This window comes from Methylobacterium sp. J-118 (assembly GCF_057836565.1).
In genome coordinates this window covers 4,116,829-4,223,094 of record NZ_JBYQFA010000001.1, presented here as the reverse complement: position 1 = coordinate 4,223,094, position 106,266 = coordinate 4,116,829, and the positions used below count along the sequence as shown (strand labels likewise).

The following is a 106,266-nucleotide window of genomic DNA, read 5'->3' as shown; positions in this document are numbered from 1 at the left end:
TTGTCGAGGTGCTCGGTCGGCCGGTTCATGAACCAGGCCCGGAAGGCGTCGAGGGTCAGAAGCTTAACCCGGTCCTCGATTGGCCCCTCGGCCTGCTGCTGCATGATGACGGCTTTCGAGCCCATCAGCACAAGCGCGAACTCGGCGTTCATGCGCTCGACGTCGAAGCCCATCGGGCGCGGAACGAGCGGCGCGTCGCCGTCCGCGTCCGGCACCGGCGCGTCGGAATCACCCTCGGCGACGTCGTCAAAGGGCGCGCCAACGTCGTCAGCCGCCTCCGGGTCGGCCTCGGCGGCGTCCGCGATGATGCGGGCGATGCGGTCGGTGGGATCATCGGCGCTCACGGCGGGCTCACTGGATGGTCACGTGCGGGGATGGTCACGTGCGGGGCCGGTTGACCGGCGGGGTGGGCAGCGCGATGCAGGGCCGCGAACCGCGAGGGGCCTGATGCCGCTGGAGAGCGACTGGCTGCTGGAGGCGGCGGTCGACCTGCGCACCGAGGCGCACGTCCGGTTCGCCATGCGGGACGGCGACACGCTCGTGCCGTGCCGGGTGTCGTTCGCTGCGTTGCGCGGGCTGGTCGACGGCGTGGGCGTACCGTTCGATCCGCTGGCCGTGTTTCACGGCCACAGCGCCGCAGTCGAGGATGCTGCGAGCGAGCAATACGACCGCGAAGGTCCGCGGGGCGGGTGGGTCGACCTCGACGAGGCGAATCTCGACTGACGCGGCTGTCACCCACCGGCTCGCATTGCCGGGCACGGTGTGGCCGTGCTCGGCCGGCCGCCCTAGGTCCAAAAGCCGTCCTACAAGAGAGCCTTCATGCCCATCCCCACCACGACCGACCTTAACGACGAGCCGAGCGACGACCTTGCGATGGTCAACGGTCTCATCGCGCGCAAGGAGGCCGGCGAGCCGGTCGACGGGGATATCTTGGCGTTGCTCACCGACATGGAGCGAGTTGGTCTGACCGCCACGGAGGCTTACTTGGCGCTCGACGCCTATAGGCCCGGTGGAGCGGTTGGTGCGACTGGTGGGGATACCGATATCGAGTTGCAGCCGTAGCGTCTGGGCCATAGCTTTACTCCGTTGTCGTCAAGAGGTCGGCGAGCGCGCCCTCTTGGCCGAGTAACCCCCGCAAAAAATCAGCGGTGGCGCCGGCCATCTCGGCCCGGCGCTTGGCCTCGAACGCCGCGATCCGATAGCTCTCGGGCGTGTTGAAGCCCGGCAGCAGCGAGCGGTCGCCGTAGGTGCGCCCGGCGGCCAAGCCCTCCAGGTGTTCGTGCTGGAGCGCGGCGTCGGTCGCGGCGCGCCGCGCCTCAACGTAGAGATCGAGCAGCGTGAACCCGCGCAGCGTGCGGGCGAGGTCGAGCGCGGGGGCGGCGCTAGCTACCACCGTCACGATCGCGGCGGCGGGGATGGGCGCTGCGGCGGCTGGTTCCTCGGCGGGCGGCAGCTCAGGTGGCTCGACGGGGGCGGCCGGCTCGGGCACGGCCCGCTTGGCGAGCGCGGCCTTGGCGCGCCGGATCGCGTCTTCGGCGAGCAGGCGGATCGGTAGGCCACTGGCCCGGATATCGGGGTTCATCGGCGGTAGGGTCATCGGTGAAGCCAGGACAAGCGCGTCCATCACGCGGCGCTCCGGAGCATGTCGTTGAAGTCCCGGCCGGGTTCGGCCCAGGCGATGCCGACGTGGCGACCGGGGCGGGTCAGCCGGGCCTTGGCGCGGGCGAGCGCCATCTCGGTGTCGAAGCGGTCGGAATCGCCGTCGCCCAGCAGGATCACCACGCGCACCGCGTCGGGGATCGTGAGCGCGAGGCTGTCGGGATCCGGGATCACGCCCGGCACGCGCGCCGCCTTCCCGTCGCGTCGCGCGCGGTGGGGGTGGCGGACGCGGTCGAGCGCCGCGCCGGCGAGGTTGCCGAGGCTCACACTCGACCAGACGGCGGCCTCGGCGGCCAGCGGCAGGTCGCGACGCGCCAGCGCGCAGAACACCGATAGGCAGGTCTCGATGCCCTCGCCGAGGATCAAAACGGTCGGGTCGGTCCGGCGCACCAGCTCGATGCGGCCACCGAGCACGGAGCCGCGGACCTTCTTGGCGGGCAGGATCTCGCCGGTGTCGGGATCGGCGATCGCCGCCTTGCCGTCGGCGCTGTTCGGGTCGAGCCAGGTCTGATGGACCCCGCAGAATCGACCATCCGCGCCGGTCAGGCCCGCGAGCAGCGCCGGTCCGACGTGTAGCGTCCGGTGCGGGCGGCCGCCGTGGCCCGGCTGGACATAGGGGTGGGCGGCCGAGAAGCGCAGGTGCGCCCCGGGTGGGGCCGCCAGCTCGCCGCGCCGATGCAGGTAGGCGGCCGCGGCCGAACCGGGGACGAGCGGGGCGGCGGCGGTCCAGAACCGACGGGCCCGCTTGATCTCCGCCATCCGGAAGCTGTCCTCGGCGACCTTGCGGGCGTGCGCCTCGGCGGCGACCGCGGCCTGGCGCGCCTCCTGGGCGGCCTGGCGCCGGGCCCGATCCTCCGGCGTCTCCGCGCTGTCGCGGCCGGGCGCGGGCCGGCCGGTGAGGCTCTCGACGGCACCGAGGAAGTCCAGGCCCTCGACGTACTGGGCGAGCGCGATCACGTCGCCGCCGCGGCCGGCGGCGCGGCAATGAAAGACGCCCTTGCGCGGGGCGATGGAGAATCGATCTCGGCCGCCGCAGGCCGGGCACGGGCCGACCCATTCCGAGCCCTGGCGGCGCAAGGAGGGCGAGTGGGTCCGGGCATAGGCGAGGAGATCGTGGCTCCGCGCCTCGTCGATCCAGGCGTCGAAGGCGACCGACTGGGCGAGGTCAGCCATCGGCGACCTCGCGGCCGAGCCGGGCGCGCAGGAGCGCGTTCTGCGCCTCCAGGCCGGCGATGCGGGCGTCGGCCGCCCGCAGCCGGTCGAGGGCGGCGGCGTAGCGCTCGTGGAGGCGGGCCAGGGCAACGACGGCCTCGGACCGGGCGCGATCGGAGCGGTGCTGATCGGTCCGCGCCGCGCGAAGCTCGACGTCGAGGCGCTGGGCAGCAGCGCGGGCGATCAGCGTATCTTGGCGCAGCGCCTGCTGGTCGGCACGGGAGAGCTGCGGTGCGGGCAGAGTGTCCGGAGTATTCCCCGGTTTGACCACCGCCGAGCGTGCGGCACGAACGTCGGCCGCGCGCTCGCGACGGCGGCGACGCCGTTCGGCATCGGCTTCGGGGGGGCGGGGAGCCAGGGGTGAACGTCGCTTGGCCATGGCGCGTGACCGGTCCGGGTTGCGGGGTCTCGGGGGCGGCCCGGACACGGCGAAGCCGACCGCCGGCCATGGTGGGCCGCGGGTCGTGCGATGCGTGTCTCGGATAGCCCCCGAGGATCATCGATCCCGCGCTGACGCGGCGGGAGACGTCGGCCCGTCCGCGTGACGCGGATCTATGGCCAGTCGCTTTGGGTGGGCGCGGGACGGCGCACCACCGGGGACGCCTCCGGGGGCGGACCCGTCCCCGGGGGGCAGAGGATGCGGTCGGCGGCCGCCTCGTGGGCGTCGGCGCGATCGCAGTGATGGGTGAAGCGGTCGCCGGCGCGCTCGGCGAGCACGCGGTGGCGCCACTCGCGGAAGCGGTGCCAGTAGAAGCGGAAGGCGCGCGTCACAGGGGCGCCTCCACCCCGGCGTCGAGCGCGAGCCGCGCGTCGATGTCGGCTTTCTGCTGGAGCAGGCGTTGCTTGCGCTCGCGGCGGGCGGCGAAGTCGAGCCAGGCCGGGGGCGTGCGCATGCCGGCCGCGAAGAACTCCGGTCCGTAGGAGTGCATGATCGGCCCCCACCAGTCGAAGGACGGTCGGGCCGTGCCGGTGAACCATTTCTCGACCGTGCGCACGGGCGCGTCGAGCATGTCGGCGACGCACTGCTGCGGCTTGACCGGGTGGATCTTGCGCCACTCCTCCACCCAAAGCTGGGATTCAATCGCCGCGAAGTGGGCGAACTTTGCACCAGACCTTCGCATCAACTTCTCCGATGCTGAATGCATCGGAGAAGTTGGCTTGGCGAAAGGAGGGGCGATGACGGAGCTGGCGGCCATGTCAGGACGCGGCTCCGGGTGCGATCGCGGCGGTCAGACCTTGGCGGGCTTCCACCGGCGCGATCGAGAGACGGGACGGGGCGGCCGACCTCAGAGCGAGGGCGGCCGCCGTCTCCACGGTGAGATCATCGAACAGCGAGGCGCAGTCGAATTCGAGCGCGTCGCAGAGCTGGCGCAACAGGGCGCCCTGATAGGCGCGCCACGCGTCGCCCCCGGCCGTCACGCGGGACAGGGTCGGGCTGGGGACGAGGCGAGGCGGGAGGGTCGGCTCGAAAGGGACCGGAGCGAAAGGGCTCGAAGCCCCTCGGCCCCGGTCAGTTTCGGGTCTCGGATGCCGAACCGGCATCTCCGCGGCCGAGGGCGGCACGACGGCCCGCGGAGCTGGGGCGACCGGGCGCGTCATGGCGCGTCTCCGGTCAGGAAGGCGATGAGTGCGGCGCGCGCGGCGTCGTCGACGATGGCGTCGACGGCCAGCCCGCGCACGCTGACGCGCAGGGTGCGCTCACCGTGCGGGTGGAACACGGATACGCGCACGGACCCGTCGGCGGTCGTCAGACCGAACGGGTCGGGGATCAGACGGGCGGCCGGGGATCGTGAGGGGATCGCCCCGGCCGCCGCCCCGCCGCGGACCGGACAGGTCATGGACTGGTCGGCGGGCGAAAGGAAACGGATGTCGTCGTGGGCCACGTCACAGCCCTCCCGTGAGGGAGAGCGCGGCGTAGGTCAGCGCGTACCAAAGCGTCAGGGTCAGCGGCACGCCGATCCAGAAGCCTCGCACGACGCCCCGCTGACGCCACGCGCACAGAGGTTTGTCAGACGCGGACGGGCCGGGCGCGCTGGCGCGACCCGTCCGCGCTGCTACCATCGGAGCTGCAACACCACCGATGGAAGCTGTGGGACTGGCATGCTCGAAACCAAAGATTACTGGACGATCGGCATGTCCGGCGCCGCATTGGCAGTGTCTCTCGGCGCGTTCACAGTTTCTGTCTTCAACTTCGCGCTCGCTCGTCGAAAGGATCAGCGAGACATCGATGCCAAGAAGCCGCTCGTGGAGATTGACGCACCTGCTTGTGATGGCCTCGGGCCATGGGAGATCACGGTTCGAATCACGAACAGAGATGAAGTGCCGATCTTCGTTGAAAAGCTCTTCTCCGACAGCAACCGCATCGTCAACCTGACAAACTGCCGAATTTGCGCGGTTCCACTGATTGAACTCACAGATCCCAGCGCGCTGAACTACGCCAACCTTCAAATGAAGCTTGGACCGCAAGAAGGCCGTGAATTTGGGTGCGAAATTTATGCATACAAAGGGAGGCGCCTGGGTTCGGACGCGCACATCAGCTTCGGCCTGGAGTACAGGCGCGGGTCGTCGGAAATCTCGCGTCAGCGTCTCCCGGTTCTCACGATCCTCAATCCCTGATGGACCACCACGATGCCGAGGACGATCACCGCCAGGTCCGTGATCGCCAGCGCCCAGTCGATCGGCGTGAGGGAAGCGAAAAAGGGCCGCATCGGAGCGCTCCGGAGTAGACCTGATTGGCGAAAGGATCTGAACGCGCATCACGCCCGCACTCCCTCGGGGTGAAGGTGTGGGGTTGGACGCAGCGTCAGGTTCCCCGCGAGCACGAGAACAAAGGCGTCGCGCTCGACGGCAGGCGTGTTCCAGTACGCCCGCATTACTGCGTCGAGGCGTGAACCTTGACTCGGCTTTGCGAGCGCTTCGCGGATAGAATGCTCAGCTCGAACCATCTCGTGGCTAGTTTCAAGGTGATCAGACATGGCAGCTATCCAAGCGACGTGTCCGCATTGCGATACGCAGAACAACTCTTTCCCGATCGCACACGCGAGGTCTTGGCCGCTCACTGCCGAAGAACGGATGATCCAATCGCCTACCCAGTCTACGACGCGACGGATCAGTGCGCAGTCTTACTGCATTCAGTGCAACAAGCCGGTCGGTTTTGTACTCTTTCGAACTGGAACTGCACATACATTGGCGGGTTTCGATGGTTCGGCAAACGCTCTGGTCAGCAACAACACCGGCATTGAGCCGCTCGGTCTGACCGTGGAAAACGTTTTCCCGACCAACATCCCGCATCGGACGCCGCAGCATTTGCCGCAGCACATCAAGCGTGCGTTCGAGCAGGGCGAGCAGAACTACAGGCTCGGCAATCCCGACGCCGCAGTCGCCATGTACGCCAAGGCTCTGGAGGCAGGCCTGCGTTGGCGCTTTCCAGGAATCAAGGGAATGCTCAACGAGATGATCGGCACGTTGCTGACCAAGAAGCTTCTGCCGCCGGAGATCGGCGACTGGGCGCATCAGGTCCGGCTCGTGCGAAAGGAGGCAGTCCACGATGGCGACGAACTGACTGCCGAGGACATGGAGGCCGGACGCAACTTCGCCGACGCGGTTCTGCGCTACACGATCACCTTCCCCACGGATGTCGCGGTACGCCGCGGGCGACCAGCGGAGTCGATCTTGCCCGGCTGGACGCCGCCCGACGAGCAGGCGTGAAGCCGAATGCCCAACGTGCCGGCCCTCGGAGCTGACGGGATCGCAGGAGCGCATCAGAGGGGCGCTCCCGCGGGATGGGGGTGGGGCGCCGGACGCCTCACTTCGGTCGATGGGTACAGGTCGGGACGCAGATCATGACGAGAGACCCCGGTCTCGCGCTCTACGTCGAGGACCCGCAATGGCGGCACTCGATCCCACTGCCCAATGGCTTGTGAAGTGATGCCGAGCCCGCGGCTGAGAGCGACGGGACCGCCAGCGCGCTCCAAAGCGAGCTGAAGCCCCTGTTGGCCTCTCGCAAGATCAATCGCGCGCTGTTCGTCTACGTCGCTCATGTCGGCGATGTAAGCACGATGCAAGCGTTAATGCAAGTGACACTTTCATTGAACCGCGGAAGGGCGGCCTTACAGTGGCGCTCATGGAGAATGAGTTCGGACAGGCTCTACGGGCCGCGCGGAAAGCCAAGCGTCTGACGCAGACGCAGGTCGGTGCCGAGTTAGGCGTAAGCTACTCGGCAGTAGGGCAATGGGAAACGGGAAAGACTAAGCCGAGTATAGAAAACTACGGTGACTTATGTAGGCTTATAGATCTGCCCGACAGCGCTAAAGCAATCTACGAATTTGATGCTATTGGTTATCGTCTGGAATTCCAAGAGCCTGCCGCACAGAGCCCAAAATCAGATAAGACCACGCCGGACTTTGTGCGTGTCGCTGATCGAGATGAAAGCTTTCCATTTAAAACAAGAATGTTGCGGGACGTGCCTGTCTATGGAGTAGTGGCAGCAGGCGATGGTAGAGCCTCCGGCGACTTCTACTTTAATGGATCGATTGATGAGCATACCGTGAGACCAAACGGAATCTCAACCGAAACACAGATCTATGCAGTATATGTAATAAGCGATAGTATGTCTCCGCGATTTGAGCCCGGAGATCTAATCTTTGTAAGCCCCGTTAGGGCCCCTGCTATCGGTGATTACGTTGTCGTTGAGCTGAAGTCGCCCGTCGATGACATGGCCGGTCCCGGCTACATTAAGAAGCTGCTGAAGCGAAGTCCGACAACAATACGTCTGGGTCAATTCAATCCGGCGGCTGAGATTGATCTGCCTGTCGCCGACGTGAAGGCCGTCCACCGCGTTTACCCCTGGCACGAGCTGGTCGGGGCCTAGCGGCCCAAGCCCCACTTACATTTTTGCTTGCAAGCAAATGCAAGCCGTGCTTTCATCGTGTCATAGCGATGGAGCCCGCCCGTGCCCGCCTTCCCGACGATCCGACCTCGCGCGGTCGGCAATGACCTCGTGCAAACAGTCCACGCTCGCGACCTTCATGCCTTTCTGGATGTTGGTCGCGACTTCTCAAACTGGATCAAGGCGCGCCTTGCCAAGTACGGCTTCCAAGCTGGCGCCGATTTCGTGACCGAACAGGTTTTCGCCAGATCTGGCGAAAACCTCGGCGGACGCCCGGCCACGGAATTCCACCTGACGCTTGATACGGCGAAGGAACTCGCCATGGTCGAGAACAACGACCAAGGCCGCGCCGTTCGTAGGCACTTCATTGAGGCCGAGCGTCGCTTGCACGCGGTTGCCTCCGGCCTCGCATCTCATCCGGCCGTTGCTGAGAGCATCGCGGTCCGTATCCGCTTGGTTGCCCTCTGTCAGCGCACTCACGGCGCCGCTGCCGCGCGGCACCTCTGGCTCGCTCTCGATCTCCCGGCAATGCCGGAGATGCAGCGACCTCCTGCCCAATCGGAACTTCCGCTCGATTGGCCCGAGCGGCCAGTCCGCGGCCACGCCTGATCCGCCCTCGTCCAGCCCAACGTCGATGGAGCCCGCCATGCTCGATCCCGCCGGCCTCGCGCCGACCGCTGCCCCGCTCCCGCACGTCCTCACCGCCCTACGCGAAGACCTGACTCAGCGTCGCGTCCGTTTGGTGCTGTGCGACGAAGTTGATCGCACCCATCCCTCCGACGGACCCGGCCTGCGCGCCGAACCCAACGGGACGGGCGGCTACTACGTCGGGAGGCGCACCCTCGTCTCCGTCGACGATGGGCCCGCGGTCACCTTCGAGCGCTTCTGCCTGGACCAGAACGGCCTGACCAAGTTCGAGAAGCGCAGCTTGCTTGCCGACCTCGCCGCATGCGGGACGTTCGGCGACCCGGCCACCGGTCTGACGGTCCGGGTTCTCCCCGCCGTCGAGAACGACGTCTCCGGCGCTCGGATGGCGGCAGACGCTCGACTCGCCCGGGTCGACGCGCTCGTGTGTCAGCTCGGCGAAGCCCGCCGCCGGTACGCGGCCGACACCGCCTGCAACGCCTGGACGCTCGAACAGGCGGCCAAGGATCTCGCCCGCGCGGCCGACGAGCTGGCCCAGGCATTCGCCGCCCGCGCGGAGCTGGCGTGATGGCCCAGGTCGCGCGCCTGCCCACGATCACCGAACGCACCGCCCGCGCCCAGGCCGAGCGTCACCTGACGCTCGCCTACGACTGCCTGGCCAACGCGGTGATCGCGGCGGGTTCGACGCTCTCCGCCGACACCGTGCGCAACGCGACCGAGCTGCGCACGATCCTCGACGCCGCGATCACCAACCTCGTGGTCGCCCGCGCCCGCCTCGACGATCGGGTCGGGGGCTGAGATGCGGATCGAGCGCCGTGACCGCCTGACCCCGATCCAGTGCGTCGCGCTCCTCGACGCGCAGGAAGGCCTGTGCCCGCTGTGCGAAGAGCCGATCATCCCCGGCGAGCCCACGCGCGACGAACACCTGCGAGCGCTCGGGCTCGCGGGCACGAACAATCTCGGCAATCGTGCCATCGTCCACGGGGCCTGCGCCGACGCCAAGACGGCCGGCCCGGACGGAGATATCGCCCGGATCGCGCGGGCCAAGCGCAAGCGTGCGGCCGTGTTCGGTTTCACGGCGGGACGCAGCCGGCGGCCGATGCCGGGCGGTCGTGGGAGCCCGTTTAAACGCCTGATCGGCGGCGGCGTCGCTTGCCGCGCCACCGGGGAGCGGCTGTGATGCTCATCAGCCAGATGGTGTCGGACAAGTCGCGCCCGAACTACGAGACGGCCTTCCGAAAGGCGCTCGACCTCCAGACGTCTTGGGCAGAGCCCGGATGGCCGCTCCCGAACCTTGAGGAGCTCACGCCGCAGTCGTTCTGGTCCTCCCAGACGGAGAACAGCCCCACGCTCTGGACGTGGCAGCAGTCACGCAAGATCGACGGCGGATGGTGTCACGTCACGATCCTGTTCCGCGGACATGGCCATCTGCCGGATGGCGGCTTCGCCGTCCTCAGCCCGTCGGGCTCCGACATCGAGGGCCGGCCCGTTCGATACTTCCGCTGGTCCGCCTGCGCCCACGACTATCGCAGCAAGACGATCGGCAACTGCCTGCGCCGCTACACCTGCACAAAGTGCGGGGCTGCGCACGACGTCGACAGCAGCGGTTGAGGCGACGCGATGTACGGCGCCCTCATCTTCGTCCTGTGCCTCGGCTGGCTCGTCGTCGCGCCGCGGCTTGATCGCTTCCGAACGCAATGCCGCTCGCATCGGAGCCCGCATCCATGAGCGAGATCGCGTTCCCCGCTGTCCTGCGCCCCGGCTACCTCAAGCGCATCGCCGACAACCTCGGCGGGGTCCGCGTCCCCGGCGGCTGCGTCGCGGCTTGGCTCGCGCCCCTGCCGACGGCCGCACTCGCCGAGGTGCTGCTCTACCCGCCCGCGCGTACGGCCGAGATCCTATTTGCGGCCATCGGCACGTGGCGGACGCAGGCGAACGTCGGCCTGGATCAGAACCTATTCGAGGGCGCGCCCGACAACATCCCGACCAACGCCATCGCGGAGGCGGCCTTGATGGCGTGGGCCACGTGCCGGCTGGCGTCGGCACATCTGAATTGCGGGTTGCCCGGCGAGGCGCAGCGCGCGCTCGCGAACGCGGGGCGCCTCGTTCACCTGTGGCCGACGCCGATCGCCCGACGCTTCGAGCCGCACATCGTCGCGCTCCACGCCGCCGCCGAGCGGATGCGCGCCCGTCAGCTCGCCGAGGAGGTGGCGTGATGATCTGCGCCGCTCGCCACGTCTGCCGCCTCGCTCATCCGCTCCACGTTCACCACGGTCTCATCCAGCAGCGTGCGCACGCGCAGCACGGCGGACCGAAAATCCTCCCGCGCTGTCACGTCATCGTCCAAGGTCGCTTCGATGCTGCGGAAGCTGTCGATGACGTAGCGGCGGATCTTCATCTGAGCGTTCAGGTACTCGCCGGGGTTGGCCATCTCGAACAGGATCGCCAAAGCCTGGAAAGCCCGGCCCGACATCTCACACGCCAAGGCGTTCGCATCCGGCGCAGTGGGCGTCACATCAGTCATAAGCGCACTCTCCTGAGTGGCGTCCCCCGACTTCTGGCCGCTAACACAATATTGGAGGCGGTCCAATGACATGGATGCCATCCTGCACAGGTCTTCCGATTGAACTGGCAGACCCCTCCCCGATCGAGGTGGATTTTTCCGAGATCGCCCACGCGCTCGCCCACCTCAACCGCTCGTCCGGCAACAGCCTGACGCCGGTATCGGTGGGCCTGCACACGCTGATCGGCCTCGACCTGTGCCCGACGGCCGCGGTGCGCGCCCACTGGCTCCTGCACGACTGCCACGAAGCACGGGTCGGCGACGTCACCTCGCCGATGAAGGAGGCGACGCGCGCGGTCGCGCTCGACCTGTTCGGGCCCGAGCGCGGCGGCGCGTTGGCCAACTTCATCGATGGGGTGCGAGCCGAGATGGAGCGTCGGCACGACGTCGCGATCTATGCCGCCGCCGGCCTCGACCGCCCCGACGCGCTCACCGCCCAAGCCGTCAAGCACATCGATCTGCGCGCGCTCGCCACCGAGCGCCGCGACTTCTACCGCCGCGGCCCCGCCCCCCGGCCCTGGGCGATCGACGCGATGACACCGCCGATCGAGCCCGGCCCGAGGGTCTGGCGCTGGCTCCCGCCGGCCGAGGTCACCGACCGCCTGATCGCGGCCTTCCGCACCCACCTGCCGGCGCTCCAGCGCGGGCGTCGTGCGTCCTGAATCTCACCCGGAGGAGCCGATGCACCGCTGTCCTGCCGAGGAGGCCGAGGCCCTGACCGCCTTTTACAACCGGATCGCCGCGCGGCCCTCCGCTGGGTTCGTGGTCGGCGTGGCCGAGGGCGACAGCGCCGATCACTCAATCACCGTGCAGCTTTCAGACGTCGGCTGCTCGCCGCTGTGCCTGATCTCTTTCGCCGCGCAGTGCTTGGAGATGGCCTCTGAGCGCGTGCGGGCGATGCCGGATGCCCGCGCCTTCATCGACTTCCTCTGCGCCGTTGAGCGGGCCCGAGCCGCCCTCGACTTCGACCCGTCGCCCGACGCGCACTGAGCGCCGCGGCCGCCCTCCCCGTCACCTGACGCACCCGGAGTTCGCATGCCCTCCCCGTCCCAGGTCCGCGCCGCCCAGTCGGCCGAGAACCGTATCGCCCGCGTCCTCCTGATGGCGGAGACCATGCAGCGTCACGCGGCCGCCGACGGCGCATGCACCTACGCGCACCTCACCGCCGCGGGCTTCGCCGAGGCCGAGATCGAGGCCTACCGCGACGACGCCCGACGTCTGATCGCCGGCCTCGACCATGTGCCGGAGATTCTCCCGTCCGGGCGGGTCGAAGGGCGGATCCTCGTGGCACAGGCGCAGGCGATCCGGGCGCGGCAGGGGAGCGGCTATCAGGTCCCGGCGATCGAGCCCGAGGTCGGGGCGCGGGTCGCATGAGTGCTTGGATCCTGATCCTCTATCTGTCCACCAGCTCGACCACGACGGGCATGACGCTGACGACTGCTGAGTACAGCTCGAACGCGGCGTGCGAGTCGGCCGGCCGGAAAGCGCGCGACACGTTCGGCGGCTGGGCTACGAGCGTGCGCTGGACGTGTTCGCCGAAGTCGGCAGAGCCGGCCGCCCCTCAGGTCGGGCGGTAGCGCCATGGCCTGCTACGTCGATCAGCCGATCTTCCCCTTCGGCCGCATGATGATGTGCCACCTCTGGGCCGACGGCCTGGACGAGCTGCTCGCCATGGTGGATCGCATCGGGGTCGCCCGTAAGTGGATTCAGGGCCATCCGACGCTGTCGTTCGGCAAGCACCGCGATGCCTCTTGGGTCCACTTCGACATCGCCAAGGCCAAACGCGCTCTGGCGATTCAGGTCGGCGCGATCGAGACCGACCGCTACGGGGCCAGCTACTTCGACGCGCAGCGGCGCGGGCTCGTAGGCCGTGCCGCGACGATCGAGGAGGTCCGGATCAAGGCCGGCAAGCCCGCAGACGGCATCATCCGGCGCGATGATGCGACCGCAGGAGCGCTCCTGTGATCGCGCCCCGCTGCGACCAGTGCGGACACCCGCTCCAGCCCCACGCCTGCTCTCCGAAGTGGTGCAGCCGCACCCAGCGCTGGTCCGACACCGACCGCCGCAAACGCCCGGTCGCCGGGGATCTGCTCGTACGCACAGTCCTGGCGTGCTTCCCCGGAGCCGAAGTCGTCGCCGTGCGCGAGGAGCGCGAGAGCCGTGGCCTTTAAGGCGCTACATCCCCCGCATCGAGTCGATCAAACCGGGCTCCTCCTCCTCGGGGACGCTGCCGGGCGGTTTGTTCTCAGGCGTGATTTTGTCGCCCGGGACGCTCTCTTCCGGACGGCCATCTTCGGCCAGACGCTTCCGCCTGACGCGCTCGACCAGCGCGGCTTCCTCCGGCGTCAACGTCGCGTCCCCGCTCATGTCGCGAGCCATAGGCGCCTCCCATCATGTTTTTGCCGAGGCGACCTAAACGGCGCTCGGTTTGTCTTTGGCGAAGTGGCCCACAGTGTCCGGCGTTCCATCGGCGACCGACTGACGGGGGTCGGCCATGGGTGAGCGCAAGCGCCGCGCGGTCGCCGGCTACGTCCCGCCCCCGCATCTCACCGAGCGCGACCGGATGATGTTCGCCATCCCAGCGATCCTCGTCGGCGCCCTCGTCTTCGCCGACGTGTTCGGGCCTGATCCGCACGCGGAGGACCAAGAGGCGGCGCGCGCCGAGATCGCGGAGAAGTCGAAGCGGTTACGCGATCTTATCATTGCCGGCTCCAGCGAGCCGTTCGCGGGCCTAAGCCTCGGCCCACGCTCGCGGTTGCTTCGTCAGACCGCCGACCTCTGCCAGAACTGCATCCGCGCCATGGGCTTCGAGGACCAGTCCTCGGTCAAGTTCGGTATGACGTACTACTACTGGCTGGAGGACCTGCTGTTCCGTGAGGTGCTCAACCTCGTCGAGGGCAGCGCCATGGCCGAGGCGGTGGGGCTGCTCCTGCCGATGATGGAGCACGGCTTCGCGGTCGAGGCGCGCGACGCCAGCGCCCGCAAGCAGGCGGGGCGGATGCTGCGCTGGTTTCAGGAGCGCGGGTTCTACGCCGATCCGGTGGTGATGGAGGCGCGCTGTGCGTGAGGCCATCGTGCGCGCGATCGCTCGCGCCGACCTCGTCTGCCTCCATCTCGATCCGGCCTATCTGGGCGCGGCCGAGCCGGTGCGCACGCTGGTCTCCAAGCGCGAGGCCGCCCGCATCGCGCGGCTCGCCGAGCCCGCCGGCGGCGTGCGGCTGACCTGGGAGGGCGCGCGACTGATCCTGTCTCCGCCGGACCGTTTAAACGGCGGGGTGCGGCGGTGATCGCGGCCCGTTTAAACGCCGCGCCAGAGCCGGCCCAGGACGGCCGTGGCGCTCCATCTCCACAGCCGCGCACCTGCCTGGAGTGCGGCACGCCCCACGCCTCAGCCGTCGCCGAGGCCGAATTCTGCGGCGACCGCTGCCGCATGGCGTTCAACAACCGCCGGGCCAAGCGCGGGGCGGAACTCTACGACCTGTTCATGGCGCTCCGGCACGACCGGGTGATCGCCACCCGGTTCAAGGTCTGGCGCCTGCTCAACCGCCTGGCGGCGATCTTCCGTGACGAGGATCGGCGGGAGCGGGACGGGCGTAAATCCTGGCGCTCGCCGGCCGCGATCCTGGCGCGCCGGCCGTACCTCTCGGCCGAGCGGATGACGCAAGGGCGGAGAATTTGATGCCGCGTCGTGGCGCCTCCGTCACCCAGGCCGACATCGCCCGCGCGATTCGCGCAATGCGCGACGCAGGCTTCACCCAGGTTCGCGTGGTGATGCGCGACGGGGGCGTCACCGTCGAGCCGGCCGATCCGGTCGAGCCGCCGGCCGGCCGCCGACTTGCCGACAGGGAGCGGGTGGTGGTCCTATGAAACCCGACATGCCACGCCCGCGCCCCAAGCACCTCCACCGCGAGATCACCCGCCACGGGGAGACGGTCTGGTATTTTCGGCGTGGGTCCGGTCCACGTGTCCGCATTCGGGCCGCCTACGGCACGAAGGCGTTTGTGGCTGAGTACGAAGCCGCTCTGACTGGCCAGCCCGCGCCGGCAAAAAAGGGCGTCACAGTCGGCACGATGGCTTGGCTGATCCAACGCTACATGGTCAGCGCGCACTGGACCGAGGCTCTCTCGGTCGCCACCCGAGCGCAACGTGGTGGGATTTTAAAGGAGACGGACCGCATCGCCGGGACCGAGCCTGTCGAGGCGATCACCGCCCGAGCCATTCGCGAGGGTCTCGACCGTCGCGCAGCCAAGCCGCACGGAGCGAACAACTGGCTCAAGACGATGCGCGGCTTGTTCGCCTTCGCGGTCGAGCGCGAGTACGTCCAAGCGGACCCGACCCGCGGGGTGAAGCTCCTGGGTGGTCCCAACGATCGCAACGGCTTCCACACCTGGACCGAGGAGGAGGTCGCCCGGTTCGAGGCGTGCTGGCCGCACGGCACGCGCGAGCGCCTCGCACTCGACCTGTTGCTCTACACAGGCTTGCGTCGGGGGGACGCGGCCCGCGTCGGCCGACCGCACGTGCGCAACGGCCGGATCCGCATCGAGACGGAGAAGACCGGCCAAGAAGTCACGATTCGTATCCTGCCGCCGCTCGCGGCCTCAATAGCCGCGAGCCCTGTGGGCGAGTTGACCTTCATCGCCGGCGAGCGCGGGCGGCCGATGACGAAAGAGAGCTTCGGCAATTGGTTTCGCGACGCATGCGCGGCGGCCGGCGTGCCGGGCCGGGCCCACGGCCTGCGCAAGGCCGGCGCGCGACGCGCGGCCGAGAGCGGCGCCACGGAGGCCGAGTTGAACGCGTGGTTCGGGTGGGCCGAGGGGAGCCGGGAGAGCGCGACCTACGTGCGCGGCGCCAATCGAACCAAGCTCGCGGAGCGCATCGCTGACAGATGGAACGACGGTGCTATTCCCGCACCTCACGACCCGGTGCGGGAGCGAGAGCTAAAAGCGCAACGATCTGAAGATGTTGTAAAGAGGATGGCTCCCCGAGCAGGACTCGAACCTGCGACAAGGCGATTAACAGTCGCCTGCTCTACCAACTGAGCTATCGGGGATCACGGCCGCGTCTCTACACACCGGCACCGCCGGACGCAAGGGCCTCGGAGGCGATCCGTGGCCGCCCGGGGGGATCCCCCCATGATGGGCCCGATGCGGAGGGTGCATGACGCGCCGGGCGAGGCCATTCGGCAACACGGCGCGGCGCCGCGCGGCCTGCCGGTTGCGCGGATGGTGCGGCGGAACGGGGCGGCCTCATCGAGTCATCGGCGCGTCATGACGCGGTCCTACGGGACCGGCCCCGCCGGTTCGACCGGCCCGTCGCCGCCGTGACCATGCTGACCCATCGTTGCCTCGATCCCCAGGATCCCTACGCCGAACGGGAAGTCCGCGTCGTCTTCGCGTGGGCGGCCGGCGGTCCGCGGCTGATCGCGGCCCTCGACGAGGAGGCGTCCGATATCCTCCCCGATCTGATCGAGGCGCAGTGCGATGACCTGCGGCGGGAGATCGTCGCCGCGCTGCCGCGCCCCGATCGGACCGGCGCGTTGCTCGGGCGTGCGCAGCGCTGAACGTCGGCGCCCATCGCGGCCCGTCGCGGCGTCCGGCACGGCCCCCGGCCTCCTCGACCCGCCCGCCGGACCGAACCGCGAAGCGTCGCCATGATCGCGCGCGCATTGCCGAGGCTACGACACAGCAAAGTCGTTCCGATTTGTCCGGGTATTTGTGAGCGCGGGCCCAAAACAGGAATAACCTTACGGCCAGATCTGCTATAAAAACCAAGTACCCTTTTTGCATATTTGCCGGCTATATTTGACTGTACGGCAATGCTTGCTGCGGTATAGCGGGTTCCTCTCAGCCCTCCTCGAAAGCGGCGCCGCCTCGATGCGCATTTCCCTCGGTTTCAAGCTCTTCACGGTCATCGGGCTGCTGGCCCTCGTCGCCATCGGCATCGCGATCTTCGCCGTGCGCCAATCCAACTGGGAACAGGAGCGTGCGGCGGCCACCGACAAGATCTGGAACGCCGGGTTGCAGGCCGGCGCGCTCGGCCAGGCGATCGAGCACGCCGTGGTGCAGGCGACGGCGCTGTTCACAGCGGAGGACGTGACGGAGGCCCGGTCGCGCCTGTCCGCGCTGCACGAGGCTCTGGCGACCGTGGAGGAGGTGCGCGTCCCGTTCCTGGCCGCGATGGAGGATCAGCTCCCCGAGGACCGGCGCCGCCGGTTCGATCTCTTCGTCAAGGAGTTCGTCGCCTATCAGAACGACACGGCCGAGCTGGGTCTCACGGTCTCGCCCAAGGCCGCCCTGATCCAGGCGACGGACGAGTCGACCGTGAAGAACCGGGAGCACATGGTCGCGGAGATCGCCGCGCTCGGACGCGAGGTGCTGAACCGCCTCAACACCCGCCGGGCCGCGGATGCCGCCGACCGGCGAACGGCGCGGATCACGCTGATCGTCGTGCCGGCCGTGTCCCTCGCCCTGGGACTGCTCACCGCGATCTGGATCATCTTCACCCAGGTCCGCCAACCGCTGAATCGGCTCAAGGGCTGCATGACCACGCTGGCGGCCAACGATCTGGGTCGCCCGATCCCGTTCACGCATCGTCGCGACGAGATCGGCGAGATGGCCGGGGCCATCGCGGCGTTCCAGAGGGCCCTGATCCAGAAGCGCGACCTCGATGGGGAGGCCCAGGTTCGGCGCGACCGCGACCGGGTCCGCGCCGAGAAGCTCGCGGTGGCGACGCACGAGTTCGAGGTCGAGACGCAGCGCGCGGTCGCCGACCTCGCCGGCTCGGCCGAGGCGATGATGTCGGCGGCCGACACGCTCTCGGGCAATGCCGGTGACATGGCGGTTCAGGCCACCGTCGTGGCGGGCGCCTCAAGCCAGACGGCGGGCATCGTCGACAGCATCGCCAGCGCCGCCGAGGAACTCTCGGCCACGGCCCGCGAGATCGAGGCGCGGGTCCGGGACACCAGCGAGATCGCGTCCTCGGCCCTGACCGACACGCGGGGCCTGGAGGAGACCGTCCGCACGCTGTCGCAAGCCGCGGAGGAGATCGGAGCGGTCGTGACCCTGATCCGCGACGTCGCCGAACAGACCAACCTCCTGGCGCTCAACGCCACGATCGAGGCGGCCCGCGCGGGCGTCGCGGGCCGCGGCTTCGCCGTGGTGGCCGCGGAGGTCAAGGCGCTCGCGGGCCAGACCGCCCTCGCCACCGACCGCATCACCGGCCAGGTCGGATCGATTCAGGGCGCCGCCGACCGGACGGTCGGTGCCATCGCGGCGATCGGCCAGACGATCGCCCGCATGAGCCTGATCGCCTCCGAGGTGGCGGAGGCGACCGATCAACAGGGCAGCGCCAGCCAGGAGATCGCGCGGGCCATCTTCAACGCCGCCGCGGATGCCCGCAAGGTGTCCGAGAGCATCTCCGGCGTCCGGGCCGCGGCCGCGTCCAACGAAGACCAGGCCGGTCAGGTCCGGGGCACCGCCGCGCGGGTCAATACCGGGACGCACAGCCTGCAGCAGGCGATCGAGACCTACATGGTGCAGGTCCACGGCGCGTAGGGCCGGCGGCCCGCGCGCGATATCGGTGAAAGGAATGTTGGAGGCCTCGCCCGGAATCGAACCGGGGTGCAAGGATTTGCAGTCCTCTGCGTAACCACTCCGCCACGAGGCCTTCTCGACGGCGCCTGTGCGCCGCGCGGAGCTTGGCGGACAGCTCCGGGTGCGCGTCTCTAGCAGAGGTCGGCGGCCGCAGGCAACGGCCGTGACGACACGGATCGCCGGAACGCTTCAGCTCTGCCAGACCCGCGGCATCGGCAGGCCGCGATAGCCGGCGAGGAACCGGGCGGCGAGACGGCGCAGGGGGCCGATTCCGTCCGCCAGGGCACGGACCACGAGGTGCCCGTTCCAGGCGCTCGCCGCCGCCTCGATCCCGGGGGCGGCGGCCTCCGCCAGGAGGACGCGCGCCTCCTCCAGGCGCGCTTCCGCCCCGTCCGAGACGTCGAGCAGCGTCGCGCAGGCGCGCCCGCCGCCGCCGATCGCCGGTCGAGCCAGGAGATCGCTGATCGGCCCGTCCAGCGCGATGCTGTCGGCATAGACCAGACGACCGGCCCGGCGCACGCGCCACGCATCCGCGAACAGCGCGGCGGTGATCCGCTCGCCCCGGGCGGCACGGCCGAAGGCGACGATCTCCACGGCCAGCAGGCCTGCGCCCGCGGCGAGATCGGCCTCGAAGCGCCGCCGCACCCGGGCGCGGTCGAACAGGATCGTCTCCTGGGGCAGCCAGGCGAGCCGCGCACCCGCGCCCAGGCTCAGGCGGTTCTCGATGCGGCTCACCGGCCCGTCGGAGCGGTAGATCTTCTCGGCCGCCGTCGTGGTGAGGACGAGATCGGCCGCCGGATCGAGTTCCAAGGCCACCGAGAAGGCGTCGCCGCACGCCACGCCGCCGGCGGTGTTGACGAGGACGGCTTCGAGCGCCCCCGGCCCCCGCGGGAAGCGGAGGCGCGACGGCCCCGATTCCGCCAGGTCGATGATCCGCGTCGCTCCGCCCGTGCGGGCCGGCCCGGCGCGCAGCCGGACGCGGCCGTCGGAGCGCTGCCGCGCCGGCGGCATGGCGGCGGCCGGGTCGAGTTCCTGCGGGTCCGGGATGCGGCCTTCCATCACCCGCGTTCGGCCGCGTCGCCCGGCGTCGCTTCGGCCGGCAGCGTCGGCCGGTCGAGGATGCGCCGGCCGAACAGGCTCGCCGCCAGCTCGACCAGCACCCGGGCGCTGCGCCCGCGCTCGTCGAGGAAGGGATTGAGCTCGACGATGTCCAGCGAGCGCACGAGGCCGGAATCGTGCAGCATCTCCATGATGAGATGCGCTTCCCGGAAGGTGGCGCCCCCCGGAACCGTCGTGCCGACCCCCGGGGCGAGGGACGGGTCGAGGAAGTCGATGTCGAAACTGACGTGCAGATGGGCGCGCCGGGCGGCGACGTGTTCGAGGATCCGCCGCAGGGGGGCGACGACCCCGAACTCGTCGATGGTGCGCATGTCCGTGACCCCGACCCGCCGGGCCGCCACCAGGGCGCGCTCCCCGGCATCGATGGAGCGCAGGCCGAACAGGTGGACATCGGTCGGGGCGAGCGGCGGCGGAGCCGGCTCGGCGAACAGGCGCGGGAAGCCGGGCTCCCCGCACAGGGCCGCCAGCGGCATGCCATGGACGTTGCCGGACGGGGAGGTCTCCAGGGTGTTGAAGTCGGCGTGGGCATCCAGCCAGAGCACGAAGAGCGGCCGGCGCTCACGGGCGGCGTGGCGCATGACGCCGTCGATCGATCCGAGCGAGAGACTGTGATCGCCGCCGACGGTGAGGGGCACCGCGCCCGCAGCGAGGGCATCTTCGACCGCGCGGGACAGGGCGCGCGTCCAGGCCGCCACGGCGGCGAGGCCGCGCCCTCCGGCCGGCCCATCGGGGACGACGTCGCCGTGGTCTGTGACCGCATGGCCGAGGTCGGACAGGGCGCGGACGAGGCCGGCGGTGCGCAGGGCTGCCGGGCCCATCAGGGCGCCGGGCTCGCTGGTTCCGACCTCGATCGGCGCGCCGATCAGCGCGATGCGGTGCCCCACGTGGGGGCTTGTCTCGCTGGTCATCCCGTCTCCACCGGTCGCTCGGACGTCCGCGCGTCCCCGCCGCTCTAGCAGGTGGCGGGCCGCCGCCACAGGCCGACGCGGCGCCTTCGCCGATCCGCAAGCCTCTGATCGACCGACGCTCGAAGAATGATTGTGCGAGACGGAATCCTGGGCTGGAAAGTGCCGGTTTCAGAAGGTCCGCGCCCTGCCCTTTCGAGGTGTTTGGGCTGGGTGCAGGGATCGCGATCCATGGCTGACACATCGTGAAAGCGCAGCGTGTTTCCCCTTCCCCTCGTGGGCCTGCGGCTTCTCAGGGCGAGCCGGCGGCTCCACGCGTGCAGGACGAAGGCGCGGGTCCCCTCTCCCGGGCGGGAGAGGGAGCCTGTCGCGGCTTCCCGAGCCGATGTCTGAACATCGTGGTCCTGATACATAATATCATGTTTAGCTGAGTAATTACAACCCTTGCTCCGAGTAAAAAAACGCCGGTTAATCGCATCTATAGGCATCTTGATTTGAAATTTAACAGGCTGCATTGTTTCATAGTGGCCGGCGCCCGACAATGGTGTCACAGAAAATTAGGATTATTGTGGGAAGGCAGCAGAGCTTCTCTATCTAAGACTATTCAAGGTTGCCATGACGCTTCTGTCCCGTTTGAGCGTGCGTCTCCCCGCGATGACCGTCGGCCTGGCGCTGCTCAGCGCCACCGCCATGGGCGGATTCAGCTGGTACACGGCCCGGTCCGGGCTGATGAGCGCGGCCCAGGACCGCCTGCAACTGGCCGCCGCGGCCCGCCGGGATGGCATCGAGCTGGTGGCGGATCGGATGCAGGCCGACTTCCTGGCCGTCGCGGCGCATCCGCAGATCGTGTCGAACTTTCCCGACCTGATCGAGACCCTGGATCCCGCCAAGCCCGAGGTGGCGGCCGTCATCGAGGCGTTCCGCGCGCCGCAGACGGTCGAGGCGCGGGTCGCCCTCGACGGCACCGGCATGGGCGCGATGTACGCGCGCCGGCACGTCAAGGTGCAGGACGTGGCACGCAAGCTCGTCGCCCAGGCCGGCTACGCGGACCTCATGTTCGTGGATCAGAACGGCCGGATCGTCTACACCACGACGAAGGGCGCGGATTTCGCCAAGTCGGTCGCCGATCCGGATCTGGCGCAGACCGGCCTCGCCCGCCTCCTCAAGCGTCTCGAATCGGCCGATCCGGGCACGGTCCTGTTCGAGGATTTCGCTGCCTATCCGGTCGATGGCGTTCCGGCCGCCTTCATCGGTCGCGCCATGACCAAGCGCGCCAATGTCGCCATGGGGACCGCGCAGGCGGCGGAGCGGATCGGCACCGTCATCATGCGGGTCACCCCGGCGGTGTTCGATCAGACGCTGGCCAAACGGACCGGCCTGGGCGAGACCGGACAGGTCTTCGCGGCGGGTGGGGACGGGCTCCTGCGCAGCGATCCGCCGCTGAACCCCACGGTGAAGGCCGGAGGCGCCGTCACGCTGCTCGGGATCGCCCCCGATCGGATCAAGGCGGAGGGCAGCCTCACCTTCCCGGCCGCGGACGGACCGCACATGGCAGCGGCCTCCGCGCTCAGCGTGCTGGGGGCGCCCTGGACGGTGGTGGCGGAGCAGACCGAGGCCGAAGCGATTGCGTCGGTCCGGGCGCTCTCGCGCGTCCTGATCCTGACCGGTCTGTGCATCCTGGCCGCGACGGCGGCGCTCGGCCTGCTGCTCGCGCGCTCGATCGTGGCGCCGCTGGGCGCCCTCACCCGCGCCCTGAAGGCGCTCGCCGACCGTCAGCCACTCACGGACGTGGCCGGGAGCCGGCGCCGGGACGAGATCGGCGACATCGCCCGCGCCGTGGTGACGATCCGCGACATGTCCCTGGAGGATGCCGCGCAGCAGTTGCAGACCACGGAGGCCGTGCGCCTGCGCGAGGAACAGAACCGGCGCACCATGCTGCGGGACCTCGCCGACGGGTTCGAGCGCTCGGTGGGCGGGATCGCCGAGGGTCTGACGGTGGCCGTGTCGTCGCTCCAGGACGCGTCCGGCGCCATGCGGGTCGCGGTCGCCGGGACCTCCGAGCGCTCGACCAGCGTCGCCAGCGCGGCGCGGCAGACATCCGACAACGTCAACGCCGTCGCCGCCGCCGCCGAGGAACTCGGTGCGACCGTGCGGGAGATCGGCCGGCAGGTCGAGCAGGCGACCGGCATGTCGGCCAATGCGGTTGGCGAGGCCCGGCGGGCCGAGCAGACGATGACCGACCTCGCCGCCGCCGCGACCCGGATCGGCGACGTGGTCGGGATGGTCTCGACGATCGCCGGACAGACGAACCTGCTGGCCCTCAACGCGACGATCGAGGCGGCCAGGGCCGGCGAGGCCGGAAGGGGCTTCGCGGTGGTGGCCGCAGAGGTGAAGGAACTGGCCGCCCAGACGAGCCGCGCCACGGAGGAGATCGGCCGGCAGGTGGCGTCGATCCAGACCGTCACCGGCGACGCCGTCGGGGCGATCCAGGGCGTCGCCTCGCAGATCGAGGCCATGAATCAGGTCTCGACCGGCATCGCCGCCGCCGTGGACCAGCAGGGCGCCACGACGCAGGACATCGTCCGCAGCATGGGGCAGGCCTCCACCGGCACCGGCCTGATGACCGCCGATATCGCGGAGGTCGCTCGGGTCGCGGACGATGCCGGGGAGGCCGCCGCATCGGTGGCGCAGGCCTCGGACGCCCTGGCGGCGCGCGCGGAGCAGCTCCGCGCCGAGGTCGCGCAGTTTTTGCGCAACATCCGGGCGGCTTAGGGCACGCGTCGCCGAAGCGGATCCCGGTTCGGCGGCGTCGGATCGGGGGGCTCGGACCGGTTCCCGACAGGCGGCCGCCGGGTTTCGGAGGCGGGTGGCGTCAGGCTGCCTCGGCGGGGACCGGGGCGGCCTTCTGCGCCGCCTGCCCCGCGAAGATCTGGGCGGCCAGGGGCAGCTCGATCACGGCGCTGAGGCCGCCCGCACGGCCGTTCTCCAGGATCAACCGGCCGTTATGCGCCTCGACGATGGCCTGAACGATCGACAGGCCGAGGCCGAAACCCCGCGCCTCGTTGAGGTTGCGGGCCCGGTCGCCGCGGACGAAGGGCTGCAGCATCGCCTCCCGCTCGGCCTCCGGGATCCCCGGGCCGGGGTCGAGCACGCAGATACGGACCCCGCGCTCGGAGGATTCCATGTGGACCTCCGCTCGGCCGCCGTACTTCACGGCGTTGTCCACGAGGTTCGTCACCGCCCGCTGCAATTCCTCGGGGCGCCCCTGGACGAGGACGTGGCGGCTTTTGCCGACGCGCACAGGCGCGCCGAAATCCGAGAAATCGTCGCAGACCGTCTGCACGACCGAGGCGAGATCGACCAGGGTGAAGCTGCTCGCGTCCCGGGCCTGACCGTCGCGCACGAAGGACAGGGCCGCCTCGACGAGGCCGTTCATCTGGTCCAGGTCGCGCAGGGTGGCGGCCCGGGCGTGGTCGTCCTCGATGAATTCGGCGCGCAGGCGCAGCCGGGTGATCGGCGTGCGCAGGTCGTGGCTGATCGCCGCGAGCATCTGCGTGCGGTCGTCGATCAGCCGGCGCACCCGCGACCGCATCCGGTCGAGTGCCCGGGAGACGGCGAGCACCTCGCGCGGGCCCGCCTCCGGCAGGGCCACGTGATCGTCCCGGGTTCCGAAGGCCTCCGCGGCGCCGGCGAGCCGCTTCAGCGGCGCCGTGAGCGCCCGGGTTGCCCAGACGCAGAGCAGCGCCAGGGTCAGCGCCAGGAACACGACGGTGAAGATCAGGGCACCCTGCTTCGGCGCCCGGAGCGGATCGTTCGGCAGCGTCGCCTGCAGCATCGCGCCGCCGGCCGTGACGATCCCGACATGCAGCCGTCCGTCCGCCTTCTCCGCGTCGGTGTCGCCGGCGGACAGGTCGATGATCTGCACCGGACGCCCAGCCCCGTTCCGGAGCCGGTGGATGACCGGAAGATCCGGGACCGGCTTGGCGCCGGGCGGCGCCTCCCCGTCCCAGGCCTCGACATGGATCAGCGGCAGGCTGCGGCCGCTGGCGAGCAGAGCCGGCCGGGCGGCCGGATCGACGACGTCGAGGAGCCGCGCCAGCGTGCCGAGGCGGCTCGCAGCGACCCCCGGCAGGGTGTCCGGGTTCTGGGATTCGTGCAGCAGCAGGAACGCGGCGGTCGCCACCATATGCGCCACCGCGATGCCGGCCACGACGAGCAGCGCGATCTGGCCCGCGATGGTCGCCGGTCGCATCCGGGCGCGCAGCCGCCGCAGCACGCTCATGAGCGCGTGACCTCCGGCGTGAACAGGTAGCCGCCCGAGCGGATCGTCCGGATGAATTCGGGGTTGCGGGTATCGCGCTCGATCTTCTGGCGGATGCGCGAGATCAGCACGTCGATGCTGCGCTCGAACGGGCCGGCGGCGCGGCCCTGGGTCAGGTCCAGGAGCTGGTCGCGCGACAGGACCCGTCCGGGCCGCAGGCAGAGGGCGTGGAGGAGGTCGAATTCCGCCCCGGTGATGGCGATGCGCGCGCCCTCGGGCGACAGCACCTGCCGCAGGGAGACGTCGAGGGTCCAGCCGGAGAAATGCAGGCGGCGGCGCTCGTCGGTGTCGGGCGCCTCGGCGGCGACCCGGCGCAGGATCGCCCGGATGCGGGCAAGCAGCTCCCGCGGGTTGAACGGCTTGGCCAGGTAATCGTCGGCACCGAGTTCCAACCCGAGGATCCGGTCGACATCCTCGGACTTCGCCGTCAGGATCAAAATCGGGATCTGCGACGAATCCCGCAGGCGCCGGCACAGCCTGAGCCCATCCTCCCCCGGGAGCATCAGGTCCAGGACGATCAGATCGATGCGCGATTCCGCCAGCGCATGATCCATGTCGGTCCCGTCGCCCGCGAGCGTCACGCGGCAATCGTTGCCGCGCAGATAGCGCGCGATCAGGGTCGAGATCTCCCGATCGTCCTCTACGACGAGGATGTGGGGTGTCGACGGTGTCGTCATCGCGACGGAGTCTGTATGCGATTCAGCCTGCATCATCGGGCCATCATGCCCCGAACCGACGATTATTCGAAGGTGTCCGGCGAAACCAATTTGTAAGCGCGTGTTTCCCGCGGATCTGCTCCGGGATCTGGCCGCCCTGCGGCGAATCGTCGAGCCGGACTCCCCGCCCGGCGCGGCCTAGCTACCTCACGGATCAGCGTTCGCCCGGCGTGACGGGTGAGGCCGCCATCCGGAACCCCCCGTGTCAAAGCCCATCAGCGACTACGCCCTCATCGGCGACACCCATTCCTGCGCGCTGATCGCCCGCGACGGTTCGATCGACTGGCTGTGCTGGCCGCGCCACGATTCGCCGGCCCTGTTCGTGAAGCTCCTCGACGACGAGACAGGCGGCGCCTGCAGCGTCGCGTTCGACGGGCTCACCGGGACGGCGCGCCGCTACCTGCCCGAGACCAACATCCTCGAGACGAGCTTCACCACCCGGACCGGGCAGGCGCGCCTCGTCGACGTGATGCCGGTGAACCCCCCGAGCCCCGAACCGGACGAGGGCCCGGACGGCGAGGGCGAGAGCCGGCTGATCCGGCTGCTCACCTGCGTGACCGGGACGGTGACCGGGGCGTTCCGGGTGCGCCCGACCTTCGACTACGCGCGCCGCCCGTGCACGCCCATCGTCGAGGGCCCCTCCGTGCTGTTCGAGGCCGGCGATTGCCGGCTGCGGGTCAACGCGCATCCGCGGCCGACGCTGATCGGGGACGAGGCCGAGATCCGGTTCCAGCTGTCCGAGGGCGAGACCGCCTACCTGGTCCTCACCCACGGGGAGGACCGGGAGAATGCCGCCATCGACGATTACGCCGGCGCCCAGCGCCGCCTCGATCTGACCGAGGATTACTGGCGCCGCTGGAGCGCCCGCAGCACCTATCGCGGCGCCTATCGCGACGCGGTGATGCGCTCGGCGCTGTGCCTGAAGCTGCTGACCTACTCGCCCTCCGGCGGCATCGTGGCGGCGGCGACCGCGGGGCTGCCGGAGGCCGTGCCGGGGGACCGCAACTACGATTACCGGTTCACCTGGATGCGCGACGCCGCGTTCACCGTCACCGCCTTCGTGATGCTCGGCTACGTGCGCGAGGCCTCCGAGTTCCTGCGCTTCCTGCGGGAGCGCGACGGCACCTATGGCCGCGAGACGCGGCTGATGTACGGTGTCGCCGACGACATCCCGCCGGAGGAGGAACTCGACCACCTCGCCGGCTGGAACGGCGTGCGGCCGGTGGTGATCGGCAACCTCGCCGAGGACCAGGATCAGCACGACATCTACGGCGAGCTGCTGCGGGCGCTCTGCGTCTTCCTGGAGGCCGTGGATTACGATCCGCCCGAGAAGGTCAACGACCGCCTGCCGGAGGTGCTCGACAACCTCACCGCCCGCGCGATCCGCCATCGGCACGACGCGGACAACGGCATCTGGGAGTTGCGCACGGGGCCGCGCCAGCAGCTCCATTCCAAGGCGATGATCTGGGTGGCGCTCACGGACGCGGCCCGGATCGCCCGCAACATTTCGGGAGTCCCCGAGGCGAAGATCCGGGAATGGGAGCGCGTCGCCGCCGAGGTCCGGGCGGAGTATCTCGACCGGGGCTGGAACGCCGAGAAGCGGGCCTATGTCGGCGCCTACGAGTCGCACCATCTCGACGCCGCGGTCCTGCGGGTCGCCCTGTTCGGGGCGCTGGATCCGACAGATCCGCGGATGCGCGCGACCCTGGCCGCCGTGGAGCGGGAACTCGGCGTCGGCGACCTGATCTACCGCTACCGCATGGATGACGGGCTGACGGGCGAGGAGGGCACGTTCACGGCCTGCGCGTTCTGGCGGGTCGGCTGCCTCGCCCTCGACGGCCGGACCGCCGAGGCCAAGGCGGTCTTCGAGCGGCTGATCGCCCGGGGCAACGATGTCGGGCTGTTTGCCGAGGAGATCGACCCGGTCACCGGGGAGCAGCGCGGAAACACCCCGCAGGGCTTCTCTCACATGGCGCTGATCAACGCCGCCCTGCGCCTGGAGGACAGCATCGACCGCTACGGCTTCGCGGACGCGGCGGACGGCGTGGCACACAGGGCGGCCGAGTAGCGGCTCGACAGCGGGTCGCGGGCACCGGCGGCGGGGCCGCCGGCGGCAGTTCGATCAGGCGGCGACCCGGACAACCTTGTCCGGCTCGCGTCCATCCGCCTGGGAGGCATCGAGGCCGCGGCTGATGCGGAACTGATCCAGCAGGCTGTCGCCCAGGCTGTCCAGAACCACCTCCGTCGCGGCCTGAGTCGCCGGGTCCACCGCCGGCTCCTCGGTCCGGTACCAGGCCAGGATCTGCTCCGGCAGCGCGTCCAGGATCGCCCCGACGGGGTTGTGCGGTTCGGCCTTCGCGACGGCGCCGGTCTCGGCGGCATCGGCCGGCGGTGCGAAGGCGGTCCGGCTCTGGCTCGCCAAGGCGGCGCGCCAGGCGGCGTCCGCCACCTGGGCGTTGCGGCGCGCGGTCTCGCGCGCCGCCGCCTCGGCCGCGATCGCCCGGGCGGCCTCCCGGGCCTCGTCGCGGGCGGCCTCGGCCTCGTAGCGGTTGAGGAGAACGAGGACCGGCTGCATGTCCGCGCCCGGCAGGCTGTCGCAGGCGCCGATGGCGCATTCGATGATCCGCCGGGACAGGCCAGCCCCGCGGACCGGCGTCCCGCGGCGGGCCACGTCCTGCCAGGCCGCGAGGGCGGCCTGCATCGCCGGCAGCAGCGCGTCCGGGAGGCCGGCCCGCTGGTGCAGGTCGGCGAAGCTCCGGGGATCGCGCAGGGCCCGGGCGACGCCGGCGTGGTCCTGGCCGGACAGGTCGGCCAGGGCCGCGAGGGTGAAGTCGGTCCGCCCGGACAGCACGGCGCGGAGGATCAGGCCGGCGGTGAGCTGGTGGGTCGTGCGCAGATGCGCCACGAGCCGGGCGACGCCGGCCGCCCCGGAACCCGCGCAGGCGTCGAGGGCCACGCGCTCGCCGGCCTCCCGGCGCAGCCGGTCGCAGCGCTCGCCGCCGAGCCAGCCCCGGTGGGTGACGAAGCCGGACAGGGCCTGCGCCACCGCGAGGCCGATCGCGTGGCGTACCTCCGGAGGCAGGTCGGCCCGGGCCAGCAGCGCTTCGCGGAGCGGCGCCTCCGCACCGCTGCGCTCGATCATGCGCAGCATGCGGCCCGCGGTGATCTTCGCCGTCGGGTTGCGGGCGAGCGCCACCAGCGTGTCGAGCGCGCCGATCTCGGCCAGCGCCCCCGAGACCGCGTGCGACAGGTGATGGCGGGCGGCGATGACCGCACGCGTCGTCTCGTCGCCGAGCGCGGCCGCGTCCACGAGGTCGGCGTCGGTCAGCACCGGCGAGCGCGCCAGCACCAGCCGGGCGACCTCGGGCACGTCGCAGGACAGCGCGACCACCAGGGGGCGGGGCGTGCGCGCGGAGGACGCGCAGGCCTCGGCCAGGGCCCGGCGGACCAGCGGCGACGGGTCGTCCAGGAGGGTGAGCAGCGCGGTCTTGGCCTCCCAGGCCTGGTCCGCGGCGAGATTGCCGTAGAGATAGGCCCGCGTCAGGACCGCGGTGGCCTCGGCGCGCTGGCTGGCGGAGGCGTTCTGCGTCCAGGCCAGGAACTCGCGGATGATCATGGACCGCTCCGGGGTGCGAACAGGCTGTTCCTGGCGCCGGTCGCGGGACGCGCCGCGGCGAGTTCCGCCGGGCGCTGCGGCGGCAGCGGCGGGTTGACGAGGGCGCTGCCGGGCGGCGTCGCCGCGGGTGCGGCGAGCGCGCCCGTCGTGACCGGCTCCGGAACGGAGGCGGCCGGCGGGGGCTCCGACGCGGAGCGCGGGAAGTAGGTCGGCGCGGCATGGCCGGCCGGCTGCGCCGCATTGCGCTCCTGCCAGAGCCGCGCCGCGGCATCCGTGACGGCCCCGCGCTGATCGGTCTGGAACAGGCTGCGCAGGTCGCTGGTGCCGCCGAAGCCCGTCGCGACGCTCGCATAGGCCGAGACCGCCTGCGGCGCCGCGGCGCCGTCCTGGCGCAGGGCGGTGAGATCGGTAGCCGCGGCCCCCTGCGCGGCCGCCGCGAGGCTGGCGTAGAGTTCGGCGGCGCTCCGCGGCCGGCCCGTGCGGTCGTAGAACAGCGCGCGGTTGGCGGCGGCCGCCTCGGGCAGGTCGAGGGCGGCGGCGCGGGCGGGAAAGGCGCGCGCGGTCGAGATCAGGGCGGCGGCGCCCTTGGCGCCGAGGACATGCGCCGCGTAGAGGTCGCCCGGGGTCGGCTCCCGTCCGAGCGCTCCGGACAGCGCCTCGGCGTTCTGCTGGGTCAGGGCACCGGCGAGCGTCGCCGAGACTTTTGGATCGCGGCGCAGGTCGAGGATCGCCTGCTTTTGTCCCGCATCGGCCACCGCGTAGGTGCCGTCCGCCTGCCGGGTGATGGCATCGGCCTGCGCCTGGAGGCCGAGCTTCGGCCCGGCATTCTTCATGACGCCGAGCCAGGTCTGCTCGATGAACTGGAACAGCCCGGTCGCCGAGGAGGTACCGGCCTTGGCGGCGGGGTCGAGGGCGGATTCCCGCCGGGCCGTGGCGAGCAGGTAGTCGAAGCCGACCCCGCTCGCCATCGCCCCGTCGCGGATCGCCTGGACCACCGGCGCGGCGGCGGCCGTCCCCGGCATCGCCCGCGCCTGGGGCGGCGGGCTCTCCGGAGGGCTGGACGGCGTGGTGAACAGGAACATCCGGGCGCGCGCAGGGGCTGAAGACAGCTGGAACCTGCGCCTGCTATGGTAAACAAGTTCTCAATCGCCCGTGACGGAACAAGTCCGGTTTCAGGATCCCGAGAACTCGCCCGCCCCCTTCGGCCGGCGCATCTGGAACCGCGTGTCCGCCGTCGCCTGAAAGTAGTCGAAGTATCCGCCGCGCATGATCGGGTGCATCGCGCCGGTATCGACCATCCCGTCCTTCACGTAGGCCGCGTCGACATAGATCGAGACCACCTGGCCGATGACCAGGAAGTTCTCGGCCTCGCCGCCGTCGAGCGGCACCAGCGGGACGGTCTGCAGCCACCGGCATTCGAGGGCGGCCGGCGAGGCCGCGACCCGGGGCGGGCGCACCTTGCGCGACGGGGCGGTGGCGAGGTTGGCGAAGGCAAATTCGCTCTCCCCGCGCGGCAGCGGCGCCGAGGAATCGTTCATCCCGTCGCGCAGGTCCCAGGTGGCGAGGTTGCAGACGAATTCCTTGCCCTCCTCGGCGAAGGTCATGGCGTCCTTGCGGCCCGAGGACGAGAACGCGACCATGTTGTCCGCCACGGCATTGAAGAACGAGTAGGGCGCGAGGTTGAGCTTGCCGTCGCGGCTCATGGCGCTGATCCAGCCGATCGGGCGGGGCGCGACGATCGCCTTGAGCGGGTTGTGCGGAAGCGCGCGCGCCTCCCGCGGGACGTCGAGATCGTAATGCACGGGCGGCCTCTCCAAAGCGCTGCCGGCCCGGCGTGGACCGGCCGGCAGCGACGCAGACCGTCCTTAACGCATGATCGCGATCGAACGCTGCGCAATGGAGTCCGATCGCCGGATCGATCCCGCAAGGCGACGATGGTTGCGCCTCTCCGGCGGCAGCGCCGTCACGTCCGCCGCTGGCGAGGACCTGCCGCGGAAATCCGCCAAGCGCCCGCTGCGGCTACCGGATTCCCGTCCATACGTAACGCCAACGCGTTGAGACGAAAACGCTTTCCCCTCCCCCGTGCGGGGAGGGGTCAGGGGTGGGGGTGGTGCAGAAGGCATCAGGACGCTCGATCCGGCACGACCCCCACCTCCAACGCCTCCCCGCAGGGCGGAGGAGAGCAGGCCCCGGCCGAGATTCGGGAGTCCGGTAGCCCACAGCGAAGGGCGGGAGAGGCGCAGCGTTGGTGGCCCCGCTTCTCCGGCGGGAATACCTCGATCAGCCAACCCCACGCCGCGCTGGAGCGCGAAGGATCCCGGCACGCGCGGGCTCAGAGGTAGGTGACGACCTCATCCAGCGCCGGCCGCGGGCGATCGGCGGGCACCTCGCGGGCTTGGCCGATATGGACGAAGCCCGCGAGCTTCTCCCAGGGGGCCAGGCCCAGCGCGTCGAGGACGCGGCGGTCGTAGGCGAACCACTCCGTCAGCCAGGAGGTGGCGAAGCCGGCCGCGTTGGCTGCGATCACGAGGTTCATGGTGGCGGCCCCCGCGGAGAGCACCTGCTCCCATTCGGGGATCTTCACGTGCGGCGCGGCGCGCGACACCACCGCGACGACGAGGGGGGCATGGGTCAGCCGGGCCCGCTCCTGCGCCAGGCGCTCGGGGGCGGCATCCGGATTGTCCGCCGCGAAGGCGTCGGCGATGAGTGCGCCGACCCGGTTCCGCGCCGCGCCGGCGATCACGAGGAAGCGCCAGGGCGCCAGCTTGCCGTGATCGGGCACGCGGGAGGCCGCCGCAAGGATCGTCTCGAGCTGCACCCGGTCCGGGCCGGGCTCGTCCAGCAAAGGCGGCGGCACCGAGCGGCGGGTCTTCAGGAGATCGAGGGTGGCGGTCATGGGCTCCGTCCCGGTATCGCGTCCCGGCCGGGATGTGGCATGCGCGGGTGCCCGTTGGAAGGGCGGCCTTGCCGCCGCCATGGTCCGGAGGCACAGGCGGCGGGCGATCCGCCGACGGAACCCCGTCCGGTGCGCCGCGGGGCAGATGGGAGAGGGGCCGATCGATGGGCGCGAGGCTTGCCGCGACAATGTTGGCGATTCTCGTGACGGGAGCCGGTCTCACGCCCGCGCGCGCGCAGGATCCCCTTCAGAATCGCCTCGGCGGTCCCCTGCCCTCCCCGTCGATCACGACGCCGGACCTGCCGCCCGCCCTCCCGGCCGTCGAGCCGGAGGCGCCGCTGTCCCTGTCGGCGCTCCTGTCGGGACCCGGGGTCGCGCTGCGCCAGGGCCTCGCCTGGCGGATCTACGAGGATCGCGGCGACGGCACCCGGCCGTCGATCGTGGCACGCTCGACCGAGGCGGAGCCGCGCTTCACCCTCGCGTCCGGTTCCTACGTCGCCACCGTGACCTACGGCTTCGCCAGCGCGTCGAAGCGGATCGTCATGGCGGGCCAGCCGATCACCGACACCCTGCGCGTCGCGGCCGGCGCCCTGAAGCTGTCGGGTGCCGTCGGCGACCAGAAGATCGCCCCCGCCGAGCTGTCGTTCTCGGTCTTCGTGCCGGTGGGGACCAATTCCGAGGGCCGGCTCGTGCGCGCGGGCATCAAGGCCGGCGAATTGCTGCGGCTGCCCGAAGGCACCTACCACGTGGTGTCGACCTACGGGGAGTCGAACGCCATCCAGCGCGCCGACCTCCGGGTCGAGAACGGCAAGGTCACGGAGGCGACCCTCAACCACCGTGCCGCCACCGTGACCCTCAAGCTCGTGGCGGCGCCCGGGGCGGAGGCCTTCGCCGGCACGGCATTCTCCGTCCTGACGCCCGGCGGCGACACGATCCGCGAGGCGATCGGGGCGTTCCCGCAGGTGACCCTGGCCGAGGGCGACTACGTGCTGATCGCCCGCCATGACGGGCAGGTCTACACCCGCGAGTTCAAGGTCGAGAGCGGGCTGGACCGGGACATCGAGGTCGTGGCCAAGTCGGGCTGAGGCTCGCCTGGCGTCCCGTCAGGCGAACCGCCGCGCCAGCGCCACGCAGAGCGCGACCGCCGCGGCGGCGCCGATCATCGCGGGTTCGATCCGCTCGCCCAGCACGAGGGCGGCGACGCCGAGGCCGAGGAACGGCTGCAGCAGCTGGAGCTGGCCGATCGCGGCGATCCCGCCCCGGGCCAGCGCCCGGTACCAGAACACGAACCCGATCAGCATGCTGAACAGCGCCACGTAGGCGAGGCCCGCCCAGGCCGGCATCGGGATCGCCGCGGGCTCGGCCGGGCTCAGGATCAGGGCCAGCGGCAGGCTCACAGGCAGCGACAGGACCGTGGCCCAGGCGATCACCTGCCAGCCGCCGAGCCGCCGGGCCAGGACGCCACCCTCGGCATAGCCGAGGCCGCAGACCAGGATCGCGGCGAGCATCAGGGCGTCGCCGGGCCCCGGCGGTCCGTCGAGCCCCCGCGCGGCGAAGCCGACGGTGACCAGCGCGCCGCAGAGCGACAGCAGCCAGAAGGCCCGGGACGGCCGCTCCCCCGAGCGGAGGGCCCCGAACAATGCGGTGGCGAGCGGCAGCAGCCCGACGAAGACCGTGCCGTGGGCGGCCCCGACCGTCCGCAGGGCGAGCGCCGTGAGCAGCGGGAAGCCGACCACCACCCCCGCGGCCACGATGGCGAGCGCCGGCATGTCGCCGCCGCGGGGCCGTTTCTCGCGGAAGGCTGCGAGCGCGGCCGCCCCGGCGAGGCCTGCCAGGGCGGCCCGGGCCGCGCTGAGGAACAGCGCGTCCATCCCGGTCAGCGCGAGGCGCGTGGCCACCAGCGAGGCGCTGAAGATGGCGACGCCGATGAGCCCGTCAATCCAGGGCCCCGCGGTGCCGCGCTTCGCCGATGCCGTCTGACTCGAACGTCCCGCCACGCAACCCTCCCGGTCAGGCCCGGCGGCGTGACACGGGTGGCGCGCGCCAGCCAGGGACGACGGCCGGCGCGACCACCGAACTGTCCTGGCCCCCGGTCGGTACGGTGCCGCGCCGTTGCGCACAGGTTCCATGTGTTGGGCGTTAACATTTCTGTGCCGCGCCGGAACGATGCGGCGGCTGCGGGCTTACAAGCCATCCATTTCGGGTTTCTGGAGATGTCTCGATGCGCCGCCTCGTCCTCGCTGCCCTCGCCGCCGCTGCCCTGACCGGACCTGCCCTCGCCGCCAAGGACGCGCCCGCGACCGTCGCGCCGAAGTTCGAGTCGGTCCCCCAGGACGCGGTCCTCAGCTACAACCTGATCGGCCTCAACGTGACGGATGCGCAGAACAACACCGTCGGCGAGATCAAGGATCTCGCGATCGAGCACGAGAAGCTCGTCGGCTACATCGTCTCGGTCGGCGGCTTCCTCGGGATGGGCGAGCACTACGTCGCGGTCTCGCCCGCCTCGATCGCGCTCGGCTACGACGCCGACGCCAAGAAGTGGAAGGCGATCATCGGCGCCAGCAAGGATCAGCTGAAGGCCGCCCCCGAGTTCAAGTACGACGGCAAGTTCAAGCGCTGAGCGATGCGCGCCGTTCCTGCCCGCGCGGCGGGTGGGAACGGCGCGTTGCCGGCGACGCCGAACCGCCTCTGCTCCATGGGGCAGAGGTCGGCTCAGACGTGGCCTTCGAGCGCCGCGCGTGCCAGGCTGGCGACCACCGCCTCCCGCTTGGCCTGCTTGAGGATGATACGCGCCGCGGCCCGTGCATTGGCGGCCCGGAGTTCGGCCTGCGGGCCACCGTCCCGCAGGGTCCGCCAGGCGAGGGCGCGGAACCACTTCGCATTGGCCAGCGCGGCAGCGCGGCGGCTGATCGGACCCCCGACATCGAGCGGCTTTACAAGTGTTCCGGACGCCATTGGCTCAATCCTGGACTGCGATCCACCGCTTGTCCGGTTTAGAGACAAGAAATGGCGATGCCTGGGCATTTGGGCAATAGTGATGCCGGCAATAACGTTCTGATGGTTCGCAAGGATTCGGCATCCTCGAAACGTGGTAGGCCGGGGGTTCGGAGCGCAGCGGCGTTCGGGGCATTCGAGCGGCGCCGGGCTGGCGATCGACCCGATCCCGGTGACACGGGCAACTCTGATTCTCGGTGTGCTCAAGCATGCGCCGCGAATGCCGGCGCGCCGGGCCCTGAAACGGCTGCAGCCGCGTTCGACACGCGTCCGTGATCCGGGCTTGCCCCGGACCGGGTGTCGGTTCCGGAACAATTGCGGAGACCGACGGTAGATCAAACACCGCGCGGCCGGTTCGTGCGACGAGGATCCCAGCTTGGTTCAGACCCCTCCGCACGCGACCGCCCAGGTCGCCGGACACCCGATCCACGCGATGCTGGTCCCGATCCCGATCGTGTGTTTCCTCGGGACCTGGGTGACCGACATCGCCTACTGGCTCACCGCCAACATGCAGTGGGCGAATTTTTCCGCCTGGCTCCTGAGCGTCGGGCTGATCGGTTCGGCCCTGGCGGTGCTCGCCGGTCTGGTCGATTTCTTCGGCGACCGCCGCATCCGGCAATTCCGGACCGCCTGGCTCCACGCCGCCGGCAATGCCGTGGCGCTGGGGCTCAGCATCGTCAACGTCTTCGTGCACAGCCGGGACGCCTACACGTCCGTCGTGCCGACCGGGCTGCTCCTGTCGACCGCGGTGGTGCTGATCCTGCTGGTAACCGGTTGGAGCGGGGCGTCGTTGGTTCACCGCCACGGGGTCAGCGTACGAATGGGAGACCGGGCATGACCCGCCGTCGACAGATCCTCGCCGCCGCGTTCCTGCTGCCGCTCTCCGCCTGCGGGCCGGATCCCATCGATCCGCAGACCCAGGTCGGGCCGAACCCGCCCCTGCCCGAACCGCACCAGTATCTGCTTCCGCCGATGCACGTCTCCAGCGCCGTCGGCTGGAAGGACGGGGAGACGCCGCAGGTCGCCGCGGGACTCCAGGTGAAGGCGCTCGCCACCGGCCTGAAGAATCCGCGCTCGATCCTGGTCCTGCCGAACGGCGACATCCTCGTGGCGGAGAGCGGCGGCCCGACACCGCCGATCAACCGGCCCAAGGAGATCATCATGGGCTGGCTGGAGGCGAAGTCGCATTCCGCCGAGACGCCCGGTCAGCGCATCACGCTGTTGCGGGACGCGGACGGCGACGGCGTGCCGGAACAGCGCTCCGTCCTCCTCGACAAGCAGAACTCACCCTTCGGGATGGCGCTGGTCGGCAACGACCTCTACGTCGCCGATACCGACGCGGTGATGCGCTATCCCTACACGACCGGCGCGACGACGATCACGCAACCCGGCGTGAAGCTCACGGAGCTGCCGGCGGGCCACATCAACCATCATTGGACCAAGAGTCTGACCGCGAGTCCCGACGGGACCAAGCTCTATGCCGGTGTCGGATCGAACAGCAACGTCACCGAGAACGGCATCGACGAGGAGAAGGACCGGGCGGCGATCTGGGAGATCGACCGGGCGACCGGCGCGCACCGGCTCTACGCCACCGGCCTGCGCAACCCGAACGGCCTGACCTTCGAGCCGCAGACCGGGACGCTCTGGTGCGTGGTGAACGAGCGCGACGAACTCGGGCCCGATCTCGTGCCCGACTACATGACCTCGGTGAAGGATGGCGGCTTCTACGGCTGGCCGTACAGCTACTGGGGTCAGCACGTCGATCCCCGGGTGATGCCCCAGCGCCCCGACTTGGTCGCCGCGGCGATCATGCCCGACTATTCCCTGAGCTCGCACGTGGCTCCGCTCGGGATGACCTTCTACACGGGGTCCGCCCTGCCCCAGACCTATCACGGCGGCGCCTTCGTGGGCGAGCACGGGAGCTGGGACCGGAACCCGCTGAACGGCTACAAAGTGGTCTACATCCCCTTCGAGAACGGCAAGCCCTCCGGCAAGGCCCGGGACGTGGTCACCGGGTTCGTGACCGACGGGCGCGAGGCGAAGGGGCGGCCGGTCGGCCTCGCCGTCGACAGCCACGGCGCCCTCCTCATCGCCGACGATGCCGGCGGCACGGTCTGGCGGGTGACGGGTGCGGCTTCGCAGTCGGATGCCGGGCCAGGCACGGGGCAGAACCCCATCCTGCGATAAGCTCACCGTAAGGGGTGCGCGGCGTCGATCGGGTCCCGTCCACCCGCCACGATCGACGCTGCCGGGACAGGCCTCGATGGTCTGCCCCGGCCGGCATGCGCCCTCGCCCACATCGTGTCGCGGATGCGGGCGGCTTCAGCCCGCAGGGCGATCTTGACCGTCTATCCGGTCCGGCGGGGCTGCCGCGCGGGCCCCGGGGCCAGGAACAGCAACCCCGGACCCGGTGTTTCCCTCGGGACCGGCGGCGGCGTTCCGCGCACGATCGTCGGCAACGGAGGAGCATACGCCATGAAGCTCATTACCCTCACGCTCGCCGGCCTCCTCGCCGCCGCGAGTCCCGCCCTGGCGGCCGAGACCGGCAGCGGCATGAGCCGGTCCGGGACCGCCAACAGCACAGGTCCGAACGATGCCGGTTCCGGCTCGACGCCGGGGGCGAAGGGCAGCGGACCGTCGACCGGGTCGCTGAGCCGCTCCGGGACCACCAACAGCACGGGCGCGAACGATGCCGGATCCGGCGCGAAGCCCGGCTCGACCGGCCGCTGACCCAGCTTCGGCGCCGACGATAGGTGTTGAGAAGCCCCGCCCGGCCGATGCCGGGCGGGGCAGGACGGAGGCGCAGTCGCGGACCGGTCAATATCCGCAGTAACCCTATCCGTCGGGGCACCGATCATAGCCGGAAGGCCCGTAAGAACCGGCGGAGGGCATCGTGCGGGTCGTGCCCGTAGGGATAGCCGGCCAGACCGTAGCCGACCCGCGCGCCTCGGCGCCGGTCGGGGCGAAGGCCAGTGTCGCGCGTCGGGCCGCCGATGCGCCTGTGCGGCGTTTCAGGGCGTCATCTCCGCGTTGTGGAATCATCGGTCGACAGCGTCACGGTCGCAACCTGATTCCGCACGGCGCCACGGCCTCGTTCGGACCGGGCTGGCTGAGGGTCGCGTCGTCGCCTCGATTGTCGATCATCGGTGCCGCAGCCCCGAAGCCGAGGATTGCTTCCGCGATCAGGCCGTCGAGCCTGTCGGCGACCTGAAACGCCCCGTCGACCACCCTGTGCAGGATCCAGTTCATGGTCCGATCCCCCTGAGGTCCGGCCGCGCCGCCATCCGGTGGCGGCGCGTCGGATGATGAGGCTCATCCGATCCGCATCGGCGGGATCAGACGAAATGCATCGGCAGGGCGCGGTCGAGCATCTCGGCATAGGTGCCGGCCAGGACGGCGAAGGTCGCCACGGCGACGGCGGCGGCGAGGGTGAGGCGGGTGGTGAAGGTCATCGGTCGGCTCCATCGGGTCCGCGTCGGTGTTCGCGGCATGGCACCGATGTAAGCGCGTCCGTTCGGGATTGGCGTGCTCCGGCACACGAGCGCGGCGCCGTCTTGGGCCCGCAGCCGACCGGGTCGCGCGCCGGGCCCGTCGCCCGGAGACGTCGCGTCGGCGCCGAACGGTGTCGGGGTCAGCAGCCGCCGCAGATCGGCTTGGCGGTCTGCTGCCCCTCGCGCTCCAGGCGATCCATGGTGGCGCTCGCGTTCCGGGCCTGGGAGCCGGGCCGGGCTTCGGCAGCGGGCGGCGTGCTGACCATGCCTTTCGGACCGGCCACGTCCCCGGAACCTGACCGGCTCCCCTTGCGGGCCGCGACCAGGGCCGGCCGGTCGACTGCGCCCGCGCGCAGCGGTGCCCAGGCGGCCCGTTCGCGCATCGAGGCATCGAGCTGGGCCGCGGGGTCCACGCCGGTCCCGGCGGCCGCCCCGAGGCCGGGCCTCAGCAGCTGCCCGGGCTCGGTGCTGCGCGGCAGGGCCACGGCCGAGGCCGCCCGCGGCGGAGCACCCAGGGCGGGCGGCGCCGTCGCTGCCGGACCCAGGCATCCGCCGAGCGTCAGGGCGCAGCAGAGGAGAGCGGCGATCCGCAGGGCAACGATGGCGGGCTCCTCGAGGCTCGGGGTTCAGGTCTTGCCGACCGGCCGAAAAAAGCGAGGTGCGATGCCGACGCTCACGTCCGCGGCATCGACGGTGCACGTATCCGCAGCAATCTGCGGGATCCGCGACGGTCATCGTGTCTGTAAGTCATGGTGGGCGCACTAGGGTTCGAACCTAGGACCCGCTGATTAAGAGTCAGCTGCTCTACCAACTGAGCTATGCGCCCGATCGCGTCCGCGATCCGCCCCGGCGGCCACCAAGTCCGTCGGGGTGGCGGGCTGATACCAACGCGGCCGGGGACTGTCCACCCCCGGCCGCGGATTTTCTCATTCCGCCGCGGCATGCTGCGCATGCACGCGCACGGCGTGGGCCGCGAGCTTGTTCAGCGCCGAGAGATACGCCTTGGCCGAGGCCACCAGGGTGTCCGGGTCGGCGCCGCGGGCGGTGACGCTGCGCTCGCCGTCGCGCAGGCGCACCGAGACCTCGGCCTGGGCATCGGTGCCGCCGGTCACGGCGTGGACCTGATACAGCTCCAGCTCGGCCGTGTGCGGCACCAGTGCGGTGATCGCATTGAACACCGCGTCGACCGGCCCGTTGCCGTCGGCCTCCTCGATTCGCGTGCCGGTCTCGTCGGCGATGCGCAACGTCGCCCGCTGCGGGCCGCGGGTGCCGGCGATGACCGAGAGGGAGACCAGCCGGAACCGGTCGTGCGCCGTGGCGAGGTTCTCGTCGACCAGCGCCTCGATGTCCTCGTCGTAGACGTGCTTCTTGCGGTCGGCGAGCGCCTTGAACCGCTCGAACGCGTCCTGGAACTGGTTGTCGGAGAGGTGCAGGCCGAGATCGTCGAGCTTGGAGCGGAAGGCTGCCCGGCCCGAATGCTTGCCCATCACCAGGGAGGTCTTAGACAGGCCGACCGAGGCCGGGGTCATGATCTCGTAGGTCTCGGAATTCTTGAGCATCCCGTCCTGATGGATGCCGCTCTCGTGCGCGAAGGCATTGCGGCCGACGATCGCCTTGTTGAACTGCACCGGGAAGTTGGTGGCGTGGCTGACGAGCTTCGAGGCGCGGGTCAGCATCGTCGATTCGACGCCGGTCTCGTAGGGCAGCACGTCGGCGCGGGTGCGCAACGCCATGACGATCTCTTCCAGCGCGGCGTTGCCGGCCCGCTCGCCGATGCCGTTGATCGTGCACTCGACCTGGCGGGCGCCGCCCTCGATCCCGGCGAGCGAGTTGGCGATGGCGAGTCCCAGGTCGTTGTGGCAATGGACCGAGAACACCGCTTTATCGGCGTTCGGCACCCGCTCACGCACGCTGGCGAACATGTCGCGATACTCGTTGGGTGTGGCGTAGCCCACCGTGTCGGGCAGGTTGATCGTCGTGGCGCCGGCCTTGATCGCCGCCTCGACGCAGCGGCACAGGTAGTCGAGGGGGGTGCGGGTCGCGTCCATGGCCGACCATTCCACGTCCTCCACGAGGTCGCGGGCCTGGGCCACGGTCTTCAGGATGATCTCGACCACCTCGTCCTGGCTCTTGCGCATCTGGTGCGCGAGGTGGATCGGCGAGGTCGACACGAAGGTGTGGATCCGCGCGTGTTTGGCGTGGCGCACGGCCTCGCCGGCCCGGGCGATGTCGGCGGGGATCGCCCGGGCGAGGCCCGCGATGGTGGCGCGCTTGGTACGCCGGGCGATCTCCGACACCGCCTCGAAATCACCCACGGAGGCGATCGGGAAGCCGGCCTCGATGATGTCGACGCCCATCGCGTCGAGGAGTTCGGCCACCGCGAGCTTCTCGTCGAAGGTCATGGTGGCGCCGGGGCATTGCTCGCCGTCGCGCAGCGTGGTGTCGAAGATCACGATGCGATCGCGGGCCGGAGCGGTGCTGGTGGACGATGTCATGGCGTTACCCTGTCGCGGGCCGCCCGGCACTGGGCTCGGGGCGGCATGGTGCCCCCGGGGGGCTGAGAGTCGCGAGTGCAGACGATCCCCTGAAGGCCCAGGCGCGCGCGCCCGGACGGCCCTCAGGGGCGGGTAAGCAGAAGCGGAAGACGAAGCCCGGCACGACGCGCACGCGACCACGGCGCCGTGAGGACGGCGCGGGCGGTCTCGGTCGCTGAGCCGGCTCTGGCCAAGGCTCGTCTCTCCCGGGTGAAGCGCGGACGGCGTGATGCAGCACCCGCGCGGTGGGCGGCAGAGGTAGCGCCCGCGTGGCCCAAACACAAGGGTGGCCGCGACGCGGGCGCCTTGCCAATCGCGGTGCGCCCTCGATAAAGCCGCCCGGCCCACCGAGAGAACCCGCGAGACCGTCCATGGCCAGCTACAAGCTCCTGCTCCTGCCCGGCGACGGGATCGGCCCCGAGGTCGCGGGCGGCCTGCAGGTCGTGCTGGACGCCCTCAAGGAGACCGGGCTCGCCACGTTCGAGACCGAGACCGACCTCGTCGGCGGCTGCGCCCTCGACGCCCATGGCAGCCCGCTCTCGGACGCGACCCTGGGGCGGGCCAGGGATGCGGACGCGATCCTGCTCGGCGCGGTCGGCGGCCCGAAATGGGCCGGCGTCGCCTACGAGAACCGCCCGGAGGCCGGCCTGCTGCGCCTGCGCAAGGATCTGGAGCTGTTCGCCAACCTGCGCCCGGCGATCTGCTACCCGGCGCTCGCCGAGGCCTCCGCGCTCAAGCGCGAGCTGGTCGAGGGCCTCGACATCATGATCGTGCGCGAGCTCACCGGCGGCGTCTATTTCGGCGAACCGAAAGAGATCACCACGCTGCCGGACGGCTCCAAGCGGGCCGTGGACACGCAGGTCTACACCACGGCCGAGATCGAGCGGATCGCCCGCGTGGCCTTCGACCTCGCGGGCAAGCGCTCCGGCCGGGTCGCGTCGGCCGAGAAGCACAACGTGATGAAGTCCGGCGTGCTGTGGAAGGAGGTCGTCACCAAGCTCCATGCCGAGCACTACGCCGACATCGAACTCGAGCACGTGCTGGCCGACAACTGCGCCATGCAGCTCGTGCGACGGCCCAAGCAATTCGACGTGCTGGTGACCGACAACCTGTTCGGCGACGTCCTGTCCGACCTCGCCGCGATGCTCACGGGCTCGCTCGGCATGCTGCCCTCGGCCTCGCTGGGCGCGGTCGATGCGAGCGGCGTCCGCCGGGCGCTCTACGAGCCCTGCCACGGCTCGGCCCCGGACATCGCCGGCCAGGACAAGGCCAACCCCATCGCCATGATCGGCTCGCTGACCATGTGCCTGCGTTACTCCTTCGGCCTCGGCGAGGCCGCGGACGCCCTGGACGGCGCCATCACCGACGCCCTGGCCGGCGGTGCGCGCACGGCCGACATTGCCGGCCCGGACACGAACCCCATCGGCACCCGCGCCATGGCCTCGGTGGTGGCCGACGCCCTCCGGAGCCGCGTCCGCTGAGGGGGACGCGGGCGCGTCGTGGCACCGGGCTCGCTGCCCGACCGTCCGTGACGCATAGCGAACGGGCGCGACCTTCGCTATGACGCGCCGATCGAGGTACGGGAGCGTCATGAAGGCCGGCGACGGGACATCCGAGCGCGCGAGCGCGGATTTCGGCTTCGAGCGCGTGGCGCTCGACGAGAAGCAGGGGCGCGTCGACAGCGTTTTCCACTCGGTCGCCCGCCGCTACGACATCATGAACGACCTGATGTCGGCGGGCCTGCACCGGGCCTGGAAGGCGCAGCTCGTCTCGATGCTGCGGCCGCCGCATGGCCGGCCCTTCGCGCATCTCGACGTCGCCGGCGGGACCGGCGACGTGGCGTTCCGGGTCCTGGCCGCGGGCGGCCCGCGCACCCGGGTGACGGTGCTCGACATCAACGAATCGATGCTGCGCGTCGGCGCGGAGCGGGCGCGGGAGAAGGTCGAGGGCGCGGGCGACCGGATCGCTTTCGTCGCCGGCAATGCCGAGAGCCTGCCCCTGCCGGACGCTGCCTTCGACGCCTACACGATCGCCTTCGGCATCCGGAACGTGCCGCGGATCGAGGTCGCCCTCGCCGAGGCGCGGCGGGTGCTGAAGCCCGGTGGACGCTTCCTGTGCCTCGAATTCTCCGCCGTCGACATCCCGCTGCTGGACCGGATCTACGACGCCTACTCGTTCAACGTGATCCCGCGGATCGGCGCCCGGGTGGCGGGCGACGCGGATTCGTACCGCTACCTCGTGGAATCGATCCGGAAATTCCCGACCCGGGGCGCCTTCGCCGGGATGATCGAACGCGCCGGCTTCCGCCACGTCACCGACCGGCCGCTCACGGGCGGGGTCGTGGCGATCCATTCGGGCTGGAAGGTCTCCTGATCTTGGCCATCACCGCGCGCCGCTACCCCTTGTGCGTACGGGTCAGGGGTGGAGGTGGTGCAGAGGCGACCGCCGGGATCCATCCTGCACCACCACCGACTCCTCTCCACGAGGGCGATGGCCTGCGCGGGTTTCGCGCCGGTACCCATCGCCGAGCGCGACATGCCCCCCCTCCCGTGCGGGAGAGGGTTGGGGTGAGGGGCGGGACGGCTCAGGGTCGCGACCACCATCGCGGCGCGTTCGGGCCGAGCCTCGTCCGGCGAGGGCGCGCCCCTCACCCTGTCCCTCTGTCGCACGGGAGAGGCGACCTGCGCGATCGCAGCCAACCCTGTGATTGCACGGCGCCGCAAACCTGCGGAGCCGGTCGCCACAGGGGGGACGCGCGGCCCGGCGCGGCGGTCACCGCTTGGGCGCCTCATCGATGATCGGCGCCGCGATCAACCTGTTCCGCGGTGCCCGGGTCGGCTTCGTGCTGGCCCGGGAGGGCGCGCTCGCCCTCGCCGACCCGTCGGACCTGCCGCCGCACCTGCGCCTCGCCCTGCGGCTCGGGCGCACCCTGGAGCGGCCGGGCCTCGATGACGGGGCCGCCCGGCTCTCGGCGGCCCTGACGCGGCTCGGCCCGTCCTACGTGAAGTTCGGCCAGTTCCTGGCGACCCGGCCCGACATCGTCGGCATGCGGGCGGCCTTCGACCTGGAGAAGCTGCAGGATCGGGTGCCGCCCTTCCCGCAGGCGACCGCCCTGAAGGTGGTCGAGACGGCCTTGGGCAAGCCGGTCCACGACCTGTTCCTGTCGTTCAGCGAGCCGATCGCGGCGGCCTCGATCGCGCAGGTCCACAAGGCCGTGGTGCAGGATGCCGACGGGACGCAGCGCATCCTCGCCGTCAAGGTGATGCGGCCGGGGGTGCGGGAGCGCTTCATGCGCGACCTCGAAGTCATGCGCTTCATGGCCCGGGTGGTGCACGCGCTCTCCCCGCAGGCCGAGCGGCTGCGCCCGCGCGAGGTCGTGGAGATCCTGGCCCGCTCCGTCCTGATGGAGATGGATTTCCGCCTCGAGGCGGCGGCCGCCTCCGAGATCGCCGAGAACACCCGGGGCGATACCGATTTCCGTGTGCCCAAGCCCGATTGGGAATTGACCGCCCGGGAGGTGCTGTCGGCCGAATGGATCGAGGGGACCCGCCTGCACAGCGCCGCCGAACTCGCCGCCGCCGGGCACGATCCGCAGGCGATCGGGCGCATCGTGATCCAGAGCTTCTTGCGGCAGGCGATCCGCGACGGGTTCTTCCACGCGGACATGCACCAGGGGAATCTGCTGGTCGATGCCGAGGGCCGGCTGGTGGCGGTGGATTTCGGCATCATGGGCCGGCTCGGCGCGAACGAGCGCCGGTTCCTCGCCGAGATCCTGCTCGGCTTCATCCTGCGCGACTACCGCCGGGTGGCGAAGGTCCATTTCGAGGCGGGCTACGTGCCGGCCCACCATTCCGTCGAGGATTTCGCCCAGGCGATCCGGGCGATCGGCGAGCCGATCCACCAGCGCCGGGCCGACGAGATCTCGATGGCCAAGGTGCTGACCCTGCTGTTCGACATCACCGCCCTGTTCGACATGAGCACCCGGACCGAGTTGGTGATGCTCCAGAAGACCATGGTGGTGGTGGAGGGTGTCGCCCGCTCCCTCGACCCGCGCCTCGACATGTGGACCACCGCCGAGCCGGTGGTGCGGGCCTGGATCGCCCGCAACATGGGCCCGGTGGGCCGCGCCCAGAGCGGCCTCGAGGCCCTGCGGGTGGTCTCCGACGTCGTCGGCGATATCCCCGACCTCGCGACCCGGCTCAAGCGCGTGCTGGTCCGCCTCGACGAGGCCGGCACGGGCGATGCGCGCCGGCTGGAGCGGTTCGCCCGGGATGAGCGTCTCCGGGCGATCTGGTCCACCGTGGCGCTGTGGGGCATCGCCATCGGCGCGCTGGTCCTCGCGTTCCGGGGCCTCTGAGCCCCCCCGTCTGCCGGTCAGGCGGCGTCGGCCTGCGCCGGCATCAGGGCGCGGAGTTCGCGGGCGAGTTCCGCGAGCCCGGTCTTGCCCTTGGCGAGCACCAGATCGGCCTGTCCAGCGAGGCGCCGCCGGTCCTCCGCGGTGATGTCCTTGGCGGTGAGCACCACCACCGGCACGTCGCGCCACTCCGCCCGCTCCCGGAGGGTGCGCAGGAAGGTGAAGCCGTCCATCTCCGGCATCATCAGGTCGAGGAGGATCAGGGCGGGCCGCTCCTGCGCCATCGCGTCCAGCGCGCGGACGCCGTTCTCGGCCTCGCGCACGGGGAAACCCTCGCGCCGGAGATAGGTGCAGAGATGCTCGCGCACATCCGGCTCGTCCTCGACCACCAGGATCGGTCCCGCGCCGCCCGCGGGCCGGAACCGTTCGACGATCTGGCGCAGGCTGCCCCAGTCGATCGGCTTCTGCAGGTAGTCCGTCGCGCCCAGCGAGAAGGCGAGGTTCTGCTCGTCCAGCACCGTCACCATCACGATCGGGGTCGCCCCGATCTCCGGCTCGGCCCGCAGGGTCCGCAGCACCGCCCAGCCATCCATCTGCGGCATGGTCACGTCGAGGAGAACCGCCCGGGGGCGCAGGCTCCGGGCGAGTTCGAGCCCCCGCCGCCCGTCCTCGGCGACCGCCACCGAGAAGCCCTCCCGCTCCAGGAAGCGGGCCAGCAGATCGCGGGTGGCGGCATCGTCGTCGACCACCAGGATGGTGTTGCGGTCGCCGACCACGGCGCCGGCTTCGTCCGGGTCCGGCGTCCCGGGTTCCTGGAACCGCAGCGGCAGCGTCAGCGTGAAGGTGGTGCCCTCCCCCTGGCGGCTCTCCACGGTGATCGCGCCCCCGAGCATCCCGGCGAAGGCCCGGGTGATCGCGAGGCCGAGGCCGGTTCCGCCGAAGCGGCGGGTCGTCGAGGCGTCGGCCTGGGCGAAGCGCTCGAACAGCTTGCCCACCTGCTCGGCATTCATGCCGATGCCGGTGTCAGAGACGGCGAAGCGCAGCATGTCCCCGGCGCGGGCGACCGCCAGGGTGATCCGGCCGTTCTCGGTGAACTTCGCGGCGTTGCTCAAGAGGTTGATCAGGCACTGGCGCAGCTTCGTGACGTCGGTATGGGCGCTGCCCAGATCCTCCGCCAGGTCGAGCACCAGGGCGTTGCCCTTCTTGCCAATCAGCCCCTCGACGCTGTCGGCGACCTCGCGCACCACCGCGGCCACGGCGAAATCCTCCGCGAAGATCTCGATCCGGTCGGCCTCGATCTTCGAGATGTCGAGCACGTCGTTGATCAGGCCGAGCAGGTGCCGGGCATTGGACTCGATCTTCTTCATGTCCCCGATGAGCCCGGCCTCGCCCAGATCCTCCAACTCCTCCTGGACCATCTCGGAATAGCCGATCACCGCCGAGAGCGGCGTGCGCAATTCGTGGCTCATGTTGGCCAGGAACTGGCTCTTGGCGGTATTGGCCGCCTCGGCGGCCGCGCGGGCGGCCTCGATCGCCGCCTCGGCCTGCTTGCGCTCCGTGATGTCGGTGTGGGTGCCGACCCATTCGCGCAGAGTCCCGTCCGGTTCGAGGATCGGGACGGCGCGCACGCTCATGTGCCGGTAGGCCCCGGACGCGTCGCGGATGCGGTGCTCGGTGCTGTAGGATTGCCGCGTCGCCACCGCCCGCGCCCAGGCGGCCTGGGTGCGCGCGCGATCCTCGGGATGGACGACGTCCAAGAAGCCCAGGCCGGCATAGGCGATCTCGCCCTGTCCGGTGAAGCGGCTCCAGGCGACCTGCCGGCGCTGCAGGCTCCCCTCCGGATTGGCCGTCCAGACGATCGCCGCGCTGGCCTCGATCAGCGAGCGGAACCGTTCCTCGCTCCGGCGCAGCCGGGCCTCCGCCAGGTGGCGGATGGTGTCGTCCACCACCACGAGGCCGACGCCCTCGACATCCTGTCCCGCCTCGCCCGTGACGGCGTCCGCGCCGCGGAGCGGGTAGAAGCTCATCGAGAACTGGCGCAGGCCCCCCGGCGCCGAGGGCGCCGGCACCGCGACCGGGACGTCGGGCGAGACGAGGCCCTCGCCGAGCGCCGCGGCGAGCTTGGGCGCCAACTCCTCGCGCAGGGTCGGCAGCATCGCCCAGATCGGGGCGCCGAGATCGGCCCCGAAGCCCCGCTCGCTCATGGTGGCAAGCGCCCGGTTCATGTGGCGGATCTGCAGGTTGCGGTCGAGGAAACCGAGGCCGACCGGCGCGTTCGCCAGGACCCCGTCGAGGAGGCGCGACATGCGCAGGGATTCCTGCCGCCGGACCAGGGCGAGCCGCGCGAGCAGCACGATGGCGCCCAGCGCCGCGGCGCCGGAGAGCAGGAACAGGACCAGCCCGCGCCGGTGCGCGCGGACCTGCAGGGCGGCGAGGTTTTCGGCGGCGACCTCCTGGCGCGCGGCGGCCTCGATGCGGATCGCGTCCATGAGGCGCTTGCCCTCGCCCGTCCGGACGAGGTCGGTCGCCGCGTCGAAGCCCTGGTCACGGCGCGCCGCGATCACCCGGGTGGCGAAGTCCCGCTTCTGCGCGACCAGACCCGCGAGCGCCCTTCCGCCGGGGCGGACCGGCTCCTGCGCCACCGAGCCGAGGCTCGCCAGTTCCGATTCGATCTTCGGCAGGGCGAGCGTGTAGGGCGTGAGATACGCCTCGCTGCCGACCAGCACGAAGCCCCGTTCCCCGGTCTCGAGATCCTTCACCTCGGAGATCAGGCGCTCGACCTCGCCGATGATGGCGCTGGCCCGCGCGGTCGCGGCCCTGTCGGCCTCGCCGGCGAGGTAATTCGCCGTGCCGGCCGCCAGGGCGACGACGAGCAGGATGAAGGCGGTGGGCGAGCTCAGGAGCGGACCCAGGGGCCCCGCGCCGCGCCAGTTCCGCCGGCGCAGGCGGAAGATCGAACCGACGCCGGTACGGGCGCTCATGTCTCGACCAGCCCGGTGCTGGCACCCGACGCCTCCGAATCCGATCGGCCGTGCGGCAGGGCGAGATAGTCCCGGGAGCGCATCTCGATCAGGCGGGAGACGGTCCGGTCGAATTCGAAGGCCTCCCGGCCGGTCCCGGCGGCGTAGAGATCCTGCGCGTCGGCGGCGGCTGACGCCACCAGCTTCACGTGCCGGTCGTAGAGCGTGTCGATCAGCGTGATGAAGCGCTTGGCCTCGTTGCGCTCGGCCTCCTGCATCACGGGGATGCCGTCGAGGATCACCGTATGATAGGCGCGGGCCAGCGCCATGTAGTCGGAGGCGCCGAGGGGTTTCCGGCAGAGATCGTCGAAGGCGAACCGCGCGACCCCCCCCGCCGCCTCGGGAATCGCGACCTGCCGCCCCTGGACCGTCAGGGCCGCCGGCCGGCCCTTCGCCTGTCCGGTCAGCCCCTTGAAGGCGGCGTCGAGGGCGGCGCGGGCGGCCGCGTCCGCCGGGACATGGTACACGGCCGCGCCGCCGAGCTTCTCCAGGCGGAAATCGGTGCGCGCGTCGAGGCGCATCACCTCCACCCGCTCCTTCAGCGTCTCGATGAACGGCAGGAACAGCGCCCGGTTGAGCCCGCCCTCGTAGAGCCGGTCCGGCTCGACGTTCGAGGTCGCCACCACGGTGACGCCGCGCCGGAACAGGTGGCCGAACAGGCGGCCGAGGATCATGGCGTCGGCGATGTCGGTCACGGTGAACTCGTCGAAGCACAGCAGCGTCGCCTCGTCGGCGAGCTGGTCGGCCACGGGTCCGATCGGGTCGTCGCCCTTCACGGTGCCGGCCTTCAGCGCCTGGCGATAGGCGTAGATGCGCGCGTGGGCGTCCGCCAGGAAGCCGTGGAAGTGGACCCGCCGCTTCGGCTCCGGCGCGGCCTCGTGGAACAGGTCCATCAGCATCGTCTTGCCGCGTCCGACCGAGCCCCAGATGTAGAGCCCCTTCGGCGTCTCGGGCTCGTCCCGGCGCCGGAACAGCCAGCCCAGCGCGCTGGTCTTGCTCGCGCGCCTGCGGCGCTGAAGATCCTGGCTCAGCCGGTCTAGGGCGCGGACCAGCCGCGCCTGGGCCGGGTCCCGCTCGATCGTGCCGGTGGCGACGAGGGCCTCGTAGCGGTCATGCACGGGTCCGGGCGAGACGGCGCCGGCCCGCGCCTCCGGCGACGGAGAATGTTGCATGCCGGGTCTGTCGTTCACGCCGCCGGTTCCTCGCCCCTCGCCGCGGCGCCCGACCGGCACCTCCCGCCCCGCCGCCGCGCCGGGCCTTCCCCTGTGCCGGGGAAGACCGGCCTGAATCAAGCCCGTGCGGAGGGCCGGCGGATCGGATGGCGCATCCGGCCGGCGCATGGCAGCCACGCGGACGCGGCGCCCGGGTATTCTGCTGCATTGCACAACGCCGGGCGAGGTGCGAGATCAGGGCCGTGTTCTAGGGAGGGACGTCCGGATCAACCTGCGCTGCAACGCGCGAAGACCGGAGACCCATCATGGCCGTTCGAGCGAGCGACGTGTCGGTCCACAGCATCCGGCGCCTGTGGCCCGCCGACCGCAACGCGGTCCTCGCCTATTTCCTGCGCCTGGATCCCGAGACCCGGGCGAGCCGCTTCATGGGCAGTGTCGGCGAGGCCGGCGTGCGGGCCTATGCCGCGCAGGCGATCCGCGCCGAGGGCGCGATGTACGGTGCCTTCGTGGACGGCGTCCTGCGCGGGCTCGGCGAGCTCCGGCCGATGGGGCCGACCCGATCGCGTCTCGTGCTGGGCCCCCAGGCGGAGGCGGCCTTCGCGGTCGAGCCGGCCTTCCGCCGCCGGGGCATCGGCGCCGACCTGTTCGCGCGAATCGCCCGCGCCGCGCGTCACCGCGGCGTGACCGACCTGCACGTGCGCTGCCTATCCGGGAACGGGCCGATGCTGCGGCTGGCCGTTAAGCACGGGGCGGCGCTCCAGCGCGCGGGCGGCGAGATCGACGGCGCCCTCCAGCTCGAACGGCCGACGCCGGTCTCGCTCTGGTACGAGGGCATCGCAGAGGCGTTCGACTTCAGCCTGGCGGTGAGTTTTCCGGACCGGGACCGCGCCTCGGCCTGAGGCAGCCGCTCACCCGGCCGCGCCGTCGACCAGGGCGAAGGTCAGCAGATCGACGGCGGCGGCCCCGCCGCGCAGGAGCGCCCGGGCGGCGGCGTTGCCCGTGGCCCCCGTAGTGGTGACGTCGTCGACGAGGAGGACCCGGCGCCCGCGGATCCGATGCGCCTCGGAGGCCGGCACCCGGAACGCGCCGCTCAGGTTCTCGGCCCGGGCGGCGCGGCTCAGCCCGACCTGCGGGCGCGTCGCGCGAACGCGGGCCAGAGCGGTCGGCGCGAAGGTGAGCGTCGTCCCCGCGGTGATCGCCCGACCCAGGAGCGCCGCCTGGTTGAAGCGGCGGCGCCGCAGGCGTCCTCGGTGCAGCGGGACCGGCACGAGGCACTCCGCCTCGGCGATCAGCGTCCGGCCGGTCGCGGCCATCATCCGCGCCATCACGCCCGCGAGGTCGAGGCGATCCTCGTATTTCAGGCGGTGGACGAGACGACGGGCGACGGCGTCATAGAGGGCGACGGCGCGACCCCGTTCGAAGACCGGCGGATCGGCGATGGCCCTGGGGGATAGCAGCGGCCCGACGCCGAGATCTACCGCGAACGGCGTTCCGTATCGCTGGCAGACCGGCTCCTCGATCAGGCGCAGGCCCGACCAGCAGGCGGGGCATAGGGCGCCCGGATCGGCCGTGGCGGCGCCGCAGGCCACGCAGGTCGGCGGGTAGATCAGCGCGAGTGCCCCGCGCGGCAGGCCGCGCAGGGCCGAAGCGACGGCCTGGAGTGCCGTCACGGCGGTACCGAATCGGCAGTCTCGGCCTTAGCGGGCCGAGACGGGGCGCGCGTCGGGGGCCATCGGCTGCTGGTCCAGTTGGCGGGCGCGGGCATTGGCCCGGTGGCGGCCGATGGCGCAGCCGGCCGCGGCACCGAGGAGGCCGTGATGGCCCGCATAGTGACCCGCGATACCGCCGACGATGGCGCCTTTGATGCAGCCCTTCGCTTCGGCGGTGCCGGCCGCGGTGAGGGCTGCGAGGGCCATGGCGGCCCCGACCAGCATGCGCGTCATGGTGGAAACTCCTCAATCGTCTCAGCCCTTGGGCCGTATCCAGCAGGAACAGCGACGCTGCCGAGTCGTTCCACCATCCTACATCCGCTCACGGGTCCGTGTGGACCCGTCGGAACGCGGGTGTGCCGGTGCTGGCGGCCGGGCCTCGCGCACGCCATCTGAGCATCGATGGACGCCCCTTCCGCCCTGCTCGACACCGCCCTCGCCCGGCACCGCCTGGCCCGCGCCGCGAGGATCGGCTACGCCGGATTCCTGCTCGACCGCCTCGTCGAGGATCTCGACGATCGCCTCGGCGCGGTGCTGCGCGGCTTCTCCACCGTGCTCGACCTCGCCACGCCCATGCCGGCGGCCGTACCGGTCCTGGCGGCGCGGTACCCGGAGGCGCTGCATGTCCGGCTCGCCCCGTGGCCCGAGCCCGGCGCCGGCCGGATCGTCGGCGATCCGGAGGTGCTGCCGCTGGCGGCCGGGAGCGTCGATCTCGCGGTCTCGCTGCTGACGCTGCACGCGGTCAACGACCTGCCGGGCACGCTGATCCAGCTCCGCCGGACCCTCCGGCCGGACGGCCTGTTCGTCGGCTGCCTGCTCGGGGGCGCCACCCTCACCGAGCTGCGCCAGAGCTTCGGCCAGGCCGAGAGCGAGGTCGAGGGCGGGGTCAGCCCGCGGGTCGCGCCCTTCGCGGCCGTGCGCGAGGCTGGCGCCCTGCTGCAACGGGCGGGCTTCGCCCTCCCGGTGGCCGACACCGACACGCTCACCGTGCGCTACGCCGACCCGTTCGGCCTGATGCGCGACCTGCGGGCCATGGGCATGACCAACGTGCTCACCGAACGTCGGCGGACGCCTCTGCGCCGGGCGACCCTGCTGCGCATGGCGGAGATCTATGCCGCGCGCTTCTCGGATCCCGACGGCCGGGTGCGGGCGACCTTCGAGGTGCTGTGGCTGTCCGGCTGGGCGCCGCACGAGAGCCAGCAGAAGCCGCTGCGGCCCGGCAGCGCCAAGGCGCGCCTCGCCGACGCCCTCGGGACGATCGAGTTGAAGCCGGAGGAAGGACGTTCGTCATGAAGCTGCCAGGACCCGACCACCCCATTACCATCACGCCGGAGACGCGCCGCGTGCGCGTCCTCGTGGCCGGCATCGCGGTCGCCGACACGCGCCGCGCCCTGCGCCTGGCGGAGGGCCGATACGAGCCGGTGTTCTACGTGCCCCGGGACGACATCCGGCAGGAGCATTTCGCGGCCTCGGCGCGCACGAGCCATTGCCCGTACAAGGGGGATGCGCGCTACTTCGACCTCGCGGTCGACGGCACGAACCGGCCCGACGCGGTGTGGAGCTACGAGGCGCCCTACTCCGCGGTCGCGGCGATCCGGGAGCACGTGGCGTTCTACCCGGACCGGGTCGATGCCATCCTGGTGACGGATTGACGGAGGCCATCGTCCGGTCGCCGGAAGGGCACTTCAGAGCGGCCACGCGCCCGCCCTCGCGGGGGGGCGGAAGACGCGGGCCTGGGTCCGCCATCACCCCTCCCAAAACGATGTCCGACCATCGTAGCTAAGACGGGAGCGCGGGTTCATCGCGGTCGAGACCCATGGCCCGCCGCGCGCGGAAGCGGTCCTAATCCCGCACCAATCCCCAGAAGGCGTGCCTGCGTCCATACACCCGCCGCAGCTCCGCACGGTATGCCTCCGGGTCGGGGTCGAGGGCGCCCGCCTCGATCCGTGGGGCCAGGCCGCCGAGTTCCGCGAGGTAGCGGGCTGCGTGCGGATAGGCGGCGTTGCGGTTGTCGGCGAGGATGGCGTCGATCAGCCGGCGGTAGAGGATCGCGGCGGCGAGCGGATGGTCCTGGGCCATGGCTTCGGCGGCCGGGGCCAGCACCGCGTAGTCCTGGCCCCGCCAGATAGCCGGCCGGTCCGTCACCAGCCGGGCGGCGCGCCGCAGGTCCGGCCAGCCCACCAGGAAGGCGAGCGCCCGATGGGGATCCGGGAAGGCCGCAGCGTGGTCGAGCCCGCGCAGGAGCGCGTCCTCGTCCTCGAAATCCGGAAGCTTGGCCAGATGGGCGCGCAGCAGCGGGGCGTCCAAGTCCCGCACGAACTGTGCCCAGCGCAGGGCCTGCGCATCGTCCCCGCGCCCAAGGGCGTCGAGGACTTCGATCTCCACCATCAGCCGCTCGCGCTCCACCGCCCGCAGGTCGAAGCCGGCGATCAGGTCGGCCCGGGTGGCGAGGCGGCGTTCCGGATCCTGCGGCCGCCGGATCCAGTCCAGAGCCTCCCCCGGGCGCCCGGCGCCGAGGAGGCGACGGGCGATCTCGGCACGGTTCTCACCGCCCGGCGCGATCGCTTCCTCCAGTGCGACGAAGGCGTCCGGGTCGCCCCGGCGATCGGCGATGGCCTGGCGCAGGCGCAGGATCTGGCCACGGACGGCTGCGCGGTAGGGAGCCGGCGCGTTGCGGGGATGGCTGGTCCCGGGTTGTGCCGCCGCGGCCTCGGACAATCGGCCATCGATCTCGGCGAGGGCGTCGGCGGCGAGCGTCGGGATCAACGCGGCGAGGACCGTGCCCAGGGGGCCGAACGGATCCGCGGTGACGGACGACAGCAACCGCGTGGCGACCTGCGCGGCCGCCTCAGGCGGCAACGCACGCGCGATGGCCACGAAGGCCTCGGAGGCCCGCTCGAACACGCCCTGGACGGTGCCGTTGCCGTCGTCCACGCGGTTCAGGACGCCATCGGCCGCGTCGAGGAAACGCCGGAGCCGGTCGAGGGCGGCGGCGGGATCCAGGGGGCGCAACTCGTCGAGGATCACCGTGACCGTGGCGTTCAGGTCCGCCACGAAGGCGCGCCGCCTCTGCCAGTCGATGAAGCCCTCCGCGGATTCGAGAGCGGCCAGCCGCCGGTCCACGATCCCCGCCACGGCCTCCGGCCCCTGAAGCACGGCCAGAGCCGCGCTCACCAGTTTCTTGAAGGCCGGATTGCGCCCGGTCTCGCCCAGGATCAGCCCGATCAGGCGTTCGGGAGCGAGCGCGGCCAGGGTTTCGGGTGTCGGCGTCGTGCGCCGCGCACCCTTTGGCAGGGCCGTTCCCGCCAACCGCGGCTTGGCGCCCGCCGCCTTTTTTCCGATGCCTGCCCGCGCCACGTCGGCCCCGTCGATGCGCCCGATCCCGCGGGCCGCGACCGTCTCGCTACTCCACGACCTTGGCGCGGGGCCGATCGTTCCCTTGGGCGGTCTCGTCGTGCCAGCCCCCGGCCTGGTCCTGGTAGCGGATGCCCTCCGTGGACCCCGGCACCTGCTGCTCGGCGGCCGCGGCCTGGGCGGCCTGCAGCGCTTCATCGCGGCTCGGGAACGTCTCGGAGAAGACGTCGCCGACCTTGTAGGCGAAGCCGCCGTCATGCTCGACGATGCGATAGGTAACCTCAGACATCTCGCCTCCTGCACGCGCCCGTCTTGGTTGAGCGCGAACCCCCCGGAGGCGAAGCGGTTCCAGAACGGCCGCGCCTTCGGCCTCCGATCCGCCGGAAAGTGCCCGTAGCGCGGACCGATCCCGGCGCCAGACGATTCATCCGATGCAGCTTCGACCGATCCTCGCCCTCGTTCTCCTCGTGGCCGCGCAGCCGGCCCGCGCCGAGGACGGATTCTTCGACAGGCTTTTCGGCGGGTCCGGGCGGGGCGCGCCGCCCAACCCCTTCGCGTCGAATTACCCCTCCGCGCCGCCCACGGCCGAGGACATCCGGTCCGAGCGCCAGCGGCGGGCGGGCCGCGGCGAGCGCGGCGGCCGGGAGGCCGGCCCCCTGCCCCCGGGGCGCGTCCCGGAGGAGTGACGCGGTTCAGGCGGCGCCGACGACGCCCGCCTCGTCCTGCGCCTGGAGCACGTCCGGGCGCGGCATCGAGATGATGTTGTAGCCGGCATCGACGAAATGGACCTCGCCGGTGACCCCGCCCGAGAGCGGCGACAGCAGATAGAGGGCCGAGCCGCCGACATCCTCCAGGGTCACCGTGCGCCGCAACGGGGCGTGGGCGCGCTGGTGGTTGAACATCAGCCGGGCATCGGCGATCCCGGCGCCGGCCAGCGTGCGCATCGGCCCGGCCGAGAGGGCGTTCACCCGGATCCCGTCCGGCCCGAGATCGCCGGCGAGATAACGCACCGACGCTTCCAGCGCCGCCTTGGCGACCCCCATCACGTTGTAGTTGGGCATGACCCGCGTCGAGCCGCCGTAGGTGAGCGTCAGGAGCGAGCCGCCGGCCTTCATCCGTTTGGCCGCGCGCTGGGCGATCTCGGTGAAGGAGAAGCACGAGATCGTCATGGTGCGCGCGAAGTTCTCGCGGGTGGTCACGTCGACGTAGCGGCCCTTGAGCTGCGCCTTGTCGGAGAAGCCGATCGCGTGGACGACGAAATCGAGGCCGCCGTCGAAGCGCGCGTCGAGCGCCGCGAAGGCGGTATCCACCGAGGCCAGATCCTCCACGTCGCAGGGCAGGACGATGTCCGAATCGAGCTGCGCGGCCAGCGGCGTGACGCGCCGGCCCAGCGCCTCGCCCTGATACGTGAAGGCGAGCCGCGCACCCTGACCGTGGAGAGCCTTGGCAATGCCCCAGGCAATCGAGTGATCGTTGGCGACGCCCATGATGAGGCCGCGCCTGCCCGCCATCAAACCCGTCATGCCGACCTGTTTCCCGAACGAGCGCACCGCACCCGGAAGGTGGGGACGGGCCGCGCAACGCTCGACCGAACCGCGGCAGGGTGCCTTAGCGCGCCTCGCTCCCCGTTCCAAACGGCCGTCGGTCGGTGGCGGATAAAAAAAGCCCCGCCTAGGGGCGGGGCGTTCACGATCTGGCGGCCCGGCTCAGAAGTAGCCGTTCGTATGGGAGCGGGCTTCCTCGATCAGGGCCTGCTTGGCGTAGATCGCCGCAAGTCCTGCGAGCACCAGCCCGCCCAACGTTCCGAGGATGAAAGTCCCCATCGCCACCACCAGATCTCAACATCCGGTAAACGCCGTCCTTCCGACAACGGTTCCGGCCATCGGGTTCAGGCGTCGACGTGTTCAGGCGTCGACGTGCTTCAGGACCAGGGTGGCGTTGGTCCCGCCGAAACCGAAGGAATTGGTCAGGACGTGGCCGAGTTTGGCATTGTCCCGGCGCTGCCGCAGGATCGGCATGTCGGCGAAGGCCGGATCGAGCGTGTCGATATGGGCGCTCTCGCAGATGAAGCCGTTCTGCATCATCAGCAGGCTGTAGATCGCCTCCTGCACGCCGGTGGCGCCGAGCGAATGGCCGGTCAGGGACTTCGTGGCGGCGATCGGCGGGCAGGCTTCGCCCCGGCCGAACACCGCGCGGATCGCCTCGATCTCCTTGTCGTCGCCCACCGGCGTCGAGGTGGCGTGCGGGTTGATGTAGTCGATCCGCGCGCCCTTCAGGCCTTCGAGCGCCTGGCGCATGCAGCGCACCGCGCCCTCGCCGGACGGCGCGACCATGTCGTGCCCGTCCGAGGTCGCGCCGTAGCCCGCGATCTCCCCGTAGATCCGGGCGCCGCGCGCCCTGGCGTGCTCCAGCTCCTCGAGGACCAGGACGCCGGCGCCGCCCGCGATGACGAAACCGTCGCGGTTGGCGTCGTAGGCCCGGGAGGCCCGGGACGGGGTGTCGTTGAACTTCGACGACATGGCGCCCATGGCGTCGAACAGCACCGACAGGGTCCAGTCGAGATCCTCGCAGCCGCCGGCGAAGATGATGTCCTGCCGGCCGCCCTGGATGATCTCGGCGGCGTTGCCGATGCAATGGTTCGACGTCGCGCAGGCCGACGAGATCGAGTAGTTCACGCCGCGGATCTTGAACCACGTGGCCAGCGTCGCCGAGGCGGTCGACGACATCGCCTTGGGCACCGCGAACGGGCCGATGCGCTTCGGGCCCTTCTCCCGGGCGATGGCCGCAGATTCCACGATCACCCGGGTCGAGGGACCGCCCGAGCCCATGATGATGCCGGTGCGCTCGTTGGAGACGTCCCCCGCCTCCAGGCCCGCATCGGCGATCGCCTGATCCATGGCGACATGGTTCCAGGCGGTACCGCCGCCGTGGAAGCGCATGGCCCGCCGGTCGACCACACCCTCGGGGTCGAGGGTCGGCGCGCCGGAGACTTGGCTGCGGAAGCCGTGCTCGGCGTAGCTGGCGTCGCGCGCGATGCCCGAGCGGGCTTCACGCAGGGAGGCCAGCACCTCCTGCGTGTTGTTGCCGATGGACGAGACGATGCCCATCCCGGTGATGACGACACGGCGCATGATGGTGACGATACCTCCGTCGCGGCGTCGCACGTCCGCACCGCGTCCCGGTCAGCTAAGATGACGCGGACACAATCTCAACCGCCGAAGGCATCCGACGTTGCGTCCGGCGCCCCCGAACCGACCCGCTCAGCTCTGGAACAGGCCGACGCGCATGTCCTGGACTTGGTAGACGCGCTCGCCGTCGGCCTCAAGCCAGCCGTCGCCGATGCCGAGCACCAGCTTGCCCTGGCGGACGCGCTTCACGTCGACATTGTAGACCACCCGCTTCATCGACGGGAGGACCTGACCGGCGAGCTTGACCTCGCCCACGCCCAGGGCCCGCCCGCGCCCGGGGGCGCCGAGCCAGCCGAGATGGAAGCCGAGCATCTGCCAGAGGGCGTCGAGCCCGAGGCAGCCGGGCATCACGGGATCGCCCTGGAAGTGACAGGGGAAGAACCAGAGGTCGGGCCGGATGTCGAGTTCCGCGGTCACGTGCCCCTTGCCGTGGGCGCCGCCCTCGGCGCCGATCGACGTGATGCGGTCGAACATCAGCATCGGCGGCAGCGGCAGTTGCGCGTTCCCGGCTCCGAAGAGTTCGCCGCGGCCGCAGGCCAGCAGGTCCTCGTAGGAGAAGTGCGTCCGGCGGCTCGCGTTCGGGGCAGAGGTTTCGGCGTCTGGCGGCATTGCGTGGGTTGTTTCCTCGGAATGTGCCGCGGGTGCGGCACGCTCGCGGGCGAAGGCCTCCGCCCCGCTGTGTGGCGCGCGGGGTAGCACGCGGCGATGCACCTTCAAAGCCGCGAGCGGCCCCGTCGGCGCGGTGACGCTCGGGTTGCGACCGCATGGCCAGTTCCATATACTGGTCAGAATCTTCCTCAGGCCCCTCGTCGAGCGTTCAGTCCAGCGATGTCCGAACCGGTGCCATTCCAGGCCATCTTCAACGGGCGGGTGCCTGCCCCGCAGCTGGAGGCCAACGGCACGCCGCGCCGCGGCTGCCCGCTCTCCGACCTGCGCGATCGTCTGCGCCGGGCGGGCCTGCGGCCGACCCGGCAGCGCCTGTCCCTGGGCTGGCTGCTGTTCGGCCGTGGCGACCGTCACCTGACGGCCGAGATGCTCTACGACGAAGCGATGCGCGCCAAGGTGCCGGTCTCGCTGGCCACCGTCTACAACACCCTGCACCAGTTCACCGAGGCCGGGCTGCTGCGCCAGCTCGCCCTCGACGGGTCGAAGGCCTATTTCGACACGAACCCCAGCGAGCACCACCACTTCTACCTCGAGGATGAGGGTCAGGTGATCGACATGCCCGATTGCGGCATCACCGTCGATTCGCTCCCCGAAGCCCCCGAGGGCATGGAGATTGCCGGGGTCGAGGTGATCGTCCGTCTGCGGCGCAGCCGGCCCGCCGGGCGCCGCCAGAGCTGAGCCGGCACGGCAGGATCGGGATCGCAGGATCGTCGCAGGGGCCCGGCATCGTCCGGGCCCCGCGCCGTTGCGGGACCTCCTACTCCACGACCTCGTTCGGGTAGACCCCCCAGAGGCGGTTCTGCCGGATGTAGCCGTCCACGTCCCGCTTGTTCGGCAGGGCGACGATCAGGCGGCACCACGCGCCGGTGCAGCTCTTCACGCTGCCGATCACCCCGGTCTGAAGCCGGGCCTCGTCCTCGGCGCCGTCCTCCGCCTTGGCCCGAAGCGAGATGGCGGCCTTCTCGACACCCTTGTCGGGGCCGGCATTGACGATGGCGGTGCGCCGCCCCGAGAGCAGCGAGTGCAGGACCCAGCCCTCGGTCCCCTCCGAGTCGCGGATCCGGCGCCAGGTCTCGAACTCGCCCACGATCTCCACCGGCAGGCCGGCGCGCTGGAACACCCACAGGGTGCGGTGATCCTTGGACGGACCCTCGCGCAGATTGACGCGATCGGTCTTCAGGCTGGCGTAGCGCGGCAGCGGCAGCTTGGTGACCGGCCCGATCCCGGCCTCCGGGGGCGCGGCGGGCGCCGCCAGGGCGCCTGTGGCGAAGCCCCCCGCCAGCAGCGCCGCGACGGCGAGGCTGAGGCGTGACACGCGCATGGTCGTCTCCCTGTCCGGACGGCGGATGGTGGCTGTCGGGCTTGTCGCAGGCGAGGCCTTTCGGCAAGCCGGCTTCGTCGGCATCAGATTGTGTTCCGGCCCACCTCTGATAGAGAGGCGAATGGGTCGGACCAGGCTCCGGGATCGGCGCCGCGTGACTGGTCCTGTCTGGCCGAATTCGGTTAACGGACGCTTGCGTGAAGCGGTCCGGCCGGGAGCCGCCGCTACGGCCGCAGAGCTGACGGGGAGAGAAACGTGTCGAAGCGCAAGCCGCTGGTGGTCGTGACGCGGCGCCTGCCGGATGCAGTCGAGACGCGGATGCGCGAGCTGTTCGACGTCCGCCTCAGTTCCGACGACGCGCCCATGGCGGCGGACGCGATGGCGGCGGCCCTGCGCGAGGCCGACGTCCTGGTCCCCACCGTCACCGACGAGGTCGATGCCGGGCTGATCGCCCAGGCCGGCCCGAACCTCCGGCTCATCGCCAATTTCGGCAACGGCGTCGATCACATCGACGTGGCGGCGGCGCTGGAGCGCGGTATCACGGTCACCAACACCCCGGGCGTGCTGACCGAGGACACCGCCGACATGACGATGGCGCTGATCCTCGCCGTCGCCCGCCGGGTCACCGAGGGCGCGCGGATCATCCCCGACGACGAGTGGACCACCGGCTGGTCGCCGACCTGGATGCTCGGCCGGCGCATCACCGGCAAGCGCCTCGGGATCGTCGGCATGGGCCGGATCGGGCAGGCGCTCGCCAAGCGCGCCCGGGCCTTCGGCCTCCAGGTCCATTACCACAACCGCCGCCGGGTGCCGGCCGCCATCGAGGGCGCGCTGGACGCCACCTACTGGGAATCCCTCGACCAGATGCTCGCCCGGGTCGACATCGTGTCGGTGAACTGCCCGCACACGCCGGCGACCTACCACCTGCTCTCGGCCCGGCGTCTCAAGCTGCTCAAGCCCGAGGCGGTGGTGGTAAACACCGCCCGCGGTGAGGTGATCGACGAGAACGCCCTGGCGCGGTTGATCGAGGGCGGCGAGATCTCGGCGGCCGGCCTCGACGTGTTCGAGCAGGAGCCGGCGGTCAGCCCGCGGCTCGTCAAGCTCGCCCGGCAGGGCAAGGTCGTGCTGCTGCCCCATATGGGCTCGGCGACCTACGAGAGCCGCATCGACATGGGCGAGAAGGTCATCATCAACATCAAGACCTTCATGGACGGCCACCGGCCGCCGGACCGGATCCTGCCCAGCATGCTCTGACAAGGCCGGGTCCCGGCAACGCGTTCGCTTCTCTCAGAGGGCGTCGGCGGTCGCCACTGGCCGCTTGGCGGCTTCGACGCTCTGGAACAGCCGCTCCGTCGTCAGCTTCAGGAATAAGAAGCCGAAGTCCGGGTTCTGGTAGTACAGCGCCTTGAGGTCGGAATAGGTCACGCACAGGGCCTTGCCGGGCTCCTCGCAGATCAGCGAGGCCGTGCGGGCGTTGCCCGGCGCGAGCAGGCCCAACTCGCCGACGATCCCGCCCGCCCGCACCGCGATCCCGACCTCCGGGACCCGGAAGACGCCGCTCTCGATGTAGTACATCTCGTAAGCGGGATCGCCCGCACGGAACACGGTCTCGTCCGCCCCGAAGGCCCGCTCCGTCCCGAACGGGCGCAGCCAGCCAAGGGACAGGTCCCCCGCGGCGGCTTTCTTCGCGTCGCCGACCAGACGGAACATCTGCCACAGCCGGTAGATGTTGAACGGGATCTCGAACAGTTCCGTGAGGACGACCGGCATGCTGCCGATGAGGATCCCGTAAGTCACCAGGGCGAAGCTTGCGGAGAGACCGATGATCCGCAGGGGGATCATCGTGGTCATCGCCGTCGACAGGATCACCAGGGCCGTGCCGAGATAACCGATCCCCTCGATCCAATCCATGCCCGCCCCGCCGAACCGATTGCGCGGCCCAGATAACGTAGGGTGCATTGACTTCGCAAGACGATCTGCCCGGCGACGCGGCCCGCGGACAGGATTGCGTCAGATGACGTCGCCCGTAACACTCGGGCGTTTCATGCCTTGAACGCCCTGGAAGAGGCGCTCGCTTGTCAGTTTGAGAAAATAGAATCCGAATTCGGGGTTCTGATAGTAGAGTTGCTTGACGTCGGAATAGGTCACGCACAACGCGTGGCCGGGCTCGGTGCAGATCAGGGAGGCGGTGCGCGTGTTGCCTGGCGACAGCAGGCCCAACTCGCCGACGATCCCGCCCGCGCGCACCTCGATGCCCACCTCGGGGATCCGGAACGCGCCGCTCTCGACGTAATACATCTCGTCCGCGGTATCGCCCTTCTTGAACACGACTTCGCCGGTGCCGAACGGGCGGCGCGAACCGAACGGGCGCAGCCATTCAAGGGACAGATCGCCGTCGGCGGCGGTCTCGACGTCGCGGACGAGGCGCAGCATCTGCCAGAGCCGATAGGCGTTGAAGGGCATCTGGATCAGCTCGGTGAGCACCACCGGCATGCTGCCGATCAGCGATCCGTAGATGATCACCGCGCAGCTCGCGCAGAGGGAGATGATCCGTAAGGGGATCATCGTGCTCATGGCGGTGGCCGAGATCGTCAGTGCCGTGCCGAGGTAGCCGATCGCCTCGATCCAATCCATGGTCGTCCCCCTTGCCGATGGCTCGGGGGATGCCCGTCCGCTGGATCGCCCGCAAGCCGCCCGGCTGTCCGGGCGGTGCGCGTGCCTTAGGCCGTGCCCGATCGGAGACGCTCGGCGACCGCCTCCGCGGCCCGCGACCCCTCGGCGTAGGCCCCCCCCACCGTGCCCCATTGCTCCCGGGAGAGCGCCTCCCCGGCGAACCAGACCGTGTCGCCCACGGGCGCGTGCAGGCTCTGCCGGGCCGGCGCGTGGCCTGGCGGGACCACGGCCCAGGAGCCCCGGGACCATGGGTCGTGGCGCCACGCGCTCACCGCCGGGATGGTCAGGTCGCGCAGGCGTGCCGCCCCGAACAGATCGCCCAGGACCGCCCGCACGTGCCGGCGGACCCCGTCCGCCCCGGCCCCGGCGGCGTCCAGGGCCGCGGCCTCGTGCAGGTCGAGTTCGTAGTAATGGAACGGCGTGCCGTCGATGCGGGTGAGCAGGCCCGGGGGCGTGTGGCGCCTCCCGTGGATCGCCGCCAGACGGTCGCGGCCGCGGAACGGGCTCGACGGCCAGTGCAGCACCGCGTGCTCGTAGATCCCGGTGGTGAAGCCGTCGATGGCGGCACGCACGGCATTCGGCAGCGGCGGGGTGAAGGCCGGCCCGTCGCGCAGCACCATCATCGGCACGGTGACGATCACCGCCCGCGCCCGGTATTCCCGGCCGCCGGCGGTGGTCAGGCGGACGCGGCGGTCCGACCAGTCGACCCGCGTCACCGCGGTCCCCAGCGCCACCGGCAGCCCGTCGGCGAGGCGGGCCAGATAGCTGCCGTAGCCGTCGGCGAGGAAGAAGTTGTCGCTGTACTCCATGCTGGGGAAGTCCTGGAGCGAGACCTCGCCCAGAGGCCGGCCCGAGACCAGGCCATGGACCTGCGCCACCCGGGCGCCCCAGGGGCCGAGGCCCGGCGGCAGGGCGCGCGCGGCCGGACGGTCGGCCCCGGGCTGCGCGGCGCCGCGGGTCATCGCGTGGTCCGCGCGGGCGAAGGCCCGGGCGTTGGCGCGGACCTCGTCGCTCCGTCCCGGCCGGCGCCCGACCCAGACATGGCTGTCCTGCGCCGCCCGGCGCAGGCGCTCGCCGCGGGCCCGGCCCAGAGCCACCAGGGGGTTGATCGGTCCGGCATGGAGCCAGTGGGCGCCGAGGTCGAGGGCGTGGCCGCGCAGCGTCACCGTCAGGGCGCGGCCGCCGACACGGTCCCGGGCCTCCAGCACCGCCACCGCCACCCCCCGGGCCGCGAGCGTCCGCGCCGCGCCGATCCCCGCCGCCCCGGCCCCGATCACCAGCACCTCCGGATCGTCCGGCAGCGGCGCGAGCCGGGGCCGGTAGGCGGGCGCGCGGGGCGGGTCGGCGCTGCGATCCCCGGCCGCCCGCGGATCCGGCGAGACCCCTCGCCCCGCATCCTGTCGCCTCTGGTCCTGCACGTGCGCTCCCCGTCCCTCACCCGCGCTGCTTCACCCGCAGCCTTGCGCCGCCGGCCGCACCGCTCCACATCCGCCGGCGCCGCGCCCGGCGGCGACCGGAATCCGCACCCGATGCTCGTCGAGTCCGCGACGGCGGCTTTGCGCCAGACCTTCTCGCCCCCGATGCGGGCGATCCTCTGGAAATCCCTCGGCCTGACGCTCGGGCTCCTGGTCCTGGTCTGGCTCGGCCTGACCCGGCTGGTCCAGGCGTTCCAGGCGAGCCATCACATCTCGTCCCAGTACCCGATCCTCGACAGCCTCGCCTACTACCTGGCGGGTTTCGGCCTGTTCGTGGTGCTCGCCTACCTGATGCCGGCGGTCTCGATCCTGGTGGCGGGCTTCTTCCTCGACGACGCGGCCGAGATCGTCGAGCGGACGGATTTCCCCGGGGAGCCGCCGGGCCGGGCCATGCCGTTCGGCACCGCGATGCTCTACACGGTCCGCTTCGCCGGGGTGGCGCTGCTCGTCAACCTCGCGGCTCTGGTGATCTTCTTCGTCCCGGTGATCGGGATCGCGGCCTTCTTCGCCGCCAACGCCTATCTGCTCGCCCGCGAGTATTTCGAGATGGCGGCGGCCCGGTTCCGGCCCCTGCCCGAGGCGGCCGCGATGCGCCGCGCCTTCTCGGTCCGGACGCTCGGTGCCGGCTGCCTGCTCTCGGCGCTGATGGTGGTGCCGATCCTCAACCTGCTGACGCCGCTCTTCGGGATCGCCCTGATGGTCCACCTGCACAAGCGCCTCAGCCGGGACCTGCGCCTGGCCGGCCCGCGCACCGCGTAGACGGCACTGCGGCAAAGCCCGCTCTGGCGGGCGCTGCCGTTGACCGCTACCGTCGCGGCGGCGTCGGCGGGCGCCGGGCGGAGAGCCGAGCGATGATGGCCCAGGACGCGGCGCGCGACGTACCCCCGCCCCCCGGCATAGTCCCGTTCCTCCTGGTCGGCCTCGTCGGCGTCGGGCTGCTGGCCTGGGGCGCCTACGGCCACTGGCAGCGGGACGTGGCGGCGACGGCGACGCTGGAGCGGATCACGACCCTCGTCCCGCAGGTGCGCACGGTCACGGCCGAGCGGGCGGAGGGGCCGATCGATCTCGTGCTCCCGGGGGAGATGCAGGCCTTCACCACGGCGGCGATCGCGGCCCGGGCGACCGGTTACATCGCCGAGCGCCGGGTCGATATCGGATCGCGGATCAAGGCCGGAGACCTGCTCCTGCGGATCGCCGCCCCGGATCTCGACCAGCAGCTCGCCCAGGCCGAGGCGCAGGTCGGCCAGCTGAAGGCGCAACTCCTGCAGGCGCAGGCGCAGGTCGAGCAGGCCCGCGCCAACGTGAACCTCGCCAACCTCACCAACAACCGGACCACGACGCTCGCGGTGCAGGGCTGGGCCTCCCGGCAGAACGCCGACACGTCGCAGGCCGGCGTCCTCTCGCAGGCGGCGACCCTTGCAGCCGCGGAGGCCGGCGTGAAGGTGGCGACCGCCAACATCAAGTCGCAGGACGCCGTCGTCGACCGGCTCAAGGCGCTCGCGGCGTTCGAGCGGGTGGTCGCGCCCTTCGACGGGGTCGTCACGACCCGCAACGTCGATGTCGGCGATCTCGTCCGGGCCGACAACGGCGGCACGCCGCTCCTGAGCATCGATCAGGACAGCACCCTGCGCATCACCGTGAACGTGCCGCAGAACGACGCGGTCGGGGTCAAGCCCGGCGTCAAGGCGGTGATCACGGTGCCGCAGCTCCCGGGCCGGTCCTTCGACGGCTTCGTGGAGCGCAGCTCCGTCGCCCTGGATGCCGCCTCGCGCACCCTGACCACGCAGGTGGACGTGCCCAATCCCGACCGGGTGCTGCGGGCCGGGCTCTACGCCTACGTGACCCTGAAGATCCCGCGCACCGAGCCTGCGGTCTCGGTGCCCGCGGAGGCGACGGTGTTCAACAGCAAGGGGCTCCAGGTCGCCCAGGTCGGCGACGACGACCGGGTGACGTGGCGGACCGTCAAGGTGCGGCGCGATCTCGGACGCACGATCGAGCTCGAATCCGGCCTCTCGGCCGACAGCCGCATCGTCTACAGCCCGCCCCCGGAACTCCGCGACGGCCAGGCGATCGAGCGGCTGAAACCGGCGCCGGAGCCCACGCCGATGCGTTCGGCCCAGCGCTGACCGGTCCGGGAACCGTCAATTTACCCGGACGACGAGCTTCATCTTGGGATGAATGCCGCACAGAACCTGGAAGGTGCCGCGCTCGGTGAAGGTGATCGGCGTGCGGCTGCCCGGTTCCTGATCCCCGGAATCGAAGTTGAACGTGTCGGACTCGACGAAGACGTGGTGCAGCAGGTCGCTGTCGTCGTTGACGAACGTGACGACTTCGCCGCGGGCGACCGCGAGGTTGTCGGGATGGAACATCCGGCCCTTCTGGGACACCGCGATGGCGGAGGCCTGGAGCCGATCGGTGATCAGCAATCCGCAGGTCGCGCCCAATGCCAGGGCCAGCACCGCCGGGAGCGCGGCGCGCCAATTCAAGCTTGAAACGATCCGGGATTCGGAGGCGGACATGTGATCCCTCGGTTTCCGGATGCCATGATCGCACAGATTTCCTTGAGAAATCATTTTCCGAAGCTGGATTTTGTATGCGATCGAGCGATATTCGCGCATCGACCGGTATTCGCACGCGCCACGGAATCGAATTGCCAGGGCTGCGAACTAAGTGCCTCTTAACATGTTGCAACTACAGATCGTTGCACGTGTGGCGCGGCGGCCGGTGCGATGCAAGACCCCGAGACGGCTCAGGAGGACAGGTCCCCGATGAGGCCGTCAGGTATCGCGCGTGGGATGCTGGGGTTCTTCACCACCGTCCGGGGCCGGATCTTCGTCGCCTTCCTGAGCATGAGCCTGCTGTCGGGCGCCCTCGGGCTCTACGCGGTGGTCGCGATCGCGCACATCGGCACTCTGGTCAATCGGACCTACGACGAGTCGCTGATGTCCATCAATTACGCCCGGGCGACCGCGGCGGATTTCGCCAAGATGCGCACGGCCTTCGCCCGGCGGATGCACCTGCGCGGCGAGGCCGAGACGGCGAAATTGAACGCCGAGATCGCCGATCTGTCGACGACGCTGGCCGAGGATCTGACGATCGCGGTGGAGCGGTCCCAGTCCGACCGGGCGGTGCGGACCGCGGGCGCGGTCCAGGCGGCGGTCTCGGCCTGGGAGGAGACGCGCCGCGCCCTGGATCCCGCCACGGCCCGCCCCGAGCGCTGGGACGCCCTGGATCAGCAGGCCAGCGTGGTCGACAGCCAGATCGACATGCTCGTCAACTACACGGCCGGCGACGGCTTCACGTTCCGGCAGGCGGCGCGCACGCTGGTGGTCCGGGAGATGCGCGTCAACGCCATCGCGGCGGCGCTGGCGACCGTCGTCTGCGCGCTGGTCGCCTGGCTGCTGAACCGGCGCATCACCGGACCGCTGGCCGCGGCCTCGCGGGCCGCGGAGCGCATCGCCAGCGGCCGCCTCGATGATCGCATCCCCGCGGGGGGCCGCGACGAGCTCGGCAGCCTGCTGCGGTCCATGGCGGTGATGCGCGACAACATCCACGCGATGATGGCCCGCGAGGTCAGCCAGCGCCGCCGCGCCGAGTCCCTGGTCACGGACGCGCTCCAGACCTCCCGCGAGGGCGTGGTCGTCGTCGACGCTGCCGGCCGGATCGCCCTCGCCAATGCCCAGGCCCAGCGCTTCTTCGAAGGGCTGGGTGAGGCTATCGAGGCCGGGGTCTCCGTCTGGGGCCATGCCGGCGGCCCGGAGACCGGCGCACCGGAAACGCTCGGGGATTGCTTCCGGGCCCTGGCCCGCGACGGCGATATCCGGCTGGCGGACGGGCGATGGCTGCGGGTGAGCCGCAGCGCCACCCAGCAGGGCGGCTTCATCGCGGTGTGCAGCGACATCAGCCTGCTGAAGGAGCAAGAGGATCGGCTGACCGAGACCAACCTTCGCCTCGACGCCGCCCTCGACAACATGTCCCAGGGGCTGTGCCTCTACGACGCGCAGGATCGCTTGATGGTGGTCAACCGGCGCTACAGCGAGATCTACGGGCTGCCCTGCCAGGCGGTCGCGCCCGGGATGAGCGCCGTCGAGGTCATGAACGCCAGCCTCCTGGCCGGCAACCATCCGGGTTGTGACATCGAGACGTTGCTGCGCCAGCAGCGCGAGGCCTTCCACGGGGGAGCCTGGCACACGCATTTCCAGGAATTGTGCAACGGGCGCATCGTGGCCATCGAGCGGCGCAAGACCGCCGATGGCGGCTTCGTGGCCACCTACGAGGACGTCACCGAGCGGCGGCACGCCGAGGCCCGCATCGCCTTCCTGGCCCATCACGACATGCTCACCGGCCTGCCGAACCGGATCGCCCTCGGCCAGCAGATCGAGATGGCGGTCGCCCAGGCGGGGCGCGACCACGGCTTCGCGGTCTTCGCCATCGATCTCGACGATTTCCGGCCGGTCAACGAGACCCTGGGGCACGGGGTCGGGGACGAGCTGCTCGCCGCGGTGGCGAACCGGCTCACCGCCTGCGTGCGCGAGATCGACTGCGTCGCCCGCCTCGGCGCCGACGAGTTCATCGTCATCCAGCGCGGCATCGACCGGCCGGAGGATGCCGCGGTGCTCGCCCGGCGCATCATCGAGGTGGTGGGCGCGCCCTACAGCCTGAGCAGCCACGAGATCAGCGTCGGGCTGACCATCGGGATCACCCTCGCGCCGAGCGACGGGACGAGCTGCGAGAAGCTCCTGAAGAACGCCGAGGTCGCCCTCGACCGCGGCAAGACCGAGGCGCGGGGCTCGTTCCGGTTCTTCGAGCCCGAGATGGATGCCCGCCTCCAGGCGCGGCGGATCCTGGAGCGGGACCTACGCGACGCCCTCGCCCGGGAAGCGTTCGAGGTCTACTACCAGCCGATCTACAGCCTCGATGCCGACCGGGTCTGCGGATTCGAGGCCCTGCTGCGCTGGAACCACCCGGTCCGCGGCTTCATCTCGCCGGCCGAGTTCATCCCGATCGCAGAGGAACTCGGCCTGATCGTGCCGCTCGGCGAGTGGGTGCTGCGCCGGGCCTGCGAAGAGGCCGCCCGCTGGCCGGACGGCCTGAAGGTCGCAGTGAACGTCTCGGCGGTTCAGTTCACCTCTGCGAGCCTCGTGAACGTGGTGCGAGAGGCCCTGCGGCGGACCGGCCTGCCCGGCCGGCGGCTGGAGCTGGAGATCACCGAATCGGTCCTGGTGGCCAATCCCGGCGCCGCCACGGCGGTCCTCCACAGCCTCAAGGCGCTGGGCGTGCGCGTCGCCATGGACGATTTCGGCACCGGCTACTCGTCGCTCAGCTACCTGCGCAGCTTCCCCTTCGACAAGATCAAGATCGACCAGTCGTTCGTGCGCGATCTCTGCATCAAGGACGGGACCGACTTCATCGTCCGGGCGGTGATCGGGTTGGGCGCGAGCCTCGGCATGACCACCACCGCCGAGGGCGTGGAGACCGAGGCGCAGCTCGCCCGGTTGCGCGCCGAGGGCTGCGACGAAGTCCAGGGCTACCTGTTCAGCCGCCCGGTCCCCGTCTCGGAGGTCGCCGCCGTGATCAGCCGCTGGAACGGCGCCAGCCGGGCGATCGCTTGAGGACGGAGCGGGGGGCGGATTCGCGCTCCGCGTTTGGGGTCATCGCGTGGCCGGCGGCTATGCCAGTCCAGAAGGGTCGCGCGCCTACCCTCCCCCGCATAGGGAGGAGGGAGACGTGGTTCCCGTGTCCTACTCCGCCGCGTCGAGGCGCGGGGCCTCCACGTGGCTGCGCTCGGCCTTCACCAACTCCGCCGTGCGGAACGCCACCTCCAGGGCCTGCTCGGCGTTGAGGCGCGGGTCGCAGTAGGTGTGGTAGCGGTCCTGCAGGTCGTCGGCCGTCAGGGCCCGGGCGCCGCCCGTGCACTCGGTCACGTCCTTGCCGGTCATCTCCAGGTGGATGCCACCGGCGATCGTGCCCTCGGCCCGGTGGACGCCGAAGAACATCTCGATCTCCTGCATCACCCGCTCGAACGGCCGGGTCTTGTAGCGGCCCGCCGCCACGGTGTTGCCGTGCATCGGATCGCAGATCCACACCACCGTGCGGCCCTCCCGCTCGACGGCGCGGATCAGGGCCGGCAGGTGCTCGCCGACCTTGTCGGCCCCGAAGCGGCAGATCAGGCTCAGGCGGCCCGGCTCGTTCTCCGGGTTGAGCAGGTCGATCAGCCGGATCAGCCCGTCCGCTTTCATGGACGGGCCGCATTTCAGGCCGATCGGGTTCCGGATGCCGCGGGCGTACTCGACATGGGCATGGTCGGGCTGCCGGGTCCGGTCGCCGATCCAGAGCATGTGCCCGGAGGTTGCGTACCAGTCGCCGGTGGTCGAATCGACGCGGGTCAGCGCCTCCTCGTAGCCGAGCAGCAGGGCCTCGTGGCTGGTGTAGAAATCGGTGGTCCGCACCTCCGGATGGGTCTCCGGGTTGATGCCGATGGCGCGCATGAAGTCGAGGGCGTCGGTCATCCGGCCGGCCACGTCCTGGTAGCGCGAGGATTGCGGCGAATCCTTCACGAAGCCCAGCATCCAGCGATGCGCGTTCTCCAGATTGGCGTATCCGCCGGTGGCGAAGGCGCGCAGCAGGTTCAGGGTCGCGGCCGATTGCCGGTAGGCTTCGAGCTGGCGCCGGGGATCCGGGATCCGGGCCTCCTCCGAGAAGCCGATGCCGTTGACGATGTCGCCCCGGTAGCTCGGCAGGCTCACGCCCTCGAGGGTCTCGGTGGGCGAGGAGCGCGGCTTGGCGAACTGCCCGGCGATGCGCCCGACCTTCACCACCGGCGAGCCGCCCGCGAAGGTCAGCACCATCGCCATCTGCAGGAACACCCGGAAGAAGTCGCGGATGTTGTCGGCGGAATGCTCGTCGAAGCTCTCGGCGCAGTCGCCGCCCTGGAGGAGGAACGCCTGGCCCGCGGAAACGCGCGCCAGGGCCGCCTTCAACTTGCGGGCCTCACCGGCAAAGACCAGCGGCGGAAAGCTCGCGATCTGCGACTCAACGGCACCCAGGGCGGCCGTGTCCGGATAGGCGGGGACCTGCTCGATCGGCAGGTGTCTCCAGCTCTTCGGTGTCCAACGCTCGCCCATGGCCTCTTCTCCGCGCACCTTTCGTGCGACCGCGCTTCGCGCGAAGCGCGGCTTATAGAGAGGTTCCCCTGGGCTGACGAGTGTCGGAATGCGAGGGGCTGGCGCGCCCCGGCCTCAGGCCTCGCCGTCCTCGACCTCGATCCCGTGCTCGGCGAGGATCCAGAAGATCGCTTCCAGATCCTCCGCGGAGACGTCCCGGGGCGGCAGGGCCTCCTCCAGATCGTCGTAGGTCAGGCAGCGGCTGCGCTGGGCCTCCGCCTTGGCGAGCAACTGATCGATGGCGCGGCGGATGTCGGGGGGCAGCCCCTCGTGGCTCGGGGGTCGGTGGAAGGCCGGGCGCAGGGCGTCCGCCAGCAGGCCATCGATGATGGCCTGCCGCCGTGCGTGCGCGTCGTCCTCGCCGCGTCCCTTGCCTGCGCCCTGCTTGCCCATCCCCCTGATATGGCTCGGTCGGGCACGGCGTCGAGGCCCCGGGGGGTGGAGAGCCCTCAGCCGACGCCGACCGGATGCTTGGTGACCTCCGGAACCCGCATCGTCACCAGTTCCTCGGCCGCCGTCGGGTGGACCGCGATGGTCCGGTCGAAATTGGCCTTGGTGGCGCCCAGGGTCACCGCGATGCCCACCGCCTGGATCACCTCGCCGGCATCGTGGCCGAAGATATGGACGCCCACTACCCGGTCGGTGGCGCAATCGACGATCACCTTCATCAGGATCCGCTCCTCGCGGCCCGACAGCGTCGCCTTCATCGGGCGAAAGCGCGCCTTGTAGACGTCGATCGTCCCGTAGACCTCGCGGGCGGCGGCCTCGCTGTGGCCGACGACGCCGATCTCGGGGGTCGAGAACACCGCCGTCGGGATCAGGCGGTGATCCACGCAGGTCGGCCTGCCGCCGTAGACCGTGTCGGCGAAGGCGTGGCCCTCGCGGATCGCCACCGGGGTCAGGTTGGCGCGGTTGGTGACGTCGCCGACCGCGTAGATCGACGGGACCTTGGTCTGCGAATAGGCGTCCACCGGGATCGCGCCGGCGCCGTCGAGGTCGATCCCGACCCGGTCGAGGCCGAGGCCGCCGACGTTGGGCCGCCGGCCGGTGGCGACCAGCACCTGATCGGCCAGGATCTCGCTGCCGTCGTCGAGGCGTGCGCACAGGCCGCCCTCCCGCCGCTCGATGCCCAGGAGGGTGCGGCCGAGCCGCAGGGCCATCCGGTGGCCGTAGGCCTCGGCGAGGGCGTCGCGGACCTCGTCGTCGAAGCCGCGCAGCAGCCTGTCGCCCCGGTGCAGCAGGGTCGTGGCGCTCCCGAGCGCCGCGAACACGCCGGCGAACTCCACCGCGATGTAGCCGCCGCCGATCACCAGGATGCGCTCCGGCAGGCTCTCCAGCTCGAACACCTCGTTCGAGGTGATCGCCAGTTCGATGCCGGGCACCGCGGGCTCCTTCACCGGATGGGCACCGACCGCGACCAGGATCCGCTCTGCCCGGACCGTCCGGTCCGACGCGACCAGACGCACCGTGTGCGGATCCACGATCACCGCCCGCTCCGGCACGATCTCGACGCCGGCCCGGATCAGGTTGGCGTCGTAGATCCCTTCGAGGCGGGTGACCTCGGCGTCCCGGCGGCGCTTGAGGGTGGCCCAATCGAAGTGCGGCGTCCCCACCGTCCAGCCGAAGCCGGCGGCGTCCGCGAACTCGTCGGCGAAGCGTCCGGCATAGACCATCAGCTTCTTCGGGACGCAGCCGCGGATCACGCAGGTGCCCCCGACCCGGTATTCCTCGGCCAGCATCACCCGGGCGCCGTAGCCCGCCGCGATCCGCGCCGCGCGCACGCCCCCGGAGCCGCCGCCGATGACGAAGAGGTCGGTGTCGAAATCGCTCATGCGGATCCGTCCCTCCCGGGGCTCGTCTCGGCGCGGGTCCGGGCCGCCTCGCGCAGCCACGAGATGGCAGCGCCGAGGCCCGCCGTCCACCACGCCGCCCAGCCGTTATGCTCCACGAAGGCGATGGCCGCCGCCCCGGCCACGAGGGCGAGCGCCGTTGCCCGGTCCGGCTGCGGCAGCCGGGCGATGCGGGCGAGCATCAGCATGAGGGTCAGCGCCGCGAGCACCGCGCCGGGCAGGCCCAGCTCGACCCACACCTGGAGGAAGCTGTTGTGCGGATGCCCGACCCCGAGGAGCACCCGCATCTCGGGGGGCACCGCCTGCGCCGCGGGCGTCTCGGCGAAACGCGCGCTCGTGCCGAAGCCCGCCCCGCGCCAGGGATCGGCCGCCACGGCGGCGCCGAAGCTGCGGGCGATGGCGACCCGCGCCCGGGAGGAGGATTGCACCAGGCGCTCATGGGCCGCCTCCGGCATGGTGCGGGCGAGGAGGTCGCCCTCCACCGGGGCCAGCGCCACGGCGAGGCCGAGGCCGAGGCCCGCGAGGCCGATGCCGGCGCGCCGGGGCAGCAGGCGGGTCACCGCGAACAATGCGGCGCCGGCGAGCAGGCCGAGTTGGGCGGCGCCGCTGATCGAGCGCAGCACGCCGAGGGCCGCGAAGGCCAGCGTCGCGACCGCGAGGCCGCGGGTGCGCCCGCGCCACAGGACCAGCGCGAGGGGGCCGGCCACGAGATCCAGGGTCAGGGCCGGACGGTTGTGCACGAAGGCGGCGGCCCGGTGCCCCAGGGCCCGCTCCAGGGCCAGACCGGCCGCGAGATCCCCCGCGATCACCAGGCCGGCCAGCGCGATCGCCGCAACCCCGAGCCGGGGCGCGAAGGGCGGGATCCGCCCCGGCGCCAGACAGGCCAGGAGGTAGGCCCCCGCCAGCGCCGGCAGGAACTCGCCCGCCACCCGCAGAGAGGCGGCCGGGACCGGGCTCCAGGCGAGCGAGACGAGGCCCCAGGCGAGGAATGCGAGCGCCGCCCCGGCCAGCGGATCGGCGAGCGGCGTGAGGATCCGGCGCGCCAGACCGTGGCGGTCCTCCACCGCGCGCCCGGCCAGGAAGGCGAGCGCCGCCAGACCGACCACCAGCGGGCTCGACCGGTTGGCCAGCACCATCGCGAGCGGCATGGCGGCGAGGAAGACCCCGCCCGCCGCGTAGAGGCGGCCGGCCGCGCTCATGGTGCGGTCGTCACGATGATCCGCGTGGGAGCGGATTCCGTCACTGCATCTGGTGCCCGCGCTTGCCCATCTCGGCGCGGACGCGGACCATTACGTATTCCGACACGTCCTGCGTCCAGTCCTGCATCTCCTGGACCATCTCGTCGAGGAGCTGCGGCTGCGCCTCCACGTAGTGCTTGCCGGCGGGCGAGCGGAAGAAGGTCGCGATCTCCTTCAACTCGGCCTCCGAGAATTTCGACGCGTAGGTGCGCGCCGCGATGTCGATCATGCGCTGCTTCTGCAGCTCCATCTCGGGTTGCAGCGACACCAGAACCTCGTCGAGGTCCTTGGCGAGCTCCGGCCGGGTCACCGTCTGCTTGCGGATCTGGTCGGCGAAGGCCGGCAGCACCGAATCGAACGAGCGGGCGATGCCGGAAGAGAGCATCACCTCCCGGGCGAGCGCGAGGTGGCTCGGGGTGAAGGCCGATGCCGGCGTGTTGGCGGCCGGGGTCGCGGGCTGTGCCGCCGGCTTGGCGGGCGCGGGCTTCTGGGCGAGGGCCGCGGAGGGGAGCGCCAGGAGCGCGAGGCCGAGCGCGGCGGTGAGGCGTCGGGACATGCTGGACTTTCTTGCGAGGATGGCCGGCGAGGAGAGCGGCGCCTCAGGCGAGGCTGCCGAGAACGGTGATGTCGGCCCGACCTTCCCGGGCGGCCGCCAGGATCGCCGCGTCGGCGATGCCGAGGAACAGGCCGTGCTCGAGGACGCCCGGCACCGCCCAGAGCGCGGCGCCGAGGGCCTCGGGATCGGGGATCGCGCCGAGATGCGCGTCGAAGATGTGGTGGCCGCCATCGGTGACGAGCGGCGCGCCGTCGAGCTGGCGGCGCAGCCGGACCGCGCCCGTGCAGCCTGCACCCGCGACGGCGGCCTCGACGGCCCGATGGGTGGCGGCGAGGCCGAAGGGGTTGACCTCGATTGGCAGCGGGAAGGCGCCGAGCCGCGCCACCCGCTTGGCCGCGTCGGCGATCACCACCATGCGGCGGCTCGCGCAGGCGACGATCTTCTCCCGCAGGAGCGCCGCGCCGCCGCCCTTGATCAGGCGCAGCTGGTCGTCGACCTCGTCGGCGCCGTCGATGGTCAGGTCGAGCTCCGGCTGCTCGTCGAGGGTCGCGAGGCGGATGCCGAGGCCCTGGGCCTGGGCGCGCGTCGCCTCCGAGGTCGGCACGCCGAGGATGTCGAGCCCGTCGCGGACCCGCTCGCCGAGCAGCGCCACGAAGGCCGCGGCGGTGGATCCGGTGCCGAGGCCGAGCCGCATCCCGGGCTCGACGAGATCGAGGGCGCGCACCGCCGCGGCCCGGCGCAGGTCCGGCCCGCTCACCGGGGGAGCGCCCGGGCGGCGCGGTGGAGGGAGAGGGCGCACGTCACGGCGCATGTCATAGGGGGCCGGCCTTTCCGCCAAGATCGCGCGGCCCCTAGCACGGGACCGGGCCGACCGGAACGCCCGGGCCGCGCATGCCGCGTCACGGGCGCACGCCCTGCGCGGGCGTGGCGCTGGCCCCGGCCCGGCCAGGCGCGGGGCCAGTCAGCGGCGCATCGGACGCGCCCTCGGCTCCGGGCTTGCCCTGCTGGGTGCAGACGACCTGCTCCTTCTTCACCAGCACGAAGCAGATGCTCATCTCGCCGGTCCGGTAATTGACCCGGAACACGCCGGCCTCGCGGGTGTGCCGGCTCGCCACCAGCCCGTATTCCGACGGGGTCTGGGGGCCGGCCCCCTCGCCGGCTCCGAAGCAGACCGTCTGGCCGATGCCGCCGGCCGATTCCTGAAGCCCGTACTGGCAGGACGTGACCTCGCCGGTCACCTTGTCGACCCGGTACATGCGGTTCAGGTCGGTCTGCGGCGCGGGCACGAACTCGTAGGACGTCGCGGCCGCCGGCAGGATCCGGAGCGTCGCACAGGCGGCGAGGAGGGGCAGGGACGGTTTCATCGCGGGTTCCGGGACGGGGACGCGCAGCCTTCGCTGGGCTTTCGGGCGAGTGTGGGGCGCCGCGTGCGCCGATCGCCGCGTGGGCTATAGACTCTCCCGGTTGGCAGACTCTTCCGGTTAGCACGTGCCGATGACGGGGTGCGGCAGGCCCCGCGCGCGCATGGGCTGCAAAATCCACACGGCGTCGCCGGACATGGGCAACGGTCGGGCCGACGCGCGTCCCCCCGCTTCGGGCCTTCGATCCCACCGTCAGGCCCGCCGTATGGCTCCGCTTCCAAACCGCACATCGACACGGACAAGGAGGTATGTCGCGCTATCCCGAGGCCGCTATGCGGACGTCGCAGCCCAGTCGGGAGCGGTGGTCCGGCCCGTCCCACGCCAGCCGGCGATGTCTGGTCTCGGCAGGCCCCGGCGGCGGAGCAGGCAGGCCCGATGCACGGCAAATGGCTGATGCAATCGGTGCGTGCGCAGCCGACATAATCCAGTACTTCCGCGTGCATTTCTGCCGCTTGTCATACAACGTGGCTCCGTGAGCACGCCGTATTATTTCTATCGCTCAGGTTAAACAGCTATTTATACAAGGAACGATTAATCATCACTTGGCCGGAGACGCCGTCTTTGTCGGATTCTTAAGCGGCTCCCGGCATCCTGGGGGCACCTTGGATGAGCAGGCTCGGGAACACGCGATGCTGAACGGTGACAGTCTGGGCCGGAGCGAGGGGCCGACGGCGCGGATGGGTTCGGTGACCTCGATCGACGGGTCGAAGGTCCACCTCGAACTCGCCGGACAGAACGGCCGTCCCCTCGTCCGGGCCACGGTGGGCAATTTCGTCCGGATCGAGGCCGGCTCTGCCCTGCTGATCGGCATCATCACGACCCTGTCGTCGGGCAACGACCATGGGCGCCAGCCCGGCGCCTACGCGAGCATCGACCTTCTCGGCGAGATCCTGTCGGACGAGGGGGGGAAGCGGTTCCGCCGCGGCGTGACCTGCTATCCCGCCATCGGCGACGCGGTCGAGCTGCTGCCGCCGGGCGACCTGCGCATCCTCTATCAGGTCGCCTCCGCCAACATGGCCGCCGTGGGTGCGCTGTACCAGGATCCGGACACGCCGGCCTGCATCAAGGTCGAGGATCTGCTGACGAAGCACTTCGCCGTGCTCGGCACGACCGGCGTCGGCAAATCCAGCGGCGTGGCGGTCATCCTCGACCAGGTGATGCGCGCGCAGCAGGCGGTGCGCATCTTCCTGCTGGACGTGCACAACGAGTACGCGGCCTGTTTCGGCGAGCATGCGAGCGTCATCAGCCCCCGCACCCTCAAGCTGCCGTTCTGGCTGTTCAACCTCGAAGAGATCGCCGACGTCGTCTACGGCGGCCGGTCGCCCGTCGACGAGGAGATCGAGATCCTCGCGGAGGTCATCCCCCTCGCGAAGAGCAAGTACGCGCAATACAAGGAGGCGAGCGACCGGCAGGTCGTGAAGCGCACCATCGGCAAGGGCTCGGGCTTCACCGTCGACACCCCCGTCCCGTACATGCTGCAGGACCTGATCGCGCTGATCGACGAGCGGATGGGCCGCCTGGAGAACCGCGTCGGCCGGATGCACTACCACCGGCTGATCACCCGGATCGAGGCGATCCGCAACGATCCGCGCTACGGCTTCATGTTCGAGAACGCCAATGTCGGCGGCGACATGATGGGCGAGATCCTGGGCCACCTGTTCCGGCTCGATCCGGACGGGCGCCCGATGACGATCATGCAGCTCGCCGGGCTTCCCATGGAGGTCGTGGACGCCGTCGTCTGCGTGCTGTGCCGGCTGGCCTTCGAGTTCGGCATCTGGAGCGAGGGCGCGATCCCGCTGCTGTTCGTCTGCGAGGAAGCGCACCGCTTCGCCTCGGCCGACCGGTCCGTGGGCTTCACCCCGACGCGCCGCGCCCTGTCGCGGATCGCCCGCGAGGGGCGCAAGCACGGCGTCTATCTCGGCCTCGTGACGCAGCGGCCGGCGGAACTCGACGCGACGATCATGTCCCAGTGCAGCACCCTGTTCGCCATGCGGATGACCAACGACCGCGATCAGGCCTTCCTCGCCGCGGCGGTGTCCGATGCCGTGAACCTGCTCACCTTCGTGCCGTCCCTGGGCACCGGCGAGGTCATCGCCTTCGGCGAGGGCGTGCCCATGCCCGTGCGGATGAAGTTCACCCCCCTGCCCCCGGACCGTCAGCCGCGCAACGACATGAGCGGACGCGTCTCGGAGCATGGTGGGGCGATCGCCGGCGCGGCGTTCGTCGGCGCCGTGGTCGAGCGCTGGCGCGGCGCCACCATGAGCAAGGTCAGCGGTCTCGAAGCGGATCCCTCCGCCACCGGCCGCCTCGCCCGTGAGCCCGGTGCGGAAGGCGGTCACGGCGCCGCCCTCGACCAGGTGCATCGCCGGCTGCTCCGGCGTCCCCTCGAAGCCGGTGAGACCCCCGGAGAGGTCGGCCTCCGCGCCGCCAAGACGCTCTGGCAGCAGGGCTGACGTGACCGCATCCACCGCCCGCTATCGCCAGAGCCTGCTCGAAGCCGCCATTCAGGCCCTTCCGGTCGGGGTCGTGGTCCATGACGAGCAGGGTCAGTGTATCCTGGCCAACGCCGCGGCCCGTGCCCTCGGGCCGCGTGCCGTCGACGAGCTCTCGGACAGCGCCCTGGCGAGCCCGGCTGCGGCGATCGTCGAGGCGATCGGCGAGCACGTCGTCGAGGCGCAGGCACATCCGGTCGTGACCGAGGGGGCGACCTACACGCTCACCACCCTCACCGAGGTCACGCACCACCACGCGATGCAGCGGGAGCTGATCGCCAGGGCGTTCATCGACGCCCTGACGGGACTGCCCAACCGGACGATGTTCGAGCAGAGCATCGAGGAACTGATCGTCGAGGCGGGGCCCGGCGACCGCTTCGCCCTGGCCTTCATCGACCTCGACAACTTCAAGCACATCAACGACTATTACAGTCACGCCGCGGGCGACGCCCTGCTGCGCAAGGTCGCCGACCGGATCCGCGGCGCCCTGCGTCCGAGCGACATGCTCGCGCGCATCGGCGGCGACGAATTCGTGCTGCTGCTCAACCCGGTCACCGGCCGGGACGCGATCCTGGCGGCGGTGCTCGACATCTCGGAGCGCCTGAAGCAGCCGTTCTTCATCGACGACCACGAGATCTTCGCCTCCGCGTCGATCGGCCTGAGCCTGTTTCCGGAGCACGGAACGACCTACGAAGTCCTGCGCCGCCAGGCCGACAACGCCATGTACCGGGTGAAGGGCGGCGTGAAGGGCGGCGTCAGCGTCTTCGAGGAGACGATGAGCCACGCCGCCACCGCCCGCATGGCGGTGGAGCAGCGCCTGCGCCTGGCGATCCGCGACCGGTGCTTCTGCTGCGCCTTCCAGCCGAAGGTCGACATGCGCACGCACGCGGTGGTGGGCGTCGAGGTGCTGCTGCGCTGGCGGGACGAACTCGGGATGATCCAGGCGCCGGGCGACTTCATCGAGCTGGCCATCGAGCTCGGACTGATCAACGAGATCACCCTGCAGGTCCTGAGCGAGACCGTGCGGACCATGCCCGACATCGACGAGGTGTTCGGGCCGGAGGTGACGGTGAGCCTGAACATCGCCGCCAAGCAGGCCTGTGACGTGCCGTTCATGTCGGCCTTCTGCGACGCCCTGGGCGCGACGGGTCTGGCGGGCCGTTTCGTGCTGGAACTCACCGAGGAGGCGTTCTTCACCAAGGGCCGGTTCCAGCGCGAGGTGCTGCCGCGCATCCGGGCCATCGGCGCGCGGGTCTCCATCGACGATTTCGGCGTCGGCTACTCGTCGCTCGCCGCGCTGGCGGAGATCACCGCCGACGAATTGAAGATCGACCGCTCGTTCATCACCGACATCGACAAGCGGCCGCGCAGCCAGATCGTCCTGAAGGCGATCGAGTCGCTCGGGCTGGCCCTGGGCATGTCGGTGGTGGCCGAGGGCGTCGAGACCTTCGAGGAGGTCGCCTACCTGCTGGGCGCGACCCAGATCCGCTGCGCGCAGGGATTCTACTACGCCAAGCCGCTGCTGATCGAGCAGATCCTCAAGGCGGACCAGCGGGTGTCGGCGCCGCGCGCGGCCGTCGCCCAGAGCCGCGGCTCGGATTTCCGCTCACCGAGCCTGCTGAGGCGGGCCTAGCACACCAGGGGACTCGCTGCGGTCGTTCCATCGGACGGCCGCGCCCGAGCGACCGCGACGCCGCGGTCGGGTCCGGCGAACGCAGCCGCCAGGGCAGCGCGACGATCCGCACGGCCCTGGAGGGGTCCGTCCATATCGGAAGAAGAATTGGAAAAACTGGAGCGGGCGAAGGGATTCGAACCCTCGACCCCAACCTTGGCAAGGTTGTGCTCTACCCCTGAGCTACACCCGCTCACTAGTGCCGCGCCGCCTGGACTTTCGTGCCGGCGGCCCCGGCGGCGCTCTCTAAACACCATTCCGCCGGGCGACGCAAGCGTCTCTTTTGCCCGCTCAGGACGATTCACCAGTTCGGGTCCGGCGGGAGGCTCTGGTGGATCTCGTTCAGGCGGGCGCGGGTGCCGCGGGTCGTCCCCTCGGGGAGCGCATCCGCCGGAAAGAACGCGCAGGCGGCGATCTCCCGGTCGGGTGCCTTCGGACGCAGCACCGTGAAGGCCGGCAGGACGAACAGCGCCACGTGATCGCGCGGCGCAGCCACGACGTTCCGAAAAAGGCCGAGCAGGCGCGGCGGCGCGTCCGGGACGATCTCCGCCTCCTCGCGGAACTCGCGGATGATCGCCTCGGCCGCGGTCTCGCCCCGCTCGACGCCGCCCCCCGGCAGGTGCCAGCCGCTGACATAGGTGTGGCGCACCAGGGCCACGCGGCCCTGCGGGTCGATGGCGACCCCGCGGACGCCCAGGGTCATCCCCCTTGTCGCGAGGGCCCCGAGGTGAAACAGGCGCCGCAGCAGCCGCCGGTCGAGGAGCATGTCGATCGCCGCCGCCCGGATCAGACGACGTCGAGGGTGATCGCGCCGAGGCCGGCGATCGAGGCCACCATGCGCTGGCCGCGCTCGACCGGACCGACGCCGGACGGGGTGCCGGTGAAGATGAGATCCCCCGGTTGGAGCGCGAAGTATCCCGAGAGATAGGCGATCTGCTCGGCCACCGACCAGATCATGTCGCCGAGGTCGCCCCTCTGCCGGGTCTCGCCGTCCACCGACAGGGTGATTGGGCCCCGCGCCGGGTGGCCGATCAGCGACACCGGGTGCAGGAGACCGATCGGTCCGGATCCGTCAGCCGCCTTGGCGGTATCCCAGGGGCGCGACAGCTTCTTGGCCTCGTCCTGGACGTCGCGCCGGGTCATGTCGAGGCCGATCGCGTAGCCGTAGACGTGGTCCAGGGCGCTCTCGGCCGGAATGTCGCTGCCGCCCTCGGCGAGCGCGGCGACCAGCTCGACCTCGAAATGGTAGTTGCTGGTCTTGGACGGATAGGGGTGGGCCGTCGGCTCGGAGCCCACGATCTGCAGGGCGTCGGCGGGCTTCATGAAGAAGAACGGCGGCTCGCGGTCCGGATCGGCGCCCATCTCGCGGGCATGGGCGGCGTAGTTGCGCCCCACGCAATAGACGCGTCGGACGGGGAAGAGATCGCCGCTGCCGGCGACCGGGAGCGCGATGCGGGGCGGGTTCTGGATGACGGAGAGCATCTCAGCCTCTGCGATGGAACGTCCGGGGGTCGGGCATTGGGAGACCCGGGATCGACGCGACCGTTGTAAGGTCCATGGTGCCGCGCGCCATACTGTCGGTTGCCGTTCGCGCCCTCTGGTCTACAAAATCTTCGCGATGATCCCGACCGCGACCGCCCACGACACCCTCCTCGCCGCGCTCCGCGACGGCCTCGGCCCGCGCCACGTGCTCACCGAGCCGGAGGATCTCGCGCCCTATCTGGTCGAGAGCCGGAAGCTGTTCACGGGTACGGCCCTGGCGGTGCTGCGGCCCGGCTGCACCGCGGAGGTGGCGTTCGCCCTGCGTGCCTGCACGCAGGCGGGCCTGCCGGTGGTGCCGCTCGGCGGCAATACCGGGCTCACCGGTGCCGGGATCCCGCAGGGTGGATTCATCCTGTCCCTGGAACGGATGACGCGCCTGCGCGCCGTCGACCCGGTGGACGCCACCATCACCGTGGAGGCCGGGATGATCCTCCAGGACGTCCAGGACGCCGCGGAGGCCGCCGGTCTGCTGTTCCCGCTCTCCTACGCGTCGCGCGGCTCGGCCCGGATCGGCGGCGGGATCGCCACCAATGCCGGCGGCATCGCCGTCCTGGCCTACGGCAATGCCCGGGATCTCGTCCTCGGACTGGAGGTCGTCCTGGCGGACGGCCGGGTATGGAACGGCCTGAGAGCCCTGCGCAAGGACAATGCCGGCTACGACCTGAAGCAGCTGTTCATCGGCTCGGAGGGGACCCTCGGCATCGTCACCGCGGCGGTGCTGAAGCTGTTCCCGCGGCCGCGCGCCACGAGCGTCGCCTTCGTGGGGCTGGATTCGGCGCGCGCCGCCCTCGACCTGTTCGTGGCCCTGCGGGGCCGGATGGACCGGGACCTGACGGCGTTCGAGTACCTGCCGCCCTTCGCGCTGGAGATCGTCCTGCGCCATGTCCCGGGTACGGTCCCGCCGCTCGCGGGCACGCACGGCGCCTACGCGCTGATCGAGGTCGCCTCGGCCCGCCCGGACGCGGACGTGCGGAGCGCGCTGGAATCGGCGCTCGGCGCGGCGCTGGAGGACGGGCTGATCGCCGATGCCACGATCGGCGCGAGCGGCGCGCAGAACGACGCCCTTTGGCGGCTGCGCGAGGGGGTGCCCGAGGCGCAGACCCGCGAGGGTGCCTCGATCAAGCACGACGTGTCGGTCCCCCTGTCGCGCCTGCCCGAATTCCTGGAGCGGGCCGGCGCGGCCTGCACGGCGGCGATGCCGGGCCTGCGCCCCTGCGGCTTCGGCCATTTCGGGGACGGCAACATCCACTTCAACCTGTCGCAGCCCGTCGGCATGGCGCCCGCGGACTTCCTGGCCGAATGGGGCCGGTTCAACCGCATCGTTCACGACATCGTGCACGGGCTCGGCGGCTCCATCGCGGCCGAGCACGGGGTCGGTCTGATCAAGCGCGACGAACTCGAACGCTACGGCGATCCGGTCGGCCTCGACCTGATGCGCAGGCTCAAGGAAGCCCTCGACCCGCAGCACCTCCTCAACCCCGGAAAGGTCATCGCCGGGCGCACCCGCGAACCGGACTCCCAGGGATGAGGATTTTGTGCAGCGCGCCATAATTCGGCACCGAGGCCGGTGCAGGACAGCCACGCCCCGCCGCCATCCGCGGCGCCGGCCCGTCGCGTTAAGCCCCTGCTAACGCGGCGGACACACCCTTCTCGACAACGGCGCGGACCGGTGCGTCGGAGCCCGGCATAGCAATTGCTCTGGACTCTTCCTATCTCGCAGATGCGAGATCGACTGACGAACCGTCAACGACAGGCTGTATCACACCCATCTGGAGATCGACGGAATGCCTACCTCACTGGCCCGCGTGCAGACCACGGAAGCGAGCCGCTACCTGCAGCAGCTCTGCCGGCACTGGAGCCACAAGTTCAAGGTCGAGGCGACCCCCGAGCACGGCACCGTGCCGTTCGGCGAGGATCGCGTCTGCACCTTCGACGCCGAGCCGGACGCCCTCGTGATGCGCATCGACAGTTCCGATCCGGTGAATCTCACCCGGCTGGAGAACGTCGTGGCCGATCACCTGGCCCGCTTCGCCTTCCGCGAGAGCCTCGGCGACATCCGCTGGTCGCGCGCGGCCTGATCGGCCCCCCGCCCCGTCGCCCCGCCTGATCGCGCCGCTGGCGTACCCCTTGCAGGGGGTCGCCGGCCTAGGCGACGGGGGTTGGCTGATGGAGCGACGCAGGCTGCTCGGAGGCGCCGGGGCCCTGATGGCCGCCTCCCTGGCGCGGCCGGCGCTGGTCCGGGCGGCCTCGGCCACGACGCTGCGCTTCGTGCCCTACGCCGATCTGGCGCTGCTCGATCCGATCATCACCACCAACTACGTCACGCGCACCCATGCGCTGATGGTCTTCGACACCCTCTACAGCCTCGATGCCGCCTATCGCGCCCAGCCGCAGATGGTCGCCGGGCACGCGGTTGCAGATGACGGGCTGACGTGGCGCCTGACGCTGCGGGACGGCCTGCGCTTCCACGACGGCACCCCGGTCCTCGGCCGCGACGTGGTGGCGAGCCTGGCGCGCTGGTCCAAGCGCGATGCCTATGGCGGCGCCCTGTTCGCCGCGGTGGACGAGCTGTCCGCCCCCTCCGACACGGTGGTGCAGTTCCGGCTCAACCGGCCCTTCCCGCTGCTGCCGGACGCCCTGGCGAAGCCGACCTCCTACATCCCGGTGATCATGCCCGAGCGGCTGAGCACCACCCCCGCCACGCAGGCGGTGCCGGAGATCGTCGGCAGCGGGCCGTACCGCTACGTCGCCGCCGAGCGGGTGCCCGGCGCGCTCAACGTCTACCAGCGCTTCGCGGATTACCGGCCCCGCCCGGAGGGCCGCCCGAGCTTCACGGCCGGCCCGCGGATCGCCCATTTCGATCGCGTCGAGTGGCGCACCATCCCGGACGGCGCCACCGCCGCGGGCGCCCTGCGCTCCGGCGAGGTCGATTGGTGGGAGCAGCCCCTGGTCGATCTCGTCCCCGACCTGATGCGGCAGCCGTCCCTGCGGGTGGAGCTGGTGGAGACCGCCGGCCTGATCGGCCAGATCCGCCTCAATCACACGCTGCCGCCCTTCGACAACCCGGCGATCAGCCATGCCCTGCTCGCGGCCATCGACCAGACCGAGATGATGGATGCGGTCGCCGGCAGCGATCCGTCGATCCGGCGCGGCCCGGTGGGCGTCTTCACCCCCGGCGGCCCGATGGCCTCGGAGGCCGGGATGGCGGTGCTCACCGGGCCGCGCGACCTCGACGCGGCGAAGCGGGCTTTGTCCGCGGCGGGCTATCGCGGCGAGCGGGTCATCCTGCTCTCCGGTACGGACGTGCCGCGGATCAACGCGCTCTGCGAGGTGATGGCCGAGCTCTGCCGCAAGCTCGGGATGAACCTCGAATTGGTGTCCACCGACTGGGGCACGGTGAACCAGCGGATCCTGAGCCCGAAGCCCCTCGATCAGGGCGGATGGTCGATGTTCGGTATCTTCTCCGGCGGCCTCGATCACCTCTCGCCGGCCTACCATCTGGCGATCCGCGGCAATGGCCGGGCCGGCATCCCGAGCTGGCTCACCGATGCGCCCCTGGAGGCCTTGCGCGCCGATTGGTTCGCGGCGCCGGACCTCGCGGCTCAGAAAGCGCTGGCCGACCGGATCCAGGCCCGGGTCCTCGAGGTCGGCGCCTACCTCCCCTGCGGCCAGTATTTTCAGCCGACCGCCTATCGGCGCGACCTGGAGGGCATGCTGACCGGCCTGCCGCTGTTCTGGAACCTGCGCCGCTCGGCCTGACGGGGACACCCGCGCTCAGCCGACGCTCATCAGGCTGGCATTGCCGCCGGCCGCGGCCGTGTTGACCGAGGTCGAGACCTCCCCGACGAGGCCGGCCACGCCGTAGAGATCCCCGGCCGCCAGCGCGTCCGGCCGGCGGGCCTGGACCGTCAGGATCGCCCCCGGCCGGGCCGCGACCGCCCGGACCAGGGCCTGCAGCCCCGCCGCCTCGCCCTCGTACAGGATCGCCCCGAGTTCGCCCGCCCCGTCGAGGTCTGGCGCGTGCCCGATCCGCGCCGCCAGCTCGGCCGGAAGGTCGCGCAGGACAGCGCGGCTGCCCTCGGCGCCGACGACGACCGCGCGGTTCCCGCAGGCGAGGATGGCGCCGAGCTGGAGCAGGAGCCCCGCCTCCGTCTCCGCAACGGCGGCGACGCGTCCGCGCGGCCGCAGGGCGTAGAGGTTGCGCTCACCGACCGGACCGGCCAGGGCGATCTCCGCGAGGGCGGGGGAGCGCGCCGCCGCGAGGCGCGCGGCCAGGGGGCCGTGCCGGTTTGCTCTCAGCCATTCCAGATAGGAGGGGACCGGGAACGCGGCCGCCGCGATCCCGTCCAGGGCGGCCTCCGGCGCCCTCCGGACCAGCCGCCCGAGATAGAGCGGCCCGCCGGCCTTCGGGCCCGTGCCCGACAGGCCGGAACCGCCGAAGGGCTGCACGCCCACGACGGCGCCGATGAGGGTGCGGTTCACGTAGCGGTTGCCGGCCGGAACGCCAGCGAGGGCCTGGGCAATCGTCTGGTCGATGCGGCTGTGGACGCCGAAGGTCAGGCCGTAGCCCGTGGCCGCGATCGCCTTGAGGAGGCGGCAGAGATCCGCGCGCCGGTAACGCAGCACGTGCAGCACCGGTCCGAAGACCTCGTGCTCGACATCGGCCACGCCGTCGATCTCGATCACGGTCGGCGGCACGAAGGTCCCGGTGCCGGTTTCCGCCGGGAGAGCGCACTGATGGACGGCAAAGCCCCGGGCGCGCATCGCGGCCACATGCGCGTCGATCCGCTCGGCGGCCGCGGCGGTGACGACCGGGCCGATATCGGTGGCGAGGCGGCGGGGATCGCCGACCGCCAGCTCGTCGAGGGCGCCCTTCAGCATGTGCAGGGTCCGCTCGGCGATCTCCTCCTGCAGGCACAGGATCCGCAGGGCCGAGCAGCGCTGGCCCGCCGAGTCGAAGGCCGAGGCGATCACGTCCGCCACCACCTGCTCGGACAGGGCGGAGGAATCCACCACCAGGGCGTTCTGGCCGCCGGTCTCGGCGATGAGCGGCACGGGCTCCCCGTGCCGGTCCAGGCGCTCGGCGAGGCAACGCTGGATCGCCTGGGCGACCGCCGTCGAGCCCGTGAACATCACCCCCTGCACCCGCGGATCCGCCACCAGGGCGGCGCCGACCGCGCCGTCACCCGGGAGGATCTGCAGCACGGCGTCCGGAATCCCCGCCGCGTGCAGCACCCGCACCGCCTCCGCGGCGGCGAGCGGCGTTTCCTCGGCGGGCTTGGCGAGGACCGGGTTGCCCGCTGCCAGGGCGGCCGCCACCTGCCCGACGAAGATTGCCAGCGGAAAATTCCAGGGCGCGATGCAGGCCACGGGGCCGAGCGGTGCGTGTCCCGGGCTGAGCGTCCGCTCGGCCTCGGCCGCGTAATAGCGCAGGAAATCCACGGCCTCGCGGATCTCCGCGACCGCGTTCGCATACGACTTGCCGGCCTCGCGCACGATCAGTCCGATGACCAGCGGCATCCCCGCCTCGAAGGCGTCGGCGGCGCGCCGCAGGGCGGCGGCCCGCCCGGCCGGCGCCGTGTTCGCCCAGGCCGGGGCCGCGGCATCGGCGCGCGCGAGGGCCCGCTCGATATCGGCGGGCGCCGCCGCGCGGACATATCCGACCACGTCCCGGTGATCGGCCGGGTTGCGCACGGGCGTCCCGGCCGGGTCCGTACCGCTCTCCGGGGGCATTGCCCGCCACGCGGTCCGGCCGCTCGCCGCCAAGCCATCCCCCAGACGGACGAGCGCCGCCTCGTCGGCGAGATCGAGGCCGGCGGCGTTGACGCGGGCGGATCCGTAGAGGGCGCCGGGCAGGGCGATCCGCTCGTGCGGCGCCCCCGGCACCGGCATCGCCTCCACCACCGCGACCGGATCTGCGATCAGCGCCTCGACCGGAACCGAGTCGTCGGCGATCCGGTGGACGAAGGAGGTGTTCGCTCCGTTCTCCAGGAGCCGGCGCACCAGGTAGGCGAGCAGGGTCTCGTGCGTCCCCACGGGCGCGTAGATCCGGCACGGGCGCCGGAGGGACGCGCCGGACACCACGGCCTCGTAGAGCGGCTCGCCCATCCCGTGCAGGCACTGGAACTCGTACTGGCCGAGCCGGAAATCCGGCCCCGCCATCTCCACGATGGTGGCCAGGGTCTGGGCGTTGTGGGTGGCGAATTGCGGGAAGACCGCGTCGGGGGCGTCGAGGAGCCGGCGGGCGCAGGCGAGGTACGACACGTCCGTGTGGACCTTGCGCGTGAAGACCGGGAAGTCGGAAAGCCCGTCGACCTGCGCGCGCTTGATCTCGCTGTCCCAGTAGGCGCCCTTGACGAGGCGCACCATCAGGCGCCGGCGGCTGCGCCGGGCGAGGTCGATCAGCACGTCGATCACGACGGGGCAGCGCTTCCCGTAGGCCTGGACCACGAAGCCGAGCCCGTCCCAGCCGGAAAGCTCCGGATCCAGAGCGAGCCGCTCCAGGATGTCCAGGGACAGGTCGAGCCGGTCGGCCTCCTCGGCGTCGATGTTGAGCCCGATCCCGTAGCCCCGGGCCAGCCGGCAGAGGTCCCGGACCCGGGGCAGCAGCTCCGCCAGGACGCGGCCGCGCTGCGACCGGACATAGCGCGGGTGGAGTGCGGACAGCTTGATCGAGATGCCCGGCCCGAGCAGCCATCCCCGCCCAGCCGAGGCCGCCCCGATCGCCCGGATCGCGTCCGCGTAGGCGCGGAGATAATGCGCCGCATCCTCGGCGGTGACGGCGGCCTCGCCCAGCATGTCGTAGGAATAGGTGTAGCCCTTCGCCTCCAGCCGCCCGGCGTTGCGCAGGGCCTCGGCGATGGTCCGGCCGATCACGAACTGCTCGCCCATCAGGCGAACGGCGAGATCCACGCCCTTGCGGATCAGCGGCTCGCCGCCGCGGGCGATCAGGCCGGTGAGCGCGTGGGAGAGGCCCGCCTCGTCCCGGGTGGCGGCGAGGCGGCCGGTGACCAGCAGGCCCCAGGTCGCCGCGTTGACGAAGGGCGACGGGCTGTGGCCGAGATGGGCCGCCCAGTCTCCGCCGGCGATCTTGTCGCGGATCAGCGCGTCGCGGGTCGCCGCGTCGGGGATGCGCAGCAGGGCCTCGGCGAGGCACATCAGCGCGACGCCCTCCTGGCTCGACAGGGCATATTCGTGGATGAGCCCCTCGACCCCGCCGCGGCGGCCCTTGCTCCGGAGCGCCTCCACGAGCTGCCGGGCCGTGGCCGCGACACACGCCGCAGCTTCGGCGGGGAGCCGCGCCCGATCGAGGAGCCCGGCGACGCAGTCCGCCTCGGGCTGCCGGCAGGCCGCCACCACGGCCCCACGCAGGGGCGACAGGCTCGGCCGGTCGGCCCAGGATCCGAACGGGTCGGCTGCGTTCGCGGCGCTGCGAGATGCGGGCAAGGATCATCCCCCGGGGATGCCGGGCCGGCTCTTACGCCAGCCATGGCGCACGCTACGCCCTCCGCCGCCGCGGTTGAAGTCACGACGACCACATGCCCGCCCTTCAGGCCCTCACGGCTTGGCATGCGCGGCGTCGAGCGCGTCCGTCAGAGCCGGCTTGGCGCCCTCGCGGCGCAGCACCGCGGTGGGAATCACCACCGTGTCGGCGCAGGCTTGAACGACGTGCGCCAGGTCGAAATGGACGGCGAGACCGCCTGCCCCGGCATCCAGCCATGCCATCATGGCCGGTGGCCCGTTCAGGGACGTATCCGACACGGTCTCCCGGCATTCGTCATCGTCGCCCTCTCGCTTCGCATCGCCCGTCTTCGGGCGATAGCCTTTGAGGTACAGGGCGTGCAGCCTCTCGGAGGCGAGCGTCACCATCTTGGTCCCATCTGCACCTGTCTCGAGGGCGGCCTTGCCGGTCAGGGACGGCGGAAGCAGTGCGGCCCAATCAACCGGCGCTCCGGCCGTGAGATCGTAGACGATCGCCATGAGCGCGGCATTCGGGTGGGGCCCGCCGCAATAGGTGCTGTCGGCGATCTCGACGCTCAGGAAGCGCGGGCCGCGCATCGGGGTCGTCACGGTCCGCCCCCAATCGCTGTGCGTCCCCCCCTCGGCCCGACAGGCCTGGGCGGCCTTGCGGACTTTCTCGTCGAGCCGCCGGAGCGCGGCGTTGATTCGCCGCTCCGCGTCGTCGGCGGGCGACTCGATCTGCGGCATCGCCTCGATACCCGGCATCAATTCGGGCTGCGCCTTCAGGCCGACCGCCCGGTCGGCCGCCGCGGCCGGGCCTGCCAGGGCGACGAGGAGCGCGCCGACGCAGGCGCCGCGCCGACGTGCCGCCCGGTCGGCTGTCGTGGGTCGAAGGACACGGTTCATCGTCTCATGGCTCCTGAGCCAAGTCCCGGCTGGGCAAGCGATGCCGCGAACCCGCCCGGCGCGCAGCGCGCTTTGACACCCGCGGACGCGGTGGCAGAAGCCCGGTCATGAGCACGATTCTTATCTACGGCGCGACCGGCTATACGGGCCGGCTGATCGCCGAGCACGCCGTCGCGCAGGGCCTGCGGCCGATCCTGGCCGGGCGCGATCCGGAGAAGCTCCGTCCGCTCGCCGCGCGGCTCGGACTCGAATCGCGGGCCGCGCGCCTCGACCAACCGGGTCCCCTGCGGGGCGTGCTGGCGGGCGTCGCGGCGGTGATCCACGCCGCCGGCCCGTTCTCCCGGACGGCCCGACCCATGGCCGAGGCCTGTCTCGCCGCGGGCGCGCATTACGTCGACATCACCGGCGAGATCGACGTGCTGGAATCGCTCGCCGCCCGGGACGCGGACGCGAAGGCGGCGGGCATCGTCCTGCTGCCGGCGGCCGGGTTCGACGTCGTGCCGAGCGACTGCCTGGCCGCCCACGTGGCCGGCCGGGTGCCCGGGGCCACGCATCTGCGGATCTCGATCGGTGGCTTCGGCGGCTTCAGCCGGGGCACGGCCCGCACCATGGTCGAGGGCATCGCCTGGGGGACGCGGGTGCGCCGGGCCGGCCGCATCGTCGAGTTGCCGAGCCCGCCCCGCGGCCGCGCCGATTTCGGCCGGGGCCCGCGGCGCACCGTCGGGCTCGGCTGGGGCGACGTGTCGAGCGCGTGGTACTCCACGCGCGTCCCGAACATCGCGGTGTATTTCGAGGCCTTCCCGGCCATGGCGGCGGCCGCGGGCCTGCCGGCGGGGATCCGGCGGCTCATCGCCGGCGGGACGGCGCAGCGCCTGATCAACCGCGGCATCGACAGGCTGCCGGAAGGCCCCTCGGACTCGGCCCGGGCGTCGGCGCGCAGCACCTTCCTGGCCGAGGCCTGGGACGGTGCCGGCGCGCGCGCGGCGAGCCGCATGGAGACCCCCGAGGGCTACAGCCTCACGGTCCTGACCGCCCTTGAAATCGCCCGGCGCGTGGCATCGGGCGCGGTCCCGGCCGGCTTCCAAACTCCGGTCACCGCCTTCGGGGCCGATTTCATCCTGGGGTTTCCGACCGTTATCAGGACGGACCTCTGAGCTTCCCGGCGACGGATCTCTATTCCGGGACGAACGGTTGCCGTCCGGCGCCCGGGATCCACTTGGCAGAACGCGCGGCGCGGATTGGACCGCCGCATCGAGGAAGCCCCGATGGCGATCGACCCGACCTTGCGCGACGCGCTCTCCGCCGTGACGCCGGCGAGCCTCGCCCGCGCTCTGACGCGGGCCGGCGTGAAGGCCTTCAGCCCCAGGGGGCTGTCCCCGGGCGCCAGCGGCAGCGCGATCGGCATCGCCTACACGCTGCGGATGATCCCGGCCCGCGACGATGCCGCGGGCGACCTCGCCGCCATCGACGCCGTTCCCGAGGGGTCGCTGGTGGTGATCGATGCCGCCGCGACCGGCCTGGTTCTGCCGTTCGGGGCGATCCTGGCGGCGCGGCTCGATCAGCGCGGCGCCGCCGGGCTGATCACCGACGCGGCTCTGCCGGAAGCGATCGGCCTGCCGAGCTGGAGCGCACCGCAGGGGGCGGGCGGCGCCCTCGCGCTGGTCGGCACGCAACAACCCGTCACCTGCGGCGGGGCGGCGATCCATCCGGGCGACATCGTGGTCTGCGCGGGCGACGGGATCGTCGCCCTGCCGGCCGGGATCGCCGAGCGGATCGCCCTCGAAGCCGTGGAGCAGCAGCGCCTCGACCTCTGGATCCAGCGCGAGGTGGAGCGGGGCGAGAGCCTCGCGCGCCTGCTGCCGCCGGATGCCGCCGCCCTGGCCCGGTTCCAGGCCGAGACGAAGCCGGCGTGAGCGCCGTGTTCTTCCCGCTGTCGAAGCTGATCTACTTCCTGATCACCCCGTCGAACTTCCTGATCTTCCTAGTCCTGGTGGGGCTGCTCCTGCTCTCGGCGACGCGGCTGCGCCGGACCGGGACCGGCCTCGCGCTCCTCGGCGCCGTGGGTCTCGGCGTCGGCGGCCTGTCGCCCCTTGCGGAGACGATGCTCCTCCCCCTTGAGCAGCGCTTCGCGCCCTTCCCGGCGGACGGTCCGGCGCCCGCGGGCATCATCGTGCTCGGCGGCGGGATCGAGGCCGGCCTGTCCGAGGCGCGGGACCAGATCATCGTCAACGATGCCGGCGAACGGCCGATCTATTTCGCGGATCTGGCCCGGCGCTTCCCGGCGGCGCGACTCGTCTTCTCGGGCGGGAGCGGCTTCATCGGCGGCGGCATCGCGGAGGCCGACATCGTCAGTCGCCAGGCGGACACGATCGGCGTTCCCCGCAGCCGGCTGATCCTGGAGAACCGGTCGCGCAACACCCACGAGAACGCGGCCTTCACGGCGGCCCTGGTCCACCCGAAGCCCGGGGAGCGCTGGCTCCTCGTCACCTCGGCCTGGCACATGCCCCGGGCCGTCGGCTGTTTCCGGCAGGCCGGCTTCACGGTCGATGCGGTCCCGGTGGATTACCGGACGCGCGGCTGGGGCGACGTGACCCGGTTCAACGGCTTCGCCTCCGACGGCCTGTTCCAGCTCGATCTCGCCTTGAAGGAGTGGATCGGCCTCGCGGTCTACCGGTGGGCCGGCTACACGCCGGACTGGCTGCCGGGCCCCGAATCCCCCGCGGGCAGCGCCAGCCGGTAGATGCCGCGGAAATCGTCCGGATCCACCGGCTTGCCCTTGCGCAGGATCGCGACACGGCCCGCATGGGCGAGGCGGACCGCGACCCGCCGCACCGGCTGCATCAGGGGCCCCCAGCCATCCGGATGCGGGCCGCCCAGTGCCCGGGCGACCTCCGACGGGCAGACCGTCTTGTCCGCACCGCGCGCGGCGACGAGGCCGAGCATCGCCGTCTCGATCGCCGCATCGTCGGGTCTCGTGTCGGTCATGTCCTCGCCTCTTCCAGGGGAGGCAGGAGCGGACCCTCGTGGGGACCCTCCCCCGCTTCGAGCAGCGCCGCGCGGATCTCGGAGGCGAACTGCCGACGCCACATGATGATCACCACCGCCGATGTCGAGGCGATGAGCACGTAGGGGCTCACGAACCAGCCGAGATAGGCGAGCGCGAAGAAGAACGCCCGCTGCCCTCGGGCGAAATGCCGGCCGGCGCTGACGTTCATCGCCGCGAGCCGGCGCACCGCCCGCATCATCTCGGTCTCGCTGGCCCCGGACCCCTTCGGCGGCACCGCGCCGAGGAGAATCGCCGCGTAGTTGAACAGGCGATAGGCCCAGGCGAACTTGAAGAAGGCATAGACGAACACCAGCGCGAGCCCGGCGACCTTCAGCTCCCAGGTCAGGCGGGTCGCCACGGTGCCGAAGGGCAGGGTTGCGAACAGGTTCAGCACATCGTCGCCCGAGCGCGACAGGGTGAGGACCGACCCGAGGGCGATCAGGGAGGTCGAGGCGAAGAAGGCGGTCCCGTTCTGCAGGGAGGCGTTGATCTGGGTGTCGACCACCCGGTTGTCGCGGCCGATCACCTGCCGGGCCCAGTTGGACCGATGGCCGTTCATGATCTGGCTGAGGGGGACCATCCGGCCCCGCAGCCGCCCGACCGACAGCCCGTACGCCACCCAGGCGACGATGAAGTAGAGGAGGGCTCCGAGATCCAGGGGCGAGAACGCGGCTTGGCCGGCGGATAGGTCGTTCATGATCGACGAGAGGCGGCTTCACGAGGGCCGCGATGCCATAACAGCCCGACGGCCGCCGCAGAAGCCGTCCGCCCGTCCGCCACCTCAGCCGCGCAGGATCTCGAAGCCGGATAACGCGGGACCGTCGTCAAGCGCGCGGATGGTGATGTCGGAGACGCGGGCGCCCGGTGGCCCGGACCGGCACAGGATTACCATCCGGTCCACGGCCTCCGGACTGCCGCTGAACACCGCCTCCACCGCGCCGTCGTCGCGGTTGCGCACGGAGCCGGCGAGGCCTTGGGCCCGCGCCTGATCCCGCGTCCAGGCGCGATAGGATACGCCCTGCACCCGCCCCTCGATGAGGAGGGAAACCGTCCGTCGCTCGCTCATGCCGTCCACACGCGTCGATCGGGCCCGCGCGTGCGACGCGGGCCCGGTTCGCCTCACTCGGCCGCGATCGGGCGACGCACGCCCGCGTCGACGGCCGCGATCCGGGTCGCCCCGGTCCGCACATGGGTCGAGTAGAGCATGAGACCGGTGAAGGCGAGGCCGCCGACGATGTTGCCGAGCAGGGTCGGGATCTCGTTCCAGAGCAGGTAATCCATCACGGTCAGGTGGCCGCCCATGAGGATTGCCGAGGGGAACAGGAACATGTTCACCACCGAATGCTCGAAGGTCATGAAGAAAAACACCGTGATCGGCATCCACATGGCGATCACCTTGCCGGGCACCGAGGTCGACAGCATCGCGCCGATCACGCCCGTCGAGACCATCCAGTTGCACATCATGGCGCGGACGAAGAGCGTCAGCATGCCGGAGGCGCCGTACTTTTCGTAGCCGAGGGTGCGCGCCTCGCCGATGCCGGCGATCAGCTTGCCGACGGCGTTCGGCTCGGTGGCGAAGCCGAAGGTAAACACGATCGCCATCATCACTGCGGTGGTGAGCGCGCCCGCGAAGTTGCCGAAGAAGACCAGCACCCAGTTGCGGGCGACGCCGGCCACGGTGACGCCCGGCCGCTTGTCGATCAGCGCCAGAGGCGTGAGCACGCAGACGCCCGTGAACAGGTCGTAGCCGAGCAGGTACAGCATCGAGAAGCCGACGGGGAACAGCAGCGCCCCGATCAGCGGCTGGCCGGTGGTCTGGTTGATGGTGACCGCGAAGGCGGCGGCGAGCGCCAGGATCGCGCCGGCCATGTAGGCGCGGATGAACGTGTCTTTGGTGGCCATGAAGACCTTCGATTCACCGGCATCGACGGCCTTCTTCACGAAATCGGCGGGCGCCAGATAGGACATGCAAACCTCTCCCTCGCAGGCCGCCGCCGATCGCCGTTGACCGTAGGGCGCGCCGCGCAATCACGACAGCTGGCCGGGGCGCCTGTCGATGTCGCTGCCCCGGTCGGTCGCGAGCAAGCAGGTTGCGTACCAGTTGCCGGCCGTTCAGACGGGCTGGCCACGCGTCCAGGTACTGATCTCGCGGATATAGGCCGGCGGCAGCTGGGCGGCCCGGGCGGCCGCCAGCACGGCGTCGAGGTAGCCCGGCCGTGGCCGGCCCGGCGCGGTCGACCGTCCGAGATAGATCAGGGCGCGCTTGACCCCGCCGGCAGTCGTGACGGGAAGCGTCGCCTTGGCGTAGAGGCCGCCAGCGACGCCCTCGTAGCGGTCCAGCGCCGGGATATCGTCGAGCGCCAGGTCCCACAGCACGCCGTGGACGATCCGGACGGGATCGCGCACCACCGAGGCATAGCCTTCGCGCATGATGATGAAGCGGTGCCGGGGCAAGTGCCCGCCGCCGATCAGCCGCGAGACCGGGCAGCGCAGCGCCATCGCGGCGGCATCCATGTTGGCGCCGTAGGCGAAATAGAGGGGCATGGTGCGGCGTGTCTGGGGCGGGTGCGCGACCTCATTCACTCGCCCGGTGGTTGGTCGAGGCGATGCGCAGCGCGCTCATTCAAACGTACGGCGAGGTAGCCGATCGCCAGCACGGTCGCCGGGATGACGAAAGTCACGAAAATCTGGCCCGAGCTCATGGCTTCAAACTCCGAAGCGCGCGCCTCGCCAAAGAATGTAAACCGAGGCCGGCGAAAAGCCAGATCACGGCGAAGAGTATCGTGCCTGGCTTGATGGGCGGCGCGTTCGGAACTTCGAAGCTGATCGCTGTCAGCGGCGTGACGACACCGACAACCACCAGCGCCACTGCCACGTTATTCAGCGCCGTCGCGAGGAGCTTCGTCTGTTCGTTGTGGACAAGAGTCATGCAACGGCCTGATGGCGATCAGGCGAATTCCAGGATCACCGCGTCGACCGCGAGGCTGTCGCCCTCCTTGGCGTGGATCTTACCCACCGTGGCGTCGCGCTCGGCCCGGAGCATGTTCTCCATCTTCATGGCCTCGACCACGGCGATCGGCTCGCCGGTCTTCACCTCCTGGCCCTCGGTGACCAGGATCTGCTTCACGAGGCCCGGCATCGGGCAGAGCACCTGCTTGCCCGAGCCGGCCTGCTCCTTCACTGGCATCAGCGCGGCGAGTTCGGCCTCGCGGCGGGTGTAGACCCGCGCCTCGGCCGCCGCGCCCGCATGCTGCAGGAACACGCCGTTCAGCAGGCCGCGCACCTGGATGGCGACCCGCTCGGACCCGATCGTGCCGATCCAGACCGGCTCGCCGGGACGCCACCCGCTCGCAACGGTCACAGACGTCCCGCCGTCCTGGGTGACCAGCAGATCCTCGCCCTCCGGCGTCACCGTGACGGGATAGGATTGACCGGCCAGGACGACCACGCGGTCGTGCTCGAACGCGAACAGGCCCGGCGCCCGCATCTGGCCGGAGATGCCCCGCTTGCGCTGGTTGAGCTTGTGGTCGATCGCCGCCGCGGCCGCCATCATGCGGAGGGCCACCGGTCCGGCCGGCTCCGGGGCGACGAAACCGTTCGGAAATTCCTCGGCGATGAAGCCGGTGGACAGGTGGCCCTCCTGCCAGCGCGGATGCGCCATCAGCGCCGACAGGAACGGGATGTTGTGGCGGATGCCGTCGATGGCGAAGGCGTCGAGCGCCTCGGCCTGCGCGGCGATCGCCTCGGACCGGCTGGGGGCCCAGGTCACCAGCTTGGCGATCATCGGGTCGTAGTGGATGGCGATCTCGCCGCCCTCCTCCACGCCGGTATCGTTGCGCACGATCGCCTTGCCCTGGCGCCCCTCCTCCGGCGGCCGGTAGGTGGTCAGCCGCCCGATCGAGGGCAGGAAGTTGCGGGTCGGATCCTCGGCGTAGACGCGGCTCTCCACCGCCCAGCCGTTGAGCTTCACGTCGTCCTGGGTGATCGGCAGCTTCTCGCCGGCCGCGACACGGATCATCAGCTCGACGAGGTCGAGCCCGGTGATCATCTCGGTCACCGGATGCTCGACCTGGAGCCGGGTGTTCATCTCCAGGAAGTAGAACGACTTGTCCTGCCCGGCCACGAACTCGACCGTGCCGGCCGAGTCGTAGTTCACCGCCTTGGCGAGCGCGACCGCCTGCTCGCCCATCTTGCGGCGCGTCTTCTTGTCGAGGAGCGGCGACGGCGCCTCCTCGATCACCTTCTGGTTACGACGTTGGATCGAGCATTCGCGCTCGCCGAGGTAGACGACGTTGCCGTGCTTGTCGCCGATCAGCTGGATCTCGATGTGGCGCGGATCGGTGATGAACTTCTCGATGAAGACGCGGTCGTCGCCGAAGGAGGAGGCCGCCTCCGAGCGGGCGCGGGCGAAGCCCTCGGCCACCTCGTCGCCCGAATGGGCGATGCGCATGCCCTTGCCGCCGCCGCCCGCGGAGGCCTTGATCATCACCGGATAGCCGATCTCGTCGGCGATCGTCTTCGCGTGCTCGGGCGATTCGATCACGCCGAGGAAGCCCGGGACCGTGGAAACGTCGGCGGCGGCCGCCGCCTTCTTGGACTCGATCTTGTCGCCCATCGCGGCGATGGCGGCCGGGTTGGGGCCGATGAACACGATGCCGGCGGCTTCGAGCGCCTTGGGGAAGGCCTCGCGCTCGGACAGGAAGCCGTAGCCGGGATGGACCGCCTGGGCTCCGGTCTGCCGGCAGGCCTCGACGATCTTGTCGATGACGAGATAGGACTCGGCCGCGGCGGCGGGCCCGATATGGACCGCCTCGTCGGCCATGGCGACATGCACGGCGTCGCGATCGGCGTCCGAGTAGACCGCAACGGTCCTGATGCCCATCTTCCGAGCGGTCTTGATGACCCGGCAGGCGATCTCGCCCCGGTTGGCAATCAGGATCTTGTCGAACATAGCTGGCGCACTGCTTTCGAGATCGCCGGATTGCACACCGGCTTGACGGTCCCGATAGATCAGATGCGTCGCGGACGGAAGCTGCGCCTGTGTCGAACGCTCAGGCTGCCAGCGCGAAGCTCGTGCGCGCGGGCTGGACCGCGTCGCGGATCCGGCGGTTGGCGTCGAGGGCGAACACCATCAGCGATTCGGCGCTGCCCTGGGCCTCGCGGACGATCGCCATGGCGATCCGGGTGCCGACCGGGCTCGGGCCGTCCCGGCCGCTGAGCGAGGCGGCGAGCCAGGCGGCGGTGTCCCGGTCGATATAGCCGGTCGGACGGCTGCCCCACACGGCGAAGTCGACGACGGAGGCCACCAGGAAGTCGGCATAGGCGTCGGAGCCGATCACCGCCCGCTCCAGGGCGATCAGCAGATCGGCATCCTCGCGGGTCATGAGGCCGTCCGGGACGACCTCGCGCTTGAGGACGAGCAGGTCCTCGTCGCTGATCGTGCCGGCCGAAACCGCATGGTTGCAGAATTGTTGAACGGTGATCACGGTCATGGTTGCCTGCCTCCCCGACCTTTCTGCGGTCGGCGCTAGTCCCTGTGTGTCTTCAACTTACGGGACGGCTTCCCTGCCGGAAGTTAATGGCCAGATCTGAACGAGAGTTCAGGTAAACACGCGGCGAGCAAGCAGGCTTATTGGGACGTTGACCGGTTGCGTTACCGGACGATGACCGTGGCGCCCACGGGGACACGGTTGAAGAGGTCGACCACGTCGATGTTGCGCATGCGGATGCAGCCCGACGAGACCGCCTGCCCGATCTTCTCGGGCTCGTTGGTGCCGTGGATCCGGTAGAGCGTGTCCTTGCCGTGGTCCGACAGGTACAGGGCCCGGGCGCCGAGCGGGTTCATCGGCCCGCCCTGCATGGCGTGGACATGCGGCCAGCGCTTGATCATCTCGGCCGGCGGGTTCCAGGCCGGCCATTCGGCCTTGCGGTCGACCGTGGCGTTGCCGGTCCAGCCATAGGCCTCGTCGCCCACGGAGACGCCGTAGCGGATCGCCTTCCCGTCCGGCAGCACGAGGTAGAGCTGGCGCTCCTTGGTCTCGACCACGATCGTCCCGGGCGGCTGCCGGGTCGGGTCGCTGATCTCGTAGCGGGCGAAGTGGGGATCGAACTCGGCATCCGGCACGAGCGCCATGAAGGCCGTGTCGCGGGCCGAGAGCGCAGGGTCGGGCACGCCCTTGAAGGTGCAGCCCACCAGGAGACCTACACTGGCGATGATCGGGATGATGCGCATGTCGCTAATCTCGATAGGCAATCCCGACCCGAAGACCGGACCGGCGACCGGGACATTCACCGGAAGATCGGGACAAGCCTAATCGCGGTGGGCACGCCGCCGTAGTCCACGCGTTGCGCCCGTGGCACATTGCCGGCTCCTGTTGCAGGCGCGCGACAGGATCGGACCCGGGAGCGACCGTCGTGACCACTCTGTACGTCAGCCATCCCGCCAGCTTCGATCACGCGGTGCCCGAGGGTCACCCGGAGCGACCGGCCCGGATGCGGGCCGTGGAGCGTGCGCTGGAGGACGAGCGCTTCGCCAACCTCGTGCGGGCCTCGGCGCCCCGGGCGGAGGTCGAGACCGCCACGCTCGTCCATCCGCGCAGCTACGTCGACGCCCTGGTGGCGGCGGTGCCGGAGCACGGCATGGTCGGGATCGATTCGGACACGATCCTGTCCCCCGGCAGCCTGGAGGCGACCCTGCGGGCCATCGGGGGGGCGACGCACGCCATGGACGCCGTCGTCGCGGGCGAGTGCCGCAACGCCTTCGTGGCCATGCGCCCCCCCGGCCACCACGCCGAGCGGACGCGGTCCATGGGATTCTGCCTGTTCAACCACGCCGCCATCGCGGCCCGCTATGCCCGGACGCGGCACGGTGCGGAGCGCGTGGCGCTGGTCGACTGGGACGTCCACCACGGCAACGGCAGCCAGGACATCTTCTGGGACGACGGCTCGGTCCTGTACTGCTCCACCCATCAGATGCCGCTCTATCCCGGCACCGGCGCCGCCTCTGAGCGGGGCGACAAGGACACGATCGTCAACGTGCCCCTGCGGCCGAACGACGACGGGGCGGTTTTTCGCGAAGCGTTCGAGGTCGGCATCCTGTCGCGCCTCGAGGCCTTCCGGCCGGACGTGATCGTGATCTCCGCGGGGTTCGACGCCCATCGCCTCGATCCGCTCGCGAACCTGCAGCTCGAGGCGGAGGATTTCGGTTGGGCGACGCGCCGGTTGATGGAGCTGGCGGACCGCTGCGCTGGCGGGCGCATCGTCTCGGTGCTGGAGGGTGGCTACAGCCTGGAGGGCTTGGCCAAGTCGACCGCCGCGCATGTGGACGCGCTGATGGGGCGGTAAGCTTCCTTCCGGTTCTCCCGATTGCCGCCGGTGCCAGAGCGGACATAATCGGCGCGTTCAGGGAGCATCGAGAATCATGCGAGCGGGCGGGCGGGCGAATCTGATCAACCGGGTTCGGGCCCGCGCGGCGGTCGCCCGGAATATGGCGCGATGACCCTCGCCGGCTTCCTGACCTACGCCCTGGCGCTCGGCGTCGCCGCCGCCGTACCCGGTCCCGGCGTCGTCGCCCTGATCGCGCGCGCCCTCGGTTCCGGCTTCAGGGCCGCCATGGCGTTCTCGGCCGGGTTGATCCTCGGCGATCTGACCTTCCTGTCGGCCGCGGTGTTCGGGTTGGCCCTGATCGCGGAGACACTGGGCGAGGTCTTCATCGTGGTTCGGCTCTGCGCCGGCCTGTATCTGGCCTATCTGGCGGTGCGTCTGTGGCGCTCGGCCGGGCAAACCGATCGGGTGGAGGGCGGCCCGGCCGACCGGCCGCTGGCGAGCTTCGTCGCCGGGCTCACCATCACCCTGGCCAACCCCAAGACGATCGTCTTCTATCTGGCCGTGCTGCCGACACTGGTCGACCTTCGCGCCGTCACGCCCGGCGATTACGCCACCCTCGTGGGCCTGACCGCGTCGGTCCTCGTCCTGGTGATGACGCCCTATGCCGCCCTGGCGGCGCGGGCGCGGGACTCGCTGCGCAGACCCCGCTTCCGGACGCGGCTGAATCGGAGTGCAGCCGCCATCATGGCGGGCGCCGCGATCTGGACCGTCGCGCGGCGCGCCTGACGCGCGTCGCTCACCCCTCCAGAGGTTCGTCGCCCAGGAGCTCGATGCCGAAGCCCGAGAGGCCGACATACGCCCGCGACGACGTCGCGAGGTTGCGGATCGAGACCACGCCGAGGTCGCGCAGGATCTGGGCGCCGAGGCCGACCTCGCGCCACTGGCGGGCGCGCTGCGCCTCTGTCCCCTCCTCGGTCACGCTCATCACCGGCACGCCCGCGGTCCCGTCGCGCAGGTAGACCAGCACCCCGCGCCCGGCGGCCGCGAACCGTTTCAGCACCGCGTCGATCTGCCGGCCCCCGCCGATCACGTCGGCGGCGACGTTGGACCGGTGGAGCCGCACCAGCACGTCGCGGCCGTCGCCGATCTCGCCCATCACGAAGGCGAATTGCTGGATCGATTCGAACGGCGTCGAGAACACGTAGGCGGTCATGTCCCCGTGATTCGACCGGACCGGGAAGTGCCCGACCCGCTCCACCAGCCGGTCGCGGGCCTGCCGGTAGGCGATGAGATCGGCCACCGAGACCTGCTTGAGCCCGTGCGTCGTCGCGAAAGCCTCGATCTGCGGCCCCTTCATCACGGTGCCGTCGTCGTTGGCGAGTTCGCAGATCACCCCGACCGGCGGCAGCTCGGCGAGCTTGCACAGGTCGACCGCGGCCTCGGTATGGCCCGAGCGCATGAGCACGCCGCCGTCCCGGGCGATCAGCGGGAAGACATGGCCGGGCCGGACGAAATCGCCCGCGCCCATATTGCCGTTGGCGAGCGCCCGCACCGTGTTGCAGCGCTGTTCCGCCGAGATGCCCGTGGTCAGCCCGTGCTTGACGTCCACCGTGACCGTGAAGGCGGTGCCCAGCGGCGCATCGTTCGAGGCCACCATCGGGGCGAGGTGGAGGCGGCGCGCCTCGCTCTGCGACAGCGGCGCGCAGACGATGCCGCAGGTGTTGCGGATGATGAACGCCATCTTCTCCGGCGTGCAGAGCGAGGCGGCGACGACGAGATCGCCCTCGTTCTCGCGGTCGTCGTCGTCGGTGACGACCACGATCTCGCCCTTGGCGAAGGCCGCGATGGCCTCGGTGACGGTGCAATGGGGCACGGGCATTCTCGAATCGTTGGGGCCGGTCGCGGGATCAGGGCTGCTGCCCGACCTGTCCGCGATGGCGCAGATAGTGATCGGCGAGCACGCAGGCCATCATGGCCTCCGCCACCGGGACGGCGCGGATGCCGACGCAGGGATCGTGGCGGCCCTTGGTGACGAGGTCCACCTCCGCGCCGTCGCGGGTGACGGAGCGCCGCGACGTCAGGATCGAGGAGGTCGGCTTGACGGCGAAGCGGACCACCACGGGCTCGCCGCTGGAGATGCCGCCGAGGATCCCGCCCGCGTGGTTGGCGAGGAAGCGCGGATGCCCGCTATTGCCGGCGCGCATCTCGTCGGCGTTGTCCTCGCCCCGCAGGGCGGCCGCCGCGAACCCGTCGCCGATCTCGACGCCCTTCACGGCGTTGATCGACATCATGGCGGCTGCGAGATCCGCGTCAAGCTTGCCGTAGACCGGTGCGCCGAGACCCGGCGGCACGCCCTCGGCCACGACCTCGATCACCGCACCCACCGACGAGCCGTCCTTCCGGATCCCGTCCAGATAGGTCTCGTAGAAGGCGGCCGTCTCGGCATCGGGGCAGAAGAACGGATTGTTGCCGGTTTCCGCCCAGTCCCAGCGCGACCGGTCGACGGCGTGCGGACCCATCTGGACGAGAGCGGCCCGGATCATGATGCCGGGGATGACCTTGCGCGCCACGGCCCCGGCGGCGACCCGCGCCGCGGTCTCCCGGGCGGAGGAGCGGCCGCCGCCGCGATAGTCGCGGATGCCGTACTTGGCCTCGTAGGTGTAGTCGGCGTGGCCGGGCCGATAGCTGTCGCGGATCTCGGAATAATCCTTCGAGCGCTGGTCGGTGTTCTCGATGGTCAGCGCGATCGGCGTGCCGGTGGTGAGTTGGCGTCCGCCGGTGCGGTCGTCGGCGAACACGCCGGACAGGATCTTCACCTGATCGGGCTCGCGGCGCTGCGTGGTGAAGCGCGACTGGCCGGGCTTGCGGCGGTCGAGCTCCGCCTGGATCTCCTCAACCTCCAGCGGCAGGCCGGGCGGGCAGCCATCGACCACGCAGCCCAGCGCGACCCCGTGGCTCTCGCCGAAGGTCGTGACGCGGAACAGGTGGCCGAAGGTGTTGTGCGACATGGCGCGGCTGCCTTAGCGCGGGAGCGGCGGGGGCACAAACGTCTGACTACCGTCTTATTCCGCCTCCTGCTCAAGCCGATCGGCGGAACCGGATCACATTCACCCTGCGTGATCCTCAGCGACCATCGGCCCGCCGCGCATAACGGATGGCCCCAAGTCCGAGAACGAGAGCCGCTGCCGGGACGCTGAGCACGACAATGACATTCAGGAGGCTCATCCTTGCAACTCCTTCAGGTAGCGCCGTGCCGCATAATGTAAGGTGCCGCTCGTGATCCAGCAAATCACGGCAAGACCAACGATCACCGGTACCGGCGGGCTCGGAGGGCCTGACGTGTATAGCACTGCGAAAATCGGTGCCAAACCGCCCACCGTGAAGATCGAACCGGCTATCGCGTTGACGTACATCGCCGTCAGCTTCGTACGTTCATTCGCGATCAACACGGAACGCGCCGTCGGTTTCGAGGGGAAAAGTGCGTTATCCACCTGCGCGACTCATTCGAGATCCGCGAAAAGCGTGGCGTAATTCGCTTCGATATGGAAGGCGCGAGACCAGCGCGCATCCGTCGTCACCCCCTGCTGTCGACGCTCGTGACAAGCCGGCTTCCCAGCGCAAGACCGCCCCGCGCCTTGAGCGCCCGGTAGGCAGCCACGGCCACGGCAAGATCGGTTCGCAGCCGCCGTTCGTCCCCGAGGGCATCGTGGTCGTAGGTCGTGCCGAGGATATGTGCGGCCTCGTAGCCCTCTGGCAACTCGCCCAATGTGCCGAGGCTGATCGTCCGGTTTGGGAGCCGGTCTGCGAAATCCTCAAGGTGTGCCCGGAGCATCGAGCCGCTCGCCCTGAGATGATCGCCCGCGCCTATCCCATGTGCGCGGATCGCCGCCACGGTCCCCTGCGCCAGCGACAGGTGAACGACTTCGCGGTGCGCCGGGAACAGGTAGACCAGATAGTAGCCGCGCGTCGCGCTGGTGGTGACGGCCGGGTCGAACACGGCCAGCCAGGGAACGGCAGCCCAGTGGATGCCGCGCCCGGGACTGCCCTTGACCAGGAACGGTCCATCGATCGGTTCGAGGGCGGCGCGCAACTCGTCCGGCGCCCCTTTCCGGATGACGGCCGCGAGCGGATGCCCGGCCGGCGGGTCGAGGCGGGCGAGCGGGTATTCCTCGATGATTCGCCGCAGCGCGTAGCCCAAACTCACGGTCGCGCCAGCACCCCGCCGGTCATCGGCTCGCGCACCCCGGTGGTCGACGGGAAGGTGATCGGCAGGCCCTTCAACGAGCGCACGGCGAGATACGCGAAGGCCTGCGCCTCCAGGTAGGCCGAGGACCAGCCGATCGCGTCCGCTGTCGTGATCTCGGCGCGCAGGTGGTAATTCAGCAGCCGCACCAGCTCACCGTTGCGGGCGCCGCCGCCGGCCACGATCCAGCGGGTGGGGATCTCGGGGGCGTGGTCCAGCGCCCGGGCCACAGCCCGCGCCGTGAAGGCCGTGAGCGTTGCGGCGCCGTCCTCGGTGGAGAGCTGGCCCGCCAGCTTGTGCGAGAACCAGTTCCGGTCCAGCGACTTCGGCGGCCGGCGGAAGAAGAACGGGTGCATGAGCAGCCAGGCGAGCAGCGGCTCGTCAGCCCGGCCCCGGGCGGCGGTGCGGCCGCCATCGTCGAGGTTCTTGCCCTCACGCTCCTGCATCCACTCGTCGATGAGCGCGTTGCCCGGTCCGGTATCGAAGGCGATCACGCCGCCCCGGGAATCGATCAGCGTCGCGTTGGCGACGCCGCCGATATTGAGGATGCCGAACGGCCCGTCGAAGCCCGAGGCCTCGGCGAGCGCCTTGTGGAAGACCGGCACCAGCGGCGCCCCCTGGCCGCCCGCCTCGATATCGGCCCTTCGCAGGTCGGAGACCACCGGGATGCCGAGCCGGGTGGCCATCGCCTGCCCGTCGCCGATCTGGATCGAGATCCGCTGGTCCGGCCGATGGATCACGGTCTGGCCGTGGAAGCCGATCACGTCGATGTCGGCCGCGGCAAGGCCGTTCTCGGCCAGGAAGCGCTCCACGGCCTCGGCGTGGGCCCGCGTGACGAAGGCCTCGGCCTCCGGCAGGCGGCCGGGCCGGTCGCCGGGATGCAGGACGGACTCCGCGTCCTTCGTGGCGGCACGCAGGAGCGTCTTCTCGTCGTCGCTGTAGCCGCGGTAGCCGGTCGGCCCCAGCGGCTCGAGGAAGTTGTTGTGGCCCTTGACCACGTGGACCCCCTCGCCGTCGGTCTCGATCAGGGCGATGTCGACGCCGTCCAGCGAGGTGCCGCTCATCAGCCCGATCGCGCGCATCATCGCCATGCCGTCCTGCCCCGTGCCTTTCCGCGAACGCCCTGCTAAGAGCGCGCCGTATCCTGACCCCAGCGCGAGCTAGCACGCGGAGCCTCGGCCTGTCGCGCGACGCGAGCGACCCGAGATGGCATCCATGACCGCCGAGAGCTTCGCGCCGAAATCCGATTTCCTGCGGATCCTGACCG

Annotated in this window: 116 protein-coding genes, 4 tRNA genes and 1 pseudogene (2 of these 121 cut by a window edge); 52 read left to right on the top strand and 69 right to left on the bottom strand. The window is 70.9% G+C overall.

What is annotated here, in order from left to right; genetic code table 11:
- Positions 1 to 344: the beginning of a DUF5906 domain-containing protein gene (locus AC3IF3_RS20550; RefSeq protein ID WP_489230100.1), read on the bottom strand. The gene continues 1,174 nt to the left of window position 1, outside the view; only the first 344 of its 1,518 coding nucleotides appear in the window; the start codon lies at positions 342 to 344; its stop codon lies beyond the left edge, outside the window.
- 103 nt (positions 345 to 447) lie between these two features.
- On the opposite strand from AC3IF3_RS20550, the gene AC3IF3_RS20545 reads away from it, so the two are divergent.
- Both AC3IF3_RS20545 and AC3IF3_RS20540 read left to right on the top strand, forming a co-directional pair.
- Positions 448 to 723 (top strand): DUF1488 family protein, encoded by a 276-nt coding sequence (locus AC3IF3_RS20545; protein WP_489230099.1) that lies wholly within the window; start codon positions 448 to 450, stop codon positions 721 to 723.
- A gap of 96 nt (positions 724 to 819) precedes the next feature.
- A complete protein-coding gene (locus tag AC3IF3_RS20540; protein WP_489230097.1) occupies positions 820 to 1,062 on the top strand; it encodes a hypothetical protein in 243 nt (80 codons plus the stop codon).
- Between the two features lie 16 nt (positions 1,063 to 1,078).
- Here the strand turns inward: AC3IF3_RS20540 and AC3IF3_RS20535 are convergent, their stop codons facing one another.
- The 7 genes from AC3IF3_RS20535 to AC3IF3_RS20505 all read right to left on the bottom strand — a co-directional run bounded on the left by AC3IF3_RS20535 (position 1,079) and on the right by AC3IF3_RS20505 (position 4,754).
- On the bottom strand, positions 1,079 to 1,624 hold the full coding sequence (locus tag AC3IF3_RS20535) for a hypothetical protein (protein ID WP_489230095.1): 546 nt from the start codon (positions 1,622 to 1,624) through the stop codon (positions 1,079 to 1,081).
- Positions 1,624 to 2,832, bottom strand: coding sequence for a DUF7146 domain-containing protein (locus AC3IF3_RS20530; protein ID WP_489230093.1), 1,209 nt, complete (start codon positions 2,830 to 2,832; stop codon positions 1,624 to 1,626). The genes AC3IF3_RS20535 and AC3IF3_RS20530 overlap by 1 nt, the downstream gene beginning before the upstream one ends.
- A complete protein-coding gene (locus tag AC3IF3_RS20525; protein ID WP_489230092.1) occupies positions 2,825 to 3,250 on the bottom strand; it encodes a hypothetical protein in 426 nt (141 codons plus the stop codon). The genes AC3IF3_RS20530 and AC3IF3_RS20525 overlap by 8 nt, the downstream gene beginning before the upstream one ends.
- A gap of 173 nt (positions 3,251 to 3,423) precedes the next feature.
- Positions 3,424 to 3,642, bottom strand: a complete 219-nt coding sequence (locus AC3IF3_RS20520; RefSeq protein ID WP_489230091.1) for a hypothetical protein — start codon at positions 3,640 to 3,642, stop codon at positions 3,424 to 3,426.
- Entirely contained in the window at positions 3,639 to 3,992 is a 354-nt protein-coding gene (locus AC3IF3_RS20515) for a hypothetical protein (protein WP_489230090.1), read from the bottom strand. The genes AC3IF3_RS20520 and AC3IF3_RS20515 overlap by 4 nt, the downstream gene beginning before the upstream one ends.
- Before the next feature lie 76 nt (positions 3,993 to 4,068).
- On the bottom strand, positions 4,069 to 4,290 hold the full coding sequence (locus tag AC3IF3_RS20510) for a hypothetical protein (protein WP_489230089.1): 222 nt from the start codon (positions 4,288 to 4,290) through the stop codon (positions 4,069 to 4,071).
- 176 nt (positions 4,291 to 4,466) lie between these two features.
- A complete protein-coding gene (locus AC3IF3_RS20505; protein ID WP_489230088.1) occupies positions 4,467 to 4,754 on the bottom strand; it encodes a hypothetical protein in 288 nt (95 codons plus the stop codon).
- Positions 4,755 to 4,971: 217 nt separating this feature from the next.
- On the opposite strand from AC3IF3_RS20505, the gene AC3IF3_RS20500 reads away from it, so the two are divergent.
- Both AC3IF3_RS20500 and AC3IF3_RS20495 read left to right on the top strand, forming a co-directional pair.
- A complete protein-coding gene (locus tag AC3IF3_RS20500) occupies positions 4,972 to 5,487 on the top strand; it encodes a hypothetical protein (protein WP_489230087.1) in 516 nt (171 codons plus the stop codon).
- Positions 5,488 to 6,057: 570 nt separating this feature from the next.
- On the top strand, positions 6,058 to 6,579 hold the full coding sequence (locus tag AC3IF3_RS20495) for a DUF4145 domain-containing protein (RefSeq protein ID WP_489230086.1): 522 nt from the start codon (positions 6,058 to 6,060) through the stop codon (positions 6,577 to 6,579).
- Between the two features lie 53 nt (positions 6,580 to 6,632).
- On the opposite strand, the gene AC3IF3_RS20490 is transcribed toward AC3IF3_RS20495, so the two are convergent.
- Positions 6,633 to 6,911: a transcriptional regulator gene (locus AC3IF3_RS20490; protein WP_489230085.1), complete on the bottom strand. Its 279-nt coding sequence runs from the start codon at positions 6,909 to 6,911 to the stop codon at positions 6,633 to 6,635.
- Between the two features lie 83 nt (positions 6,912 to 6,994).
- Here AC3IF3_RS20490 and AC3IF3_RS20485 point away from each other — a divergent pair, with 83 nt between their 5' ends.
- The 7 genes from AC3IF3_RS20485 to AC3IF3_RS20455 all read left to right on the top strand — a co-directional run bounded on the left by AC3IF3_RS20485 (position 6,995) and on the right by AC3IF3_RS20455 (position 10,620).
- Positions 6,995 to 7,741, top strand: coding sequence for a helix-turn-helix domain-containing protein (locus AC3IF3_RS20485; RefSeq protein WP_489230084.1), 747 nt, complete (start codon positions 6,995 to 6,997; stop codon positions 7,739 to 7,741).
- 81 nt (positions 7,742 to 7,822) lie between these two features.
- Positions 7,823 to 8,368 carry an antA/AntB antirepressor family protein gene (locus AC3IF3_RS20480; protein ID WP_489230083.1) on the top strand — a complete coding sequence of 182 codons (546 nt, stop codon included), beginning with the start codon at positions 7,823 to 7,825 and terminating at the stop codon, positions 8,366 to 8,368.
- A 37-nt stretch (positions 8,369 to 8,405) separates the two neighbouring features.
- Entirely contained in the window at positions 8,406 to 8,972 is a 567-nt protein-coding gene (locus AC3IF3_RS20475; protein WP_489230082.1) for a hypothetical protein, read from the top strand.
- On the top strand, positions 8,972 to 9,202 hold the full coding sequence (locus tag AC3IF3_RS20470) for a hypothetical protein (protein ID WP_489230080.1): 231 nt from the start codon (positions 8,972 to 8,974) through the stop codon (positions 9,200 to 9,202). Before AC3IF3_RS20475 ends, AC3IF3_RS20470 begins: the two co-directional genes overlap by 1 nt.
- 1 nt (position 9,203) lies before the next feature.
- A complete protein-coding gene (locus AC3IF3_RS20465; RefSeq protein WP_489230079.1) occupies positions 9,204 to 9,584 on the top strand; it encodes a hypothetical protein in 381 nt (126 codons plus the stop codon).
- Positions 9,584 to 10,015 carry a hypothetical protein gene (locus AC3IF3_RS20460; RefSeq protein ID WP_489230078.1) on the top strand — a complete coding sequence of 144 codons (432 nt, stop codon included), beginning with the start codon at positions 9,584 to 9,586 and terminating at the stop codon, positions 10,013 to 10,015. Before AC3IF3_RS20465 ends, AC3IF3_RS20460 begins: the two co-directional genes overlap by 1 nt.
- A 113-nt stretch (positions 10,016 to 10,128) precedes the next feature.
- Positions 10,129 to 10,620, top strand: coding sequence for a hypothetical protein (locus AC3IF3_RS20455; RefSeq protein ID WP_489230077.1), 492 nt, complete (start codon positions 10,129 to 10,131; stop codon positions 10,618 to 10,620).
- Here the strand turns inward: AC3IF3_RS20455 and AC3IF3_RS20450 are convergent.
- On the bottom strand, positions 10,596 to 10,928 hold the full coding sequence (locus AC3IF3_RS20450) for a hypothetical protein (protein ID WP_489230076.1): 333 nt from the start codon (positions 10,926 to 10,928) through the stop codon (positions 10,596 to 10,598). The two genes, AC3IF3_RS20455 and AC3IF3_RS20450, sit on opposite strands and share 25 nt — an antisense overlap.
- Before the next feature lie 128 nt (positions 10,929 to 11,056).
- On the opposite strand from AC3IF3_RS20450, the gene AC3IF3_RS20445 reads away from it, so the two are divergent.
- The 4 genes from AC3IF3_RS20445 to AC3IF3_RS20430 all read left to right on the top strand — a co-directional run bounded on the left by AC3IF3_RS20445 (position 11,057) and on the right by AC3IF3_RS20430 (position 12,932).
- On the top strand, positions 11,057 to 11,629 hold the full coding sequence (locus AC3IF3_RS20445) for a hypothetical protein (protein WP_489230075.1): 573 nt from the start codon (positions 11,057 to 11,059) through the stop codon (positions 11,627 to 11,629).
- Between the two features lie 19 nt (positions 11,630 to 11,648).
- Positions 11,649 to 11,957 carry a hypothetical protein gene (locus tag AC3IF3_RS20440; protein WP_489230074.1) on the top strand — a complete coding sequence of 103 codons (309 nt, stop codon included), beginning with the start codon at positions 11,649 to 11,651 and terminating at the stop codon, positions 11,955 to 11,957.
- A 45-nt stretch (positions 11,958 to 12,002) separates the two neighbouring features.
- Positions 12,003 to 12,341 carry a hypothetical protein gene (locus AC3IF3_RS20435; protein ID WP_489230073.1) on the top strand — a complete coding sequence of 113 codons (339 nt, stop codon included), beginning with the start codon at positions 12,003 to 12,005 and terminating at the stop codon, positions 12,339 to 12,341.
- Positions 12,342 to 12,548: 207 nt separating this feature from the next.
- Positions 12,549 to 12,932 carry a DUF4031 domain-containing protein gene (locus AC3IF3_RS20430; RefSeq protein ID WP_489230072.1) on the top strand — a complete coding sequence of 128 codons (384 nt, stop codon included), beginning with the start codon at positions 12,549 to 12,551 and terminating at the stop codon, positions 12,930 to 12,932.
- 210 nt (positions 12,933 to 13,142) lie between these two features.
- Here the strand turns inward: AC3IF3_RS20430 and AC3IF3_RS20425 are convergent, their stop codons facing one another.
- Positions 13,143 to 13,346, bottom strand: coding sequence for a hypothetical protein (locus tag AC3IF3_RS20425; RefSeq protein WP_489230071.1), 204 nt, complete (start codon positions 13,344 to 13,346; stop codon positions 13,143 to 13,145).
- 115 nt (positions 13,347 to 13,461) lie between these two features.
- On the opposite strand from AC3IF3_RS20425, the gene AC3IF3_RS20420 reads away from it, so the two are divergent.
- From AC3IF3_RS20420 to AC3IF3_RS20400, 5 genes and pseudogenes are all read left to right on the top strand, one after another.
- Positions 13,462 to 14,034 (top strand): hypothetical protein, encoded by a 573-nt coding sequence (locus AC3IF3_RS20420; RefSeq protein WP_489230070.1) that lies wholly within the window; start codon positions 13,462 to 13,464, stop codon positions 14,032 to 14,034.
- Positions 14,027 to 14,254: a hypothetical protein gene (locus AC3IF3_RS20415; protein ID WP_489230069.1), complete on the top strand. Its 228-nt coding sequence runs from the start codon at positions 14,027 to 14,029 to the stop codon at positions 14,252 to 14,254. Before AC3IF3_RS20420 ends, AC3IF3_RS20415 begins: the two co-directional genes overlap by 8 nt.
- 143 nt (positions 14,255 to 14,397) lie before the next feature.
- Entirely contained in the window at positions 14,398 to 14,646 is a 249-nt protein-coding gene (locus tag AC3IF3_RS20410) for a transcriptional regulator (protein WP_489230068.1), read from the top strand.
- A complete protein-coding gene (locus AC3IF3_RS20405; protein ID WP_489230067.1) occupies positions 14,646 to 14,834 on the top strand; it encodes a hypothetical protein in 189 nt (62 codons plus the stop codon). The genes AC3IF3_RS20410 and AC3IF3_RS20405 overlap by 1 nt, the downstream gene beginning before the upstream one ends.
- A pseudogene (locus tag AC3IF3_RS20400) lies at positions 14,831 to 15,796 on the top strand (tyrosine-type recombinase/integrase); the annotation flags it as partial. The gene AC3IF3_RS20405 and the pseudogene AC3IF3_RS20400, both read left to right, overlap by 4 nt.
- Positions 15,797 to 15,941: 145 nt before the next feature.
- Here the strand turns inward: AC3IF3_RS20400 and AC3IF3_RS20395 are convergent.
- A tRNA-Asn gene (locus AC3IF3_RS20395) sits at positions 15,942 to 16,017 on the bottom strand.
- Between the two features lie 276 nt (positions 16,018 to 16,293).
- Between AC3IF3_RS20395 and AC3IF3_RS20390 the strand changes: the two genes are divergently transcribed.
- Both AC3IF3_RS20390 and AC3IF3_RS20385 read left to right on the top strand, forming a co-directional pair.
- Positions 16,294 to 16,527 carry a hypothetical protein gene (locus AC3IF3_RS20390; protein WP_489230066.1) on the top strand — a complete coding sequence of 78 codons (234 nt, stop codon included), beginning with the start codon at positions 16,294 to 16,296 and terminating at the stop codon, positions 16,525 to 16,527.
- A 313-nt stretch (positions 16,528 to 16,840) separates the two neighbouring features.
- Positions 16,841 to 18,520 (top strand): methyl-accepting chemotaxis protein, encoded by a 1,680-nt coding sequence (locus AC3IF3_RS20385; RefSeq protein ID WP_243967600.1) that lies wholly within the window; start codon positions 16,841 to 16,843, stop codon positions 18,518 to 18,520.
- A 38-nt stretch (positions 18,521 to 18,558) separates the two neighbouring features.
- Here the strand turns inward: AC3IF3_RS20385 and AC3IF3_RS20380 are convergent.
- From AC3IF3_RS20380 to rocF, 3 genes are all read right to left on the bottom strand, one after another.
- Positions 18,559 to 18,632 (bottom strand) — tRNA-Cys (locus AC3IF3_RS20380).
- Between the two features lie 116 nt (positions 18,633 to 18,748).
- Positions 18,749 to 19,618: an urease accessory protein UreD gene (locus AC3IF3_RS20375; RefSeq protein ID WP_489230065.1), complete on the bottom strand. Its 870-nt coding sequence runs from the start codon at positions 19,616 to 19,618 to the stop codon at positions 18,749 to 18,751.
- On the bottom strand, positions 19,618 to 20,586 hold the full coding sequence (gene rocF / locus AC3IF3_RS20370; protein ID WP_489230064.1) for an arginase: 969 nt from the start codon (positions 20,584 to 20,586) through the stop codon (positions 19,618 to 19,620). The genes AC3IF3_RS20375 and rocF overlap by 1 nt, the downstream gene beginning before the upstream one ends.
- A gap of 612 nt (positions 20,587 to 21,198) precedes the next feature.
- Here rocF and AC3IF3_RS20365 point away from each other — a divergent pair.
- Positions 21,199 to 23,355 carry a methyl-accepting chemotaxis protein gene (locus AC3IF3_RS20365; protein WP_489230063.1) on the top strand — a complete coding sequence of 719 codons (2,157 nt, stop codon included), beginning with the start codon at positions 21,199 to 21,201 and terminating at the stop codon, positions 23,353 to 23,355.
- Positions 23,356 to 23,455: 100 nt separating this feature from the next.
- Here AC3IF3_RS20365 and AC3IF3_RS20360 read toward each other — a convergent pair whose 3' ends face one another.
- Together AC3IF3_RS20360 and AC3IF3_RS20355 are read right to left on the bottom strand one after the other, a co-directional pair.
- Entirely contained in the window at positions 23,456 to 24,865 is a 1,410-nt protein-coding gene (locus AC3IF3_RS20360) for an ATP-binding protein (RefSeq protein ID WP_489230062.1), read from the bottom strand.
- Positions 24,862 to 25,581 carry a response regulator gene (locus tag AC3IF3_RS20355; protein WP_489230061.1) on the bottom strand — a complete coding sequence of 240 codons (720 nt, stop codon included), beginning with the start codon at positions 25,579 to 25,581 and terminating at the stop codon, positions 24,862 to 24,864. Before AC3IF3_RS20355 ends, AC3IF3_RS20360 begins: the two co-directional genes overlap by 4 nt.
- Before the next feature lie 241 nt (positions 25,582 to 25,822).
- Between AC3IF3_RS20355 and AC3IF3_RS20350 the strand changes: the two genes are divergently transcribed.
- The gene (locus AC3IF3_RS20350) at positions 25,823 to 27,688 is read left to right on the top strand and encodes a glycoside hydrolase family 15 protein (protein ID WP_489230060.1); all 1,866 of its coding nucleotides are present in this window, start codon (positions 25,823 to 25,825) and stop codon (positions 27,686 to 27,688) included.
- 54 nt (positions 27,689 to 27,742) lie between these two features.
- Here the strand turns inward: AC3IF3_RS20350 and AC3IF3_RS20345 are convergent, their stop codons facing one another.
- From AC3IF3_RS20345 to AC3IF3_RS20330, 4 genes are all read right to left on the bottom strand, one after another.
- A complete protein-coding gene (locus tag AC3IF3_RS20345; RefSeq protein WP_489230059.1) occupies positions 27,743 to 29,236 on the bottom strand; it encodes a DUF2336 domain-containing protein in 1,494 nt (497 codons plus the stop codon).
- Positions 29,233 to 30,318, bottom strand: coding sequence for a lytic transglycosylase domain-containing protein (locus AC3IF3_RS20340; protein WP_489230058.1), 1,086 nt, complete (start codon positions 30,316 to 30,318; stop codon positions 29,233 to 29,235). The genes AC3IF3_RS20345 and AC3IF3_RS20340 overlap by 4 nt, the downstream gene beginning before the upstream one ends.
- A 90-nt stretch (positions 30,319 to 30,408) precedes the next feature.
- Positions 30,409 to 31,038 carry a flavin reductase family protein gene (locus AC3IF3_RS20335; RefSeq protein ID WP_489230057.1) on the bottom strand — a complete coding sequence of 210 codons (630 nt, stop codon included), beginning with the start codon at positions 31,036 to 31,038 and terminating at the stop codon, positions 30,409 to 30,411.
- A gap of 530 nt (positions 31,039 to 31,568) precedes the next feature.
- A complete protein-coding gene (locus AC3IF3_RS20330; RefSeq protein ID WP_489230056.1) occupies positions 31,569 to 32,132 on the bottom strand; it encodes a nitroreductase family protein in 564 nt (187 codons plus the stop codon).
- 164 nt (positions 32,133 to 32,296) lie between these two features.
- Here AC3IF3_RS20330 and AC3IF3_RS20325 point away from each other — a divergent pair, with 164 nt between their 5' ends.
- A complete protein-coding gene (locus AC3IF3_RS20325) occupies positions 32,297 to 33,217 on the top strand; it encodes a hypothetical protein (RefSeq protein ID WP_489230055.1) in 921 nt (306 codons plus the stop codon).
- Between the two features lie 18 nt (positions 33,218 to 33,235).
- On the opposite strand, the gene AC3IF3_RS20320 is transcribed toward AC3IF3_RS20325, so the two are convergent.
- On the bottom strand, positions 33,236 to 34,129 hold the full coding sequence (locus AC3IF3_RS20320) for a DMT family transporter (RefSeq protein WP_489230054.1): 894 nt from the start codon (positions 34,127 to 34,129) through the stop codon (positions 33,236 to 33,238).
- 224 nt (positions 34,130 to 34,353) lie between these two features.
- Here AC3IF3_RS20320 and AC3IF3_RS20315 point away from each other — a divergent pair, with 224 nt between their 5' ends.
- Entirely contained in the window at positions 34,354 to 34,752 is a 399-nt protein-coding gene (locus AC3IF3_RS20315) for a PRC-barrel domain-containing protein (RefSeq protein ID WP_243967613.1), read from the top strand.
- 92 nt (positions 34,753 to 34,844) lie between these two features.
- Here AC3IF3_RS20315 and AC3IF3_RS20310 read toward each other — a convergent pair whose 3' ends face one another.
- Entirely contained in the window at positions 34,845 to 35,087 is a 243-nt protein-coding gene (locus AC3IF3_RS20310; protein WP_243967614.1) for a hypothetical protein, read from the bottom strand.
- A gap of 472 nt (positions 35,088 to 35,559) precedes the next feature.
- On the opposite strand from AC3IF3_RS20310, the gene AC3IF3_RS20305 reads away from it, so the two are divergent.
- The 3 genes from AC3IF3_RS20305 (at position 35,560) to AC3IF3_RS20295 (ending at position 37,856) form a co-directional block, all read left to right on the top strand.
- Positions 35,560 to 35,964, top strand: a complete 405-nt coding sequence (locus AC3IF3_RS20305; protein WP_489231347.1) for a DUF2231 domain-containing protein — start codon at positions 35,560 to 35,562, stop codon at positions 35,962 to 35,964.
- The gene (locus AC3IF3_RS20300) at positions 35,961 to 37,313 is read left to right on the top strand and encodes a PQQ-dependent sugar dehydrogenase (RefSeq protein ID WP_489230053.1); all 1,353 of its coding nucleotides are present in this window, start codon (positions 35,961 to 35,963) and stop codon (positions 37,311 to 37,313) included. Before AC3IF3_RS20305 ends, AC3IF3_RS20300 begins: the two co-directional genes overlap by 4 nt.
- A gap of 288 nt (positions 37,314 to 37,601) precedes the next feature.
- Positions 37,602 to 37,856 (top strand): hypothetical protein, encoded by a 255-nt coding sequence (locus AC3IF3_RS20295; RefSeq protein WP_243967617.1) that lies wholly within the window; start codon positions 37,602 to 37,604, stop codon positions 37,854 to 37,856.
- Positions 37,857 to 38,180: 324 nt separating this feature from the next.
- On the opposite strand, the gene AC3IF3_RS20290 is transcribed toward AC3IF3_RS20295, so the two are convergent.
- From AC3IF3_RS20290 to AC3IF3_RS20275, 4 genes are all read right to left on the bottom strand, one after another.
- Complete coding sequence (locus AC3IF3_RS20290; RefSeq protein ID WP_489230052.1) at positions 38,181 to 38,375, bottom strand: hypothetical protein; 195 nt, start codon at positions 38,373 to 38,375, stop codon at positions 38,181 to 38,183.
- A 382-nt stretch (positions 38,376 to 38,757) separates the two neighbouring features.
- On the bottom strand, positions 38,758 to 39,102 hold the full coding sequence (locus AC3IF3_RS20285; protein WP_489230051.1) for a hypothetical protein: 345 nt from the start codon (positions 39,100 to 39,102) through the stop codon (positions 38,758 to 38,760).
- Positions 39,103 to 39,367: 265 nt separating this feature from the next.
- A tRNA-Lys gene (locus tag AC3IF3_RS20280) sits at positions 39,368 to 39,443 on the bottom strand.
- A gap of 100 nt (positions 39,444 to 39,543) precedes the next feature.
- Entirely contained in the window at positions 39,544 to 41,112 is a 1,569-nt protein-coding gene (locus AC3IF3_RS20275; protein WP_489230050.1) for a 2-isopropylmalate synthase, read from the bottom strand.
- A 410-nt stretch (positions 41,113 to 41,522) separates the two neighbouring features.
- Here AC3IF3_RS20275 and leuB point away from each other — a divergent pair, with 410 nt between their 5' ends.
- The 3 genes from leuB to ubiB all read left to right on the top strand — a co-directional run bounded on the left by leuB (position 41,523) and on the right by ubiB (position 45,508).
- Positions 41,523 to 42,632, top strand: a complete 1,110-nt coding sequence (leuB, locus tag AC3IF3_RS20270) for a 3-isopropylmalate dehydrogenase (protein ID WP_489230049.1) — start codon at positions 41,523 to 41,525, stop codon at positions 42,630 to 42,632.
- Positions 42,633 to 42,741: 109 nt separating this feature from the next.
- Positions 42,742 to 43,524, top strand: coding sequence for a bifunctional demethylmenaquinone methyltransferase/2-methoxy-6-polyprenyl-1,4-benzoquinol methylase UbiE (ubiE, locus tag AC3IF3_RS20265; RefSeq protein ID WP_243967622.1), 783 nt, complete (start codon positions 42,742 to 42,744; stop codon positions 43,522 to 43,524).
- Between the two features lie 421 nt (positions 43,525 to 43,945).
- Complete coding sequence (gene ubiB, locus AC3IF3_RS20260) at positions 43,946 to 45,508, top strand: 2-polyprenylphenol 6-hydroxylase (RefSeq protein WP_489230048.1); 1,563 nt, start codon at positions 43,946 to 43,948, stop codon at positions 45,506 to 45,508.
- A 17-nt stretch (positions 45,509 to 45,525) separates the two neighbouring features.
- On the opposite strand, the gene AC3IF3_RS20255 is transcribed toward ubiB, so the two are convergent.
- On the bottom strand, positions 45,526 to 48,486 hold the full coding sequence (locus AC3IF3_RS20255) for a response regulator (protein ID WP_489230047.1): 2,961 nt from the start codon (positions 48,484 to 48,486) through the stop codon (positions 45,526 to 45,528).
- Positions 48,483 to 49,697: a cell division protein ZapE gene (gene zapE / locus AC3IF3_RS20250; RefSeq protein ID WP_489230046.1), complete on the bottom strand. Its 1,215-nt coding sequence runs from the start codon at positions 49,695 to 49,697 to the stop codon at positions 48,483 to 48,485. Before zapE ends, AC3IF3_RS20255 begins: the two co-directional genes overlap by 4 nt.
- Positions 49,698 to 50,002: 305 nt before the next feature.
- On the opposite strand from zapE, the gene AC3IF3_RS20245 reads away from it, so the two are divergent.
- Complete coding sequence (locus AC3IF3_RS20245; RefSeq protein ID WP_489230045.1) at positions 50,003 to 50,596, top strand: GNAT family N-acetyltransferase; 594 nt, start codon at positions 50,003 to 50,005, stop codon at positions 50,594 to 50,596.
- Between the two features lie 9 nt (positions 50,597 to 50,605).
- Here AC3IF3_RS20245 and AC3IF3_RS20240 read toward each other — a convergent pair whose 3' ends face one another.
- Positions 50,606 to 51,367 carry a ComF family protein gene (locus AC3IF3_RS20240; RefSeq protein ID WP_489230044.1) on the bottom strand — a complete coding sequence of 254 codons (762 nt, stop codon included), beginning with the start codon at positions 51,365 to 51,367 and terminating at the stop codon, positions 50,606 to 50,608.
- Positions 51,368 to 51,394: 27 nt separating this feature from the next.
- On the bottom strand, positions 51,395 to 51,640 hold the full coding sequence (locus AC3IF3_RS20235) for a hypothetical protein (RefSeq protein WP_243967631.1): 246 nt from the start codon (positions 51,638 to 51,640) through the stop codon (positions 51,395 to 51,397).
- A 168-nt stretch (positions 51,641 to 51,808) separates the two neighbouring features.
- On the opposite strand from AC3IF3_RS20235, the gene AC3IF3_RS20230 reads away from it, so the two are divergent.
- Both AC3IF3_RS20230 and AC3IF3_RS20225 read left to right on the top strand, forming a co-directional pair.
- Positions 51,809 to 52,699, top strand: coding sequence for a methyltransferase domain-containing protein (locus AC3IF3_RS20230; RefSeq protein ID WP_489230043.1), 891 nt, complete (start codon positions 51,809 to 51,811; stop codon positions 52,697 to 52,699).
- Positions 52,696 to 53,058, top strand: a complete 363-nt coding sequence (locus AC3IF3_RS20225; RefSeq protein ID WP_489230042.1) for a DUF427 domain-containing protein — start codon at positions 52,696 to 52,698, stop codon at positions 53,056 to 53,058. The genes AC3IF3_RS20230 and AC3IF3_RS20225 overlap by 4 nt, the downstream gene beginning before the upstream one ends.
- Before the next feature lie 190 nt (positions 53,059 to 53,248).
- Here AC3IF3_RS20225 and AC3IF3_RS20220 read toward each other — a convergent pair whose 3' ends face one another.
- Entirely contained in the window at positions 53,249 to 54,715 is a 1,467-nt protein-coding gene (locus tag AC3IF3_RS20220; protein WP_489230041.1) for a DUF6880 family protein, read from the bottom strand.
- Between the two features lie 94 nt (positions 54,716 to 54,809).
- Complete coding sequence (locus AC3IF3_RS20215) at positions 54,810 to 55,049, bottom strand: hypothetical protein (protein ID WP_243967635.1); 240 nt, start codon at positions 55,047 to 55,049, stop codon at positions 54,810 to 54,812.
- 142 nt (positions 55,050 to 55,191) lie between these two features.
- Here AC3IF3_RS20215 and AC3IF3_RS20210 point away from each other — a divergent pair, with 142 nt between their 5' ends.
- Entirely contained in the window at positions 55,192 to 55,446 is a 255-nt protein-coding gene (locus AC3IF3_RS20210) for a hypothetical protein (protein ID WP_489230040.1), read from the top strand.
- Positions 55,447 to 55,452: 6 nt separating this feature from the next.
- Here the strand turns inward: AC3IF3_RS20210 and fabI are convergent, their stop codons facing one another.
- From fabI to fabA, 4 genes are all read right to left on the bottom strand, one after another.
- Positions 55,453 to 56,283 (bottom strand): enoyl-ACP reductase FabI, encoded by an 831-nt coding sequence (gene fabI, locus AC3IF3_RS20205; protein WP_489230039.1) that lies wholly within the window; start codon positions 56,281 to 56,283, stop codon positions 55,453 to 55,455.
- A gap of 183 nt (positions 56,284 to 56,466) precedes the next feature.
- Positions 56,467 to 56,589, bottom strand: a complete 123-nt coding sequence (locus AC3IF3_RS20200; protein ID WP_489230038.1) for a hypothetical protein — start codon at positions 56,587 to 56,589, stop codon at positions 56,467 to 56,469.
- A gap of 75 nt (positions 56,590 to 56,664) precedes the next feature.
- Complete coding sequence (fabB, locus tag AC3IF3_RS20195) at positions 56,665 to 57,891, bottom strand: beta-ketoacyl-ACP synthase I (RefSeq protein WP_489217806.1); 1,227 nt, start codon at positions 57,889 to 57,891, stop codon at positions 56,665 to 56,667.
- 129 nt (positions 57,892 to 58,020) lie between these two features.
- Entirely contained in the window at positions 58,021 to 58,557 is a 537-nt protein-coding gene (fabA, locus tag AC3IF3_RS20190) for a 3-hydroxyacyl-[acyl-carrier-protein] dehydratase FabA (RefSeq protein WP_243967639.1), read from the bottom strand.
- 219 nt (positions 58,558 to 58,776) lie between these two features.
- Here fabA and irr point away from each other — a divergent pair, with 219 nt between their 5' ends.
- Positions 58,777 to 59,292, top strand: coding sequence for a Fur family transcriptional regulator Irr (gene irr, locus AC3IF3_RS20185; RefSeq protein ID WP_243967641.1), 516 nt, complete (start codon positions 58,777 to 58,779; stop codon positions 59,290 to 59,292).
- A gap of 79 nt (positions 59,293 to 59,371) precedes the next feature.
- Here irr and AC3IF3_RS20180 read toward each other — a convergent pair whose 3' ends face one another.
- Positions 59,372 to 59,935 carry an SH3 domain-containing protein gene (locus AC3IF3_RS20180; RefSeq protein ID WP_243967642.1) on the bottom strand — a complete coding sequence of 188 codons (564 nt, stop codon included), beginning with the start codon at positions 59,933 to 59,935 and terminating at the stop codon, positions 59,372 to 59,374.
- A 255-nt stretch (positions 59,936 to 60,190) separates the two neighbouring features.
- On the opposite strand from AC3IF3_RS20180, the gene AC3IF3_RS20175 reads away from it, so the two are divergent.
- On the top strand, positions 60,191 to 61,189 hold the full coding sequence (locus AC3IF3_RS20175; protein WP_243967643.1) for a 2-hydroxyacid dehydrogenase: 999 nt from the start codon (positions 60,191 to 60,193) through the stop codon (positions 61,187 to 61,189).
- Between the two features lie 33 nt (positions 61,190 to 61,222).
- On the opposite strand, the gene AC3IF3_RS20170 is transcribed toward AC3IF3_RS20175, so the two are convergent.
- The 3 genes from AC3IF3_RS20170 to AC3IF3_RS20160 all read right to left on the bottom strand — a co-directional run bounded on the left by AC3IF3_RS20170 (position 61,223) and on the right by AC3IF3_RS20160 (position 63,891).
- Positions 61,223 to 61,846: a Crp/Fnr family transcriptional regulator gene (locus AC3IF3_RS20170; RefSeq protein ID WP_489230037.1), complete on the bottom strand. Its 624-nt coding sequence runs from the start codon at positions 61,844 to 61,846 to the stop codon at positions 61,223 to 61,225.
- Between the two features lie 99 nt (positions 61,847 to 61,945).
- Entirely contained in the window at positions 61,946 to 62,569 is a 624-nt protein-coding gene (locus tag AC3IF3_RS20165; protein ID WP_489230036.1) for a Crp/Fnr family transcriptional regulator, read from the bottom strand.
- Positions 62,570 to 62,655: 86 nt separating this feature from the next.
- On the bottom strand, positions 62,656 to 63,891 hold the full coding sequence (locus AC3IF3_RS20160) for a flavin monoamine oxidase family protein (protein ID WP_489231346.1): 1,236 nt from the start codon (positions 63,889 to 63,891) through the stop codon (positions 62,656 to 62,658).
- A 246-nt stretch (positions 63,892 to 64,137) separates the two neighbouring features.
- On the opposite strand from AC3IF3_RS20160, the gene AC3IF3_RS20155 reads away from it, so the two are divergent.
- Positions 64,138 to 64,842, top strand: coding sequence for a sulfate transporter family protein (locus AC3IF3_RS20155; RefSeq protein ID WP_243967165.1), 705 nt, complete (start codon positions 64,138 to 64,140; stop codon positions 64,840 to 64,842).
- A gap of 92 nt (positions 64,843 to 64,934) precedes the next feature.
- A complete protein-coding gene (locus tag AC3IF3_RS20150; protein ID WP_489230035.1) occupies positions 64,935 to 66,209 on the top strand; it encodes an efflux RND transporter periplasmic adaptor subunit in 1,275 nt (424 codons plus the stop codon).
- A gap of 15 nt (positions 66,210 to 66,224) precedes the next feature.
- Here the strand turns inward: AC3IF3_RS20150 and AC3IF3_RS20145 are convergent, their stop codons facing one another.
- A complete protein-coding gene (locus AC3IF3_RS20145) occupies positions 66,225 to 66,701 on the bottom strand; it encodes a cupredoxin domain-containing protein (RefSeq protein WP_243967163.1) in 477 nt (158 codons plus the stop codon).
- 150 nt (positions 66,702 to 66,851) lie between these two features.
- On the opposite strand from AC3IF3_RS20145, the gene AC3IF3_RS20140 reads away from it, so the two are divergent.
- Positions 66,852 to 69,695: an EAL domain-containing protein gene (locus AC3IF3_RS20140; RefSeq protein ID WP_489230034.1), complete on the top strand. Its 2,844-nt coding sequence runs from the start codon at positions 66,852 to 66,854 to the stop codon at positions 69,693 to 69,695.
- A gap of 129 nt (positions 69,696 to 69,824) precedes the next feature.
- Here the strand turns inward: AC3IF3_RS20140 and AC3IF3_RS20135 are convergent, their stop codons facing one another.
- The 7 genes from AC3IF3_RS20135 to AC3IF3_RS20105 all read right to left on the bottom strand — a co-directional run bounded on the left by AC3IF3_RS20135 (position 69,825) and on the right by AC3IF3_RS20105 (position 76,254).
- Positions 69,825 to 71,207 (bottom strand): class II 3-deoxy-7-phosphoheptulonate synthase, encoded by a 1,383-nt coding sequence (locus AC3IF3_RS20135; protein ID WP_489230033.1) that lies wholly within the window; start codon positions 71,205 to 71,207, stop codon positions 69,825 to 69,827.
- Between the two features lie 114 nt (positions 71,208 to 71,321).
- A complete protein-coding gene (locus AC3IF3_RS20130) occupies positions 71,322 to 71,639 on the bottom strand; it encodes an RNA polymerase sigma factor region1.1 domain-containing protein (RefSeq protein WP_489230032.1) in 318 nt (105 codons plus the stop codon).
- Between the two features lie 56 nt (positions 71,640 to 71,695).
- Positions 71,696 to 73,078, bottom strand: coding sequence for a glutathione-disulfide reductase (gor, locus tag AC3IF3_RS20125; protein WP_489230031.1), 1,383 nt, complete (start codon positions 73,076 to 73,078; stop codon positions 71,696 to 71,698).
- The gene (locus tag AC3IF3_RS20120; protein WP_489230030.1) at positions 73,075 to 74,295 is read right to left on the bottom strand and encodes an O-antigen ligase family protein; all 1,221 of its coding nucleotides are present in this window, start codon (positions 74,293 to 74,295) and stop codon (positions 73,075 to 73,077) included. The genes gor and AC3IF3_RS20120 overlap by 4 nt, the downstream gene beginning before the upstream one ends.
- 40 nt (positions 74,296 to 74,335) lie before the next feature.
- Positions 74,336 to 74,890, bottom strand: a complete 555-nt coding sequence (locus AC3IF3_RS20115; RefSeq protein WP_243967156.1) for a DUF2059 domain-containing protein — start codon at positions 74,888 to 74,890, stop codon at positions 74,336 to 74,338.
- 43 nt (positions 74,891 to 74,933) lie between these two features.
- Positions 74,934 to 75,647: a ribose-5-phosphate isomerase RpiA gene (rpiA, locus tag AC3IF3_RS20110; protein ID WP_489230028.1), complete on the bottom strand. Its 714-nt coding sequence runs from the start codon at positions 75,645 to 75,647 to the stop codon at positions 74,934 to 74,936.
- Positions 75,648 to 75,789: 142 nt separating this feature from the next.
- Positions 75,790 to 76,254, bottom strand: coding sequence for a hypothetical protein (locus tag AC3IF3_RS20105; RefSeq protein WP_243967154.1), 465 nt, complete (start codon positions 76,252 to 76,254; stop codon positions 75,790 to 75,792).
- A 686-nt stretch (positions 76,255 to 76,940) separates the two neighbouring features.
- Between AC3IF3_RS20105 and AC3IF3_RS20100 the strand changes: the two genes are divergently transcribed.
- Both AC3IF3_RS20100 and AC3IF3_RS20095 read left to right on the top strand, forming a co-directional pair.
- On the top strand, positions 76,941 to 78,764 hold the full coding sequence (locus AC3IF3_RS20100) for an ATP-binding protein (protein ID WP_489230027.1): 1,824 nt from the start codon (positions 76,941 to 76,943) through the stop codon (positions 78,762 to 78,764).
- 1 nt (position 78,765) lies between these two features.
- Positions 78,766 to 80,436 (top strand): putative bifunctional diguanylate cyclase/phosphodiesterase, encoded by a 1,671-nt coding sequence (locus AC3IF3_RS20095; protein WP_489230026.1) that lies wholly within the window; start codon positions 78,766 to 78,768, stop codon positions 80,434 to 80,436.
- Positions 80,437 to 80,593: 157 nt separating this feature from the next.
- Here the strand turns inward: AC3IF3_RS20095 and AC3IF3_RS20090 are convergent.
- The 3 genes from AC3IF3_RS20090 to AC3IF3_RS20080 all read right to left on the bottom strand — a co-directional run bounded on the left by AC3IF3_RS20090 (position 80,594) and on the right by AC3IF3_RS20080 (position 81,957).
- A tRNA-Gly gene (locus AC3IF3_RS20090) sits at positions 80,594 to 80,668 on the bottom strand.
- Between the two features lie 108 nt (positions 80,669 to 80,776).
- Positions 80,777 to 81,241: an NUDIX domain-containing protein gene (locus AC3IF3_RS20085; protein ID WP_489230025.1), complete on the bottom strand. Its 465-nt coding sequence runs from the start codon at positions 81,239 to 81,241 to the stop codon at positions 80,777 to 80,779.
- A gap of 20 nt (positions 81,242 to 81,261) precedes the next feature.
- Entirely contained in the window at positions 81,262 to 81,957 is a 696-nt protein-coding gene (locus AC3IF3_RS20080; protein WP_243967150.1) for a fumarylacetoacetate hydrolase family protein, read from the bottom strand.
- Positions 81,958 to 82,093: 136 nt separating this feature from the next.
- On the opposite strand from AC3IF3_RS20080, the gene AC3IF3_RS20075 reads away from it, so the two are divergent.
- The 3 genes from AC3IF3_RS20075 (at position 82,094) to AC3IF3_RS20065 (ending at position 85,776) form a co-directional block, all read left to right on the top strand.
- The gene (locus AC3IF3_RS20075; protein ID WP_489230024.1) at positions 82,094 to 83,545 is read left to right on the top strand and encodes an FAD-binding oxidoreductase; all 1,452 of its coding nucleotides are present in this window, start codon (positions 82,094 to 82,096) and stop codon (positions 83,543 to 83,545) included.
- A 256-nt stretch (positions 83,546 to 83,801) separates the two neighbouring features.
- Complete coding sequence (locus AC3IF3_RS20070) at positions 83,802 to 84,095, top strand: DUF2218 domain-containing protein (RefSeq protein WP_243967148.1); 294 nt, start codon at positions 83,802 to 83,804, stop codon at positions 84,093 to 84,095.
- Positions 84,096 to 84,183: 88 nt separating this feature from the next.
- Positions 84,184 to 85,776: an ABC transporter substrate-binding protein gene (locus AC3IF3_RS20065; protein WP_489230023.1), complete on the top strand. Its 1,593-nt coding sequence runs from the start codon at positions 84,184 to 84,186 to the stop codon at positions 85,774 to 85,776.
- A gap of 15 nt (positions 85,777 to 85,791) precedes the next feature.
- On the opposite strand, the gene putA is transcribed toward AC3IF3_RS20065, so the two are convergent.
- Both putA and AC3IF3_RS20055 read right to left on the bottom strand, forming a co-directional pair.
- Positions 85,792 to 89,463, bottom strand: coding sequence for a trifunctional transcriptional regulator/proline dehydrogenase/L-glutamate gamma-semialdehyde dehydrogenase (gene putA, locus AC3IF3_RS20060; RefSeq protein WP_489230022.1), 3,672 nt, complete (start codon positions 89,461 to 89,463; stop codon positions 85,792 to 85,794).
- Positions 89,464 to 89,574: 111 nt separating this feature from the next.
- Positions 89,575 to 90,384, bottom strand: a complete 810-nt coding sequence (locus tag AC3IF3_RS20055; protein ID WP_489230021.1) for a hypothetical protein — start codon at positions 90,382 to 90,384, stop codon at positions 89,575 to 89,577.
- Between the two features lie 107 nt (positions 90,385 to 90,491).
- On the opposite strand from AC3IF3_RS20055, the gene AC3IF3_RS20050 reads away from it, so the two are divergent.
- The 3 genes from AC3IF3_RS20050 (at position 90,492) to AC3IF3_RS20040 (ending at position 93,124) form a co-directional block, all read left to right on the top strand.
- Positions 90,492 to 91,538 carry a saccharopine dehydrogenase family protein gene (locus AC3IF3_RS20050; protein ID WP_489230020.1) on the top strand — a complete coding sequence of 349 codons (1,047 nt, stop codon included), beginning with the start codon at positions 90,492 to 90,494 and terminating at the stop codon, positions 91,536 to 91,538.
- Positions 91,539 to 91,649: 111 nt separating this feature from the next.
- Positions 91,650 to 92,297 carry an RraA family protein gene (locus tag AC3IF3_RS20045; RefSeq protein WP_489230019.1) on the top strand — a complete coding sequence of 216 codons (648 nt, stop codon included), beginning with the start codon at positions 91,650 to 91,652 and terminating at the stop codon, positions 92,295 to 92,297.
- Positions 92,298 to 92,302: 5 nt separating this feature from the next.
- Entirely contained in the window at positions 92,303 to 93,124 is an 822-nt protein-coding gene (locus AC3IF3_RS20040; RefSeq protein WP_489220385.1) for a YdcF family protein, read from the top strand.
- On the opposite strand, the gene AC3IF3_RS20035 is transcribed toward AC3IF3_RS20040, so the two are convergent.
- From AC3IF3_RS20035 to AC3IF3_RS19990, 10 genes are all read right to left on the bottom strand, one after another.
- Positions 93,067 to 93,369, bottom strand: a complete 303-nt coding sequence (locus tag AC3IF3_RS20035) for a DUF3253 domain-containing protein (RefSeq protein WP_489217786.1) — start codon at positions 93,367 to 93,369, stop codon at positions 93,067 to 93,069. The two genes, AC3IF3_RS20040 and AC3IF3_RS20035, sit on opposite strands and share 58 nt — an antisense overlap.
- Positions 93,366 to 94,127, bottom strand: a complete 762-nt coding sequence (locus AC3IF3_RS20030) for a DUF599 domain-containing protein (protein ID WP_243967140.1) — start codon at positions 94,125 to 94,127, stop codon at positions 93,366 to 93,368. The genes AC3IF3_RS20035 and AC3IF3_RS20030 overlap by 4 nt, the downstream gene beginning before the upstream one ends.
- An 84-nt stretch (positions 94,128 to 94,211) precedes the next feature.
- The gene (locus AC3IF3_RS20025) at positions 94,212 to 94,496 is read right to left on the bottom strand and encodes an acylphosphatase (protein WP_243967139.1); all 285 of its coding nucleotides are present in this window, start codon (positions 94,494 to 94,496) and stop codon (positions 94,212 to 94,214) included.
- A 53-nt stretch (positions 94,497 to 94,549) separates the two neighbouring features.
- Entirely contained in the window at positions 94,550 to 95,398 is an 849-nt protein-coding gene (locus tag AC3IF3_RS20020; protein WP_243967138.1) for a formate/nitrite transporter family protein, read from the bottom strand.
- Between the two features lie 144 nt (positions 95,399 to 95,542).
- Positions 95,543 to 95,974 (bottom strand): gamma-glutamylcyclotransferase family protein, encoded by a 432-nt coding sequence (locus AC3IF3_RS20015; protein WP_243967137.1) that lies wholly within the window; start codon positions 95,972 to 95,974, stop codon positions 95,543 to 95,545.
- 35 nt (positions 95,975 to 96,009) lie between these two features.
- Positions 96,010 to 96,132, bottom strand: a complete 123-nt coding sequence (locus AC3IF3_RS20010; protein ID WP_489230018.1) for a hypothetical protein — start codon at positions 96,130 to 96,132, stop codon at positions 96,010 to 96,012.
- Entirely contained in the window at positions 96,129 to 96,359 is a 231-nt protein-coding gene (locus AC3IF3_RS20005; RefSeq protein ID WP_489230017.1) for a hypothetical protein, read from the bottom strand. The genes AC3IF3_RS20010 and AC3IF3_RS20005 overlap by 4 nt, the downstream gene beginning before the upstream one ends.
- A gap of 18 nt (positions 96,360 to 96,377) precedes the next feature.
- The gene (locus tag AC3IF3_RS20000; RefSeq protein WP_489230016.1) at positions 96,378 to 98,381 is read right to left on the bottom strand and encodes an acetyl-CoA carboxylase biotin carboxylase subunit; all 2,004 of its coding nucleotides are present in this window, start codon (positions 98,379 to 98,381) and stop codon (positions 96,378 to 96,380) included.
- Positions 98,382 to 98,481: 100 nt separating this feature from the next.
- Entirely contained in the window at positions 98,482 to 98,922 is a 441-nt protein-coding gene (locus AC3IF3_RS19995) for a hypothetical protein (protein ID WP_243967134.1), read from the bottom strand.
- A gap of 161 nt (positions 98,923 to 99,083) precedes the next feature.
- Positions 99,084 to 99,662, bottom strand: a complete 579-nt coding sequence (locus AC3IF3_RS19990; RefSeq protein WP_489230015.1) for a L,D-transpeptidase — start codon at positions 99,660 to 99,662, stop codon at positions 99,084 to 99,086.
- 182 nt (positions 99,663 to 99,844) lie between these two features.
- Between AC3IF3_RS19990 and AC3IF3_RS19985 the strand changes: the two genes are divergently transcribed.
- Both AC3IF3_RS19985 and AC3IF3_RS19980 read left to right on the top strand, forming a co-directional pair.
- Complete coding sequence (locus AC3IF3_RS19985; RefSeq protein WP_489230014.1) at positions 99,845 to 100,774, top strand: histone deacetylase family protein; 930 nt, start codon at positions 99,845 to 99,847, stop codon at positions 100,772 to 100,774.
- Between the two features lie 150 nt (positions 100,775 to 100,924).
- Positions 100,925 to 101,542, top strand: a complete 618-nt coding sequence (locus tag AC3IF3_RS19980) for a LysE family translocator (protein ID WP_489230013.1) — start codon at positions 100,925 to 100,927, stop codon at positions 101,540 to 101,542.
- A 10-nt stretch (positions 101,543 to 101,552) separates the two neighbouring features.
- Here the strand turns inward: AC3IF3_RS19980 and ribB are convergent, their stop codons facing one another.
- The 5 genes from ribB to AC3IF3_RS19955 all read right to left on the bottom strand — a co-directional run bounded on the left by ribB (position 101,553) and on the right by AC3IF3_RS19955 (position 106,090).
- Positions 101,553 to 102,629 carry a 3,4-dihydroxy-2-butanone-4-phosphate synthase gene (gene ribB / locus AC3IF3_RS19975; protein ID WP_243967180.1) on the bottom strand — a complete coding sequence of 359 codons (1,077 nt, stop codon included), beginning with the start codon at positions 102,627 to 102,629 and terminating at the stop codon, positions 101,553 to 101,555.
- Between the two features lie 34 nt (positions 102,630 to 102,663).
- On the bottom strand, positions 102,664 to 103,764 hold the full coding sequence (gene aroC / locus AC3IF3_RS19970) for a chorismate synthase (RefSeq protein ID WP_489217775.1): 1,101 nt from the start codon (positions 103,762 to 103,764) through the stop codon (positions 102,664 to 102,666).
- Between the two features lie 213 nt (positions 103,765 to 103,977).
- The gene (locus tag AC3IF3_RS19965; RefSeq protein ID WP_489230012.1) at positions 103,978 to 104,247 is read right to left on the bottom strand and encodes an amino acid transporter protein; all 270 of its coding nucleotides are present in this window, start codon (positions 104,245 to 104,247) and stop codon (positions 103,978 to 103,980) included.
- An 83-nt stretch (positions 104,248 to 104,330) separates the two neighbouring features.
- Positions 104,331 to 104,960, bottom strand: coding sequence for a DUF3578 domain-containing protein (locus tag AC3IF3_RS19960; RefSeq protein ID WP_489230011.1), 630 nt, complete (start codon positions 104,958 to 104,960; stop codon positions 104,331 to 104,333).
- Positions 104,957 to 106,090: an anhydro-N-acetylmuramic acid kinase gene (locus AC3IF3_RS19955; protein WP_489230010.1), complete on the bottom strand. Its 1,134-nt coding sequence runs from the start codon at positions 106,088 to 106,090 to the stop codon at positions 104,957 to 104,959. Before AC3IF3_RS19955 ends, AC3IF3_RS19960 begins: the two co-directional genes overlap by 4 nt.
- 124 nt (positions 106,091 to 106,214) lie before the next feature.
- Here AC3IF3_RS19955 and tyrS point away from each other — a divergent pair, with 124 nt between their 5' ends.
- Positions 106,215 to 106,266, top strand: partial view of a tyrosine--tRNA ligase gene (tyrS, locus tag AC3IF3_RS19950; protein WP_489231345.1) — the 5' end (the start) only. It continues 1,220 nt past the right edge of the window; the window shows 52 of its 1,272 coding nt (coding positions 1-52); the start codon lies at positions 106,215 to 106,217; its stop codon lies off the right edge, out of view.

What these genes read in the sequence shown, in the direction of transcription:
- AC3IF3_RS20545 (WP_489230099.1), top strand. Translation starts at nt 448, where the DNA reads ATGCCGCTGGAGAGCGACTGGCTGCTGGAGGCGGCGGTCGACCTGCGC.
- AC3IF3_RS20540 (WP_489230097.1), top strand. Translation starts at nt 820, where the DNA reads ATGCCCATCCCCACCACGACCGACCTTAACGACGAGCCGAGCGACGAC.
- AC3IF3_RS20535 (WP_489230095.1), bottom strand. Translation starts at nt 1,624, where the DNA reads ATGGACGCGCTTGTCCTGGCTTCACCGATGACCCTACCGCCGATGAAC.
- AC3IF3_RS20530 (WP_489230093.1), bottom strand. Translation starts at nt 2,832, where the DNA reads ATGGCTGACCTCGCCCAGTCGGTCGCCTTCGACGCCTGGATCGACGAG.
- AC3IF3_RS20525 (WP_489230092.1), bottom strand. Translation starts at nt 3,250, where the DNA reads ATGGCCAAGCGACGTTCACCCCTGGCTCCCCGCCCCCCCGAAGCCGAT.
- AC3IF3_RS20515 (WP_489230090.1), bottom strand. Translation starts at nt 3,992, where the DNA reads ATGCGAAGGTCTGGTGCAAAGTTCGCCCACTTCGCGGCGATTGAATCC.
- AC3IF3_RS20500 (WP_489230087.1), top strand. Translation starts at nt 4,972, where the DNA reads ATGCTCGAAACCAAAGATTACTGGACGATCGGCATGTCCGGCGCCGCA.
- AC3IF3_RS20490 (WP_489230085.1), bottom strand. Translation starts at nt 6,911, where the DNA reads ATGAGCGACGTAGACGAACAGCGCGCGATTGATCTTGCGAGAGGCCAA.
- AC3IF3_RS20485 (WP_489230084.1), top strand. Translation starts at nt 6,995, where the DNA reads ATGGAGAATGAGTTCGGACAGGCTCTACGGGCCGCGCGGAAAGCCAAG.
- AC3IF3_RS20475 (WP_489230082.1), top strand. Translation starts at nt 8,406, where the DNA reads ATGCTCGATCCCGCCGGCCTCGCGCCGACCGCTGCCCCGCTCCCGCAC.
- AC3IF3_RS20470 (WP_489230080.1), top strand. Translation starts at nt 8,972, where the DNA reads ATGGCCCAGGTCGCGCGCCTGCCCACGATCACCGAACGCACCGCCCGC.
- AC3IF3_RS20465 (WP_489230079.1), top strand. Translation starts at nt 9,204, where the DNA reads ATGCGGATCGAGCGCCGTGACCGCCTGACCCCGATCCAGTGCGTCGCG.
- AC3IF3_RS20460 (WP_489230078.1), top strand. Translation starts at nt 9,584, where the DNA reads ATGCTCATCAGCCAGATGGTGTCGGACAAGTCGCGCCCGAACTACGAG.
- AC3IF3_RS20455 (WP_489230077.1), top strand. Translation starts at nt 10,129, where the DNA reads ATGAGCGAGATCGCGTTCCCCGCTGTCCTGCGCCCCGGCTACCTCAAG.
- AC3IF3_RS20450 (WP_489230076.1), bottom strand. Translation starts at nt 10,928, where the DNA reads ATGACTGATGTGACGCCCACTGCGCCGGATGCGAACGCCTTGGCGTGT.
- AC3IF3_RS20440 (WP_489230074.1), top strand. Translation starts at nt 11,649, where the DNA reads ATGCACCGCTGTCCTGCCGAGGAGGCCGAGGCCCTGACCGCCTTTTAC.
- AC3IF3_RS20435 (WP_489230073.1), top strand. Translation starts at nt 12,003, where the DNA reads ATGCCCTCCCCGTCCCAGGTCCGCGCCGCCCAGTCGGCCGAGAACCGT.
- AC3IF3_RS20430 (WP_489230072.1), top strand. Translation starts at nt 12,549, where the DNA reads ATGGCCTGCTACGTCGATCAGCCGATCTTCCCCTTCGGCCGCATGATG.
- AC3IF3_RS20425 (WP_489230071.1), bottom strand. Translation starts at nt 13,346, where the DNA reads ATGGCTCGCGACATGAGCGGGGACGCGACGTTGACGCCGGAGGAAGCC.
- AC3IF3_RS20420 (WP_489230070.1), top strand. Translation starts at nt 13,462, where the DNA reads ATGGGTGAGCGCAAGCGCCGCGCGGTCGCCGGCTACGTCCCGCCCCCG.
- AC3IF3_RS20410 (WP_489230068.1), top strand. Translation starts at nt 14,398, where the DNA reads ATGGCGTTCAACAACCGCCGGGCCAAGCGCGGGGCGGAACTCTACGAC.
- AC3IF3_RS20405 (WP_489230067.1), top strand. Translation starts at nt 14,646, where the DNA reads ATGCCGCGTCGTGGCGCCTCCGTCACCCAGGCCGACATCGCCCGCGCG.
- AC3IF3_RS20390 (WP_489230066.1), top strand. Translation starts at nt 16,294, where the DNA reads ATGCTGACCCATCGTTGCCTCGATCCCCAGGATCCCTACGCCGAACGG.
- AC3IF3_RS20385 (WP_243967600.1), top strand. Translation starts at nt 16,841, where the DNA reads ATGCGCATTTCCCTCGGTTTCAAGCTCTTCACGGTCATCGGGCTGCTG.
- AC3IF3_RS20375 (WP_489230065.1), bottom strand. Translation starts at nt 19,618, where the DNA reads ATGGAAGGCCGCATCCCGGACCCGCAGGAACTCGACCCGGCCGCCGCC.
- rocF (WP_489230064.1), bottom strand. Translation starts at nt 20,586, where the DNA reads ATGACCAGCGAGACAAGCCCCCACGTGGGGCACCGCATCGCGCTGATC.
- AC3IF3_RS20365 (WP_489230063.1), top strand. Translation starts at nt 21,199, where the DNA reads ATGACGCTTCTGTCCCGTTTGAGCGTGCGTCTCCCCGCGATGACCGTC.
- AC3IF3_RS20360 (WP_489230062.1), bottom strand. Translation starts at nt 24,865, where the DNA reads ATGAGCGTGCTGCGGCGGCTGCGCGCCCGGATGCGACCGGCGACCATC.
- AC3IF3_RS20355 (WP_489230061.1), bottom strand. Translation starts at nt 25,581, where the DNA reads ATGACGACACCGTCGACACCCCACATCCTCGTCGTAGAGGACGATCGG.
- AC3IF3_RS20345 (WP_489230059.1), bottom strand. Translation starts at nt 29,236, where the DNA reads ATGATCATCCGCGAGTTCCTGGCCTGGACGCAGAACGCCTCCGCCAGC.
- AC3IF3_RS20340 (WP_489230058.1), bottom strand. Translation starts at nt 30,318, where the DNA reads ATGTTCCTGTTCACCACGCCGTCCAGCCCTCCGGAGAGCCCGCCGCCC.
- AC3IF3_RS20330 (WP_489230056.1), bottom strand. Translation starts at nt 32,132, where the DNA reads ATGACCGCCACCCTCGATCTCCTGAAGACCCGCCGCTCGGTGCCGCCG.
- AC3IF3_RS20325 (WP_489230055.1), top strand. Translation starts at nt 32,297, where the DNA reads ATGGGCGCGAGGCTTGCCGCGACAATGTTGGCGATTCTCGTGACGGGA.
- AC3IF3_RS20315 (WP_243967613.1), top strand. Translation starts at nt 34,354, where the DNA reads ATGCGCCGCCTCGTCCTCGCTGCCCTCGCCGCCGCTGCCCTGACCGGA.
- AC3IF3_RS20310 (WP_243967614.1), bottom strand. Translation starts at nt 35,087, where the DNA reads ATGGCGTCCGGAACACTTGTAAAGCCGCTCGATGTCGGGGGTCCGATC.
- AC3IF3_RS20305 (WP_489231347.1), top strand. Translation starts at nt 35,560, where the DNA reads ATGCTGGTCCCGATCCCGATCGTGTGTTTCCTCGGGACCTGGGTGACC.
- AC3IF3_RS20300 (WP_489230053.1), top strand. Translation starts at nt 35,961, where the DNA reads ATGACCCGCCGTCGACAGATCCTCGCCGCCGCGTTCCTGCTGCCGCTC.
- AC3IF3_RS20295 (WP_243967617.1), top strand. Translation starts at nt 37,602, where the DNA reads ATGAAGCTCATTACCCTCACGCTCGCCGGCCTCCTCGCCGCCGCGAGT.
- AC3IF3_RS20290 (WP_489230052.1), bottom strand. Translation starts at nt 38,375, where the DNA reads ATGAACTGGATCCTGCACAGGGTGGTCGACGGGGCGTTTCAGGTCGCC.
- AC3IF3_RS20275 (WP_489230050.1), bottom strand. Translation starts at nt 41,112, where the DNA reads ATGACATCGTCCACCAGCACCGCTCCGGCCCGCGATCGCATCGTGATC.
- leuB (WP_489230049.1), top strand. Translation starts at nt 41,523, where the DNA reads ATGGCCAGCTACAAGCTCCTGCTCCTGCCCGGCGACGGGATCGGCCCC.
- ubiE (WP_243967622.1), top strand. Translation starts at nt 42,742, where the DNA reads ATGAAGGCCGGCGACGGGACATCCGAGCGCGCGAGCGCGGATTTCGGC.
- ubiB (WP_489230048.1), top strand. Translation starts at nt 43,946, where the DNA reads ATGATCGGCGCCGCGATCAACCTGTTCCGCGGTGCCCGGGTCGGCTTC.
- AC3IF3_RS20255 (WP_489230047.1), bottom strand. Translation starts at nt 48,486, where the DNA reads ATGAGCGCCCGTACCGGCGTCGGTTCGATCTTCCGCCTGCGCCGGCGG.
- zapE (WP_489230046.1), bottom strand. Translation starts at nt 49,697, where the DNA reads ATGCAACATTCTCCGTCGCCGGAGGCGCGGGCCGGCGCCGTCTCGCCC.
- AC3IF3_RS20245 (WP_489230045.1), top strand. Translation starts at nt 50,003, where the DNA reads ATGGCCGTTCGAGCGAGCGACGTGTCGGTCCACAGCATCCGGCGCCTG.
- AC3IF3_RS20235 (WP_243967631.1), bottom strand. Translation starts at nt 51,640, where the DNA reads ATGACGCGCATGCTGGTCGGGGCCGCCATGGCCCTCGCAGCCCTCACC.
- AC3IF3_RS20230 (WP_489230043.1), top strand. Translation starts at nt 51,809, where the DNA reads ATGGACGCCCCTTCCGCCCTGCTCGACACCGCCCTCGCCCGGCACCGC.
- AC3IF3_RS20225 (WP_489230042.1), top strand. Translation starts at nt 52,696, where the DNA reads ATGAAGCTGCCAGGACCCGACCACCCCATTACCATCACGCCGGAGACG.
- AC3IF3_RS20215 (WP_243967635.1), bottom strand. Translation starts at nt 55,049, where the DNA reads ATGTCTGAGGTTACCTATCGCATCGTCGAGCATGACGGCGGCTTCGCC.
- AC3IF3_RS20210 (WP_489230040.1), top strand. Translation starts at nt 55,192, where the DNA reads ATGCAGCTTCGACCGATCCTCGCCCTCGTTCTCCTCGTGGCCGCGCAG.
- fabI (WP_489230039.1), bottom strand. Translation starts at nt 56,283, where the DNA reads ATGACGGGTTTGATGGCGGGCAGGCGCGGCCTCATCATGGGCGTCGCC.
- fabB (WP_489217806.1), bottom strand. Translation starts at nt 57,891, where the DNA reads ATGCGCCGTGTCGTCATCACCGGGATGGGCATCGTCTCGTCCATCGGC.
- fabA (WP_243967639.1), bottom strand. Translation starts at nt 58,557, where the DNA reads ATGCCGCCAGACGCCGAAACCTCTGCCCCGAACGCGAGCCGCCGGACG.
- irr (WP_243967641.1), top strand. Translation starts at nt 58,777, where the DNA reads ATGTCCGAACCGGTGCCATTCCAGGCCATCTTCAACGGGCGGGTGCCT.
- AC3IF3_RS20180 (WP_243967642.1), bottom strand. Translation starts at nt 59,935, where the DNA reads ATGCGCGTGTCACGCCTCAGCCTCGCCGTCGCGGCGCTGCTGGCGGGG.
- AC3IF3_RS20170 (WP_489230037.1), bottom strand. Translation starts at nt 61,846, where the DNA reads ATGGATTGGATCGAGGGGATCGGTTATCTCGGCACGGCCCTGGTGATC.
- AC3IF3_RS20165 (WP_489230036.1), bottom strand. Translation starts at nt 62,569, where the DNA reads ATGGATTGGATCGAGGCGATCGGCTACCTCGGCACGGCACTGACGATC.
- AC3IF3_RS20155 (WP_243967165.1), top strand. Translation starts at nt 64,138, where the DNA reads ATGCTCGTCGAGTCCGCGACGGCGGCTTTGCGCCAGACCTTCTCGCCC.
- AC3IF3_RS20150 (WP_489230035.1), top strand. Translation starts at nt 64,935, where the DNA reads ATGATGGCCCAGGACGCGGCGCGCGACGTACCCCCGCCCCCCGGCATA.
- AC3IF3_RS20145 (WP_243967163.1), bottom strand. Translation starts at nt 66,701, where the DNA reads ATGCGCGAATATCGCTCGATCGCATACAAAATCCAGCTTCGGAAAATG.
- AC3IF3_RS20140 (WP_489230034.1), top strand. Translation starts at nt 66,852, where the DNA reads ATGAGGCCGTCAGGTATCGCGCGTGGGATGCTGGGGTTCTTCACCACC.
- AC3IF3_RS20135 (WP_489230033.1), bottom strand. Translation starts at nt 71,207, where the DNA reads ATGGGCGAGCGTTGGACACCGAAGAGCTGGAGACACCTGCCGATCGAG.
- AC3IF3_RS20130 (WP_489230032.1), bottom strand. Translation starts at nt 71,639, where the DNA reads ATGGGCAAGCAGGGCGCAGGCAAGGGACGCGGCGAGGACGACGCGCAC.
- gor (WP_489230031.1), bottom strand. Translation starts at nt 73,078, where the DNA reads ATGAGCGATTTCGACACCGACCTCTTCGTCATCGGCGGCGGCTCCGGG.
- AC3IF3_RS20120 (WP_489230030.1), bottom strand. Translation starts at nt 74,295, where the DNA reads ATGAGCGCGGCCGGCCGCCTCTACGCGGCGGGCGGGGTCTTCCTCGCC.
- AC3IF3_RS20115 (WP_243967156.1), bottom strand. Translation starts at nt 74,890, where the DNA reads ATGTCCCGACGCCTCACCGCCGCGCTCGGCCTCGCGCTCCTGGCGCTC.
- AC3IF3_RS20105 (WP_243967154.1), bottom strand. Translation starts at nt 76,254, where the DNA reads ATGAAACCGTCCCTGCCCCTCCTCGCCGCCTGTGCGACGCTCCGGATC.
- AC3IF3_RS20100 (WP_489230027.1), top strand. Translation starts at nt 76,941, where the DNA reads ATGCTGAACGGTGACAGTCTGGGCCGGAGCGAGGGGCCGACGGCGCGG.
- AC3IF3_RS20085 (WP_489230025.1), bottom strand. Translation starts at nt 81,241, where the DNA reads ATGCTCCTCGACCGGCGGCTGCTGCGGCGCCTGTTTCACCTCGGGGCC.
- AC3IF3_RS20080 (WP_243967150.1), bottom strand. Translation starts at nt 81,957, where the DNA reads ATGCTCTCCGTCATCCAGAACCCGCCCCGCATCGCGCTCCCGGTCGCC.
- AC3IF3_RS20075 (WP_489230024.1), top strand. Translation starts at nt 82,094, where the DNA reads ATGATCCCGACCGCGACCGCCCACGACACCCTCCTCGCCGCGCTCCGC.
- AC3IF3_RS20070 (WP_243967148.1), top strand. Translation starts at nt 83,802, where the DNA reads ATGCCTACCTCACTGGCCCGCGTGCAGACCACGGAAGCGAGCCGCTAC.
- AC3IF3_RS20065 (WP_489230023.1), top strand. Translation starts at nt 84,184, where the DNA reads ATGGAGCGACGCAGGCTGCTCGGAGGCGCCGGGGCCCTGATGGCCGCC.
- AC3IF3_RS20055 (WP_489230021.1), bottom strand. Translation starts at nt 90,384, where the DNA reads ATGAACCGTGTCCTTCGACCCACGACAGCCGACCGGGCGGCACGTCGG.
- AC3IF3_RS20050 (WP_489230020.1), top strand. Translation starts at nt 90,492, where the DNA reads ATGAGCACGATTCTTATCTACGGCGCGACCGGCTATACGGGCCGGCTG.
- AC3IF3_RS20045 (WP_489230019.1), top strand. Translation starts at nt 91,650, where the DNA reads ATGGCGATCGACCCGACCTTGCGCGACGCGCTCTCCGCCGTGACGCCG.
- AC3IF3_RS20035 (WP_489217786.1), bottom strand. Translation starts at nt 93,369, where the DNA reads ATGACCGACACGAGACCCGACGATGCGGCGATCGAGACGGCGATGCTC.
- AC3IF3_RS20030 (WP_243967140.1), bottom strand. Translation starts at nt 94,127, where the DNA reads ATGAACGACCTATCCGCCGGCCAAGCCGCGTTCTCGCCCCTGGATCTC.
- AC3IF3_RS20025 (WP_243967139.1), bottom strand. Translation starts at nt 94,496, where the DNA reads ATGAGCGAGCGACGGACGGTTTCCCTCCTCATCGAGGGGCGGGTGCAG.
- AC3IF3_RS20020 (WP_243967138.1), bottom strand. Translation starts at nt 95,398, where the DNA reads ATGTCCTATCTGGCGCCCGCCGATTTCGTGAAGAAGGCCGTCGATGCC.
- AC3IF3_RS20015 (WP_243967137.1), bottom strand. Translation starts at nt 95,974, where the DNA reads ATGCCCCTCTATTTCGCCTACGGCGCCAACATGGATGCCGCCGCGATG.
- AC3IF3_RS20010 (WP_489230018.1), bottom strand. Translation starts at nt 96,132, where the DNA reads ATGAGCTCGGGCCAGATTTTCGTGACTTTCGTCATCCCGGCGACCGTG.
- AC3IF3_RS20005 (WP_489230017.1), bottom strand. Translation starts at nt 96,359, where the DNA reads ATGACTCTTGTCCACAACGAACAGACGAAGCTCCTCGCGACGGCGCTG.
- AC3IF3_RS20000 (WP_489230016.1), bottom strand. Translation starts at nt 98,381, where the DNA reads ATGTTCGACAAGATCCTGATTGCCAACCGGGGCGAGATCGCCTGCCGG.
- AC3IF3_RS19995 (WP_243967134.1), bottom strand. Translation starts at nt 98,922, where the DNA reads ATGACCGTGATCACCGTTCAACAATTCTGCAACCATGCGGTTTCGGCC.
- AC3IF3_RS19990 (WP_489230015.1), bottom strand. Translation starts at nt 99,662, where the DNA reads ATGCGCATCATCCCGATCATCGCCAGTGTAGGTCTCCTGGTGGGCTGC.
- AC3IF3_RS19980 (WP_489230013.1), top strand. Translation starts at nt 100,925, where the DNA reads ATGACCCTCGCCGGCTTCCTGACCTACGCCCTGGCGCTCGGCGTCGCC.
- aroC (WP_489217775.1), bottom strand. Translation starts at nt 103,764, where the DNA reads ATGTCGCACAACACCTTCGGCCACCTGTTCCGCGTCACGACCTTCGGC.
- AC3IF3_RS19955 (WP_489230010.1), bottom strand. Translation starts at nt 106,090, where the DNA reads ATGGCGATGATGCGCGCGATCGGGCTGATGAGCGGCACCTCGCTGGAC.